Annotated in this window: 106 protein-coding genes, 3 pseudogenes and 1 riboswitch (2 of these 110 running past the window's edge); of the genes and pseudogenes, 47 read left to right on the forward strand and 62 right to left on the reverse strand. The window is 68.5% G+C overall.

Annotation, left to right across the window (positions count from 1 at the left end; genetic code table 11):
• Together K8O92_03245 and K8O92_03250 are read left to right on the forward strand one after the other, a co-directional pair.
• Positions 1-310: the 3' portion of a DUF4396 domain-containing protein gene (locus tag K8O92_03245; GenBank protein UAK33032.1), read on the forward strand. The gene continues 224 nt to the left of window position 1, outside the view; 310 of the gene's 534 nt are visible here — the last part of the coding sequence; its start codon lies beyond the left edge, outside the window; the stop codon is at positions 308-310.
• A 128-nt stretch (positions 311-438) separates the two neighbouring features.
• Positions 439-1,338 (forward strand): phenylalanine 4-monooxygenase, encoded by a 900-nt coding sequence (locus tag K8O92_03250; protein ID UAK33033.1) that lies wholly within the window; start codon positions 439-441, stop codon positions 1,336-1,338.
• Between the two features lie 16 nt (positions 1,339-1,354).
• Here the strand turns inward: K8O92_03250 and K8O92_03255 are convergent, their stop codons facing one another.
• Together K8O92_03255 and K8O92_03260 are read right to left on the reverse strand one after the other, a co-directional pair.
• Positions 1,355-1,966, reverse strand: coding sequence for a TetR family transcriptional regulator (locus K8O92_03255; protein ID UAK33034.1), 612 nt, complete (start codon positions 1,964-1,966; stop codon positions 1,355-1,357).
• Positions 1,956-3,467 (reverse strand): MFS transporter, encoded by a 1,512-nt coding sequence (locus K8O92_03260; GenBank protein ID UAK33035.1) that lies wholly within the window; start codon positions 3,465-3,467, stop codon positions 1,956-1,958. The genes K8O92_03255 and K8O92_03260 overlap by 11 nt, the downstream gene beginning before the upstream one ends.
• Before the next feature lie 129 nt (positions 3,468-3,596).
• Here K8O92_03260 and K8O92_03265 point away from each other — a divergent pair, with 129 nt between their 5' ends.
• On the forward strand, positions 3,597-4,904 hold the full coding sequence (locus tag K8O92_03265; GenBank protein UAK33036.1) for a D-alanyl-D-alanine carboxypeptidase: 1,308 nt from the start codon (positions 3,597-3,599) through the stop codon (positions 4,902-4,904).
• 42 nt (positions 4,905-4,946) lie between these two features.
• Here the strand turns inward: K8O92_03265 and yhjD are convergent, their stop codons facing one another.
• From yhjD to K8O92_03280, 3 genes are all read right to left on the reverse strand, one after another.
• Complete coding sequence (yhjD, locus tag K8O92_03270) at positions 4,947-5,978, reverse strand: inner membrane protein YhjD (GenBank protein UAK35409.1); 1,032 nt, start codon at positions 5,976-5,978, stop codon at positions 4,947-4,949.
• A gap of 68 nt (positions 5,979-6,046) precedes the next feature.
• Positions 6,047-7,078 (reverse strand): tryptophan--tRNA ligase, encoded by a 1,032-nt coding sequence (trpS, locus tag K8O92_03275; protein UAK33037.1) that lies wholly within the window; start codon positions 7,076-7,078, stop codon positions 6,047-6,049.
• A 21-nt stretch (positions 7,079-7,099) separates the two neighbouring features.
• The gene (locus K8O92_03280) at positions 7,100-8,032 is read right to left on the reverse strand and encodes a DUF2236 domain-containing protein (GenBank protein ID UAK33038.1); all 933 of its coding nucleotides are present in this window, start codon (positions 8,030-8,032) and stop codon (positions 7,100-7,102) included.
• Between the two features lie 236 nt (positions 8,033-8,268).
• Here K8O92_03280 and K8O92_03285 point away from each other — a divergent pair, with 236 nt between their 5' ends.
• The gene (locus K8O92_03285; GenBank protein UAK33039.1) at positions 8,269-8,904 is read left to right on the forward strand and encodes a TetR/AcrR family transcriptional regulator; all 636 of its coding nucleotides are present in this window, start codon (positions 8,269-8,271) and stop codon (positions 8,902-8,904) included.
• A 9-nt stretch (positions 8,905-8,913) separates the two neighbouring features.
• Here the strand turns inward: K8O92_03285 and K8O92_03290 are convergent, their stop codons facing one another.
• The 3 genes and pseudogenes from K8O92_03290 to K8O92_03300 all read right to left on the reverse strand — a co-directional run bounded on the left by K8O92_03290 (position 8,914) and on the right by K8O92_03300 (position 10,015).
• Positions 8,914-9,408, reverse strand: coding sequence for a barstar family protein (locus tag K8O92_03290; protein ID UAK33040.1), 495 nt, complete (start codon positions 9,406-9,408; stop codon positions 8,914-8,916).
• Positions 9,408-9,890, reverse strand: a complete 483-nt coding sequence (locus K8O92_03295; GenBank protein ID UAK33041.1) for a ribonuclease — start codon at positions 9,888-9,890, stop codon at positions 9,408-9,410. The genes K8O92_03290 and K8O92_03295 overlap by 1 nt, the downstream gene beginning before the upstream one ends.
• A pseudogene (locus K8O92_03300) lies at positions 9,887-10,015 on the reverse strand (exodeoxyribonuclease III). Before K8O92_03300 ends, K8O92_03295 begins: the two are co-directional and overlap by 4 nt.
• A 58-nt stretch (positions 10,016-10,073) precedes the next feature.
• Here K8O92_03300 and K8O92_03305 point away from each other — a divergent pair.
• From K8O92_03305 to K8O92_03320, 4 genes are all read left to right on the forward strand, one after another.
• Positions 10,074-10,556 carry a recombinase family protein gene (locus K8O92_03305; GenBank protein ID UAK33042.1) on the forward strand — a complete coding sequence of 161 codons (483 nt, stop codon included), beginning with the start codon at positions 10,074-10,076 and terminating at the stop codon, positions 10,554-10,556.
• A 1,226-nt stretch (positions 10,557-11,782) separates the two neighbouring features.
• Complete coding sequence (locus tag K8O92_03310; protein ID UAK33043.1) at positions 11,783-12,112, forward strand: hypothetical protein; 330 nt, start codon at positions 11,783-11,785, stop codon at positions 12,110-12,112.
• The gene (locus K8O92_03315) at positions 12,093-12,602 is read left to right on the forward strand and encodes a hypothetical protein (protein ID UAK33044.1); all 510 of its coding nucleotides are present in this window, start codon (positions 12,093-12,095) and stop codon (positions 12,600-12,602) included. The genes K8O92_03310 and K8O92_03315 overlap by 20 nt, the downstream gene beginning before the upstream one ends.
• Positions 12,599-13,441, forward strand: coding sequence for a helix-turn-helix domain-containing protein (locus K8O92_03320; GenBank protein ID UAK33045.1), 843 nt, complete (start codon positions 12,599-12,601; stop codon positions 13,439-13,441). Before K8O92_03315 ends, K8O92_03320 begins: the two co-directional genes overlap by 4 nt.
• Here the strand turns inward: K8O92_03320 and xth are convergent.
• Positions 13,369-14,265, reverse strand: a complete 897-nt coding sequence (gene xth / locus K8O92_03325; GenBank protein ID UAK33046.1) for an exodeoxyribonuclease III — start codon at positions 14,263-14,265, stop codon at positions 13,369-13,371. The two genes, K8O92_03320 and xth, sit on opposite strands and share 73 nt — an antisense overlap.
• 62 nt (positions 14,266-14,327) lie before the next feature.
• Between xth and K8O92_03330 the strand changes: the two genes are divergently transcribed.
• The gene (locus K8O92_03330; protein ID UAK33047.1) at positions 14,328-15,215 is read left to right on the forward strand and encodes an alpha/beta hydrolase; all 888 of its coding nucleotides are present in this window, start codon (positions 14,328-14,330) and stop codon (positions 15,213-15,215) included.
• Positions 15,216-15,641: 426 nt separating this feature from the next.
• Here K8O92_03330 and K8O92_03335 read toward each other — a convergent pair whose 3' ends face one another.
• The 5 genes from K8O92_03335 to K8O92_03355 form a co-directional block, all read right to left on the reverse strand.
• Positions 15,642-16,904: an acyl-CoA dehydrogenase family protein gene (locus K8O92_03335; protein ID UAK33048.1), complete on the reverse strand. Its 1,263-nt coding sequence runs from the start codon at positions 16,902-16,904 to the stop codon at positions 15,642-15,644.
• A gap of 26 nt (positions 16,905-16,930) precedes the next feature.
• The gene (locus tag K8O92_03340) at positions 16,931-17,806 is read right to left on the reverse strand and encodes an SDR family NAD(P)-dependent oxidoreductase (GenBank protein ID UAK33049.1); all 876 of its coding nucleotides are present in this window, start codon (positions 17,804-17,806) and stop codon (positions 16,931-16,933) included.
• A 74-nt stretch (positions 17,807-17,880) separates the two neighbouring features.
• Entirely contained in the window at positions 17,881-18,771 is an 891-nt protein-coding gene (locus K8O92_03345) for a MaoC family dehydratase N-terminal domain-containing protein (GenBank protein ID UAK35410.1), read from the reverse strand.
• Between the two features lie 71 nt (positions 18,772-18,842).
• Positions 18,843-19,280 (reverse strand): SRPBCC family protein, encoded by a 438-nt coding sequence (locus K8O92_03350; GenBank protein UAK33050.1) that lies wholly within the window; start codon positions 19,278-19,280, stop codon positions 18,843-18,845.
• 44 nt (positions 19,281-19,324) lie between these two features.
• Positions 19,325-20,542: a lipid-transfer protein gene (locus K8O92_03355; GenBank protein ID UAK33051.1), complete on the reverse strand. Its 1,218-nt coding sequence runs from the start codon at positions 20,540-20,542 to the stop codon at positions 19,325-19,327.
• Between the two features lie 332 nt (positions 20,543-20,874).
• Between K8O92_03355 and K8O92_03360 the strand changes: the two genes are divergently transcribed.
• Positions 20,875-21,516 carry a TetR/AcrR family transcriptional regulator gene (locus K8O92_03360; GenBank protein ID UAK33052.1) on the forward strand — a complete coding sequence of 214 codons (642 nt, stop codon included), beginning with the start codon at positions 20,875-20,877 and terminating at the stop codon, positions 21,514-21,516.
• Here the strand turns inward: K8O92_03360 and K8O92_03365 are convergent.
• The 3 genes from K8O92_03365 to K8O92_03375 form a co-directional block, all read right to left on the reverse strand.
• A complete protein-coding gene (locus K8O92_03365) occupies positions 21,513-22,721 on the reverse strand; it encodes an MFS transporter (protein UAK35411.1) in 1,209 nt (402 codons plus the stop codon). The two genes, K8O92_03360 and K8O92_03365, sit on opposite strands and share 4 nt — an antisense overlap.
• A 392-nt stretch (positions 22,722-23,113) precedes the next feature.
• Positions 23,114-24,331 (reverse strand): NADP-dependent isocitrate dehydrogenase, encoded by a 1,218-nt coding sequence (locus K8O92_03370; protein ID UAK33053.1) that lies wholly within the window; start codon positions 24,329-24,331, stop codon positions 23,114-23,116.
• 346 nt (positions 24,332-24,677) lie between these two features.
• Positions 24,678-26,204, reverse strand: a complete 1,527-nt coding sequence (locus K8O92_03375; protein UAK33054.1) for an MFS transporter — start codon at positions 26,202-26,204, stop codon at positions 24,678-24,680.
• Positions 26,205-26,303: 99 nt separating this feature from the next.
• Between K8O92_03375 and K8O92_03380 the strand changes: the two genes are divergently transcribed.
• The 3 genes from K8O92_03380 (at position 26,304) to K8O92_03390 (ending at position 28,762) form a co-directional block, all read left to right on the forward strand.
• On the forward strand, positions 26,304-27,008 hold the full coding sequence (locus tag K8O92_03380; protein UAK33055.1) for a TetR/AcrR family transcriptional regulator: 705 nt from the start codon (positions 26,304-26,306) through the stop codon (positions 27,006-27,008).
• A 52-nt stretch (positions 27,009-27,060) separates the two neighbouring features.
• A riboswitch (SAM riboswitch) is annotated at positions 27,061-27,171 on the forward strand.
• A 77-nt stretch (positions 27,172-27,248) separates the two neighbouring features.
• The gene (locus tag K8O92_03385; GenBank protein UAK33056.1) at positions 27,249-27,608 is read left to right on the forward strand and encodes a PLP-dependent transferase; all 360 of its coding nucleotides are present in this window, start codon (positions 27,249-27,251) and stop codon (positions 27,606-27,608) included.
• Between the two features lie 35 nt (positions 27,609-27,643).
• Positions 27,644-28,762: a homoserine O-acetyltransferase gene (locus K8O92_03390; protein UAK35412.1), complete on the forward strand. Its 1,119-nt coding sequence runs from the start codon at positions 27,644-27,646 to the stop codon at positions 28,760-28,762.
• A 28-nt stretch (positions 28,763-28,790) separates the two neighbouring features.
• Here the strand turns inward: K8O92_03390 and K8O92_03395 are convergent, their stop codons facing one another.
• The gene (locus K8O92_03395; GenBank protein ID UAK33057.1) at positions 28,791-29,168 is read right to left on the reverse strand and encodes a helix-turn-helix transcriptional regulator; all 378 of its coding nucleotides are present in this window, start codon (positions 29,166-29,168) and stop codon (positions 28,791-28,793) included.
• A 69-nt stretch (positions 29,169-29,237) separates the two neighbouring features.
• Between K8O92_03395 and K8O92_03400 the strand changes: the two genes are divergently transcribed.
• On the forward strand, positions 29,238-29,885 hold the full coding sequence (locus K8O92_03400) for a nitroreductase family protein (protein UAK33058.1): 648 nt from the start codon (positions 29,238-29,240) through the stop codon (positions 29,883-29,885).
• A gap of 51 nt (positions 29,886-29,936) precedes the next feature.
• Here the strand turns inward: K8O92_03400 and K8O92_03405 are convergent, their stop codons facing one another.
• Positions 29,937-30,266 carry a DUF3017 domain-containing protein gene (locus K8O92_03405; protein UAK33059.1) on the reverse strand — a complete coding sequence of 110 codons (330 nt, stop codon included), beginning with the start codon at positions 30,264-30,266 and terminating at the stop codon, positions 29,937-29,939.
• A 278-nt stretch (positions 30,267-30,544) separates the two neighbouring features.
• Here K8O92_03405 and K8O92_03410 point away from each other — a divergent pair, with 278 nt between their 5' ends.
• The 5 genes from K8O92_03410 (at position 30,545) to K8O92_03430 (ending at position 33,762) form a co-directional block, all read left to right on the forward strand.
• Positions 30,545-31,276 (forward strand): DUF2071 domain-containing protein, encoded by a 732-nt coding sequence (locus K8O92_03410; protein UAK33060.1) that lies wholly within the window; start codon positions 30,545-30,547, stop codon positions 31,274-31,276.
• A 231-nt stretch (positions 31,277-31,507) separates the two neighbouring features.
• A complete protein-coding gene (locus K8O92_03415; protein ID UAK33061.1) occupies positions 31,508-32,410 on the forward strand; it encodes an NAD(P)-binding domain-containing protein in 903 nt (300 codons plus the stop codon).
• Between the two features lie 183 nt (positions 32,411-32,593).
• Positions 32,594-32,770 (forward strand): hypothetical protein, encoded by a 177-nt coding sequence (locus K8O92_03420; GenBank protein UAK33062.1) that lies wholly within the window; start codon positions 32,594-32,596, stop codon positions 32,768-32,770.
• 70 nt (positions 32,771-32,840) lie between these two features.
• Complete coding sequence (locus K8O92_03425; GenBank protein UAK33063.1) at positions 32,841-33,284, forward strand: PIN domain-containing protein; 444 nt, start codon at positions 32,841-32,843, stop codon at positions 33,282-33,284.
• Between the two features lie 13 nt (positions 33,285-33,297).
• The gene (locus tag K8O92_03430) at positions 33,298-33,762 is read left to right on the forward strand and encodes a tRNA (cytidine(34)-2'-O)-methyltransferase (GenBank protein ID UAK33064.1); all 465 of its coding nucleotides are present in this window, start codon (positions 33,298-33,300) and stop codon (positions 33,760-33,762) included.
• Between the two features lie 46 nt (positions 33,763-33,808).
• On the opposite strand, the gene K8O92_03435 is transcribed toward K8O92_03430, so the two are convergent.
• The 6 genes from K8O92_03435 to K8O92_03460 form a co-directional block, all read right to left on the reverse strand.
• Positions 33,809-34,042 (reverse strand): DUF167 domain-containing protein, encoded by a 234-nt coding sequence (locus K8O92_03435; protein UAK33065.1) that lies wholly within the window; start codon positions 34,040-34,042, stop codon positions 33,809-33,811.
• Positions 33,999-34,994 carry a DUF4349 domain-containing protein gene (locus K8O92_03440; protein UAK33066.1) on the reverse strand — a complete coding sequence of 332 codons (996 nt, stop codon included), beginning with the start codon at positions 34,992-34,994 and terminating at the stop codon, positions 33,999-34,001. Before K8O92_03440 ends, K8O92_03435 begins: the two co-directional genes overlap by 44 nt.
• A gap of 87 nt (positions 34,995-35,081) precedes the next feature.
• Positions 35,082-38,444, reverse strand: coding sequence for an error-prone DNA polymerase (locus K8O92_03445; protein UAK33067.1), 3,363 nt, complete (start codon positions 38,442-38,444; stop codon positions 35,082-35,084).
• A gap of 54 nt (positions 38,445-38,498) precedes the next feature.
• Complete coding sequence (locus K8O92_03450) at positions 38,499-38,954, reverse strand: hypothetical protein (GenBank protein ID UAK33068.1); 456 nt, start codon at positions 38,952-38,954, stop codon at positions 38,499-38,501.
• Positions 38,955-39,075: 121 nt separating this feature from the next.
• A complete protein-coding gene (locus K8O92_03455) occupies positions 39,076-39,474 on the reverse strand; it encodes a hypothetical protein (protein ID UAK35413.1) in 399 nt (132 codons plus the stop codon).
• A 90-nt stretch (positions 39,475-39,564) separates the two neighbouring features.
• On the reverse strand, positions 39,565-40,668 hold the full coding sequence (locus tag K8O92_03460; protein ID UAK33069.1) for an FAD-dependent monooxygenase: 1,104 nt from the start codon (positions 40,666-40,668) through the stop codon (positions 39,565-39,567).
• A 221-nt stretch (positions 40,669-40,889) separates the two neighbouring features.
• Between K8O92_03460 and K8O92_03465 the strand changes: the two genes are divergently transcribed.
• Both K8O92_03465 and K8O92_03470 read left to right on the forward strand, forming a co-directional pair.
• A complete protein-coding gene (locus K8O92_03465) occupies positions 40,890-41,615 on the forward strand; it encodes a TetR/AcrR family transcriptional regulator (protein UAK33070.1) in 726 nt (241 codons plus the stop codon).
• A gap of 223 nt (positions 41,616-41,838) precedes the next feature.
• On the forward strand, positions 41,839-42,801 hold the full coding sequence (locus tag K8O92_03470; GenBank protein UAK33071.1) for an SDR family NAD(P)-dependent oxidoreductase: 963 nt from the start codon (positions 41,839-41,841) through the stop codon (positions 42,799-42,801).
• Positions 42,802-42,874: 73 nt separating this feature from the next.
• Here K8O92_03470 and K8O92_03475 read toward each other — a convergent pair whose 3' ends face one another.
• Positions 42,875-43,630, reverse strand: a complete 756-nt coding sequence (locus K8O92_03475) for an alpha/beta hydrolase (GenBank protein UAK33072.1) — start codon at positions 43,628-43,630, stop codon at positions 42,875-42,877.
• A 184-nt stretch (positions 43,631-43,814) separates the two neighbouring features.
• Between K8O92_03475 and K8O92_03480 the strand changes: the two genes are divergently transcribed.
• Positions 43,815-44,513: a class I SAM-dependent methyltransferase gene (locus K8O92_03480; protein ID UAK33073.1), complete on the forward strand. Its 699-nt coding sequence runs from the start codon at positions 43,815-43,817 to the stop codon at positions 44,511-44,513.
• A 27-nt stretch (positions 44,514-44,540) separates the two neighbouring features.
• Here K8O92_03480 and K8O92_03485 read toward each other — a convergent pair whose 3' ends face one another.
• Together K8O92_03485 and K8O92_03490 are read right to left on the reverse strand one after the other, a co-directional pair.
• Positions 44,541-46,142: a DNA polymerase Y family protein gene (locus K8O92_03485; protein UAK33074.1), complete on the reverse strand. Its 1,602-nt coding sequence runs from the start codon at positions 46,140-46,142 to the stop codon at positions 44,541-44,543.
• Between the two features lie 109 nt (positions 46,143-46,251).
• Entirely contained in the window at positions 46,252-47,040 is a 789-nt protein-coding gene (locus K8O92_03490) for a hypothetical protein (protein ID UAK33075.1), read from the reverse strand.
• Between the two features lie 497 nt (positions 47,041-47,537).
• On the opposite strand from K8O92_03490, the gene K8O92_03495 reads away from it, so the two are divergent.
• Entirely contained in the window at positions 47,538-48,653 is a 1,116-nt protein-coding gene (locus K8O92_03495; GenBank protein ID UAK33076.1) for a serine/threonine protein kinase, read from the forward strand.
• Between the two features lie 58 nt (positions 48,654-48,711).
• Here K8O92_03495 and K8O92_03500 read toward each other — a convergent pair whose 3' ends face one another.
• Complete coding sequence (locus K8O92_03500) at positions 48,712-49,347, reverse strand: response regulator transcription factor (GenBank protein ID UAK35414.1); 636 nt, start codon at positions 49,345-49,347, stop codon at positions 48,712-48,714.
• A 141-nt stretch (positions 49,348-49,488) separates the two neighbouring features.
• On the reverse strand, positions 49,489-50,817 hold the full coding sequence (locus K8O92_03505) for a PspC domain-containing protein (GenBank protein ID UAK33077.1): 1,329 nt from the start codon (positions 50,815-50,817) through the stop codon (positions 49,489-49,491).
• Positions 50,818-50,979: 162 nt separating this feature from the next.
• Between K8O92_03505 and K8O92_03510 the strand changes: the two genes are divergently transcribed.
• The 3 genes from K8O92_03510 (at position 50,980) to K8O92_03520 (ending at position 53,088) form a co-directional block, all read left to right on the forward strand.
• A complete protein-coding gene (locus K8O92_03510; protein ID UAK33078.1) occupies positions 50,980-52,662 on the forward strand; it encodes a PspC domain-containing protein in 1,683 nt (560 codons plus the stop codon).
• Entirely contained in the window at positions 52,655-52,870 is a 216-nt protein-coding gene (locus K8O92_03515; GenBank protein UAK33079.1) for a hypothetical protein, read from the forward strand. Before K8O92_03510 ends, K8O92_03515 begins: the two co-directional genes overlap by 8 nt.
• Before the next feature lie 77 nt (positions 52,871-52,947).
• The gene (locus K8O92_03520; GenBank protein UAK33080.1) at positions 52,948-53,088 is read left to right on the forward strand and encodes a hypothetical protein; all 141 of its coding nucleotides are present in this window, start codon (positions 52,948-52,950) and stop codon (positions 53,086-53,088) included.
• Between the two features lie 47 nt (positions 53,089-53,135).
• On the opposite strand, the gene guaA is transcribed toward K8O92_03520, so the two are convergent.
• Complete coding sequence (guaA, locus tag K8O92_03525; protein UAK33081.1) at positions 53,136-54,710, reverse strand: glutamine-hydrolyzing GMP synthase; 1,575 nt, start codon at positions 54,708-54,710, stop codon at positions 53,136-53,138.
• A gap of 119 nt (positions 54,711-54,829) precedes the next feature.
• On the opposite strand from guaA, the gene K8O92_03530 reads away from it, so the two are divergent.
• Entirely contained in the window at positions 54,830-55,630 is an 801-nt protein-coding gene (locus tag K8O92_03530) for an alpha/beta hydrolase (GenBank protein ID UAK33082.1), read from the forward strand.
• A gap of 2 nt (positions 55,631-55,632) precedes the next feature.
• On the opposite strand, the gene K8O92_03535 is transcribed toward K8O92_03530, so the two are convergent.
• Positions 55,633-56,796: a GuaB3 family IMP dehydrogenase-related protein gene (locus K8O92_03535; protein UAK33083.1), complete on the reverse strand. Its 1,164-nt coding sequence runs from the start codon at positions 56,794-56,796 to the stop codon at positions 55,633-55,635.
• Between the two features lie 296 nt (positions 56,797-57,092).
• Positions 57,093-58,637 (reverse strand): IMP dehydrogenase, encoded by a 1,545-nt coding sequence (gene guaB / locus K8O92_03540; GenBank protein ID UAK33084.1) that lies wholly within the window; start codon positions 58,635-58,637, stop codon positions 57,093-57,095.
• A 226-nt stretch (positions 58,638-58,863) separates the two neighbouring features.
• Between guaB and K8O92_03545 the strand changes: the two genes are divergently transcribed.
• On the forward strand, positions 58,864-59,277 hold the full coding sequence (locus K8O92_03545; GenBank protein ID UAK33085.1) for a DUF5319 domain-containing protein: 414 nt from the start codon (positions 58,864-58,866) through the stop codon (positions 59,275-59,277).
• Between the two features lie 221 nt (positions 59,278-59,498).
• Here the strand turns inward: K8O92_03545 and K8O92_03550 are convergent, their stop codons facing one another.
• The 3 genes and pseudogenes from K8O92_03550 to K8O92_03560 all read right to left on the reverse strand — a co-directional run bounded on the left by K8O92_03550 (position 59,499) and on the right by K8O92_03560 (position 62,222).
• Positions 59,499-60,632, reverse strand: coding sequence for a hypothetical protein (locus tag K8O92_03550; GenBank protein ID UAK33086.1), 1,134 nt, complete (start codon positions 60,630-60,632; stop codon positions 59,499-59,501).
• Positions 60,625-61,204 (reverse strand): annotated as a pseudogene (locus tag K8O92_03555) (sigma-70 family RNA polymerase sigma factor). Before K8O92_03555 ends, K8O92_03550 begins: the two are co-directional and overlap by 8 nt.
• Before the next feature lie 133 nt (positions 61,205-61,337).
• Positions 61,338-62,222, reverse strand: a complete 885-nt coding sequence (locus tag K8O92_03560) for a hypothetical protein (GenBank protein UAK33087.1) — start codon at positions 62,220-62,222, stop codon at positions 61,338-61,340.
• A 628-nt stretch (positions 62,223-62,850) separates the two neighbouring features.
• Between K8O92_03560 and K8O92_03565 the strand changes: the two genes are divergently transcribed.
• The 3 genes from K8O92_03565 to K8O92_03575 all read left to right on the forward strand — a co-directional run bounded on the left by K8O92_03565 (position 62,851) and on the right by K8O92_03575 (position 64,412).
• The gene (locus K8O92_03565) at positions 62,851-63,144 is read left to right on the forward strand and encodes a WhiB family transcriptional regulator (protein ID UAK33088.1); all 294 of its coding nucleotides are present in this window, start codon (positions 62,851-62,853) and stop codon (positions 63,142-63,144) included.
• Between the two features lie 439 nt (positions 63,145-63,583).
• Positions 63,584-64,159, forward strand: a complete 576-nt coding sequence (locus K8O92_03570) for a sigma-70 family RNA polymerase sigma factor (GenBank protein UAK33089.1) — start codon at positions 63,584-63,586, stop codon at positions 64,157-64,159.
• 1 nt (position 64,160) lies between these two features.
• Positions 64,161-64,412 carry a hypothetical protein gene (locus K8O92_03575; protein UAK33090.1) on the forward strand — a complete coding sequence of 84 codons (252 nt, stop codon included), beginning with the start codon at positions 64,161-64,163 and terminating at the stop codon, positions 64,410-64,412.
• 227 nt (positions 64,413-64,639) lie between these two features.
• Here K8O92_03575 and groL read toward each other — a convergent pair whose 3' ends face one another.
• Complete coding sequence (gene groL, locus K8O92_03580; protein ID UAK33091.1) at positions 64,640-66,250, reverse strand: chaperonin GroEL; 1,611 nt, start codon at positions 66,248-66,250, stop codon at positions 64,640-64,642.
• A gap of 333 nt (positions 66,251-66,583) precedes the next feature.
• Positions 66,584-66,886: a co-chaperone GroES gene (gene groES, locus K8O92_03585; protein UAK33092.1), complete on the reverse strand. Its 303-nt coding sequence runs from the start codon at positions 66,884-66,886 to the stop codon at positions 66,584-66,586.
• A gap of 580 nt (positions 66,887-67,466) precedes the next feature.
• Between groES and K8O92_03590 the strand changes: the two genes are divergently transcribed.
• Positions 67,467-69,002, forward strand: a complete 1,536-nt coding sequence (locus K8O92_03590) for an Hsp70 family protein (GenBank protein UAK33093.1) — start codon at positions 67,467-67,469, stop codon at positions 69,000-69,002.
• A gap of 89 nt (positions 69,003-69,091) precedes the next feature.
• On the opposite strand, the gene tsaD is transcribed toward K8O92_03590, so the two are convergent.
• The 7 genes from tsaD to K8O92_03625 all read right to left on the reverse strand — a co-directional run bounded on the left by tsaD (position 69,092) and on the right by K8O92_03625 (position 75,742).
• The gene (gene tsaD, locus K8O92_03595; GenBank protein ID UAK33094.1) at positions 69,092-70,135 is read right to left on the reverse strand and encodes a tRNA (adenosine(37)-N6)-threonylcarbamoyltransferase complex transferase subunit TsaD; all 1,044 of its coding nucleotides are present in this window, start codon (positions 70,133-70,135) and stop codon (positions 69,092-69,094) included.
• On the reverse strand, positions 70,132-70,638 hold the full coding sequence (gene rimI, locus K8O92_03600; protein UAK33095.1) for a ribosomal protein S18-alanine N-acetyltransferase: 507 nt from the start codon (positions 70,636-70,638) through the stop codon (positions 70,132-70,134). The genes tsaD and rimI overlap by 4 nt, the downstream gene beginning before the upstream one ends.
• Positions 70,639-70,643: 5 nt before the next feature.
• Positions 70,644-71,360, reverse strand: a complete 717-nt coding sequence (gene tsaB, locus K8O92_03605; protein UAK33096.1) for a tRNA (adenosine(37)-N6)-threonylcarbamoyltransferase complex dimerization subunit type 1 TsaB — start codon at positions 71,358-71,360, stop codon at positions 70,644-70,646.
• A 55-nt stretch (positions 71,361-71,415) separates the two neighbouring features.
• Positions 71,416-71,943, reverse strand: a complete 528-nt coding sequence (tsaE, locus tag K8O92_03610) for a tRNA (adenosine(37)-N6)-threonylcarbamoyltransferase complex ATPase subunit type 1 TsaE (protein UAK33097.1) — start codon at positions 71,941-71,943, stop codon at positions 71,416-71,418.
• Complete coding sequence (locus K8O92_03615) at positions 71,861-72,949, reverse strand: alpha/beta hydrolase (GenBank protein ID UAK33098.1); 1,089 nt, start codon at positions 72,947-72,949, stop codon at positions 71,861-71,863. The genes tsaE and K8O92_03615 overlap by 83 nt, the downstream gene beginning before the upstream one ends.
• A complete protein-coding gene (alr, locus tag K8O92_03620) occupies positions 72,946-74,181 on the reverse strand; it encodes an alanine racemase (GenBank protein ID UAK33099.1) in 1,236 nt (411 codons plus the stop codon). The genes K8O92_03615 and alr overlap by 4 nt, the downstream gene beginning before the upstream one ends.
• 118 nt (positions 74,182-74,299) lie before the next feature.
• Positions 74,300-75,742, reverse strand: a complete 1,443-nt coding sequence (locus tag K8O92_03625) for an NAD(P)H-hydrate dehydratase (GenBank protein ID UAK33100.1) — start codon at positions 75,740-75,742, stop codon at positions 74,300-74,302.
• Between the two features lie 42 nt (positions 75,743-75,784).
• Between K8O92_03625 and K8O92_03630 the strand changes: the two genes are divergently transcribed.
• Entirely contained in the window at positions 75,785-76,213 is a 429-nt protein-coding gene (locus K8O92_03630; GenBank protein ID UAK33101.1) for a cupredoxin family copper-binding protein, read from the forward strand.
• A gap of 79 nt (positions 76,214-76,292) precedes the next feature.
• Here K8O92_03630 and K8O92_03635 read toward each other — a convergent pair whose 3' ends face one another.
• Positions 76,293-76,784 carry a MarR family transcriptional regulator gene (locus tag K8O92_03635; protein ID UAK33102.1) on the reverse strand — a complete coding sequence of 164 codons (492 nt, stop codon included), beginning with the start codon at positions 76,782-76,784 and terminating at the stop codon, positions 76,293-76,295.
• Between the two features lie 134 nt (positions 76,785-76,918).
• Here K8O92_03635 and K8O92_03640 point away from each other — a divergent pair, with 134 nt between their 5' ends.
• Positions 76,919-78,106, forward strand: coding sequence for an MFS transporter (locus K8O92_03640; GenBank protein UAK33103.1), 1,188 nt, complete (start codon positions 76,919-76,921; stop codon positions 78,104-78,106).
• 49 nt (positions 78,107-78,155) lie between these two features.
• Here K8O92_03640 and glmS read toward each other — a convergent pair whose 3' ends face one another.
• Complete coding sequence (gene glmS, locus K8O92_03645) at positions 78,156-80,039, reverse strand: glutamine--fructose-6-phosphate transaminase (isomerizing) (protein ID UAK33104.1); 1,884 nt, start codon at positions 80,037-80,039, stop codon at positions 78,156-78,158.
• A 36-nt stretch (positions 80,040-80,075) separates the two neighbouring features.
• Between glmS and K8O92_03650 the strand changes: the two genes are divergently transcribed.
• Complete coding sequence (locus K8O92_03650; GenBank protein UAK33105.1) at positions 80,076-80,933, forward strand: hypothetical protein; 858 nt, start codon at positions 80,076-80,078, stop codon at positions 80,931-80,933.
• A gap of 27 nt (positions 80,934-80,960) precedes the next feature.
• Here K8O92_03650 and K8O92_03655 read toward each other — a convergent pair whose 3' ends face one another.
• The 5 genes from K8O92_03655 to K8O92_03675 all read right to left on the reverse strand — a co-directional run bounded on the left by K8O92_03655 (position 80,961) and on the right by K8O92_03675 (position 84,261).
• On the reverse strand, positions 80,961-81,311 hold the full coding sequence (locus K8O92_03655; GenBank protein ID UAK33106.1) for a hypothetical protein: 351 nt from the start codon (positions 81,309-81,311) through the stop codon (positions 80,961-80,963).
• 49 nt (positions 81,312-81,360) lie between these two features.
• Positions 81,361-83,100, reverse strand: coding sequence for a hypothetical protein (locus K8O92_03660; GenBank protein ID UAK33107.1), 1,740 nt, complete (start codon positions 83,098-83,100; stop codon positions 81,361-81,363).
• Between the two features lie 58 nt (positions 83,101-83,158).
• A complete protein-coding gene (locus tag K8O92_03665) occupies positions 83,159-83,470 on the reverse strand; it encodes a hypothetical protein (GenBank protein UAK33108.1) in 312 nt (103 codons plus the stop codon).
• A 205-nt stretch (positions 83,471-83,675) separates the two neighbouring features.
• The gene (locus tag K8O92_03670; GenBank protein ID UAK33109.1) at positions 83,676-83,981 is read right to left on the reverse strand and encodes a hypothetical protein; all 306 of its coding nucleotides are present in this window, start codon (positions 83,979-83,981) and stop codon (positions 83,676-83,678) included.
• An 88-nt stretch (positions 83,982-84,069) separates the two neighbouring features.
• Positions 84,070-84,261 (reverse strand): PspC domain-containing protein, encoded by a 192-nt coding sequence (locus tag K8O92_03675; protein UAK33110.1) that lies wholly within the window; start codon positions 84,259-84,261, stop codon positions 84,070-84,072.
• A gap of 148 nt (positions 84,262-84,409) precedes the next feature.
• Between K8O92_03675 and K8O92_03680 the strand changes: the two genes are divergently transcribed.
• Complete coding sequence (locus K8O92_03680) at positions 84,410-86,065, forward strand: ATP-binding cassette domain-containing protein (GenBank protein UAK35415.1); 1,656 nt, start codon at positions 84,410-84,412, stop codon at positions 86,063-86,065.
• 90 nt (positions 86,066-86,155) lie between these two features.
• Here K8O92_03680 and glmM read toward each other — a convergent pair whose 3' ends face one another.
• The 5 genes and pseudogenes from glmM to K8O92_03705 form a co-directional block, all read right to left on the reverse strand.
• Positions 86,156-87,532: a phosphoglucosamine mutase gene (glmM, locus tag K8O92_03685; protein ID UAK33111.1), complete on the reverse strand. Its 1,377-nt coding sequence runs from the start codon at positions 87,530-87,532 to the stop codon at positions 86,156-86,158.
• A gap of 216 nt (positions 87,533-87,748) precedes the next feature.
• Entirely contained in the window at positions 87,749-88,267 is a 519-nt protein-coding gene (gene rpsI, locus K8O92_03690; protein UAK33112.1) for a 30S ribosomal protein S9, read from the reverse strand.
• Positions 88,264-88,707 (reverse strand): 50S ribosomal protein L13, encoded by a 444-nt coding sequence (gene rplM / locus K8O92_03695; protein UAK33113.1) that lies wholly within the window; start codon positions 88,705-88,707, stop codon positions 88,264-88,266. Before rplM ends, rpsI begins: the two co-directional genes overlap by 4 nt.
• Before the next feature lie 1,019 nt (positions 88,708-89,726).
• A pseudogene (locus K8O92_03700) lies at positions 89,727-90,566 on the reverse strand (hypothetical protein).
• Between the two features lie 100 nt (positions 90,567-90,666).
• On the reverse strand, positions 90,667-93,159 hold the full coding sequence (locus K8O92_03705) for an ATP-binding cassette domain-containing protein (protein UAK33114.1): 2,493 nt from the start codon (positions 93,157-93,159) through the stop codon (positions 90,667-90,669).
• Positions 93,160-93,262: 103 nt separating this feature from the next.
• Here K8O92_03705 and K8O92_03710 point away from each other — a divergent pair, with 103 nt between their 5' ends.
• Positions 93,263-94,708, forward strand: coding sequence for a metallopeptidase (locus tag K8O92_03710; protein UAK33115.1), 1,446 nt, complete (start codon positions 93,263-93,265; stop codon positions 94,706-94,708).
• Between the two features lie 5 nt (positions 94,709-94,713).
• Here the strand turns inward: K8O92_03710 and K8O92_03715 are convergent, their stop codons facing one another.
• Positions 94,714-96,222, reverse strand: coding sequence for an FHA domain-containing protein (locus tag K8O92_03715; protein UAK33116.1), 1,509 nt, complete (start codon positions 96,220-96,222; stop codon positions 94,714-94,716).
• Between K8O92_03715 and K8O92_03720 the strand changes: the two genes are divergently transcribed.
• From K8O92_03720 to K8O92_03735, 4 genes are all read left to right on the forward strand, one after another.
• On the forward strand, positions 96,203-97,408 hold the full coding sequence (locus K8O92_03720) for a hypothetical protein (protein ID UAK33117.1): 1,206 nt from the start codon (positions 96,203-96,205) through the stop codon (positions 97,406-97,408). The two genes, K8O92_03715 and K8O92_03720, sit on opposite strands and share 20 nt — an antisense overlap.
• A gap of 94 nt (positions 97,409-97,502) precedes the next feature.
• Positions 97,503-98,717: a hypothetical protein gene (locus K8O92_03725; protein ID UAK33118.1), complete on the forward strand. Its 1,215-nt coding sequence runs from the start codon at positions 97,503-97,505 to the stop codon at positions 98,715-98,717.
• Positions 98,714-99,943, forward strand: coding sequence for a hypothetical protein (locus K8O92_03730; protein ID UAK33119.1), 1,230 nt, complete (start codon positions 98,714-98,716; stop codon positions 99,941-99,943). The genes K8O92_03725 and K8O92_03730 overlap by 4 nt, the downstream gene beginning before the upstream one ends.
• 82 nt (positions 99,944-100,025) lie before the next feature.
• Entirely contained in the window at positions 100,026-101,561 is a 1,536-nt protein-coding gene (locus tag K8O92_03735) for a protein kinase (protein UAK33120.1), read from the forward strand.
• Positions 101,562-101,592: 31 nt separating this feature from the next.
• On the opposite strand, the gene K8O92_03740 is transcribed toward K8O92_03735, so the two are convergent.
• Positions 101,593-102,477, reverse strand: coding sequence for an NAD(P)-binding domain-containing protein (locus K8O92_03740; GenBank protein ID UAK33121.1), 885 nt, complete (start codon positions 102,475-102,477; stop codon positions 101,593-101,595).
• A gap of 178 nt (positions 102,478-102,655) precedes the next feature.
• On the opposite strand from K8O92_03740, the gene K8O92_03745 reads away from it, so the two are divergent.
• From K8O92_03745 to K8O92_03755, 3 genes are all read left to right on the forward strand, one after another.
• Positions 102,656-102,928, forward strand: a complete 273-nt coding sequence (locus tag K8O92_03745) for a helix-turn-helix transcriptional regulator (GenBank protein ID UAK35416.1) — start codon at positions 102,656-102,658, stop codon at positions 102,926-102,928.
• A 518-nt stretch (positions 102,929-103,446) separates the two neighbouring features.
• On the forward strand, positions 103,447-103,764 hold the full coding sequence (locus tag K8O92_03750) for a WXG100 family type VII secretion target (protein ID UAK33122.1): 318 nt from the start codon (positions 103,447-103,449) through the stop codon (positions 103,762-103,764).
• Positions 103,765-103,800: 36 nt separating this feature from the next.
• Positions 103,801-104,103, forward strand: a complete 303-nt coding sequence (locus K8O92_03755) for a WXG100 family type VII secretion target (protein ID UAK33123.1) — start codon at positions 103,801-103,803, stop codon at positions 104,101-104,103.
• Positions 104,104-104,231: 128 nt separating this feature from the next.
• On the opposite strand, the gene K8O92_03760 is transcribed toward K8O92_03755, so the two are convergent.
• Positions 104,232-105,674 carry a type VII secretion-associated protein gene (locus K8O92_03760; GenBank protein ID UAK33124.1) on the reverse strand — a complete coding sequence of 481 codons (1,443 nt, stop codon included), beginning with the start codon at positions 105,672-105,674 and terminating at the stop codon, positions 104,232-104,234.
• Positions 105,674-109,708, reverse strand: coding sequence for a type VII secretion protein EccCa (gene eccCa / locus K8O92_03765; GenBank protein ID UAK33125.1), 4,035 nt, complete (start codon positions 109,706-109,708; stop codon positions 105,674-105,676). Before eccCa ends, K8O92_03760 begins: the two co-directional genes overlap by 1 nt.
• A gap of 171 nt (positions 109,709-109,879) precedes the next feature.
• On the opposite strand from eccCa, the gene eccD reads away from it, so the two are divergent.
• The gene (eccD, locus tag K8O92_03770) at positions 109,880-111,346 is read left to right on the forward strand and encodes a type VII secretion integral membrane protein EccD (GenBank protein UAK33126.1); all 1,467 of its coding nucleotides are present in this window, start codon (positions 109,880-109,882) and stop codon (positions 111,344-111,346) included.
• Between the two features lie 10 nt (positions 111,347-111,356).
• Positions 111,357-112,820, forward strand: coding sequence for a type VII secretion-associated serine protease mycosin (mycP, locus tag K8O92_03775; protein UAK33127.1), 1,464 nt, complete (start codon positions 111,357-111,359; stop codon positions 112,818-112,820).
• A 97-nt stretch (positions 112,821-112,917) separates the two neighbouring features.
• Here the strand turns inward: mycP and eccB are convergent, their stop codons facing one another.
• Positions 112,918-114,405, reverse strand: coding sequence for a type VII secretion protein EccB (eccB, locus tag K8O92_03780; GenBank protein ID UAK33128.1), 1,488 nt, complete (start codon positions 114,403-114,405; stop codon positions 112,918-112,920).
• 112 nt (positions 114,406-114,517) lie between these two features.
• Between eccB and eccE the strand changes: the two genes are divergently transcribed.
• On the forward strand, positions 114,518-114,977 hold the 5' portion of the coding sequence (eccE, locus tag K8O92_03785; GenBank protein UAK33129.1) for a type VII secretion protein EccE. Its footprint extends 1,184 nt past the window's final position; only the first 460 of its 1,644 coding nucleotides appear in the window; its start codon is at positions 114,518-114,520; the stop codon falls past the right edge of the window.

Raw genomic sequence — 114,977 nt, forward strand, 5'->3', positions numbered from 1 at the left:
GCTGGCATTCCTGTTCGGTTACGCGTTCACCATGCGTGGCGTGCTGCGCGCGGGCCTGCCGCTGGCCGCCGCGGTCGGCACCGCGTTCGCCGCCGACACCGTGTCGATCACGGTCATGGAGATCGTGGACAACGCCGTGATCCTCGCCGTACCCGGCGCGATGGACGCCCACCTCGACAGTGCTCTGTTCTGGGCCACCCTGGCCTTCGCCTTCGCGGTGGCGTTCGTGGTGACCACACCGGTGAACAAGTGGATGATCGGACGCGGCAAAGGCCATGCCGTGGTGCATTCGTTACACGGCGGCCACTGATCAGCAGGCCACCCGTCCTGCGGCTTCCACTGCTGTGATGCCACGGAGAAAGCTCGTTCAGCTAGGCAGATTGCTCAGCTGGGCGAGCTTTTGTTGTCGGCGGGGTCCGGCGGTGCTTGCATCGAGATATGTTCACCGAGGCCCAGCTGTACTCACCGGTGACCCGCACCGGCGATGGTGACGTGACCGTGCACCTGAGCGAGGAGCATCCCGGCGTGCACGATGCGGTCTACCGGGCCCGGCGCAATGCCATCGCCGCGTTGGCGCTCGACTACGCACCGGGAAAGCCGCTCCCACACATCGCCTACACCGACGAGGAGCAGCAGGTGTGGCGGATCGTGTCGGCCGAACTCGGCCGCAAGCACCGCACCTATGCCAGCGCGGAGGTGCTGGCGGCCGCCGAGGCGCTGTGCCTGCCCACCGATCACATTCCCCAATTGGACGAGGTGTCCGCGGCGCTGCAACCGCTGACCGGGTTCCGCTATGCCCCGGCCGCGGGCCTGGTGCCGCTGCGGGAGTTCTTCGGTTCCTTCGCCGATCGGATCTTCCACTCCACCCAATACATCCGGCATCATTCGGCGCCGTTGTACACGCCGGAGCCGGACGCCATCCACGAGATCATCGGGCACGCCAACCAGATCGCCAGTCCACGCTTCGCGGCGATCTACGCGACGGTCGGCGCGGCGGTCGCGCGGCTGAGCACCCACCGCGCGCTGAAGTTCCTCGCCGACGTGTTCTGGTTCTCGATGGAGTTCGGCGTCGTCCGCGAACACGGCGAGGTCCGCTGCTATGGCGCGGGGCTGCTGTCCTCCTACGGGGAGATCGAGGAGTTCCGGCATGCGCAGCTGCGCCCGCTCGACATCGCCCAGATGGGGACCGCGACCTACGACATCACGCACTACCAGCCGATTCTCTACTGCGCGGACTCGATCGCCGAGATCGAAGACGTGATCGGCGGCTTCTTCGCGACCATGGACGACGACACACCCGATCGGTTACGGCAGACCAGCGCCGCCGGGGCGTCGTAGATCCGCCGACGGAGACTCAGGACTTGTGATCCAGCCGCAGTGGCAGGCCCGCCTCCAGTAAGTCCAGTGCGCGAGTGATGTTCTCCACGTTCATCGGCGTCATCGTCGAGATGGCCAAGGCAGCGCCCGCCACCGCACCCGCCGCCACCCGGATCTCGAAGTCGTCGGCGGAGCGGCCCACATGATCTGCCAACAGGTTCGCGAGCAGATCGATGCTGCGCACGATCTCCAATCCGATCGCCGATCGCAGCTCCGGTACGTGATACAGCAGCGCTTGGCGCTCCTGCTCGAAGGCGAGTTCGGCGGCGGGGAGGCTCGAGAAGACTTCGACGACCGCGCCACGGAAGGCCGTCAGCGGGGACACGTCGCGCGGCTGCCGTCGTAGCGCCTCGAGCATCATCGGATCGAGATCGTCGGCGAGAACGAGCTGTTCCTTCGTCGGGAAATAGCGGAAGAAGGTGCTGGGCGAGACCTCGGCGGCCGCCGCGATCTGCTCGATCGTGGTCTCGTTGTAGCCCTGTTCTCGGAACAGCCGGAAGGCTTCGACACGAATGCTGCGGCGGGTCCGTTCCTTCTTCCGCTCGCGCAGACCCTGCGCCGTCCCCTTCGCGGGTAGCTCAACCGACATGCATCGATTCTGCCCCACCAGGCTCCGGCACCCGGCCGGGTCGCGTGCGGACGAACACGACTGTGAGCACTGCTGCCAGCAAGCACGGCGCGGCGCAGGCCCACAGCATCGCGCTCATGCCGCCCAGGAACGCCTCTTGCACCTGGTGCAGCATCGCTGGATCATCCAACTGCTGTGCCGTGGCGACGCCCGCGTTGACGCCGTCGGCGATCGGCTCACGATTCAACGCGCCGAGTTCCGACCGGTAGCGGGTGGACAGCACGGTGCCCAGCACCGCGACGCCGATAGTGCCCGCCGCCTGGCGCAACGCCTGCAGCAGCGCGGAGCCGGAGCCGGAACGCTCCGCGCTCAGGTCGTCCATCGCCACGCCCATGGCCGCGGGCATCACCAAGCCCATTCCGGCGCCGAGCAGCGTCAGCCACAGCGCCGCGAAACCGTACCCGCTGTCCACCTTGGTCAGCGCACCCAGCATCAGTGAGCCCGCCAGCAGGGCGAACCCGGTGGTGATCACCACGCGGATGCCCAGCTTCACCAGCGCCTTGTCCACCAGCCTGCTGCCCACCACGATCCCGCCGATCAGCGGAAGCAGTCGCAGCCCGCTACCGAGCGCGTCCACGCCCAGCACCGCCTGGAAGTACTGCGGAACGGTGAAGAACATGCCGAACATGGCGAAGTTCACCACGATGGAAAAGGCCACCCCCGAACGGAACCCGGGTGCGGCGAACAACCCGAGATCGATCAGCGGGTGCGCCGTTCTGCGCTGCCAGGCCAGGAAAACGCCGATCAGCAGCACACCGGCCGCGATGATCGCCCAGGCCGGGCCGTCACCCCAGCCCTTCTCGCCGACCCGGATGAAGCCGTAGGTGAGCCCGAGCATGCCCGCGACCGACAGCACGACACCGGGCAGATCCATGCGAAAACGGTGCGGGCTCTGCGATTCCGGCACCAGCGCGGCGACGGCCAGCGCGCCGATCACCACCATCGGCACGTTGATCAGGAACACCGACCCCCACCAGAAGTTGCGCAGCAACCATCCACCGACGACGGGTCCCAGCGGAAGACCGATCGCGGTCGAGGTGATCCAGATGGTGAGCGCACGCTGCCGTTCCACCTGGTCGGGGAACATGTCGGGCAAGACCGACATCGACAGCGGGATCATCGCCGCCGCGCCCACCCCGAGCGCGACCCGGGCCGCGATGAGCTGGCCGGGCGAGCCGGCCAGGGCGCAGGCGACGGAGGCGACCCCGAACAGCATCAGCGCGGCGAGCAGGAACTTCTTGCGGCCATAGCGATCACCGAGAGCACCCGCGGGCAACATCACGGCCGCGAGCGCCAGCGTGTATGCGCTGCTGAACCACTGCAGCGCAGCCGTATTCGCGTTCAGGTCGACGGCGAGGGTGGGCAAGGCCACGGTCAGGACGGTGACGTCGAGCCCGATGGTCAGCATCGCGACCGCGAGCGCGCCGAGCGCGAGCCAGCGGCGGGTCGGGCCGGTTCTCATGATCTCCTCCAAATGGTAGCTACCCCTTTTTGATAGTAACTATCATTTGAGTGTTGGTGTCAATACCTTCCGGCTCGGAAGGTGCACATATGCGGTCGTCGCGTGGATCCCTCGCTAGGCTCACTCCCGATGAAGATCACGGACTTCCGGCGCCGCGCCTTGGTGTGCGCGGGCGGCCTGCTCGCCGTCGCCGCGATCGCAGCGACGGCCGTGCCGTCCCTGGCGGCGCCCAGCACCACCACGCCGTTCACGACCCCGAACACCGACGGCTGCCCGCAGAAGACATCGCCGCCCCCACCGATCGACGCCTCCGAGGTGCCCGCGCCCGGACAGCCGACTCCCACGCCGCTGCCGATTCCCTCCCCTCCGATCGGCGGGCCCCGCCTCGGTGAATGCGGCGTCGTGCTCCCCAAAGCCGTGCCGCCCGCGCCGCAGGACATTTCGGCGACGGCCTGGCTGGTGGCGGATCTGGACACCGGGGAGGTGCTGGCGGCGAAAGACCCGCACGGCCGCTACCGGCCCGCCAGCACGATCAAAGTGCTGCTGGCCACGCTGGCGCTGCGCACCCTGAATCTCGACAAGGTCGTCATCGGCACGCAGGCCGACGCCGATGTCGACGGCACCCGGGTGGGCATCGGCCCCGGCGGCCGTTATACGAACCGGCAGCTCATGCAGGCGCTGATCATGGCCTCGGGCAACGACGCGGCGCATGCCATCGCCGCGCAACTAGGCGGCGACGCGGCGACCGTCGCGAAGATGAACGAACTGGCGAAATCGTTGCGCGCCATGGACACTCGCGCCGCGACCCCCTCCGGTCTGGACGGCCCCGGGATGAGCACCTCGGCCTATGACTTGGCTGTGCTGTTCCGTGAAGCCATGACGATCCCGCTGTTCGCCGAGCTGATCCACACGCAGCAGGCCGATTTCCCGGGCTACCCCGCCGACCCGGACATCCCCGGCGACACCGATCGCCCCGGATATCCCATCGGCAACGACAACCAGCTGCTCTACAACTACGACGGCGCCCTCGGCGGCAAGACCGGCTTCACCGACGACGCGCGCCAGACGTTCGTGGCCGCCGCCCAGCGCGACGGCCGCAGGCTCGCCGTCACCCTGCTGCAGGCCGAGGTACGCCCGATCCGGCCATGGGAACAGGCCGTCCGGCTGCTCGACTACGGATTCGCGTTGCCCCGCAGCGCCTCGATCGGCAACCTGCCCGGTGCGGTGGTACCCCAGCGCAAGCAGAGCTCGGTCGTCCTGGCCGCGCCTCCGGCGCCGGGAACCGACCTGGCGGCCCCCTCGCCGGGGAGCGACCCGTCCGCCATGCCCATTGCCGAGGATCGCCGCAGCGGTGCCAGAACCGTGCTGATCGTCGGCGGTCTCGTCCTGGTCATCGCTCTACTGCTGGGAGCACGGCAGGCCAACCGCCGACGCTGATCCCGGCGGGGCACGAGGCGCCTGGCACCGCCGACCGGCTGATCATCGACGCCCGGGCAACCGTCGCAATCCCGAAAGAGCGAGCGCGGCAAGCGCACCCGCGCCGAAGAACGCGGCGCCGACACCCATCGATATATCGCGTGCGCCGACCCTCGGCGCGATCACGGCGGGCGCGGGTGCGGGAATCTCCGCTTCCGGCTCGTTCTCCGCGGTGGTGGCGGCCCAGGCGGTGGCGAACAGGACGATGCGGTAGGTGACGTAACTGAACACCATCAGGCCGATGATCGAGCCGAAGGTGGCGCCGGCCGGGCTGTTCAGCACCAACCGCAGGTAGAACGACGCGACGATCTTGAACACTTCGAACACCAGCGCGGCCAGGGCGGCGGCCTTGACCGCGCTGGCCAGTGTCACCGGTTCCCGGGGCAGCCTGGCGATGACCCATGCGAACACCGCCCAGGAGGCGAGGAAGCCGAGCGAGGTCGACAACAGCCACAGCAGCACGCCCGCCCCGGGCGCGTCACCGAGGCCGACGCCTTCGAGCAGCCGCGTACCGAGGGTGCTCGACGCCAACGCCGACAACCCCAGCGACACCGCGAAGGCGAGACCGAGACCGACCAGCGCTCCCAGATCGGAGACCTTGGTCATCAGCCAATTGCCGTCCGGAGACTTCTGCTCCCACTGCTCGGTGAGCGCGGCCCGCAGATTGGCCATCCAGCCCAGTCCGCTGTAGACGCCGGTGAGCAGACCCAGGACGCCGACGGTGCCCCGCGATCGGACCGCCTGATCCACCAGCTCGTTCAACTGGGTGCCGAACGAGCCGGGAATGTTCTCGATGATCTTGGCCTGCAATTCCGCGAGCAGCTCCGGATTGTTGGTCAGGACCACGCCCGCGACCGCGAAAGCGATCATCAGCAGCGGAAACAGCGACAGCACAGTGAAATACGTGATGCCCGCCGCATAATGGTCGCCTCGTTGCCGCTGGTAGCGCCCCACCGTACGGACCAAGTGTTCCAGCCACGGCTGCGCCTGGATCCGGCCTTCGATCCCGGCCTTGATGTTGTCGATCACCCGCACCATTCGCCCCTTCGAACGAGAGACCTCACACGACGCCTGTTGGGCCGCGCGAAGGCGAGGTAGCCGTTTCAGCGACGCAGCAAACCGATCCGGTCGTAGACCTGTGCGAGGGTGTTGCCTGCGATCTCTCGCGCGCGCTCGGCTCCAGCCGCGAGGACACGGTCGAGTTCGCCTTGATCCGACATGTACTCTTGCACCTTCGCGCGCAACGGCGTGACGAATTCGACCAGCGCGTCGGCCACGTCGGCTTTGAGTTCGCCGTAACCCTTACCCTCGAAGTCCTTCTCCAAGGTGACGATCGGCGTGCCGGTCAGCGAACTCAGGATCACCAACAGATTGCTGACACCGGGCTTGTGTTCCGGGTCGTAACGGATCTCGCGTTCGGTGTCGGTGACCGCGGATTTCACCTTCTTCGCGGTGACCTTCGGATCGTCGAGCAGATTGATCAGGCCCGCGTCGGTGGACGCCGACTTGCTCATCTTGGCGGTCGGATCCTGCAGGTCATAGATCTTCGCGGTGCCCTTGACGATGTGCGCTTCCGGCACGACGAACGTCTTCTTGAACCGAGTATTGAAGCGCTGAGCCAGGTTTCGGGTCAGCTCCAGATGCTGGCGCTGATCCTCGCCGACGGGCACCTGATGAGCGCGATAGAGCAGGATGTCCGCGGCCATCAGCACCGGGTAGGTGAACAGGCCGACGGTCGCGTTCTCCGCGCCCTGCTTCACCGACTTGTCCTTGAACTGCGTCATCCGGCTGGCTTCGCCGAAGCCGGTGATGCAGCTGAGCACCCAGGCCAGCTCTGCGTGCTCGGGCACCTGGCTCTGCACGAACAGGGTGGATCTCTTCGGGTCGATGCCCAGCGCGAGCAGCTGAGCGGCGGCGCCTCTGGTGCGCGCCTTCAGCTCCTTGGGGTCCTGCGGCACCGTGATCGCGTGCATGTCCGGGATGAAATACAGCGCGTCGTAATCGTCCTGCATGGTCACCCAGTACTGCAGCGCACCAAGATAGTTCCCGAGATGAAACGAGGAGCTGGTCGGCTGGATCCCGGACAGGACCCGCTGTTTGCGTTCGGCGGCCGGGGTGGGCGCAGGACTGGACATACTCCGATCTTCGCATGCTCATCAAGCCGAATTCCGCTGCACCCAGTTGCGCGGATCCACGCCCGGCATGCTCGGCCGTCCCCCGCTGACCAGTTCGTGTTCGCGCTTGGACAGCAGCTTGTAGACCGGCGCGCTGGGTCCGGCGAGGGTGCCGCGCAGCACCGCGGGCACCAGCGGAAACGACACGTGCGCGGTGCGGACCGCACGCCCCAGCGCCTGATAGGCGACTTCGTCCGGCATGCCCCAGCGCATCCCGTACATCCGGCGGATGCGCGGCGGCAAGCTGCCCTGCACCAGGAGATAGAACGCGGAGGTGACCTGCTGCAAAGGCACGCCCCGCGAGTACGGGACGCGCTGCCCGGCCAGATAGGAGCCGACCAGCCGCGCCTCGTCGGTGAGAAAGGGCTCGTCGGAGGCGAGGTAGCCGTCGAAGAACGCGCGGAACTCACGATAGCTGCCCGGCGCCGCGTCCGCGGGCATGCCGAACAGCTCGCCCCAGCGCACGTAGTCCTGGTAGAGCCCCTCGCGCTCGCCATCGGTCATCGTGCGCACCAGCAGGTCGTACATCACCTCGGCCGAGTCGAAGGTGAACGCCATCGTCATGAACATCAGGTGCGGGTCGAGCGCGGCGTACCCGCTACCCGCCGGATGGCGGGCTCCGGCGTCCTCCGGCAGCGCGCCACGTACCTTGACGTGCCTTTTCCTGGTGAACGACAGTGCGCGGTCGGCTTCGGCCTTGCTGCCGAGGAACACGGCCTCGAACAGGTGCCCCGTCAGCGCGAGCCGGGTGTACGGCGTCGTCCGATGCTCGGTGTTCTCCGCGGTGCCGACGTAGAGCAGCGGGTGCACCGCGCCGATCACCAGCGCGCGCAAGCCATAGGTCAGACCCACCGCACGCTTGCTCATCACCCGTCGAACCATCGAGTGGTCACTGAAATAGCCGGGCTCGGACATCGCCGCCTCCTCATCGAGAGCATCTGGCAATAGCATCCACCAGAATCGACTTTTCTGGCAATACCCTCTGCCAGAATGTTGCGGTGTCGGCACACTCGGTCGGGCTTCGCTCGGGAAGACGACCACCGCGGCGGAAGGCCCGTAGAGGCGTGCAGGCAGGTACGACGGATGCCGTAACGAGGCGGAATGGCCGCCGACCGAGGCGCTGCGGTCGGGCGACCTGTAAGAATCGAAGTGTGACGGCGCAACGAACATACGGAGGCATCTCCGCTGCGGAGCGCCGGGCACAGCGGCGCGCGGCGTTGCTGGAGGCGGCGCTGGAAATCATCGGCACGGAGGGGTTGTCGAAACTGACCGTGTCGGGACTGTGCGCGCGGGCCGGCCTCAACGAGCGCTACTACTACGAGAACTTCGACAGCCGCGACGCCGTGCTCACCGCCCTGATCGACGGGATCGCCGAGGAACTCGCCGCGGCCATCCTCACGGCCGTGCGCACCGCCGCGCCGGACACCCGCGCGACCGCACACGCCGCGATCACCGCTGGCGTGCACCTGCTCACCGACGACCCGCGCAAGGCCCGAGCCGCCCTGATCGCGGGCATGGCGACGCCGGAACTGCGCGCCCGCACCACCGAGACGGTGCGAGCGTTCGCGCGGATGGTGGCCGCCGAAGGCACCGACTTCTACCGGATGCCCGACTCGGCTCCGGCCCCGGCGATCGACTTCCGCGCCCTGTATCTGGTCGGAGGGCTGGTGCAGACGCTGACCGCCTGGCTCCAAGGCGACCTCGACCTCACGCGCGACGAACTGATCGAGCACACGGTTGACGTGTTCGTCCTGCTCGGCGAGGACTTGGCGGCCAAACTGCGCTGACCGCCCTGGTCACATGCGCAGGGAAACGTCTTCGAGGTCGGGGGCGTCGCCCTGCAGGACCACCCGGAAGAGCACGTCCCGTCGCGACCAGTAGGCCGCGCAGTCGCGCATGGCCTCGGCGAACCAGTCGCGCTCGATCGGCTCGTCGGCGAGCAGTCCGGCCGACTCGCGTACCACGGCGACGTATCCAGCCCCTTCACCGAGGAAATCGTCCAGGTCACGCAGGCATTCGTCGAACGCGTCCTTGTTCTCGCCGAAGTAGTAGGGGAACTGGAACGCGGCCGCGAACTCGTCGAACAGGCGGGCGGTGGTGGGCATCTTGGCGCCGCGGACCTCGCGCACCAGGTAGCCCGATGGCGCCTTGTCTCGCACCCCGCTGAACTCGGCGGCATCGACCGCGAGGGTGCCGAAGGTGACGCGCGGCGGGGCCAGCTCGGCGCCCGGCGGCGCGTCCTCGGCGTCGGGCCGGGCAAGGAACTGCGACAACGTGACCGTCTTTGTCATCAGCGCATCCTCGTGAAGGTCTTGTAATGGTCGCCGGTGTACCAGGCCGAGCCGTCGCTGCCGGTAACGATGCGTTCGGCGTCGCGGGACCGACCGGGCTGTTTGGGATTGACGTCCCATTCCTGATAGGTGATCGGCTTACCCGAGCCGTCGGTGGCGGGCAGATCGCCGCCGCGATTCATCCACCGCTCACCGCCTTTGGTGCCCGGGGCGTTCGCCGAGCCGGGCCACCGGCCCGCGTCGATCTCCCGCAGTGTGGCGTACGCCCGCTCCGGGACGCCGACGGCCTGGGTGACCGGCGACGCGGTCTCCCCAGCGCGCGGTGCGGCGGTCGGCGTGACGGTGCTCGCCGCGACGGTGGTCGACCGACTCGTCCGAGTGGCCGAGCCACCGCTGTCGTACAGCGCGAACACCACGCCGATCAGTACCGCCGCGACCGCACCCGGTACGCCCAGGCCGCGCTTGATCGACCACCCGTTCATCGGTACTGCACCGTGACGGGCGCGTGGTCGGACCACCGCTGGTCATAGGCAGCGGCGCGTTCGACCACCGCCTCCTTGGCCCGGGTGGATAGATCGCCCCGCGCCAGTTGATAGTCGACGCGCCATCGGATCGACTCGGTTCTACGAACCCTAGAACCACCCTGGAACAGGGAAGGAACCGGAATGCAGACCCCGTTACGCGCCTTGCTGGCGGCGCGGCTATCCGTCATGACTGACGAATCTACGTCACCTGTCCGGCAGCTAGAGCACGGACGCAGCGCCGTGCAAGCTCGGGGGTGGACTGAAGCCGGGGTAGCAACCGACCTCGATGTGTCCGCTACCAAGTACTCACCGTTCGATCGGCCGGAGCTAGGCAACTGGCTGAAGAACCGGCACCACGAATTCGACGTGATTGTGGTGCGGAGACTCGACCGGTTGGTGCGGTCGTCTAAGACGCGTTCTTGGTCGGGCTACGTACCGGTGCCCCCAGATCGGACTCTGGGGGTTCCGGCGTCTCAATTTCCCTCCGGGCTCACTCGTCCGGTGTGTACTCGGCGTACTGCCCCGACTTGGGCAAGGTGGCTGCGGCCAGCTCCCGTGCAGCTTGAACCAGTGCGGCTATGGCCCGGTGCTCCGGACCGAGGTACCGGCCCGCTTCCTCTGTGATCTGTTGGAGCTGGTCGCGCAGCCGCACCGAGGTTTCCTTGTCGAGTGCGCCGGGGGGTTCCGTGCTGGACATGCCGCTCCTCTGGTCAGAACCGGTTGGGGCACTTGGAGGGCGGTACCTCTACCGTGCCGGATGCGGTGTTATAGGTGAACTGGTTCCCCTGAATCTTGCCGCGTATACCGACGCTGACGCGCCACTTCCCGGCGTAGCACGCGGCCGACACCGTGTAGGAGTGTCCACCGCCCCGGAACGGCGGTGGAATAGTGGAATCGGTTCGGGTAGAGGCAATCTCCCACCGGCCGCCCTCCTCGTGCTGCAATGCCAAGACGACTACGTGTTCGTCCGGCGGGACATCACACGCGGCAATACCGTCCCCCGTGATCTGGGGCGGTAGCACTGTCGGCACCGAGTGCGTGAACTCGAAACCGCAACTGCGGGCAGCGCGGGCCATGCCGGTAGCCGCTGGACTCATGCCGATCAGCACGGCCACAGCGATAAGCCCAATGATGGTTTTCAACGGTTTCCCCCGATTTCGATGTCAGTCCGGACATAACTCGCTCTAGAAGATCGGGCGTTGGAGGCTCCCACTCGTCAAAGTTGGAGAGAAGAAACAGACCCAATCTCGTACCGGAATCGCGATCCGGAAGATCCTCGCCAGTCATCTACATACCGCCCTGCTGACGCGTATCTTCACGTTCGATCCGTTCCCGCCTCTCTTCCGGTATCCGCTGAGGCCAGAACACCACCGCGAAGAACGCGACCAGCGGAACAGCGAACGCTACGAACAACCCCATCAGGCGGGCTCCGTCTCGTCGTCCACCAAACCGAGTCGTTCCGCTTCACCAGGGCCGAACGCCCGAGCGTCGTTACACGACTGCCGGGGGTGGTGGAACTCGACATACACGCCCGGCTCTGCGTCGTCGGTGTCATTCCACCGTTCGAACACACCACCAGGGAACGGGTAAAGCTTTGTACCCCTGCGTTGTTGGTCTCCGTCTGCGGTCATTTCAACCCCTGTAGTAGGCCAGTGGTAGGCACCCCATGACCGGCTCGCAGCACATGTCACGGGGGCCAGCTCCGACGCTACGAAGCACCTACCGAGCCGGTCCACGATCGTGCTCAATCGTGCAGGAATCGAATATATCCAGTGCGTACCCAGCATCCTTGAGCCACAATCGGTTTCGTACGTGCAATCTCGTGCAAGACGCGATCTGGAGGTACACCGATGCCGTTACGTTTCCTAGGCAAAGGCGGAAGCACCAACAACGGGTGCCCTACCTTGCTGGCGAACGACCCCGGCGGGTATGTCGTCCAAGCATGGAAGACAGACCGGGCCGACACCGTCGAGTTGCCACACCTGCTACTCGGTTTCCTGGAACCGGATACGTTCATCGGTGCGACGTTGACCGACACCGGCCGGGGAACATTCCGGCTCACCGGTCGGCCGGTCACCGAACCGGAACTACTCGCACAGCTCGACATTGCCGACGACGAAACCGCTATCGAGGTTCCGAAGCTAGAAAGGACGTTCTACGGTGCAGCTAGTGCCCGATGAAGGGTTCCCGGACCTACTCCGGACCTGCAAGCGGGAAGCGTTTCACCTCGAAGTGCTCGACTCGTACGCCGAACCGAACGAGCATGAGCCGTTCCGGCGATTCCTGGCAGACGAGCCGGATGACTACGCATGGTTCCAGCCGTGGACCGAGCTGATACAGGAGACGACCAGCCGGGGCGTAGCGGTCACACGGGTACGAATCGTCACCGAACCGCACACCGACTACACCCGGTTCGCACTTGCCGTGGCAGCGCTCAACGTACGGGCAGGCGAAGACATTCGGTATCTGCCCCGGCATCATGCCGGGGAAGTCCCTTCGGATGACTATTGGCTACTTGATGACGAAACAGTGGTCTTCTCAGCGTTCGGGGAGTCCGGAGGCTGGTCCGGTGCGGTAACCACCGACCCGCACATTGCCGCGTACTGTCGCGGGCTCCGAGCCCGGTTCTGGTCTCTCGCCACTCCGTTTCCGGAGTACGTCACACAGTGACCGGTTCAGTTGACCAGCAGCGCGAATATCTCGGGGCACAACTCCGCGGTATTCGTGTTGCTGCTGGGTTGTCCGGTGCTGAGTTGGCACGCCGTAGCGGATGGGACCCTAGCAAGGTCTCAAAGATCGAGTACGGACGGATACGGCCGTCTTTAGAGGACATTTCGGCGTACTGCCGACACTGCAACGCGGGTGGCCAACTAGCAGACCTCCACGCGGCGCGGCAGAGCATAGATACCGCGTACCTCGAATGGCGGAAGATTCTCGGTACCGGAACCAAGCGCAGACAGCAAGCGTCGATCAAGTGGGAATCCGAAGCTCGGATCATCCGATCGTTTGAACCGGTCTTGGTTCCCGGTCTTCTACAGACCGCCGACTACGCGGCGGGCATCCTGCGGAAGGTGATCGAGTTCCAGCAGATTCCGAACGATCTGGACGCGGGGGTATCCAAGCGGATGCAGCGGCAACAAGTCTTGTATCAGCGGGATCACTTGTTCCACTTCGTCATTGGTGAACAAGCGTTGTACACCACCGTTGGCGACGGTCAGACGATGGTCGGCCAGCTCGACCGGCTCTTAGCTGTCCAAGGTATGCCACGTGTGACGCTCGGAATCGTGCCGATACTGGCAGCGTTCGAGACGGCTACCACGTCGTTTCTGATGTTCGATTCGAGCCGTGTCCTGGTCGAGAACATCACAGCAGAGCTGTCGATCACTCAGCCGCGAGAGATAGCGGTGTATCACCGGACGTTCGATGTTCTGGCCGGTCAGTCCGTGACCGGTGAAGCAGCACGGGAGCTGATCCGCAAGGCGCTGGACGCCCGTAAGCCCCGACCGTGACCGTGACCGCGCAGCGGGTATTCGCTGGTCAGGAGTTCGGGAACCTTCTCCGCAAACTTCACCGTGACCGGAGCATGGTCAGACCAACGCTCGGCGTATGTCGCTGCACGCTCCACCCGTGCCGACACAGCGCGGGATGCGATACCCCCTCTTGCGTAAACCGCGTCGATGCGCCAGCCGCTGTCGTTGTCGAACGCTCGACCTCGGTAGGACCACCAGCTGTACGGGCCGTCGACCCCGGGATGCAGGCCGCGCACCACGTCGACGTATCCCGCCGCCAGGAGTTCATCGATCCACGCTCGCTCCTGCGGGAGGAACCCGGCCGATTTCAGGTTGCCCTTCCAGTTCTTCAGATCACGCTCGGTATGCGCGATGTTCCAGTCCCCCGCGACCACGAAATCCCCGGTTCGCGCGGTGAGGTAGGCGCCGAGTTCGGCCATGAAGCGATACTTCTCGTCCTGGCGCACGGTGCCCGCGTCACCGGAGTGCACATAGACGCTCGCCACGGTGAGATCGTCGAAGTCGGCCTCGAGATACCGCCCCGCGGCCGCGAATTCAGTGCTGCCGAAACCTATTCGCACAGCCTTCGGCGCCTTCCGGGACAGGATGCCGACTCCGGCCCGTCCTTTGGACTCCGGCTCGGCGTGCCATAGCTGCCATCCCGCGTCGAGCGCGGGCGCCAATGCGGCCCTGACCTGTTCGTCGGTGGCGCGGGTCTCCTGCACGCAAACGATGTCGGCCTCGGTGGCCGCGAGCCAGGCCAGCAGCCCCTTGCCCGCGGCCGCGCGGACACCGTTCACGTTCACTGTCGAGATATACGGCACTCCACGACCGTACAATGCTGGTCTGATGAAGTCCCCCGGACACCGCCGTCCAGGAAGGGGTGATGACGATGTCGTCTGACGCCTCCCAGTCCTCCGCCGCCGCTCGCGGCTCCACTCGGGCAGACCAGCCCCAGCCGATCAAGGCATTACATCTCGGTTCCGGCGACCCCCTGCTGTTGCTGCACGGATTCATGATGTCGCCGCACTCCTGGGAACAGACCGCGGCGCGGCTGTCGACGCACTGCGAGGTGTTCGCGCCCGCGTTCGCCGGCCACTGGGGCGGCGCACCCGCCGACGGCCGGTCCATCGACGTGTACGCGCTCGCCGACCAGATCTGCGATCAGCTCGACGAATTGGGCTGGCGCACCTGCCATATCGCGGGCAACTCGCTCGGCGGCCGGGTCGGCGTGGAACTCGCCCGCCGCGGACGTGCCCGCACATTGACGCTCATCGCACCGACAGGCGGCTGGCACGCGCCGTCGCTGACCCAATGGCGGATCAAGCTGAAATTCCTCTCCCTGGTGCCGCTGGTCGAAATCGGCAAACGCCTGGGCGGATTCGCGATCGGCAATCCACTCGCCCGGCGCATCGCACTGCTCGCGCTGACCAAGCACGCCGCAGCGGTGTCCCGGCGCGACGCTGCCGCCGCCCTCGCCGCCGCACTGCACTGCCCGGCGATGATCCCGATGATTCTCGGCGCGTTGCGAGCGCCGGAACAAGAGGACCTGTCCACTCTGCGGACGCCGGTCCGGCTGTTGCTGTCGGAGTACGACCGGGTCATCCCCAACCGCGTCTACGCGCGCCGCTACCTGAAGGAACTCCCCGAATCCGCCGACCGCATCCTGGTCAACGGCGTCGGTCACGTACCGATGCTGGAAGCGCCCGACCGCATCGCCACCCTGATCGCCGAGCACGTGTACGCCAGCCGCACCCGCCTGCGCGCTGTGTAATTCGCCAGCGCCTGCGGCGCTGGGTGTTCGCGGCCCCCTTGTGGCTCGCGTCCGAGCGACCGCCGCTGGCGACTTCGTCGCGGACGCGGCGGCCACTCGGACGCGAGCCGGGCCGCGAACGGACGATGCTCGGTCTCGCTTCGCTCGAAACCGGGAGTCGAGCTGGAGTGGGGGCGTGGGGCGGTGGTCGCACGACCCGAGGTTCCGCGCCACATGGTGGCCCGATGGGGCGACCACGCCGCGGTTCGCCGGTGTCGTAGCACGCCGAGGAATGCCGACACCGACTTCGTCGCAGACACGGCCGCTCGGACGCGTGCCGGTCCCGGGAGGGCATTGCCCGGTCGCGCTTCGCTCGTAGCCGGAACTGGGACGTCGGGTTCGCTGCGTCCAGGCGGCGATGCCTCCCGGACGCAGCAGCTCAGGAAACTACTGCGAGAGAAGACCTTTCGCGATGTGCGTCACCTGGATCTCGTTGCTGCCCGCGTAGATCATCAGGGACTTCGCGTCGCGCGCGAGCTGCTCCACGCGGTACTCGGTCATATAGCCGTTGCCGCCGAAGAGCTGAACCGCTTCCATCGCGACCTCCGTGGCCGCCTCGGAGGCGTACAGCTTCATCGCCGACGCCTCGGCCAGCGTCGGCGGTTTGCCGGCCCGGCCTCGCTCCAGGGTGTTGAACACCATGTTCTGCACGTTGATCCGCGCGATCTCCATCTTCGCCAGCTTCAGCTGGACCAGCTGGAATCGTCCGATCTCCTGCCCCCAGAGCTTGCGGTTCTTGGCGTAGTCCACGCACAGCCGATGGCACTCGTTGATGATGCCCAACGCCATGAAGGCGACGCCGATGCGCTCGGCGGTGAAGCTGGAGCGGGCGCTTTCGCGTCCGTCGCCGCCCTTGTGCTCCTCGGTCTCGCCGAGCAGCCGGTCCCGGCCGACACGCACGTTGTCGAAGAAGAGCTCACCGGTCGGGGAGGCGTGCAGGCCCATCTTCTTGAACGGCTTGCCCTGGGTGAGCCCCGGCATACCCTTGTCCAGCACGAAGGTGAGCACCTTGCGGTCGCGCTTGTCGCCGCTCGCTCCGTCGTCGAGCTTCGCGTAGACGATCATCACGTCGGCGTAGGGGCCGTTGGTGATGAAGGTCTTCTGACCGTTGAGCAGGTAGTCCTCGCCGTCGCGCTTGACGTAGGTCTTCATGCCACCGAAAGCGTCGGACCCGGAATCCGGTTCGGTGATCGCCCACGACGCGACCTTGCGCATCGTAACGATGTCCTCCAGCCAGCGCTGCTTCTGCGCGAGCGTGCCCCGGGACATGATCGTGGTCGCGCCGAGACCGATACTCACACCCAGCGCAGTGACCAAGCCCATGCACACCCCGGACAGTTCCCCGATCAGCACCGCCATCAGCGATTCCTGTCCGGCGAACGGGCTGCCGCCGGATGCCTTCTCCTTCTTCTCCGGCTTCGGCTCCCCTGCGGCCGCGGCGGCCTCCCGCGCCGCCTGCTTGGCGAGCATCTTCTGCACCGCCTCGCCGCCCAGCGCGTCGATACCGAACTCGCGAAACAGCTTCCGGATGATCGGGTACGGCGGCAGTTCACCGCTGTCGAGCGCGTCGAGGTTGGGGCGGATCTCCTTGTCGATGAATGCCCGGACGGCGTCGCGGATCATCACATCGGTTTCGGACCATTCGAACATCGTCGTTCTCCTCACGTTCCCCGAGATCAGGGCAGCCGGGCGGCGATGTCGTCGATCAGCCAGGGACCCTCGGTCTCGATGGTCTTCACATCGTGCCAACCGGCCAGCTCGGAGATCGCGCCGCCCTGCACCGCGAATACCTTGCCGGTGATCGGGCAGGTCTCGGCGGCCAGATAGGCGACCAGCGGGGCGATATTGGCCGGGGCGAAGGCATCGAACTCGCCCTCGGACGCTTCCGCCTCCGCCGCGAGCATCTCGCCCATGCCGGGAGTGGCAAGGGTGAGCCGGGTGCGCGCGATCGGAGCGATCGCGTTCACCCGTACGCCGTAACGCCCCAGTTCCTCGGCGGCCACCAGGGTCAGCGCCGCGATCCCCGCCTTCGCCGCGCCGTAGTTGGCCTGGCCCGCGTTCGGCAGGGTGGTGCCCGACGCCGAAGCGGTGTTGATCACCGCGGCCTTGGGCTGGTTGCCCGCCTTGGACCGCTGCTTCCAGTACGCCGCGGCGTGGTGCAGCACCGCCGCGTGTCCCTTGAGGTGCACGGCGATCACGGCGTCCCACTGCGCCTCGTCCATGCCCGCGATGAAGGCGTCGCGCAGAATGCCCGCGTTGTTGACCACGACGTCGAGGCCGCCGAACTCGGTGACCGCCTGTTCGACGAGCTTCTGCGCGCCGTCCCAGGTCGCGACGTCGTCGGAGTTGGCCACCGCCTTGCCGCCCGCGGCGACGATCTCGCGCACCACCTCCTGGGCGGGACCTGAGTCGGTCCCCTCTCCCGCATTGCTACCGCCGAGATCGTTGACGACCACCGCGGCCCCCTCCCTCGCGAACAGCAGTGCGTGCTCGCGGCCGATGCCGCGGCCCGCGCCGGTGATGACGGCGACCCGTCCAGCCAGTGCGCCCATGTTTGTCTCCTGAAGTTCCGCCGAATCCGGCGTCTTGTGGAAAGGTGCGGCGCAACCGCGCCGCCGCACCGGGATCAGTCGGCGATCTCCGCCAGTCCGTCGCTGAGCACGACGTCGTCGCCGCGCACGGTCTCGAAGGCGTAGCGGGTGACGCCGTCGGCCGAACCGGCCTTCCAGATGCGGGTCTCCAGGTCGTCGCCGGGGAAGACCAGCTTGGCGAAGCGCACCGCGAATCGCCTGAGCCGGTGCACATCCGAGTCCGCGACCTCGGTGAGCACCGCCCAGGACGCGAACGCCATGGTGCACAACCCGTGCGCGATGATGCCGGGCAGTCCGGCGTCCTCGGCGACTTGCTCGTCCAGGTGCAGCGGCACCGGATCGCCGGAAGCCGGTGCGTAGCGGAAGGTCTGGTCGTCATCGACGTGCTGCGCCACCACCGCGACCGGCGCCTGCTCACGTAGGCGTTCGTCGAACTTGTGCGCAGGAGCGGCCTCGCCCACCGTCCTACCCGCGTCGATATTGCGGAAGAACGCGGTCAGGTACTGCTCGTTGACCGGTTCGCCCGCCTCGGTGCGGCATTCGATGCGGATGGTGATCGTGGTCCCGTTGGGGCGGCTGGTGTAGCCGATCGCCTTGGCGCGCGACACCAGCAGGTCGCCGGGCCGGATCGCGCGGTGGAAGTGGAAGTCCTGCTCCCCGTGCACCACCCGGCCGAAGATGTCCATCGGGGCGACATCGATGACCGGCATCATCATGGCCTCGAAAACCGGGACGATGGCGAAGACCGGCCCCGCCACCGTTCCGGCCAGATGCGCGGCGATCGGATCGTTGGTCGCGGCGGCGTACTGCGCGACGCGCTCGGCGGTGACCTCGAAACGTTCCTCGTCGCACCAGGATTCCAGACCGCTGTCATCGAACTCGACCACACGGGCCGCGGCCGTATCGGAACGGGCCTGACCGCTCATGCCGTGTCCGTCTCCGGCCTGAGCGGGGCCCTGCGTGGTCACGCTGCGCTGCCGCCTCCGGGCCTGACCGCTCATGCCACTGCGGCCAGGGCGTCGAGCTGTTCGAGCGATCGGTCCAGCTGCTTGATGCCGTCCTTTTCCACGGCTTTGCCGAGCGCGCCCTTGATCAAGGCACCCTCGAAGTCACCGGAGACCAGGATGGTGCTTCCCGCGCCGTTGGGCCGGATGTCGAAGGTGAACTCGGTCTTCACCCCGGCCATGCCGGTGCCGCCGAGGGTCAGCTTGTGCGGCGCGTCCACCGAGACGATGGTCCACTCCAGTTTGTTCGCCATGCCGAGCATCACGATCTTGGCGACCAGTTGGGCGCCCTCGCTCAGTACTGCGGGCGGCTCCTCCATGAAGCGCTCGTGGATGGTGAACCACTTGTCCCAGGTCTGTGGGTCGGCGACGACCGCCCACAGCGCCTCGGGCGTGGCGTTGACGTCCTTGGTGGCTTCGATGTGTCCCATGGGTTGCACTCCTCGTCGAGTTCGTCCGCGGACCGGGCCGCGGTTCAGCGGTCGGCGCGCTGGTAGGCGGTGACGACGGCCGCGCCGCCGAGGCCGATGTTGTGTTGCAGGGCGGCGGTGACGCCGTCCACCTGACGCTTGTCCGCGGTGCCGCGCAGCTGCCAGGTCAACTCCGAGCACTGCGCGAGACCCGTCGCGCCGAGCGGATGTCCCTTGGAGATCAGGCCGCCGGAGGGGTTCACCACCCACTTGCCGCCGTAGGTGGTCTGGTCGTCGTCGACCAGCTGCCCCGCCTCGCCCTCGCCGCACAGGCCGAGGGCTTCGTAGAGCAGCAGTTCGTTGGCCGAGAAACAGTCGTGCAGCTCGATCACCTGGAAGTCCTCCGGGCCGAGTCCCGCCTGCTGGTAGACCTTCCGCGCGGCTTGGACGTTCATGTCGTAGCCGATGAGGTTCTTCGCGGTCGCATCGAAGGTCGAGGCGAAATCGGTGGTCATCGCCTGGCCGACGATCTGCACCGCTTGCCCGGCGAGGTCGTGGGCGTCGACGAAATCCTCGCTCGCCAGGATGACCGCGCCCGACCCGTCGGAGGTCGGCGAGCACTGCAGTTTGGTGAGCGGGTCGTAGATCATCCGCGAGGCGAGGATGTCGTCGAGGGTGTACTCATCCTGGAACTGCGAGTACGGGTTGTTCACCGAGTGCTTGTGGTTCTTGTAGCCGATCTTGGCGAAGTGCTCGGCCGTGGTGCCGTACTGCTTCATGTGCTCGCGTCCCGCGGCGCCGAACATCCACGGCGCCACCGGAAACAGCACCTCGGAGATCTCGGCCAGCGCCATGACGTGCTTGGCCATGGGCTGCTCGCGGTCGTCCCAGGTGGATCCGAGCGAGCCGGGCTGCATCTTCTCGAAGCCCAGCGCCAGCGTGCATTCCGCCAGTCCGCCCCGGATCGCCTGCGCCGCGAGGTACAGCGCCGTGGAGCCGGTGGAGCAGTTGTTGTTCACGTTGACCACCGGGATGCCGGTCATCCCGAGTTCGTAGACGGCACGCTGGCCGGAGGTGGATTCGCCGTAGACATAGCCGACGTAGGCCTGCTCCACCAGGTCGTAGGCGATGCCCGCGTCCGCGAGCGCCTTGCTCCCCGATTCCCTGGCCATGTCCGGATAGTCCCAGGCTCGGGTGGTGCCGTCGGCTTCCTCGACTTGCCGTCGGCCCGGCTTCTCGAACTTCGTCATCCCGACACCGACGACGTAGACCTTGTTCGCCATCGAACTCCTCAGATTGTGTGGGCGCCGCAGTGCGCACCCGGAACGAGCTGAAAACAAACATACATATTTGTATGTAAGTGAGCAAGAGCCCGTTCGGCAGCCCCGACAACTGACCGAACAACCAGGTGTTTACAGCCCTCCTGCTACATACAGTGAGACATGCTTGTTCTCGGAACCGGCGCTAGCACTCAGCTCCAACAGCTTCTTCGGAATTCGCCCGAGGGAACGCGGCGCACGACCGAGGTCACGCCGATCTCTCGCCCCCGACATATCGGCACCTTCAGCCCGGCAGCCGGAACATACAGTGTTGTATGTAAGTGTAGGATCGAGCGATGGCCAGGAGCGTAGTCGTCAAGCAGCAGCGCCGGACGCAGGAGCAGCGCAGCTCCGAGATGCGCACCCGGCTGCTCGACGCGACGGTGGACTGCCTGGTCGAGTACGGGTACTCGGGGACGACTACACCGCGGGTGGCCGAACGCGCCGGGGTGACCCGCGGGGCCCAAGTGCATCACTTCGGCTCGAAAACCGATCTGGTCGTGGCCGCGATCAGCCATCTGGCGCAGCTGCGCGCCGAGACCGCCATGCGGGAGATGTCCCGGGTCGAAGCCGGTGACGATCCGGTGGCAGCGGTGCTGGAGTTCCTATGGGACCTCCACCAGGGCCCGCTGTTCATCGCGACCGTCGAACTGTGGGTGGCGGGGCGGACCGATCCGGTGCTGGCCGCGGCGATGGAGAAGGTCGAGCCGTTCGTCAACAACGCCGTCTTGCTGGCGGTCGCCCGTGTCGTGCCGGACGACGTGCGCCGCAAGGAGGCGCGCGACTTCGTCTACACGGCCATGGACGCCCTGCGCGGCATCCTGATCTCCAATTTCATCGACCCGGACACCGAACGCGCCCACCGCCGCTGGCGCCGCGCCGCCGCGCACCTACAGGAGATCGCGGGCCGCGTACTCGCAGCACGCCGCGTCGACTAGTCCTGTCCGGACCGACGCGCCCGCGCGATGGGCGCTACCGCGTTCGCCGGCTCGATGACCTTGCTACCCGGCCGCGATCCGCGCGCTGCCCACACCGTCACTGTGAACAGCAACACGCCTGATGCGGCCAGGGCGGCCCCGACCAGGGCCGGGGCCGTGTAACCGAGGCCCGCGGCGATGACCAGTCCGCCGAGCCAGGCCCCCGCGGCGTTGGCGATGTTCAGGGCGGCGTGGTTGAGGGCGGCGGCGAGCGTCTGGGCGTCGGCGGCGACGTCCATCAGGCGGGTTTGCAGACCGGGAGCGAGCGCGGCTCCGGAGCCGCCGACCAGCAACGCGCCGAGGGCCGCGGCGTAGGGGTGGTGCGCGGCGACGACGAAGCCGCCGAGGATGACGGTCATCGCGATCATCGCGCCGAAGATGGCGCGGTCGACGCCGCGGTCGGCGAGCACGCCGCCGACGATGTTGCCGATCACCATGCCGACGCCGAAGAGCATCAGCACCAGCGGCACCAGTGCGGCCCGCAGACCCGCGACGTCGGTGAGCGTGGTGGCGATGTAGGTGTAGACGGCGAACATGCCGCCGAATCCGACGGCGCCGACCAGCAGTGTCAACAGCACCTGCGGGCGGCGCAGCGCGCCGAGTTCGGTCCTCGGGTCGGTCACCGTGATGCCGTCGAGTTCGGGGACGAAGCGCAGCAACGCCGCGACGGTGGCCACTCCGATCAGCGCGACCACCACGAACGCATCGCGCCAGCCGAGATGCTGGCCGAGCCAGGTAGCCGCGGGAACGCCGACAACGTTGGCGGCGCTCAAACCCAGCATAACCGCGGCAACTGCCTTCGCCCGCTGCCCGACCGGGGCGAGTGTGGCGGCGGCCAGCGAGGCGACACCGAAGTAGGCGCCGTGCGGCAATCCCGAGACGAACCGTGCCAGGACCAGCGTCTCGAATGAGGGGGCCAGCACGGTCGCCGCGTTGCCCAGCGTGAACGCGACCATCAGCGCGACGAGCAGCCGCTTGCGCGCCACCCGCGCGCACAGCGCCGCGATCAGGGGTGCGCCGATCACCACGCCGAGCGCGTACGCCGACACCGCGTGCCCTGCGGTCGGCTCGGAGACGTGCATGGCCGAGGCGATGTCCGGCAGCAAACCCATGGTGACGAATTCGGTCGTCCCGATGCCGAACCCGCCGAGAGCCAGCGCCAGCATGGCCGGTACGTGCCAATCGGTTCGCTGGGGCGGCGCGGTGGTGCGGGTGGTCCCGGGGCTGGTCACGTGTTCATGTAACCGTTCGCGGCTGGTATTCGCTTCCCCAGCACACGTGAGTTCGACCACGGGGCGGCGAGGAATCGTGCAGTTCGACATGGCGATCCGCGCAATACGGACGAATCACCCCGCCCGGGCATCGCATTCCGGCAACCGGGCGGCACTCCGAGTGATCCGTTCTGACAAGAACAGTCCGGGCACCCGTTCCACCGCAGGTGGGGCGGGTGCCCGATGGTGTTCGCCCGGCGCTGGGTGAGTGAATACCCAGCGCCGGAGTCGGCCGAGCGGCTCGGCCCCGCGGTTCGGCGCCGAGACGGCCGCGGCGCCGGAAACGCTCAGCGCAGTGCGCGAGCCAGGTTGGCGTCCAGCGCGCCGAGGAACTCCTCGGTGCTCAGGTAGCCCTGGTCCCCGCCGACGAGCAGCGCGAGGTCCTTGGTCATCTGGCCGCCTTCGACGGTCTTGATGACGACGTCCTCGAGGGTCTGGGCGAAGCCGATGACCTCGGGGGTGTTGTCCAGCTTGCCGCGGTGCTCGAGGCCGCGGGTCCAGGCGAAGATCGACGCGATCGGGTTGGTCGAGGTCGGCTTGCCCTGCTGATGCTGGCGGTAGTGCCGGGTGACGGTGCCGTGCGCGGCCTCGGCCTCACAGGTCTGGCCGTCGGGAGTGAGCAGCACCGAGGTCATCAGACCCAGCGAGCCGAAGCCCTGTGCCACGGTGTCGGACTGCACGTCGCCGTCGTAGTTCTTGCAAGCCCAGACGTAGCCACCCTCCCACTTCATGGAGGAGGCGACCATGTCGTCGATGAGGCGGTGCTCGTAGGTCAGGCCCGCGGCGTCGAACTGGCTTTTGAACTCGGCGTCGAAGATGTCCTGGAACGTGTCCTTGAACATGCCGTCGTAGGCCTTGAGGATGGTGTTCTTCGTGGACATGTACACCGGGTAGTTCTGCTGCAAGCCGTAGTTGAACGACGCCCGCGCGAAATCCTCGATGGACTTGCGGAAGTTGTACATGCCCATGACCACGCCGCCGTCCTCGGGCATCTTCACGACCTCGTGCACGATCGGCTCGCTGCCGTCGTCCGGGGTGAAGGTCAAGGTGACGGTGCCGCCCTGGAACACCTTGAAATCGGTGGCACGGTACTGGTCACCGAAGGCGTGGCGGCCGATGATGATCGGCTTGGTCCAGCCGGGTACCAGCCGGGGAACGTTGGAGATGATGATCGGGGCACGGAAGATGGTGCCGCCCAGGATGTTGCGAATGGTGCCGTTGGGCGAACGCCACATCTTCTTCAGACCGAATTCCTTGACGCGCGCCTCGTCCGGGGTGATGGTGGCGCACTTCACACCGACGCCGTGCCTCTTGATGGCTTCGGCGGCATCGACGGTGACCTGGTCGTCTGTCTTGTCGCGGTACTCGATACCGAGGTCGTAGTACTCCAGGTTCACGTCGAGATAGGGGTGGATCAGCTTGTCCTTGATGAACTGCCAGATGATCCGGGTCATCTCGTCGCCGTCGAGTTCTACGACGGTGCCTTCAACCTTGATCTTGGACATGGATCTTCGTGTCCTCCTAGGATGGTGCCCTCATTGCACGGCCAGGCGAACACGCTTGTGAGCGGACCCCAGCTGTTCCAACAGACAACGTATATGTCCCGCGTTGTCGGCGAGACGTGTGGTGCAAACAAGACAAGCGTACTGCTGCCCGAGTCCTCACCGCACGGGCAGCCCCCACAGTGAGATGCGCCACCTTTGTTACCGATTGGTAGGTCGCGGCGGCTCCCAGCAGCGCGAACAGGCGCCGTCGCCATGATCCGCCTTCCGTTACGGCGCGGCAACCACTCCCCGCAGACGACGAGGTCCGCGCAACCCGTGACGTTGCGCGGACCTCGGTCTCAGCGGATCAGACGGTGGCCGGGATCCGTCCCTGCTCCTCCGAACCTTCGATCAGGTTCTCGGGCCGGTCGCGGATCATCAGCGCGATGATCGGAATGGCGGCGAGGAAGAACCCGGCGCCGACGTAGAAGGCCACGTCGTAGCTGTGGATCGCGGCTCGCGCGGCCAGGTTGTCGAGGCCAGGGTTGTCCCGCGCGAAGCCCTCGGCGACCTGCACCGAGATGGTGGTCAGCAGCGCCGTCCCGACCGCACCGCCCACCTGCTGCGCGGCGTTCAGCAGCGCGGAGGCGACGCCGGAGTCCTCCTCCTCCACCTGATGCAGCGCGACCGTCTGCATCCCCACGAACAGCGGACCCATGCCGAGCGCGATGAGCACCTGAGCGGGCAGCACCCCGGAGAGGAAGGTGTCGCCGTAACTCAGCTGGGCCAGCAGCACCAGCCCGATGACGCCCAGTACGGCGCCTGCCAGCATCAGCGGGCGCGGGCCGAGCTTGGGCAGCAGGGCACTGGTGAGTCCCGCCGAGATCGCGATGCCCGCCGGGAAAGGCAGGAACGCGAAGCCCGCCTTCAGCGCCGAGTAGCCCAGGGTGACCTGGAAGTAGTAGCTCAGGAACAGGAACATCGCGAACATGGCGATCGGGATGAGCAGCGCGGCGAGGAACGCGCCGCCCCGGTTGATCTCCCCCGGGATGTGCAGCGGCAGCAGCGGGTTCGACGAGCGCCGTTCGATCACGACGAAGGCGATGAGCAGGGCGAGCCCGGCGACGAGCAGCGCGAGGGTGCTTCCGGCCAGCCAGCCGTCGTCGGCGGCGCGGCTGAATCCGTACACAATGGCGATCAACCCGAACGTCACGGTGACGGCACCGGGCACGTCGTATCCGCCGCTGCGCGGAGCCGGGAGGTCCTTCGCCACCCAGGCCAGCGCCCCGAGCAACGCCAGCAACGCGATCGGCGTGTTGACCAGCAGGCACCAGCGCCACGACGCGTACTCGGTGAGCGCGCCGCCCGCGATCAGGCCGAGCGCGGCGCCGCCCGCGGAGATGCCCGCGAACACGCCGAAGGCGGTGGCCCGCTCACCCGGCTCGGTGAACGTTACCGACAGCAGCGAGAGCGCGGCCGGGGCGAGCAGCGCGGCGAACGCGCCCTGCAACGCGCGTCCGGCGAAGAGCTCCGCTCCGTTCTGCGCGAGACCGGCCAAAGCCGAAGCGCCGGCGAAACCGATCAGGCCGATGATGAAAATTCGGCGGCGCCCGAGGTAGTCGGCCAGCCGGCCGCCCAGCAGCAGGAGACCGCCGAAGATCAGCGTGTAGGCGGTGAGCATCCATTGCCGGTTGCCGTCGCTGATGTCGAGATCGCGCTGCGCGAACGGCAGCGAGATGGTCACGATGGTGGCGTCCAGGACCACCATGAGCTGGGCCGATGCGATCACTGCCAGCGCGAGCCAGCGCGCTGAACTGCCCGGCTTTCGCGATGCGTGCACCGCTGTCGCGGTTTCGGTCACGTTGTCTCCTCGTTCCTCGATGTCGGGAACCATCCTGTCATTGAGCGACATTTGGCGTCAAGCGCAAAATGTCGTAGTACGACATTTGTCGGTTACGGACAGGAAAACGGCGCGTTGCGTTACCATGAGGACATGCTCGAGTCATCGGCGCCGATGGGCGCGGGCGCAGCGGCCGACCAGGCCCCGGCGACGGCAGGACTGCGCGAACGCAAGAAGCAGCAGACCAGGTTGCGCATCATGGCGGCCGCCCTCGATCTGTGTGATACGCAGGGCTTCGACGCGACCACCATCGAGCAGATCGCCAACGCGGCGGATGTCTCACCGCGCACGATCAACCGCTATTTCGACAGCAAAGAGGACATCGTCCTGGGGCCCGTCCACGACTTCGGGCGCACCATCGCCGAGACTCTGCGCGGAATGCCCCGCACGGGCAACGAGCTCGAGGCGTTGCGCGAGGCCTTCCTGCAGGTGGTCGATCGAGCCACCGAGGCCGGTCCGGCCGACCCGCTGTCGTTCCGGCAGTTCCAGAAGGTACAGCGGATTCTGCGCAGCAGTCCGTCGGTCAGCGCGCGCAGTCTCGAACACGCCGACGACAAGCGGACCGCGATCGCGGCGGTGGTCGCCGAGCGCCTCGGTGCCGAACCGGACGCCCGTGCGGTGCGGCTCATCGTCGGCACCTGGCAACTGATCGGCCATGTCGGCATGGAGTGCTCGGACGACTTGTTCCTGGACGAGGATCTGGCCACCGCGGCCGAAGCGGGACGCACCGCGTTCACCGAGACCTTCGACGAATTCGTGCGTGTCTGCCGCGTCGCGCCGCAGCCCGGCGGCGAGTGAAGTCGGTGGAGGATTTCGGAGGCTGACCGACCGCCGGTTATGATGCCGGGCAGGTCATGAGTACCAGCGCCAAGCCCCGGCTCGCTGATCGGCAACCCTCCAACCGCGGTGGGGTGCTCCGGGTGATGACCTGGCTCCCGAAAGCCGGGAGCAAGCGCGTAGTAGGAGGTCGCCGGCATGTGTTGTCGTACACACCGCTAACCCCCCGAATACCGGCGAACACCTTCTTGGGAGCAAACCATGAGTGAATCCATCGCGCCCGGGGCCGTGCAGGACCCGGTGCAGTGGTCCTTCGAGACCGAGCGCAGCCGTGCGGGCCGGACCACCGACGGCACGCACGCCCCCGCGCTGCCGGTCCAGCGGACCGGTTCGCACACCTTCGGCGACGCCGCGCGGGACGGATCAGCCCTGCACAGCCGCGTGGCTACCATCGGGGATGTGCGTCCCCTCGTGATTCACCGTGCGTCGATGACGCATTCTCAGCTCACCCTCGAGGCACAGCTCGTCCTCGGAGTCGCTTCCGGACCGGTCCGCTCCGCCGTCGGCGTCGAGACCATGCCGACCGATCTGCGCGCCGGTTTCGCGGCGGCGGCGACGTGACCGTGGGTACCGAACCGAGCGTGCGGGCCTCCGCCATCGTCCTGCCGCCCCCGGATGGACAGCTCGGCACCGTGGCCATCGGCGATGTGCGACTCGAGAACGGAGCGGTCATCCCGGACGTGCACCTCGCGGTGCAGCGCTGGGGTGAGCTCTCCCCCGCGCTGGACAACGTCGTGCTGGTCGAGCACGCCCTCACCGGCGACTCGCACGTCGTCGGTAGACCCGACGACGTGCACCCGATGCCCGGCTGGTGGGACGGCATGGTCGGGCCGGGCGCGCCGCTGGACACCGACGAATGGTGCGTGATCGCGACCAACGTGCTCGGCGGCTGTAAGGGCAGCACCGGGCCGTCATCGCTCGCTCCGGATGGGAAGGTCTGGGGCGCAAGGTTTCCCGAGATCTCCATCCGCGATCAGGTGACCGCGGAGGCCGCTCTGTTCGACCTGCTCGGCGTCGAGCGGCTCGCCGCCGTGGTCGGCGGGTCGATGGGCGGCATGCGGGTGCTGGAATGGATGGTCGGCGCACCCGAGCGGGTCGCCGCCGCGCTGGTCCTCGCCGTGGGCGCCCGCGCTACCGCCGACCAGATCGGCACCCAGACCACCCAGATCGCGGCGATCAAGGCCGATCCGGACTGGCAGGGCGGCGACTATCACGAGACCGGCCGCGCTCCGCTGACGGGCATGGCCCTGGCCCGGCGGATCGCGCACCTGACCTACCGCACCGAGTTCGAGCTCGATCACCGGTTCGAGAACAGACCTCAGGACGACGAGGACCCGTGGACCGGCGGCCGCTACGCGGTGCAGAGCTACCTGGATCACCAAGCCGAAAAGCTGTGCAAGCGTTTCGATCCCGCCACGTATGTGCTGCTGACCGAGGCGATGAACCGCCACGACGTCGGCCGCGACCGGGGCGGCATCGAGGCGGCGCTCGCCGCGACGCCGGTGCCCTGCGTGGTCGGCGGCGTCGACTCCGACCGGCTGTACCCGCTGCGGACCCAACAGGAACTCGCGGATCTCCTACCCGGCTGCGACGGACTCGAGGTGGTGCACTCGCGTGACGGGCACGACGGGTTCCTCACCGAGGCGGCCGCGGTGTCGAAACTGCTGACCGAGACCATGCGACTCGCTCGGGACGGCATCCGGACCAAGCGCTGACCGGCCCCGAGCATTCGGTGCCGGGCCGTCACCCCGCCGCTGCTCGTCGGGCCGCCTCGATCCGGTTGACGTTGGTTTCGATCCAGTCCCGCAGCGCCGCGATGGGCGTGCGCAGGCTGTGGCCGAGTTCGGTGAGCGTGTAGTCCACCCGGGGCGGGACGGTGGGATGCACTGTGCGCGTGACGAATCCATCGGCCTCGAGTTGGCGCAACGTCTGCGTCAGCATCTTCTGGGAGATGCCGCCGATCCGGTGGCGCAGGTCGGTGTATCGCAGGGTGCCGTCGGCGAGCGCGTCGATGATCAGCACCGTCCACTTGCCCGCGATGTGGTCGAGGACCTCCCGCGTGGGGCACTTCGCGGAGTACACATCGGCGGGCAGGCCGGAACTTTCCACGTAGGTGGGCACCTGATGGAGTGTAGCGCACTATAAAGTGCCGTCTTTCCATTGGAGTGTCACTCTCCGATAGTAAGAATCATGGAGATACAGCAGATTTCGGTGTCCGAAGCGATCCGGGGACGTCGTACAGTGCGGCACTACCGCGCCGACCCCGTCCCATCCGCACTTGTCGACGAGGTGGTCGAGTTGGCGATGCAAGCACCGAGTGCGTGGAACATGCAGGACCGGTCGATCGTGGTGGTGACCAGCGAGTCCGGCCGCGCGGCGCTGTCGGAGGCGGCGTTCGGCCAGCCGCAGCCGAGAGAGGCGCCGGTAGTGCTCGTCTTCGTCGCCGATCCCGCCGCCTGGCGCGACCACAACGCCGATATCGCCGAACTGGCCGGCCGAAACGGCGCGTGGAACGCCGAGTTCACCGCGTTGTTCGACGCGCGCGCCGAGTACCTGGCATTGGAGCAGCGCGGACTGCTGCGGGAGAACGCGGTCAAGAACGCGATGATCGCGGCCACCTACGCGATGCTCGCCGCCACCGGGCTCGGTTTGGCCTCCGCGCCGATGAACGGCTGGGACGCCGACCTGGTCAAGCAGGCCATCGGTATCGGCGACCGCGATGATCTCGCCATCGCGGTGCTGGTCACCATCGGCTACAGCGACGCCCACCCACCCCATCCCGGACGCCGTCCGCGCGAGCGAACGGTCTTCGCCGAGCGATACGCCGCTGCCCGCTGATCACGGAGGGGCGACTCGGCTCGGCCGGGTTGCCCTCCGATCGCCGACCTGTCAGCCGACGCCGAGCGTGTTGATCGTGGCCGCGAGGAACAGGATGCTCGAGCCGAGCAAAGTCAGCGCGCCGACGTCGAAGGGCTTGCTGCGCACCGCGAGCAACCCGACCCGCGCGGTCGGCAGGCACAACCGGAATGCCGCTGCCAGCAGCGTCGCACCGCCGAAGAAGAACGCCCCCCGCCGCCACCGATCGGACGCGACGAACACCACCGCCACCACGATGACGAGCGTCACGACGACCATAGGCAGATGGCAGCGCAAGAACTGCGCCCCGAGACTTCGTCGCCGGCCCCGGTGCTCCGTGATAGGCGTGTCGGCATCGGTCACGCCCCGATTCTTGCAGACCCCCTCGCCATTGACCGGCATCGGGCGTACGCGGACGATGCGCGTCGTACCCGGCGCGCTGCCCGCGTACGAAATACGAGGAGCCGCGTCATACGGTCACTCGACCGACGCCGGTCGAGCGCGTGCCTCCTGCTACCTCGATCGAGGGCGACCGATACGCGGGTCGGTGCTGGCACCTGCGCCTTCCGTGTACGGTCGAATGCGGAGGGGTTGGTACCGCATCAGCGGTGGAGACGGCTCCTGAGGAGAGGACCCGTTGCGTGTTGCCTCAGATCTCGAGCGTCATCGAGAGACGTCTTCTGGTCAATTACCGCGTCGAGCCCGACGTTGCGGCAAACCTGCTACCGGCGCCACTGCGACCGCATCTGGTCGGCGACTGGGCGATCGCGGGGATCTGTCTCATCCGGCTCGCTCAGGTTCGTCCGGTCGGGCTGCCCAGCTCGGTCGGGGTGCGCAGCGAGAACGCCGCGCATCGAGTAGCCGTCGAATGGGACGGCCAGGATGGGGTCGAAACCGGCGTCTACATTCCGCGCAGGGACAGCGGCTCACCCCTGAATGTGCTGCTCGGAGGACGCCTGTTCCCCGGTGTGCACAGCTTCGCCCGGTTCGATGTCCGGGAAACTGCACACGATCTGCACGTCGCCTACACGACCAGGGACAGGTCGACCCAGGTCAGTGTGGATGTACGCACGGCCGACGAGTTCGAGGGCAGCGCGGTGTTTCCCGATCTCACCGCCGCTTCGCAGTTCTTCCGCCAGGGCTGCACCGGTTTCTCCGCCGGCCGTGACGGCACGCGCCTCGACGGCCTCGAACTGAGGACGCACGAATGGCGGGTGCACCCGGCGCATACGCACGCTGTCCGGTCGACTTTCTTCGACGACCCGACCCGGTTCCCACCCGGCAGCGCGACTCCCGACTGCACGCTGCTCATGCGTGATGTCCCGGCCGTATGGAACACCACCGCGCCGATGCGGACCCCGGCAACCGCCTGATTCCGCTACGCCGAAAGCTCGCCACAACGACGGAGGCGGCCACCTCGACCACGGCGGCCGATTGTGACTCCGGTCATACGAGTTACGGCCGAGCCGCCGCTGTCTGGGCACTTACCTGGACGTACGCAACTCCTCCGAAAAGTGCGTACTTGTCGTCGTCGCTGGGTGAGCAAACACTCGGTCCTTGTCGCCAGGCCGTGAGTCGCACGGACACGGCACGATTGGAGTCGCATGATCGATCAAGAGACCGCGGTGACCGTGCTCGGCACGGGTTCGATGGGCTACGCCCTCGCAAAAGCCTTCCTCGCGACGGGACATTCGACCACCGTGTGGAATCGCAGCCCGCAGCGGGCGGCACCGCTGGTGGACGCGGGCGCGCACCAGCAGTTCGACATCGCCGACGCCATCACCGCCAGCCCGCTGATCATCACCTGTCTGACTACGTTTCAGGCGACCCGCGACAGCCTGACCGCCGCAGAGACCGAGCTGAGCGGGCGAACCCTCATCACTCTCAACAGCGGCGCCCCTGCCGACGCGCGGGACTTCGCGCGCTGGGCGACCGGCCGAGGGGCGCGTTTCCTCGGGGGCGCGATCAAGAACGTACCTGCGGCCGTCGGAAAGCCGGACACGCTGCTGTACTTCGGCGGCGACGAAGCCGTCTTCGACGAGCACAAACAGACACTGCGGGCACTCGGTGGCGACCTCGTCCATCTGGGCGCCGAACCGGACCTGGCCGCTCTCTACGAATCCGCCGTCGGCGCCACACTTCTCCCCGCACTGCTCGGATTCTTCGAAGGCGCGGCGGTATTGTCCGCGCGCGGTCTGGCAGCAGGCACCATGGTGCCGTATTCGATCAAATGGCTACAGATGATCGAGTCACTGCTACCGATCATGGCCGACGAGATCGACAGCCGGGACTACACCCGGCTCGGCTCATCGATCGCGTTGTTCCACACCGCGATCGGCGATGACGAGCGGCTCGGCGCGGAATCGGGCGTCGACATGTCCTGGCATGCTCCGATGCACGACCTGCTGCGCCGAGCGGTAGCCGAGGGCCGGGGCGAGCAGAGCATCACAGCGCTGATCCAGCTGCTGACGCCCGACCGCGAGCGGATCGACATCCGCGAAAGCTGACATCCATCCCGGAATGCGGGAGCGCTCGGCTCCGGCGCCACCGCTGTGGCGGCACCTTCACAATCCGCGGGTCACCGTTCGCAGAAAGGTCAGCGACTGCATGACAGCCCGTAGTGTCCGGTGCTCCGGCAGGGTAGCGCGTAGCCGACGCTATAGCGTGCAGTTCTCACTACAATCAGTCCCATGACCGCAGCGTACGACTACGAAGACCTGCATCGCCTGGTCGATCGACTCACACCGGACCAGGCGCATGCGTTGCGGGCTGTCGCGTCGCAATTGGTCGTTGCCGACACCGCTGAGGGGGCTCCGTCACCGAGCCTCCAGGTGAGCGGCGTCGACGCCTCTCGTTTGCCGGCATGATGCATGCTGAGCCAGATCTAGCGGTGAGATCGGAAGAGTTGCTCCGCGAGGAACGTGGTAGGCAAACCGAATGATCGTCTGCGACACAGGCCCGCTCGTCGCTGTGCTCAACAAGAACGACGCGGATCATCGACGCTGCCTTGATCTCCTCGAGACGCACCCCGGGCCCCTACTGGTCCCAGGTCCAGTTCTCGCAGAAGTTTGCTATTTTCTGGAGACCCGGGTCGGACCTGCGGCTGAGCCCAGATTCCTGGAATCTATAGCCGACGAGGAAATCGAACTCGTTGATCTCACCCGTGCCGATTTGCTGCGGATGGCCGAGTTGGTTCGAAAGTACGCCGACTTTCCGCTCGGTGCGGTCGATGCCGCCGTCCTGGCAGTCGCCGAACGACTTGACGTGAACGAAGTAGCAACATCGGATCGCCGACACTTCAGCGCGGTCCGAACCAATCACCCGGTTCCGCTCCGACTGCTGCCTGACCGACCGACGCGGTCGGTGGCTCAGGCGACCTGATTGACTGACACCCGTGTTCCATCTGATGTTCCACGAGCCGTGCATCCCGCCGAATACCGGCAACGCGATCCGGTTGGTGGCGGGGACCGGGTGTCATCTGCATCTGATCGAACCGTTGGGGTTCGAGCTGTCGGAGCCGAAGTTGCGCAGGGCCGGGTTGGACTACCACGATCTGGCGGCGGTGACGGTGCACGCGAATCTGGCGGCGGCGTGGGAGGCGTTGCGCCCGGAGCGGGTTTTCGCGTTCACCACCCAAGCCACCACCCGGTTCACGGACGTGTCCTACCGCGAGAACGACGTGCTGCTGTTCGGCACCGAGCCCACCGGCCTGCCCGCGGAGGTGCTGGCGGACTCACGCATCACCGAGCGGTTGCGTATACCGATGCTCCCCGGCCGCCGCTCCATGAACCTCTCCAACGCGGCCGCGGTGACCGTCTACGAAGCATGGCGCCAACTCGGCTTCCCCGGCGGCGTCTGATCATCTGCCGTGCCCAGGCATTCGCAGGCTCGCAGCGGGTGGGTCGTCAGGGACCGTCGATCTCGAAGCGCTTGAAGCGGGAGGTCGCGCCCACTGTCAGGCGGACGGCGGACTTGGGGACTCCGTAATACTCGGCGAGCAGCTCGATGGCCGCCTTGTTGGCTTTACCCTCGACCGCGGGCGCCCGCACGTACAGTTGCAGGCTGCCGTCGTCGAGGGTTTCCACCAGCGGGCCTTTACGGCTGTTCGGCTTGATCGTCGCCCTTACCACCGTGGGCACGCTTGCCTCCTGCGCTGGTTTCCGCGTCTTGGGGGGATGCGGCGCTGCTTGCGGGCTCCGCGAGAGCCGGTGCGGATTCTTCCCTGCTCGAAGCGGGCTTACGACGCCGCACCAGCCGCGCGATGCCCCACACCACGGCGACCGCCACCGCGAGGAAGCCGAGCCAGGGAATCGCTTTGCCGCTGAACACGACCGCGTCCTGCAACCAGTTCACCAAGGAGTGCCAACCGGAGACGATGCCGTCCCAGAAACTGTCGGGATCGTCGTCGGACTTGTTGTGCTCGCTGGTGATCTCGATGGTCAGCGTGGACAGGGCGACCTGGTCGTCGAGCCGCCGCTTCTGCGCGGTGAGGCTGTCCAGCTCGCCTTGGCGGCTGGACAGCGCCTGCTCGGCGGCGATCAGGTCGGAGGTGGTGGTGGCGCCCGCGATGAGCGCTCGCAGCCGCTCGACCGAGGTTTGCAGCGCCTTGATCCTGGCGTCCAGGTCCTCCCACTGCATGGTGACGTCGTCGCGGTTGGTGGTGACCCGGGTGACCTGCCCGACGCCGCCGAGGTCGGCGATGAACGCGTCGGTCTTGTCCGCGGGCATCCGGACGACGAGCGTGGCGCTGGGCTCGGTGTCGTCGGTGCCGGGCTGCTCGGTACGGCTGTCGACCCGGCCGCCCGCCGCACGCACCCGGTCGATGATCGTGCCGGCCGCGGCGACCGGAGCGTCGGCGGTGATCTCGACGGTGCCGGTGATCACCTCCTTGCGCGCGGACATCGGTTCACCGCCGGAGTTGTCCCGCTTCGGCGGCGCCAGCTCGTGGACCCCGGGAGGCACGATCGCGGGGGCGGGCCCGGTGACTATCGCCGACGACCGATCCGGGGCGGGCGTCGCGTCCTCGTCACCGCAGCCGGCGAGCAGAATCAACCCCAGCACGCCGACGCACAGCACAGCAAGCTTCCTCATGCCTGGCACAGTAGCCCTTTACGCTGCGCGGACAGCCCCGCATGAGCATTTCCTAGAACGCTTCTAACACTTCTCTAAAGCACTGGCTCAACGGAAGTCGCGCGACTTGGATGTCATCCGCAGATCCATCCGCTGCAGATGTTCGGCGACCACGCTGACCACGCCCTCGGCATTCTGCACCCGGCCGCGGATGAGCAGGGCGGCAGCGCCTTGGGCGAGGCGGCGGTAACGGCGCCACAGCCCCAGCGAGCAGACGATGTTCACCATGCCGGTCTCGTCTTCCAAGTTGAGGAAGGTGACGCCTTCCGCGGTGGCCGGACGCTGCCGGTGCGTCACAGCACCGCCCACCAGTACCCGGGAACCGTCGGGCACGTCGAGCAGGCGCTCGGCTGGTACGACGCCGAGAGCGTCCAGCTTCGGGCGCAGAAACTGCGTCGGATAACTGCCCGGCGAGACGCCCGTGGCCCAGACGTCGGCGGCGGCCATCTCCAGATCGCTCATGCCGGGCAGGGCGGGCGCGGTGGTGACCGCGCCGGTACCGGGCAACCGGTCCGGACGCTCGCCAGCGGCGGCGCCCGCCGCCCAGAGCGCTTCACGTCGGGTGATGCCGAGGCTGCCGAGCGCGCCCGCCGTGGCGAGCGATTCCGCTTGGGCGACAGTGAGTTCCACCCGACCGGTCAGGTCGAGGAACGATGTGTAGGGTCGCTCGCCCCTGGCGGTGACGATGCGCTCGGCGAGGTCGTCGCCGATCTGGCGGACCGCGGCGAGACCGAGGCGCACCTCGGCGCCGTCCGCCTCGAGGGTGGGTTCGGCGCGGCTGGCGTTGACATCGGGACCGTGCACCGCGACCCCGTGCCTGCGGGCGTCGGCGACAAGTGACTGCGGTGAGTAGAAACCCATCGGCTGGGCGCGTAGCAGACCCGCGCAGAAGGCGGCGGGATGATGCAGTTTGAACCAGGACGAGTAGTACACGAGCGCGGCGAAACTCTGCGAATGACTCTCCGGGAAACCGAAATTCGCGAAGGCGTAGAGCTTCTCGTAGATGCGGTCGGCGACCGCGCCGGTGATGCCGTGGCACTCGCGCATGCCTTGATAGAGCCGCGACTTCAGGCGCTCCATTCGTTCGGTAGAGCGCTTCGACCCCATGGCGCGGCGCAGTTGATCAGCCTCGACGGCGGTGAATCCGGCGACATCGACGGCCATCTGCATGAGCTGCTCCTGGAACAGCGGCACGCCGAGCGTGCGTTCCAGCGAATTCTTCAGCGCCGGATGGTCGTAGACGATGTCTTCCACGCCGTTGCGCCTGCGGATGTAGGGATGCACCGACCCGCCCTGGATCGGGCCTGGCCGGATCAGCGCCACCTCGACCACCAGGTCGTAGAAGCTGCGCGGTTTCAGCCGGGGCAGGGTGGCCATCTGCGCGCGCGACTCGACTTGGAAGACGCCGACCGAGTCCGCGCGCGAGAGCATCTCGTAGACCTCGGGTTCGGCCAGGTCGAGCGCGTGCAGCTCGACGGTCTCGCCTTTGTGCTCGCGCACCAGGTCGATCATGTAGTGCAGCGCGGAGAGCATGCCGAGCCCGAGCATGTCGAACTTCACCAGATCGATGGCCGCGCAATCGTCCTTGTCCCACTGCAGGACGCTGCGGCCGGGCATCCGCGCCCATTCCACCGGGCAGACGTCGGCGATCGGCCGGTCGCAGATCACCATGCCGCCGGAGTGGATGCCGAGATGTCTGGGCAGCCCCTCGATGTCGGCGGCCAGTTCCAGCACCTCGGCGGGGATGTCGGTGTTCGTCTCGGCGCCCACACCTGTCCAGCGGCTCACCTGTTTGCTCCACGCGTCCTGCTGACCGGGCGAAAAACCCAGCGCCCGTGCGGCGTCGCGCACCGCGGACTTGCCGCGATAGGTGATCACGTTGGCCACCTGCGCGGCGTACTCGCGGCCGTACTTGCGGTAGACGTGCTGGATCGCCTCTTCCCGTCGGTCGGATTCGATATCGACATCGATATCCGGCGGACCGTCGCGCTCCGGGGAGAGAAAGCGCTCGAACAGCAACTGGTTGCGCACCGGGTCGACATTGGTGATGCCGATCGCGTAGCAGACCGCGGAGTTGGCCGCCGAACCGCGGCCCTGGCACAGGATGTCGCTGTCTTTGCAGAAGCTGACGATGTCGTGCACCACCAGGAAGTAGCCGGGGAATTCCAGCTTGCCGATCACCGCGAGCTCGTGCTCGATCTGCCGGTAGGCCTCCGGGTTCCGCTCGGGGGCGCCGTAGCGCGCCGCGGCGCCCGCCATGGTGAGTTCACGAAGCCAGGACTGCTCGTCGTGTCCGGCGGGCACGTCGAAGGGCGGCAGGTGCGGAGCGATCAGCTTCAGGTCGAAGGCGCATTCGCGGGCCAGGGTCACCGCGTTCGCCACCGCCTGCGGGCAGTCCGCGAACAACCGCGCCATTTCCGCTCCGGACCGCAGGTGCGCGCCGCCCGCCGGGGCCAGCCAGCCCGCTATCTCGTCCAGGCTCTGCCTGGCCCGGATCGCCGCGAGCGCCATGGCTCGGCGGCGCTGGCCCGGTGCGGCGAAATGCGCTCCGGTGGTGGCGAGCACGGGCAGCCCGAGGCGATCGGCCAAAGCGATGAGGTGGGCGTTGCGCTCGTCGTCCTCCGGGATGCCGTGGTGGGTGAGTTCCACGCTCACCCGGTCGGCGCCGAAGCGGTCGGTCAGCTCGCGCAGCGCGGCTTCCGCGCGCTCGAGCCGGGTGCTGCCGGTGCGCAAGTCGAGTTCGAGCGCTCGGCGTAGGTGTCCCTTCCGGCATCCGGTCAGGATGTGCCAGTGCCCCTCGGCCGCCGCGGTGAGCGTATCGAGGTCGTAGCGCAGGATGCCTTTCTCTCCCGCGGCCATGTGCGCGGCGGCGATCTCGCGGGAGAGCCTGCGATAACCCTCTTGGCCGCGGGCCAGCACCAGTAGGTGCGGCCCGGCCGGGTCCGGCGCGCCGGTGCGCGGTGCGGAGTCGCGGGCGGCGGCGTGCCCGCGTTCGGTGCCGGAAAGGCGCGGTTCGTCTGCCGTGCCGAGCGACAGTTCGGCTCCGAAGACCGTGGGCATCCCCCATTCCTTGGCCGCCTCCGCGAAACGGACGGTGCCGTAGAAGCCGTCGTGGTCGGTGAGCGCGATCGCCGCCAAGCCGAGCCGCACCGCCTCCTCCACCAGCTCCTCCGGATGGCTCGCCCCGTCCAGGAAGCTGTAGGCCGAATGCGCGTGCAACTCCGCGTACGGAACCGGCGATTCCTCGGCGCGGCGCACCGGCTCGGGACGGTACTCCCCGCGCTTGCGCGACCACGCCGGGCTGTCGCCGCCGTCGCCCGGATACATCGCGTCGGGACTCGTCCGCCCGGACCGCCCGGACAGCACCCGCTCCATCTCCGCCCAGCTGGGCGGACCGTTGCCCCAGCCCACAACCCACCTCCTCACCTCGAACATACATTCGAAGAATGGCGATGTACAGGCAGGTCAGCGCGCCGGGAGAGGTTCGACGGAACCGGCGGCCAAGGCGTCCTCGACGCCGCGCAGGCGAGCTCGGATGAGCGCGCCGTAGGCATCAGAGGCCAGGACGTCGAGATGTCCGCGCGCGATGGCCAACTGCATTCCGGCCACTTCGAACTCGCCGACCCGGCGATGACTGTCGGCCAGGTTCAGATAGAGCGCCGGCAGGAAGCCGCGCAGGCCTTCGTCCAGCGGCACGCCGGGCCCGAACACCGCGGCCAGCGCGCGCTGATCCCAGCGCAGCGCCTCGGCGGCCTCCTCCTGGAGGTCGGCGAGATGATGGGCGATCACGCAGCGGTGCAGGGCATCCGCGCGTTCGCCGAGCTCGTCCCAGAGCTTTTCCAACGCCCGTCGCCCCGCCGCGGGGTCGACGCCACCGAGCCGCACCGCGGCAAACACCTCCGCCATCCGATCGTCCGACATGCCGCTGAGTATCGCACATATGTTCGAACGTTTCGACCGTTGTTCGATACGTTTCGCCCCGGGAAAATTCCCGCGCGCGTGGGGTTCTCCGGAACCAGCGGCGTCGTTGCGGGCGGCGATTTCAGGCGGTGCTCGGGCGCCGCGACGGCGCCATGCTCGCGGCGAGCAGGGCTGTGAGCAGGATGAGCGCCATGAAGACCTGTCCGTGCAGGCCGAGGACGAAAAGGGTGCGGTCGGCGAACTCGGGATCGTGGGTCGCGGTATCGGGGAACAAGAGCGCGCCGATCATGCCGAGCCACGGTGTAGCCACAACCGCGGCGGCGCACAGCAGCCGGCCGCGCGGATCCAGGCCCGGCCGCAGGGTGAGCGTCAGGCCGATCACGCCGAGGAGCACCGTCATCACCATGTACTGGGCGTCGTGGAACTTCGCGTGCGGCGGCCAGCCGGGATTGAAGGCGTGCTGTGCGGCCAGATCGGGGATGACCAGGTCCGCGAGTACGGCGCTGACCATCGTGATCACCGCGACGGCGGCGATCACCATTCGGGGAAGGGGCATCGAGCGGGCCTTTCGTCTCTCAGGTAACGGGGGTGCCGCGTTTCTCGCGCAGACTCAGATCGCCCAGGTGTAAGCGGGGGTGATCGAGCGACCCAAGAGCGCGCTGGGCAGCAGCGGTAGAGCGGTGTCGCGCAGCGTTGCCAGCGCTGGTGATGTCCAGTGCGCCGGAGCGCCGACCCGGCGCGAGAGCCGGGTGATCCTCTGAGTGCGCGGCCTGCGGAGGCGGTCGTATTCCGCCAGCCCCGCGTCCACGCCGAGGGTGTCCACGGCCCCGGCGAGCGTGACCGCGTCCTCGAGTGCCTGGCACGCACCCTGCCCCAGGTTGGGAGCCATGGCGTGCGCGGCATCACCGAGAATCGCGACCCGCCCGCGGACGTACGTGCGCAGCTTCGGCAGTTCATGGGTGTCGTGCTGCAGAACGGCATCCGTGGGCGCGGCGTCGAGCAGAGCCGGAATGGGGTCGTGCCAGCCCGCCAACAGTGCGCGGAGCCGATCCAGGCCCGCGCGCGATCCAGCCGGAGCGTTGGCCATCACATAGCAGTAGACGCGGCCGTCCGGCATCGGCACGTACCCGAATCGTTCGCCTCTGCCCCATGTTTCGACACTTCCCTCGACCGGATGAGGTGCGGTGAGCAGGCGCCAGGTGGTGTATCCGACGTAGCGCGGTCCGGGCGCCTGCGGCCAGACCGACCGCCGGGTCACGCTGTGCACACCGTCGGCGCCGATCACGAGATCCGCGGTGGCGGTGCCGTGGTCGTGGTGGACCGTGCCGTCGGACAGCACCTGCCGCACGGTCGTTCCCGGCCGCAGCACGTGCGCGGGCACGGCCGCGCGCAGGATGTCCACCAGTGCGGCGCGGTGGAGGATCGCCCACGAGCCGAAGCGCCGTTCGAGGTCATCGACGTCGTTGCGGATCAGCCAAGCCCCGTTCGCACTGCGGATGCCCAGCGGTGGGCCGGCCCGTCGGCCGGTGCGCAGCCGATCACCGAGGCCGAGCGCGTCGAGGGCACGCACCCCGTTGGGCTGGATCGACAGCCCCGCACCGATTTCGGTGAACTCCTGCGCGCGCTCGAATACCTCGACCTGCCAGCCACGCCGGTGCAACGCCACGGCCGCGGCCAGCCCGCCGATACCGCCGCCCACCACGAGCGCCTTCATCGCCGCCCCTTCCGATCGCAGGCCGCCCCGCCGCCATCGCACAGACGAGCGGACCTGGACTGCCGCCACCACACCGCCGTCGTGACCAGCACCACGGCCGGGAACACCCACCACCAACGATCCACGCCAACTCCTAGAGGTTCTAAATCTTTTAGAGCCATTAGACAATCAAAGAGTGTCTAAGCTGTCAACAGGCGTGCTGGATCGAAAGAAGGGCGAGGATGTCGACACGAACCGGCGGCAGGCGCGAGCGGATGCGCAAGGCCACCTTGGAAGAAATCCACGACGCGGTGCGCAAACTCCTGGTCGAGCAGGGGTCGGCGGCCGTGACCATCAACGCGGTCGCCAGACAGGTCGGGATGAGCGGGCCGTCTCTCTATCACTACTACTCCAGCCATGACGCGCTGGTCGGGGCGGTGACCGCGGACCTCTTCGATGAGCTGGCCGCCACGATGGAACAGGTCCGGGACGCTCACGCCGACGCACCGATCGGCGAGCGCATTCTGGCGGTCTGCCGCGCCATGCGCGCTTGGGCGATCACTCACTCGGCCGAGTTCGGCTGGATCTTCGCCGCCCCGATCGCACCGCCGAACCGGCAACCGGATTCCGAACGCCACCGAGCGGGGCAACGGTTCGAGCGGGTGCTACTGGATCTGACGATCGAACTGTGGCAGACGCGCCCTTTCCCGGTGCCCGATCCGGCCGAACTGCCCCCGTCCTTACGCGAGCAGCTCATCGCCTATTCGGCCGCTATCGAGGAAAAGCTGCCACCCGAGGCCGCGCACGTGTTCCTGTCCTGCTGGATCCGGTTGTACGGGCTGCTGTGCATGGAGGTCCTGCACCAGCTGGACTTCGCGTACTCCGATCTCGAACCCGTCTACGAGGAATGCCTACGCGACCTGACCAGCATCCTGGGCCTGGCGCTTCCCGAGCGACCATCCGCATAACCGTCCCCGGATCACCCCGGCTTGCGGAACACATCTCGCACTTCACAGGCCGACGATCACGTTCCTCGACAGCGGGGCCAGCCGAGGACGACGAAGCGATCCGCCCGGTCTCAGTGATCGCACTGGCACAACAGGTGAGCAGGCCCGACTGTGACGAGGAGCACTTGGCACCCAACTTACCTCGGAGTAAGTTCTTGCCTACCAGACCTGCGAAGGAGCAGCGATGACCGACGCATCCGCCGACCCCGCCCGGCGCCGCGACCGCGACCTCACCGGGCGACACGTCCTCATCACCGGAGCGTCCTCCGGCATCGGCCGGGCAGCGGCGACGGCGATCGCGAGCAAGGGCGCCATTGTGTTCCTGCTCGCCCGCCGCGGTGACGAACTCGCCTCCGTGGTCGAGGAGATCAGGTCAGCGGGCGGCTCGGCCTACGGGTATTCCTGCGACGTCACCGATTCCGATTCGGTGGACCACGTGATCGAGACCGTCCTGGACGAGCACGGCCACGTGGACATGCTGGTGAACAATGCGGGCCGCTCGATCCGCCGCGCCATCCACCGCTCCACCGACCGGCTGCACGACTTCGAACGCACCATGGCCGTCAACTACTTCGGCGCGCTGCGGCTGACCCTGGCCCTGCTGCCGCAGATGCGGGAACGCAAGTTCGGGCACATCGTCAACATCAGCAGCGCCGGCGTGCAGGTGGCCACGCCGCGATTCTCCGCGTATCTGGCCAGCAAGGCGGCGCTGGACAAGTTCACCGAGGTCGCGGCCGTCGAGACCATGGCCGACGGCGTCACGTTCACCACCATCCACATGCCGCTGGTGCGCACGCCGATGATCGCCCCGAGCGGCGATCAGGGCCCCGCCGAGTCTCCCGAGTGGGCCGCCGCTACCGTCGTGCGCGCGCTGACCGAACGGCCCAAACGTATCGATGTGCCGCTGGGCACCATCGCCGAATACGGCGCGCTGCTCACTCCGAAGATCCGCGACCGCATTCTGCACCGCTATTACCGCGCCCTGCCCGACTCCCCCGCGGCCAAGGGCGAGCAGACCGCGTCCGGCGACGAGCCGGCCGAACCCGCCGCCACGCTCACCCGGCCCCGGCCTCGGTCGACCGCCCGCCGCGTCACGGGGACAGCACTGCGGCGCGCTGCCCGGTGGGTGCCCGGGACGCATTGGTGAACTCGGCTGTCCGGACGCTCCCGTCCTGGGACGGCGGTGCCCGGCAGCTGAACGTCGACCGCGCGGCCCCTGCTCAGCCCGCCAGGAAGGGCCGGACGGCGGCGGCGAACTCCCAGTAGCGGTCGCGATGGATGCTGTGCCCGCAAGCGAACGTGGTCACCGTGCAGTTCCGCAGGGCGGCTCGCAGGTCGGTGAGCTTATCCGGATCCACCATGCCGCCCGGCCCGCCGCACAACACCAGGGTCGGCGCGGTGATGTCGGAGAGCCGGTCCCACCACTCCGGGTTCGGCTTGCGGAACTGCTCCAACGCGGTCTTCGTCATGGAGCGGTCGAACGCGATCACCGCGCGCGGGTGCCGGACCAGACTCGAGGTGGCGTGCCACAGTTCGGGCACTCTGGGGAAGCGACGGGTCAGGCGCAATTCCTCGGCGCCGGATTGCAGCGGGAGCGGACACTCCTCGATGACCAGCCTGCGCACCAGCTCCGGCCGGTCCTGCGCGACGCGCGAGACCGCGTAGCCGCCGAGCGAATGCCCGACCAGATCCACCGCGGGCAACTCCAGATGGTCGCAGAGGCGCAGCAGATCTTCACCGAAGTCGTCGAAGCGATAGGAATCGGCGTGTGAGCTACGGCCGTGCCCGCGGAGATCCGGTATGAGCACTCGGCGTCCGGATTGCACCAGGACACGCGCGAACCGGTCCCACGTATGCCCGTCGCCGCCCATGCCGTGCACCAGCATCACGGGGATGTCGCTGACCGCGCCCACTCCCGAATCCCGAAAGGCGATCCGCACATCTCCGAATGCCACCTGGTCCAGCGTCGAATCCACGACCAACGAGGATACTGGCCGTCATGCGCTCGCCTGCACGGTGTAGCGCGGATCACTCCCCGGCAAAAACATGGTGGGGGAAGTGCTTCCGAGCACCGATGTCACGGCACCCAAGGTGACAACGGTGTTTCGCGGCTCGGTAAATGCCTGGCGTGGGTGCGAGCCCGCAACGATACTCGGCCGCATGCCCTCCTTCGCCGATTTCGACCGCCGTGACTACCGCACCGTCGACGTCGCCACCGGGTACGACGGGTGGGCGCCCACCTACGAGCAGACGGTTCTGGACGAGATGGATCTCGCTTTGCTCGGGCGATTGCACCTCGACCTCGGCCGGGTGCGGCGCGCGGCCGACCTCGGCTGCGGCACCGGGCGCACCGGAACGTGGTTGCGGGGCCACGGGATAACGCACATCGACGGGGTGGACGTGAGCCAGGGGATGCTGACGCTGGCCGCCGAACGCGACGTCCACACCACGCTGACCCTCGCCGACGTGCGGTCCACCGGTCTGCCGGAAGGCGCCTACGACCTGGTGATCGCGTCGCTGATCGACGAACACCTACCGGAGTTGGCGCCGTTCTACGCGGAGGCGTGGCGGCTGGCCGCACCGGGCGCGCGGTGTGTACTGGTCAGCTACCACCCCCAATTCATCATGGTGTCCGGCATGCCGACGCACTACACCGATCCTTCCGGCGAACCGGTGGCGATCAGCACCCACTTGCACTTGATCAGCGAGCACCTGTCGGCAGGCTTGGCCGCCGGATGGGTCCTCACCGAGGTCGCCGAGGCACTGGTGGATGACGCGTTCGTGGCCCGGAAGCCGAAATGGGCCGCCCTGCGCGGACATCCGTTCACCATGGCGACGGTGTGGTCGCGTCCGGCGTGAACTCGCTGCCGTCCACCCACTGCGCCGTCAGTCGTAAAGCCCCTCGGCGCGCCAGGTTCGGTCGTGGTAGACCAGCAGCAGCACTCGACCGGCGTCGGGGGCGGCGTCGAGTTGGACCTGTGCGCGAGCGGTGAATTCCGCGTCGTCCGAATCGGGCGCCCACCAGCGTTCGTCCACCGGCCACGGTCCCGCCCAGGCGGTCAGCCGCCACTGTTTGCTTCCCCAGCGCAGCAGGACGGGGTCGGCGTCGAACATGGCGCGGTCGGTGACTTCGACGAGCGTGCCGTCGGCGGCTTCCAACCGCACCAGCGGACGGTTCAGCAGGATCACGGCGGGGGCGGGCTCGGGCAGCCGGCCCGGCCAGGGCTGCGCGGGGTCGGCCGCGGGGACGAGTTCGTCGCCGAGCGCGACCATGGTGATTCGTTCGGCGGGGCCGCGTCCGCCGCTGAGCACGCCGATCCGCACCGCTTCCCCGCCCAGCAGCCCCTGCACCCGGATCAGCGCGCGGCGGGCGCGCTCGTCCTCCTCCCCGGCCCCGCCCCACAACCCGAGTTGCAGCGCGCCCGCCGTGACCACCTCGACGGGTTCCAGCCGCAGCACCGTGATCGGCGCGGTGGGCCGCGCACCGTCCCGCCGGGTGAGCCAGCCGTCGAGCTGCCAGCGCACCCGATCCGCCGTGCCCTCCGGAGTGAGCGGCTCGGCGCATCGCCAGATCCGGGAGAGATGCTCTCCCGCCGCGGTTTCCGCGTGCACCGAAAGCCTGGTGCAGGCCAGCCCGGCAGCCGCGAGCGCGGCGTGCAGCCGGGTGGCGAGCAGGCGACCCGCGAATGCGGCCGCGTCGACCCGCTCGATCGGCGGATCACAGCGGTACTCCACCACCAGCTCCGGCGGTGGCTGCCGCGCGGACGGCGGACGCTCCGGCTCGGCCCTGGCGCAGCGATGCGCGAGCACGGCGTCGGTCCCGAACCGGGAGGCGACCTCCGCGGCGGAAAGCGCGGCGAAGTCACCGATGCGGCGCAAACCCAAGCGGTGCAACAGATCGACGAGGTCGGCGCGTTCCGGGGCGGCCAGGCTCGGCTCGACCGCGAGTTCTCCCACCGGCAGCGGTGCGAGAAAACGCGCTCCCGCCCCCGTGGGCACGATCTCGGCGCGCCGGGCGGCGATCACCGCCGTGGACAGCTCGTCGGCGATCCCGATCTGCGCTTCCGCCCCGGCCACGGCCACGGCGTCGACCAGGCGCTCGGCCGCCGTCTCCTCGGATCCGAAGAACCGCGCCGCACCGCGCGCGCCGAGCACGAGCAACCCGGGGCGCAGCACTTCCACGCCGGGCATCGCCGCGGCCACGGCCGCGACCACCGGTTCGAACAGTCGCGCGTCCCGATCCTGATCCTGCTGGGTGAGGAACAGGTCGGGGCATCGTGCTTGCGCCTCTCTGCGCTTCAAGCCGCGGCGCACGCCTTCGGCTCGCGCGATCGCCGAACACGCCACCACCCGGTTGGCGAACAACACCGCCACCGGCCGCGTGGCGGGCAGTCCCGCTGTCGCCGCCGCGGCGACCGCGGGCCAGTCCGGGCACCACACAGCGAGCACCCGCTTCGACCCAGGCCGGATCACGGCGCCGCGCTGCATTCGTCCCCCGCCGCTCGCGGTCCACGACGACCGGCGAGTCCTCGATGACGCACGAGCTCGGCGAAGGCGCTCGAAGCATCGGGCCGGCGTTCGAGATCCTCCGCCGCGTTCACGAGACCGCTTCCGCTGTCTCGATGGCTTCGACGGTCCGGGCCGCCTTCTCGCGCAGCACCCATTCCACGCGCCCCGCCTTCGGGCACAGATCCAGCCGTCCGCGCCGCGGCGGTCCCGACTTGCCCCGCACCTCGACCGTCAAGCCGAGCGAGCGCAAGCGTCCGCGCCCGCGGCCGAGACCGGCATAACCCGCGATGCGGGCGTCGAGCCGGAGGGACGCGCCGGGCCAGCGGCCGTCGGCGACCACGAGGGTGGCGCCTTTGCTGCGGGCGCGGGCGGCGAGCACCCGGCTGCGGGCGGGCGCGACGGCGCCGCCGCCGAGCCCGAGCACGACCAGATCGAGCCCGTCGAGCAATACCGCGGCAACCTCCACCGGGTCCGGGCCGGGATCGGCGATCACGGCCAGCCGCCGCAACTGCGCCCCCATCTCCACCGCGGCGAGCAGACCGAGCCGGGGCATACCCACGACAGCGGCATGCCCTCCATCCGCCGTCACGGCGGCGAGCAAACCGGCCAGCAGCGAACTCGCCCCCGTGTACGCCACGACAGAACCCTTGGCCAAGCCACCATCGGGCAACAGCGGAGCGAGCGCTGCGGGCACCGGCAATGCCGCTCCGCTCGATCCGGCGCCGAGCGGAGCCCGCTGCGCCGCCGCTTCCCCGCGCCCCGGCACCGCGGCCATGCGTCTGCGCAGATCGGCTAACGAGGGGGCGCCCTCCCGCCCACCACCGCGCGGCAGCGCGCCCCGATTCACCCCTCCCTGCGATATCGCATCCGAACCCATCACAACCACCTACTTCCCACGATGGACCCGAGGCGAAGCATGCGGAGCGGCCCTCGCGATTCGAGCGGCAGCACCGATCCAGCTATCGATCGATATCGAATATACGTTCGATACGGACTCAGTAGAAACCGACCCCCAGGTTTCGTCAAGGGCTCGGCAGGTTCGTGTCGTGGCAACGGGCGCGCGACACCGGCATCGAACGGAAACGGCCCCGGTCCGCTCGACTGGGCACCAGCACGCGGAGCCGACGCCGTGCCGCAGCTCGTCCCCAGCCGACGACGATGCCGGGTGACGTGATTCTCGATGCGACCGATGGGGGGCGAACCCGGCGTGAGCCCGGCTACCCCAGCCCGGCCTCGGTTCATCGGTATGGTGTGGGAGAGGCATTCGAACCGAGGGTCCGACCGGCAGGCGCCGCGTACGGCCGTGCCCTCTGTCTTTCCCATGCGCGAAGCCGAATGAGGCCAGCTAGCCCCATTTTCCGCTACCCTCGCACCGTGACCGAACGCGCTCGTCCCACTGTCGGCCCTCAATACCTCGTCGCGGGCCGTTACCGCCTCCAATCGAAGGTGGGCGGCGGCGGCATGGGCGCGGTCTGGTTGGCGCACGACCGGCTGCTCGACCGGGACGTCGCGATCAAGCAGGTTCTCACCACGGCCGGACTCGACGAGGAAGAAGCCGAAGCGGTCCGCAACCAGATCATGCACGAGGGCCGGGTCGCCGCGAAGCTCTCGCACGACCACGCGATCGCCGTGTACGACGTGGTGCTCGAGGCCGGTGAGCCCTGGCTGGTGATGGAGCACCTACCCTCGCGCAGCGTCGCGAAGGCGCTCGCGCTGGTCGACACGCTGCCGCCGATCGAGGTCGCGCAGATCGGCGCCCAGGTCGCCGACGCGCTGGCCGCCGCGCACGCGGTCGGCATCGTGCACCGGGATATCAAACCGGGCAACATCCTTGTCGCCGATCGCGGGCCCGGCGTGGGTATGGCGAAGCTCAGCGACTTCGGCATCTCCCGCGGCGCGGGCGATCTGTCCGACGAACCGGACGGCGTGATCACCGGCACCCCCTCCTACCTGCCCCCCGAGGTGGCGCGCGGAGCGCAGCCGACGAAAGCCAGCGACGTGTTCTCCCTGGGCGCCACGCTCTACACCGCGATCGAAGGGCAGCCGCCGTACGGTTTCGACGAGGACAGCGACGTCATCGTGCACCGCGCCGCCATGGCGCAGATCATCCCGCCGACCCGCAGCGGCGTGCTCACCCAGGCGCTGCTGCACATGATGGAGCCCGCGCCCCAGCGCCGCCCGACCATGGCCGAGGCGCGGGACGAGATCCTCACCGCCGCTTTCGGTCCCGGCACCGGGCCGTACATTCTCGGCGCGCCCGTCCGCACCGAGGACGGGACCATTCCGCCTTGGGCCGCACGTAATTCGGCGTCGGGGATCCGCAGCCCCCACTCCACGCCGCTTCCCCGTCCGCACCGCAATCCCGCCGGGGCGACCGCGGCCCCTCAGCGCGCCAGGGATCCCCAGCCGGCCAACGCCCCGCTGGCCATCGCCGTCGGCCTCCTGATCGGCCTGGTCATCATCATCGCGATCATCGTCGCCGTCCTCTGAGGCCTGCCTCGCATCCGGCCCGCCGGATACGAAGAGCCGCAACGGCATCGGGTGCGGGTCAGTCGATGCGGCGGCGGTGGGCCCAGCGAGTCAGGGCGTTGCGATTGGACTGCTGGGTTTTGCGCAGCACGTTGGAGGCGTGGGTTTCCACGGTCTTGACGGAGATGAAGAGGGATTCGGCGATCTCGCGGTAGGTGTAGCCGCGGGCGAGCAGGCGCAGCACCTCCAGCTCGCGCGGGGTCAGCGAGTCGAGTTCGGGGTCCAGCGGTGGTTCGGGCACCGGAGACTTCCCGGTGAACGAGTCCAGGACGAAGCCGGCCAGGCGTGGACTGAAGACCGCGTCGCCACCGGCCACCCGGCGGATGCCGTCGGCCAGTTCGGATCCCGAAATCGTCTTGGTCACATACCCTCTGGCCCCGGCACGGATCACCGCGATCACGTCCTCGGCCGCGTCGGACACGCTCAGCGCCAGGCACACCGGCCCGGGCTCGATACCGGCCAGCACCGCGACCCCGCCGCCGTCGGGCATGTGCACGTCGAGCAGGACGACGTCCGGGCGCTCGGCATTGATTCCGGCCACCGCCTCCGCCACCCCGCCGGCCTCTCCGACCACCTCCATGTCCGCCTCCCGGCTCAATTCGGCACGCACACCCGACCGAAAAACGGCGTGATCATCGACGAGAAAGACCCGCACGGTCACCTACTTCTCCTAACCGACCCTTGACCCCCCACCCGTACCACACCCATCCCCCCACGCGCTCCTCGCGGACCACGCCGGGTCCACGCCCACTCCGCGCACCCGCGAAAAACCACCGTGGCCGCGAGAAACGGACGGCTAGCGCGCGGTGCCGGCGGCTCGAGCCGGTTCCTCGTCCGGCGCGGGGCAGCCGGAGTCGGTACGCGGCATGCTGATCCTGACCTCGGTGCCGCGGCCGGGCGCCGACCGGAGCTCCACCTGCCCGCCGCGGCGCTCGATCCGTCCGCGGATGGATTTGGCCAGGCCCCGGCGGTCTTCCGGCACGGAAGCGAGGTCGAAGCCCACGCCGCGGTCCCGGACGAAGACGCTCACCTGGTGCGGCTCGGCCTCGGCGAACAGGTCGATCTCCGGAACGCCCGCGTGCTTCGCGGCATTGACCAGCGCTTCCCTGCTCGCGCCGAGCAGGGCGGTGAAGTGTTCCTTCGGCAGACCCGCCCCGGAGCCGTCGATGTCCATGGGCACGTCGCCGACGGTCACCGGCGTCACCTTCACGCCGTGCTGGTCCTCCACCTCGCCCGCGATGGTCCGCAGGGCCGCGGCCAGGCTCGACTGCGCCGGACCGGAATCCTCGAACAACCATTTCCGCAGTTCCCGCTCCTGGCTGCGTGCCAGCCGCAGCACCTCCTGCGGGTCGTCGGCTTGGCGCTGGATGAGCGCGAGCGTCTGGAGCACCGAATCGTGCAGGTGCGAGGCGATCTCCTCGCGTTCCTCGTTGCGGATGCGGGCGGCGCGCTCGGTGTTCAGCGCGCGCATCATGCGCAGCCACAGCGGGACCGTCAGCAGTCCCGCGCCTACCAGCGTGACCGCCACCGCGAGCAGCGCCGAGCCGAGCGAACTCAGATCGATCCGCGCCAGCACCACCACGCCGAGACCGGCCACGATCAACGTCGCTCCGGCGACGATGCGCGACCAGGTCACCACCGACGGCCGCGCGGGCAGACCGAGCAGCGAACGGGGCCCGTCGACGTCGTACTCCCGCCACACCAGCGCCGCGCCGACCGCGACAACGATGATCGGCGCGATCACCTTCGCCGCCGTCCCGCTGAACACCCACGACACGGCGACCGCGAGCCCGAGCCCGAGCATCGCGAGACCGATGGCCTGCCGCCGCTCCGCACCGGAGGGTTTCACCTGGTCCGAGCCGCCGGGCGTGAAGATCCACAACAGCCCGTACGCGGCGATGCCCGCCCCGGCAAGGGCGGACAGCAGCACGAACGCCATCCGCACCTTGAACACGTCGACGCCCAGATGGTCGGCCACACCGCCCGCCACCCCGCCGACGACCCGGCCGCCCGATCGGCGGACCATCCGCACCTGCGGCGGCCCGGGGATCGGCGCGGGCGCGGGTCCCAGCCCACGGGCAGCGTCGAACCCCCGAGTGTCGAACGCGGGAACAGACGGGTACATGTCTTCGATACTGGCACGATTCCGCGGCCACCAGCATGGGGATTCACCCTGATCTTGCCGGCTGCACAGCCGAATGATTGCTCCAGCGGTCGATCGGTCCAAAGTGTTCAGGCTGATTTTCAGGGTTCCCCCCGATGCGCCGATACGCGGCTCGGGCACACCATGAAATACATGACGAAAACGAACTTCGGCGACCAGGTCCAGCAGATATGGCAGACCCGGCCGGTCCGGTTGCCGCGGCAGGGACCGGTCGCGGGCGTGGCGGCGGGGTTCGCGCGGCGCTACGAGATCGACCCGGTGCTGGTTCGCGTCGCGTTCGTGGTGTCGACGATATTCGGCGGCGCGGGCATCGTGCTCTACCTGCTGGCCTGGCTGCTGCTGAGCGCGTCGGGCGACCAGGCATCGGCGGCGGAGTCGCTGGTCGGCAAGGGCCACAGCTCGCAATCGCAGACCAAGACCATCGTGCTGATCGTGGCGCTGGCCATCGCGGTCAGCACGATGGGCCCGGTCGGCGTCGGTCTCGGCGGATCGGGCCTGATCAGCCTCGCCCTCATGCTGGCGGGCTGGTGGATGCTGCACCTGCGCACGCCCAACCCGCCGCCCGGAACCACGGAAGTGTTCGGCGGATTCGCCCCGGACAGTGGACTCACCGCGACCGGCTACCCAGGCGCGGTCTTCCCGCCGGGAGCCACCCGGACCGTCGGAGATTTCTATATGCCGCCGACCACCATGTACACGCCGTACACCAAGCTGCCGGATTCCTACGTCCCCGAGACGCCGGTTCGAGTCGCGGAGGATGCCCGCACGGTGCCCCTGGACAAGCCCGCCCCCGACCAGCAGGGCGAACCTACGACCGTAGCGCTGGACAAGGCGGCGGCGCCGTCGGGCGAGTCCGGATCGACTCCGCCCGACGAAGGCGGAACCGCATCGAATGCGCCCGTCGACAGCCGAGTAGCTTCGATCGGCGACAAGGCCGAATCCGGCAACGGCGAGGCAGGACGGCACCCGTCCGGCAGCGTCCACGCGGGACCGGCCACGTCCATCGAGAAGATCTCACCGGCCGACCACACCGTCTCGTTCGGTAAAGACGGCGCCGGCACCTCGACGCACGGGAGTCGGCCTACTTCGGCCACGAACCGGCCCGCAGCCGTCCACCCCGCGATCATCGGCGGCCAGACCCCGCCGTCGTGGGATCCGCTGGGCGTCGCTCCCCTCGCCTGGGACCTCCCGGAACCCGCGCCTGTCCGCACCGTCGTCGCGCCGCCACCGAAACGCCCCCGCTCCCGCCTGACTCCGGTGGTGCTCGGCCTGGCCATCCTGGCGGCAGCAGGTGCGGGCGCGGCAGCGGCCTCCGGCGTGGAGTGGATGACTCCCGGCCGGATCGGTGCGGCGGCGCTGGCGGTGATCGGTCTCGGACTGGTGCTCGGCGCGTTCCTGCGGCGCGGGTACGGCTTGCTGGTACTCACCGCGCCGCTGGCCGGGTTCGTGCTGCTGGCCTCCGCGGTCGGCCCGATCGAGTTCGACCAGAGCGCGATGGGTGAGCACACCTGGGCGCCCGCCTCCCTCGCCGAGTTGGCCTCGAACTACAAAGTGACCATGGGCTCCGGCACGCTGGACCTGCGTTCGGTGAAGCTGACCGAGAGCCGCACCGTGGACCTCGATGTGCGGATGGGCGAAGCCCGCGTGCTGCTGCCCGCGGACATGACCGTCCGCACGCGCTGCGCGGTGTCGATGGCCGAGGCCGTCTGCGCCGAAGGCATCAGCGGTCCGAACGCCCCCGGTGCGCCGGTGCTCGATCTGAACGTCGACGTCCGCGCCGGAAACGTGGAGGTGCAGCGTGGCTGAGACCGAGAAGAAAAACACGACCGAATCCCGCGGCCCCGCGGCCTCACTGCTCATCGCGGGCCTGCTGTCCCTCGCGGTCAGCGTGTGGGCTTTCGCCGGACCCGCGTCCTGGCCGGCGGCCAGCATGATCCCGATCGGCTGGATCGTCGTGCTCGCCGCGATCGTCATCGGCATCGCGCTGGTGATCTCCCCGCGCAAACGACCGTGATCATGCCGAACGGTCGGTACCGACGGGCCGTTCTCTTCTCGCACACTCCCCTTCGTCGTCCGACAGGAGAATCCCGCGTGAATTCCGATGAACCCGATGACCGGGCTCCCTCCCCCGCTGGAATCACACCGCCGGATCCCCGCCCGCACCGCGTCACCACCCATGGCACGGTCCTCGGGCACCTGATCCTGCACAGCACCTTCCAGCGCCCCCGCTGAATTCGCACACTTACCCGCGCGGAGCCGACGTCAAGGCAGCCGGAGGATCACTCCCACTCGATGGTGCCCGGCGGCTTGCTGGTCACGTCCAGGACCACGCGGTTGACCTCCGCCACCTCGTTGGTGATGCGGGTGGAGATGCGTTCGAGCACCTCGTAGGGCAGCCGGGTCCAGTCGGCGGTCATGGCGTCCTCGCTGGAGACCGGGCGCAGCACGATCGGGTGGCCGTAGGTGCGGCCGTCGCCCTGGACGCCGACGCTGCGGACCTCCGCGAGCAGCACGACGGGGCACTGCCAGATCTGCCGGTCCAGACCGGCCGCGGTCAACTCCTCGCGGGCGATGGCGTCGGCCTGGCGCAGCGTCTCCAGCCGGTCCGCGGTGACATCGCCGACGATCCGGATGGCGAGACCGGGACCCGGGAAGGGTTGCCGGGCGACGATCTCCTCCGGCAGACCGAGTTCGCGGCCCACCGCGCGGACCTCGTCCTTGAACAGCAACCGCAGCGGTTCGACGAGTTCGAACTCCAGGTCGTCGGGCAGACCGCCGACGTTGTGATGGCTCTTGATGTTCGCGGTGCCGCTGCCGCCGCCGGACTCCACGACGTCCGGGTAGAGCGTGCCCTGCACCAGGAACTCGACCTTCGGCGTCACACCGTCGGCCGCGCCGTGCTCGAGCACAACCTCGCCCACCGCGTCCTCGAAGGACCGGATGAATTCCCGGCCGATGATCTTGCGCTTCTCCTCCGGATCCGTCACCCCCTTCAACTCGCCGAGGAACTTGTCCACCGCGTCGACGGTCACCAGCTTGGCCCCGGTCGCGGCGACGAAATCCTGCTGCACCTGCTCGCGCTCGCCCGCCCGCAGCAGGCCGTGGTCGACGAACACACAGGTCAGCCGGTCGCCGATGGCGCGCTGCACCAGTGCGGCGGCGACGGCGCTGTCCACCCCACCGGACAACCCGCAGATCGCGTGCCCGTCACCGATCTGCTCGCGCACCGAGGCGACCAGCGAATCGGCGATGTTCGCCGGGGTCCAGGTGGAGGGAATGCCAGCGAGCTCGTGCAGGAACCGGCTCAGCACCTGCTGCCCGTGCGGCGAATGCAGCACCTCCGGGTGGTACTGCACACCGGCCAGGCGGCGCGCGCGGTCCTCGAAGGCGGCGACCGGAGCGCCCGCGGTGGTGCCGGTGACCTCGAAGCCCTCCGGCGCGTCGGTGACCGCGTCGCCGTGGCTCATCCACACCGGCTGAATGGTGGGCAGGCCGCCGTGCAGCAAACCGCCGTCGATATTGAGCTCGGTGCGCCCGTACTCACGCGTCCCGGTATGCGAGACCGTGCCGCCCAGCGCCTGAGCCATCGCCTGGAAGCCGTAGCAGATGCCGAAGACCGGCAGCCCCAGATCGAACAACCGCGGATCCAGCTGTGGCGCGCCCTCGGCGTACACGCTGGCCGGGCCGCCGGAGAGGATCACAGCGAGCGGCTGCTTCGCGGCGATCTCCTCCACCGTCGCGGTGTGCGGAACCACCTCGGAGAACACGCTCGACTCGCGCACCCGCCGTGCGATCAGTTGGGCGTACTGTGCTCCGAAGTCGACGACGAGGACCGGTCTCTGGGTTTGTGCCACCCAACCAGTTTAGTGAGCCTCGAAACGAGCGAATCATCGGCACAGCAGCCTGTGCAGGGGGCGAGCCGGGCCGCCCGAATCGTCACGCGCGGCCCGGCTCGCTGGTTATCCTTCTGCTCGTGCCCTTCGCCCGCGCGATCGATGCCGACATCCATTACGAGGACAGCGGCGGGGACGGCCCGGTGGTACTGCTGGCGCACGAGTTCTTGATGGACCGCACCATGTTCGCCGCCCAAATGGCCGCGCTCGCACCAGAGTTCCGGATCGTGTCCTGGGATGCCCGCGGCCATGGCCGCACCAGGGACGAGGGCCTACCCTTCACCTATTGGACCGCGGCCAGGGACGCGCTCACCGTCCTCGATCATCTCGGCGCCGAGCAGGCCGTCATCGGGGGAACCGCGCAGGGCGGTTTCACCGCGCTGCGCACCGCGTTGATCGCCCCGGAACGCGTCTCCGGACTGATCCTGATCAGCACCGAAGCGCACGCCCCCACCCCTGAACAGTCCAGCGCCACCCAGAAGTTCCTCGAAGAGTGGTATGACGACGGCTCCCGCGAGCGCGCCGTGCACCAGCTGGCTTCCTGGCTGATCGGCGACGACGAGTGGTACCGCACGATCTGGACCCAGCGCTGGCTGGTGCGCGACCGCCGCGGGATCGAGGTCGCGGCGGGCTGCCTGCTCAGCCGGGATTCGGTGCTGGACCGGCTCCGCGAAATCGACTGTCCCGCATTGGTGATCCATCCCACCGACAGCGGCATGGACCGCAAGCGCGCCCGAGAACTGGCCAACGGCTTGTCCGGCGCCACGTTCATCGAGATCGCGGACGCGCGACTCGCGGTGACGATGACCCACGCGGAGCCGGTGAATCACGCCATCCAGCAGTTCCTGCGCGCCAGGACCAAGCCGGCCCGGGCACGGTGAACTCACGCACGGACGCTCAGACCCACCTTCTGGAATTCCTTCAGATCCGAGTAACCGGCCTTGGCCATCGAACGCCGCAGTCCGCCGACGAGGTTCAGCGAGCCGAACGGATCGTCCGACGGACCGAAGAGCACCCGCTCCAGGCTGGGACGCACGGGATCCCCGACCGGCTCGCCACCCAGATCCCACGGATCGTCGACGTGCAGCATCGACCCGCGCGGCACGGACGGGTGCGCGGCCGCCGACGGCCAGTACCAGCCGCGGCCGGGCGCCTCCGCGGCCAGGGCGAGCGGGACCCCGAGCACGGCGGCGTCCGCGCCACACGCGATCGCCTTGGCCAGCTGACCCGAGGTGGCGATGTCGCCGTCCGCGATGACGTGCACGTAGCGGCCACCGGTCTCGTCCAGGTAGTCGCGGCGCGCCGCGGCGGCGTCCGCGATCGCGGTGGCCATCGGCACACCGATGCCGAGCACCTCGCCGGTGGTGGTCGCGCCCGGGTAGGAGCCATAGCCGACGATCACGCCCGCCGCACCGGTGCGCATCAGGTGCAGCGCGGTGCGATGATCGCTCACGCCACCCGCGACCACGGGCACGTCCAGTTCGGCGATGAAGGTCTTCAGGTTCAGCGGCTCACCGTCGCCGACGTGCTCGGCGGAGATGATCGTGCCGTGCACCACGAGCAGGTCGATGCCCGCCTGCAGCAGTGCCGGGGTGAGCGTGCGCGCGTTCTGCGGGCTCACCCGCACCGCCACGGTGACACCCGCGGCGCGGACCTGCGCGACCGCGGCGGCGAGCAGATCCGGCTGCATCGGCGCGGCGTGCAGCTCCTGCAGCAACGCCACGGCGCGCTCGTAGCCGCCCTTGCCGACCAGTTCGAGCAACTGGTCGATCTTCGCGCCGACATCCGCGTGCCGCGCCCACAGGCCCTCGCCGTTGATCACGCCGAGGCCGCCGAGGCGGCCGAGCTCGACGGCGAACTCCGGCGATACCAGCGCGTCGGTGGGATGCGCGAGAAACGGGATCTCGAAGCGGTAGGCGTCCAGCTGCCAGGACAGCGAGACCTGCTTCGACGAGCGGGTCCGGCGCGAGGGGACGATGTCGACGTCGTCCAGCTCGTAGGTACGCCGGGCGGTCCGGCCCATGCCGATCTCCACCATGTCGCGCACGCGAAATCTCCTTGTCTGATGTGCAGCGCTCGCGGCGCTGCGTATTCGGGCCCGTTGGCGGCTCGTTGTCCGAGCGGGCGAGGCTCGCGCCTCCGGCGCATGCGCTTCGCCCACTCGGACAACGAGCCAGGCCGCGAACGGCGCTCGTAGGACTCGCGCCTCCAGTGGTTACTTGTGGGGGCAGGTGGGCAGCACGAATGAACCGCCAACTACCGCGCAGGTTGCTCACCGCCACAGCCGGTGGGCAAGCTCAATCATGCACGGACCGGTTGGTCCTGTACATGAACGTAGCCGGACTAGCCCCGTCCGGTGTAGTTAGGGGCCTCGACGGTCATGGTGATGTCGTGCGGGTGGCTCTCCTTGAGGCCCGCCGCGGTGATCTGCACGAACTGAGCCTCCTGCAGATGCGCGATCGATTGCGAGCCGGTGTAGCCCATGGCGGCGCGCAGGCCGCCGACCAACTGGTGGATCACCTGGTTGACCGGGCCGCGGAACGGCACCCTGCCCTCGATGCCCTCGGGGACCAGCTTGTCCTCGGCCAGCACGTCGTCCTGGAAGTAGCGGTCCTTGGAGAACGACTTGGCCTGGCCGCGGCCCTGCATGGCGCCCAGCGAGCCCATGCCCCGGTAGCTCTTGAACTGTTTGCCGCCGACCAGGATCAACTCGCCCGGCGACTCGGCGGTGCCCGCGAGCAACGAGCCGAGCATCACCGTGGACGCGCCCGCCGCGATGGCCTTGGCGATGTCGCCGGAGAACTGGATGCCGCCGTCGGCGATCACCGGGACGCCCGCGGGCTTGCACGCGGCGACCGCCTCCAGGATCGCGGTGATCTGCGGCGCGCCGACGCCCGCGACGACGCGGGTGGTGCAGATGGAACCGGGACCGACGCCCACCTTGACCGCGTCCGCGCCCGCTTCGACCAGGGCTGCCGCGCCCGCGCGGGTGGCGACGTTGCCGCCGACCACCTGGATGCGGTCGCCGACCTCGGTCTTGACCTTGGTCACCATCTGCAGCACCTGCGCTTGATGACCGTGCGCGGTGTCCACCACGAGCACGTCGACGCCCGCGTCGGCGAGCGTCATGGCGCGCGACCAGGCGTCCTCGCCCACGCCGACCGCGGCGCCGACCAGCAGGCGGCCGTCACGGTCCTTGGTGGCGTTGGGGTACTGGTCGGTCTTGACGAAGTCCTTGACGGTGATCAGGCCGCGCAGGCGCCCGTTGCCGTCGACGATCGGCAGCTTCTCCACCTTGTGCCTGCGCAGCAGCCCGAGCGCCGCCTCGGCGGTCACGCCCTCCTGCGCGGTGATCAAAGGAGCCTTGGTCATCACGTCGGCGACGCGGCGGTTCTGATCCACCTCGAAACGCATGTCGCGATTGGTGATGATGCCCACAAGCGCACCGGTCTCGTCCACCACCGGAAGTCCGGAGATACGGAACCTGGCGCACATGGCGTCGACCTCGGCGAGGGTGTCGGTCGGACGGCAGGTCACCGGGTCGGTGACCATGCCCGCCTCGGACCGCTTGACCGTCTCCACCTGCGAAGCCTGGTCGGCCGCCGAGAGGTTGCGGTGCAACACGCCCATGCCGCCCGCGCGGGCCATGGCGATCGCCATCCGCGCTTCGGTCACCGTGTCCATGGCCGAGCTGACCAGCGGGGTGCGCAGACGGATCTCCCTGGTCAGCACACTGGAGGTCTCCACAGAGCTGGGGATGAGATCCGAGGCGGCAGGCAGCAACAGCACATCGTCGAATGTGAGGCCGAGCATGGCGATCTTGTTCGGATCGTCGCCACCCGTAGGAGGGCGGACTGCGCTTCGTTCGCCCGTTACGGGATTACTCATTCGGATCGACCCCTCCTGGACGTCGATAGCGACCGGCGCCGGTGCGACCGGCGCCGTGACGGCTGATGGGATGGACGTTGCGTTCGGCGGCGGTGATGTCGAGACCCGCCGTAGCCTGTGCTCCATGGTATCTGTCCGGTGAACTCGCCGACGAAGTGAGCCCACCCCCGAAACTGGCGGGCCGCATCGCTGGCGCAGACCACCCTGTTCTGCGTACCGTGGGGATGTGCGTGACCATCTACCACCTGGCTTGCCGCCGGATCCGTTCGCCGGAGACCCCTCCGACCCGTCCGCCGCGCTCGACGCCATCGAGCCCGGCGAACCGCTGGATCCCCACGAGCGCCTTGCGGTCGAGGAGGATCTCGCCGACCTCGCGGTCTACGAGGCGCTGCTGGCTCACCGCGGGATCCGCGGACTCGTGGTCAGCTGCGAAGACTGTAGGCAGGACCATTACCACGACTGGGACATGTTGCGCGCCAACCTGCTCCAGTTGCTGGTCGACGGCACGGTCCGCCCGCACGAGCCCGCCTACGACCCGACGCCGGAAGCGTACGTCACCTGGGACTACTGCCGTGGCTACGCGGACGCCTCGATGAACGAGGCTTTCCACGGCGACGGGTTCGACGGATTCGACGGCTGACCGGCCCGACCCGAGACGCGCGCGAGCCGTTCCCCGGCCCGCCATCTCGCGCTTGCCACTGTGATCTTCGACGCACAGGATCACGGTTCTAGCAGACAACGCACCCCGACGAGCCGGATGTCCGCCTGAAGCGCGGATGACCGGCTCCTTCGGCGTCAGAAGAACAAAGAACCGATCGCCTGGCCGGCGATCGGTTCGTGTCGTACGTCCGAGATGTTCGCTTACCTACCGGGCGGCAAGAACGAGCCCGGGTTGGGGAAGGACGGCACGCTGAAAGTCGGCGGCTGGCCCTGGGTCGGCGGCCGGGTGGCCGGTTGCTGCGGCGGCGGTGCCACCGTCGGATTCCCGGTGTCCACCGTCGGATCCGCTGTGGGCGGCCGGACATCCGTGGCCGGCGGCTGCTGCGGAGCCGTCGGCTCCACGGTCGCCTGCGGCGGTGTGGTGGCCGCAGGCGGGGGCGTGGTAACCGGTGGCGCCGTGGTCGGCGCGCCGCCGTTCGTGGCGCCGCCGCCGTTCGGCGCGGTCGCGTCCACGGTGGGCGAGGGCTTGTCCGTCTGCTCGCCCGGCTGCTGCATGATCGTCGCGGACCCGCTGGTCGCATTGGGCTTCGTGGTGACGCTGGTGCCCGGGGTGGCACGCGGGTCGGTGCTCTTCGGCACCGTCGACTCCAGCTGTTGGGCAAGTTCCGGCGACACCTTCCCCAGCTCCGCGAGCAGCCGCTCCCACTCGGTCATCAACTCGGCACGCTTGCCCGGATCGCTGACCTGCGCGGCGTTCTCCTTGGCGCGCTCCAACCGCGCCTTCGCCTGTTCCGGGTTCTGCGCGACCAGCGCGGAGGCCTGGCTCAGGTCGTCGTCGGCCCGCTGCACGACGGTTGTCTGGGCCTGTTCGCTGAACACGACTTCCTTGACCCGCCATAGCGGGTCGCCCGGCTCCGCGTTGTACGAGAACGCCGTCATGCCGCCGAAGACCAGCGCCAGTGCGGCCGCGGTGCCCATGATCGGGCGCAGAAGCCTCAGTCGCCCGCCGCTGTGCGCCCCGATACGAACCTGCCGCGCGCCGATCTCCTGGTTGACCGCGGCCACGATCGCATCCAGGTCCGGTTCGGCCGACATCGGAGCCGCGGTCAGCTCCGCTCGCCAATCCGCGAGCAGCGTCGCGAGCTGATACTCCTCGGCGCTGTCGGTGTGCACCGGACCATCGCTGGCGATGGCGTCGATCAGAGCATCGTCGCGGCGTACCGCTGCGATGTCGACCGGGTCGCTGTCACCGGACGCCTCGGCGTAGGGACCGCTGTTTCGCGATCCAAGCCGCGCCTTCCAGTCACCCCGACCGCGCTCGCCATCCCTAGCCATACATTTCACCTGCCCTCGCCACTTGTGACTTGAGTTTCGCGAGTGCCCTGTGTTGGGCCACCCGTATCGCACCCGCCGTACTGCCCACGGCGACTGCGGTTTCTTCCGCTGACAAACCCATGACCAAGCGCAGGATCAAGATCTCTCGATGCTTCTCGGGAAGCGTCGCGAGCAAACGGTTCATCTGTCTGCTCGTCTCGGATTCGAGAGCTCGTTGTTCCGGTCCCTGGTCGGTGGATATGACATCTGGTACTTCGGCCATCGCCTCCGCCTTGTTACGGGCGGCATTGCGATGAGCGTCGGCGACCTTGTGCGAAGCGATCCCGTAGACAAAGGCCATGAAGGGCCTGCCCTGGTCTTGGATACCTGGGCAAGGCGGTCATCACAGCCAGGCAAACCTCCTGCGCAACGTCGTCCGCGGAGAGCTGCCCACGCTCCGCGGCTCCGATCCGCGCGCGGCAGTAGCGCACCACCAGCGGGCGGACCATCTCCAGTACCTGAGCTAAAGCGGATCTGTCGCCCTGCGCAGCGGCAGCGACGGCGAGGTCCAACTCTTCGCCCGTGTGCGTCATCGTCAGAGATATTCCTGGCGTTACAAGTGGCACGGTCCGGTGACGACCAGTGCTTCCACCGAAGGGGCGGAACGGATCTAACAATAGCGACCCGTCGGCGGGATCTGGGCAACACGGTGGTCTCCGTGATCAGCTACCAACCATCCATGGGGCGCAATGCCCCGCCTGCGCGGGTTATGACCGTTGCACACTCGGCCGCTTCCGCCGCCGCTTTCTCGGCGCCCGATCCGGCGCGGAGCATGGCGCAAGCCCACCGCAACGGCAGCAGCCCGTGCTCGCGGCATTGCTCGGCGACCTCCTCGGCCGAGGCCCGGGATCGTTCGCGCGCGCCGCGCGCCGCGTCGGCCGCGGCGACCAGTAGGCGGGACTTGACCTGGTGGCGTACCGAGGGGGACCGATCGGCCAGCTCCAGCGCGACCGACGCGTGCTCGGCGGCCGACTCGAAATCACCTGCCGCCAACGCGGTTTCCGCGCGTACCCAGCCCAGGCGGATCGCGGGACGCCAACCGGCCCGATACCGCTGTGCCGCCGAGGCGCTGCGCCGCAGCAGCCGATCGGCCAGCGCGAGCCGCCCGGTTCCCAGCGCGTCGGCGGCCAAGCCGGTGAGGGCGTCGCAGATCGCGTCGGCGCGGCTGGGAAGGTAGCCGCCCGGCCCGTTCGACGGACCGCCTGCGGTCTCGTCCTCTGCCACGGCGTCGGTGGCGAGCAGCAGCGCGGCGGCCCGCCCGTCGAACGCGGCCGCCCGCTCGTGCCACCCGAGCTGGCGAAGGAAAGAACCATCCGTACTTCCCGCCAGTGAGAGGAGCACGGGGTCGGCGCTGTGATTGCATAACCTTCGCAATTCGACGCGCGCCGCGGCATAACGACCCTGACCGCCGAGGACCACCGCGCGATACCACCGGCCGAGTGGGTCCGAAGCGGGCGGCAACTCGGCGGCGGCGCGACCAGGGTCGGCGCCGAAGGCGGCCTCGGCGAGGGCCGCGACGTGAGGATCTCCGAACGGAGCGGGCGCGAACACGGGCGCACTCTATCCCGCCCGGTACGCGGGCCGGAGACGACGAAAGGTGATCGACCGCCGACCCGCAACCGCCCGGCATTTCCGCCGCCGAGCCGATGTTTCCATTAGGTAAATCTAGCTCCGGCAATCACCGAGCGGCCGCGCCGGGAATTCATGCGCGTTTCGCGTAATTAACCTGCGCGCCCCGTTTCCGCCATCTTCGGATCCGCGCGAAGGGAACGTCGTGGGCGGCAGGGGCGCCGCCGTCGTGCGCCCAGCATCCGCACCGCAGCGGCCCCACGCACCGTAAATCGCATCTACCTGCAGAAACTTGACTCGTCATGGCACAAGCGGAAACCACCGACCTCCGGCCAACCGAACAGTATCGCCGGAACCAACGCGAAAAGTAAACAGTTCGGAGGTTAAATTTCGCAGCGCGAGATTTGGAAAAGTGCTGCGTGGAACTATTGACGGAATTTCGCGGCTGGACCTAACGTAGCTCATCGCCACGGACGGCGCCGCGCGAAATTGCAGCGACCACGAAGGGGCGAGCCCCCCGGGTACCCCCGCCGACACGGCGTCGTGGCCCACAACTGTTGCAGAACAACTGCTCGACAACGCTGACGAGCTCGCACCACGAGGAGTTCACATGCCCATGCCGACCCACCTCCCGGGACCCAACGCCGATGTCTGGGATTGGCAGATGCGAGGATCGTGCCGCGGGCAGGATTCCGCGGTGTTCTTCCATCCCGATGGCGAGCGTGGCCGAGCCCGCACCGCGCGCGAGATGCGCGCCAAGGAGATCTGCCGCACCTGCCCGGTGCTCATGCAGTGCCGCGCCCACGCGCTGAAAGTCAGCGAGCCCTATGGCATCTGGGGCGGCATGTCGGAAACCGAGCGCGAGATGCACGCGCGGCGCAACCGCCGCCGCATGGCCGTCTGAACCAATCTCCTCCCATCCGCACGCCAGCGGGCATCGAATCCCTAGCAAACAACGGGCCACTGCAACATGCTTTTCGGCCGAGCCGGTCACGCAACACGCCGATCGGTTCCTGTCCGAAGGTCGGCGCGTGGGTTCCGATCGGTCACCATCGATCGGCCGGCCGCCGCGGCGAAGGCCGGTGCACTACCGGTCCGGCGCGATGCGACAGCGTTCGGCGTGTCACGGCGTGTCATGGCGTGTCTTCTCCCAGATGTCCGACGTAACGGCGCTTTTCCGCAACGCGGCGCCGTCCCATGACGCGCTCGTGGGCACCCCACCGGAAGGGAGGTCATAGCGGCGCGCTACGGTAGTGACTGATGACACAGAATGGAGCGTTGTGACAACGCGGCCGCCAGCCGCAGAGGGCGACTCGTTCCGAAGAGCGGCCTTCCCACCTACGGTGGATTCTGCGGTTACGGCACGCGCAGCCGAAAGTATCGAGCTCGCCGCGCTTTTACATCGATGTGGCCGAGCCGACCAGGAAGCATTCGCCGAGCTCTACGACCGGACGTGTGCGCGCGTCTTCGGTCTGGTGTTGCGTGTCCTGCACGATCCGGGATACGCGGAGGAGACCACCCAGGAGGTCTTTCTCCAGATCTGGCGGATGGCGTCGAGCTTCGATCCCGCGAAGGGTTCCGCGGTGACGTGGCTGATGACGCTCGCGCACCGGCGCGCCGTCGACCGGGTGCGCGCCGAGCAGGCCCACACCCAGCGCGAGGTCGCGTACGGGATCCGGGTGCTCGGCAACGAATTCGACGAGGTCACCGAAGAGGTCGAGCGCAGGCTCGAACAACAGGCCGTCCTGGCGGGTCTCGCCACACTCACCGAAACCCAACGGGAAGCCATCTCGCTCGCCTACTACGGCGGGCGCACCTATGCGGAGGTAGCCACCTACCTCAACGTAGGGTTACCTACCGTTAAGTCCCGGATTCGGGACGGATTGACACGACTGAAGAAAAGTTTGGGGGTGACGTGAGATGAACGAACGCCAGATCGATCTCGCGCACACCGTCGCGCTCGGATCGATCGACGACGAAGACCATCAGGAAGTGCAGGATCTGCTCGACAGCGAGGACCCCGTGCTACGCGCGGAGTTCATCCAGGAAGTCAGAGACACGAAAGAAGCGCTCTCCGTTCTCGCCACAGCCACGGCGGCCATGCCACCGCCGTCGCTGCGCGCTCGCCTCCTCGCGGCCATCGCCGCCGAGCAGCCACCGGTCGCCAGCTGAATTCAGCGATCCGTCAGGCACTCCCGCTCCGCGCGTCCGGGTCCGACAGCCGGACGATCCCGCAGCCTCCTTCCGGTTCGCGGCAGCCAGCGCGTCGAGCTTCGGAACATCCTCGGTCTCACCGGTAGTCGCCTGCCGGCCCCGGCTTGTCCCGGGTACGGGCAAGGCCCCCGAACCAGGTGGTTCGAGGGCCTTGCCTGATGAATCGTCGCGAAGAGGCGCTCGGCTCAGTGAGCGTGGCCGTGGTGGCCGTGATCGTTGTGCTCCTCGGCGGGCTTGTCGACCACGGCGCTCTCGGTGGTGAGGATCATGCGCGCGACCGAGGCGGCGTTCACGACGGCCGAACGAGTCACCTTCACCGGGTCGACGACGCCGTCGGTGAGCAGGTCGCCGTAGCTGAGGGTGGCGGCGTTGAAGCCCTCCTTGCCCTCGGCCACCTTGCTGACCACCACCGCGCCGTCCAAGCCCGCGTTCGTGGCGATCCAGAACAGCGGCGCCCGCAGCGCGGTGCGAACCACCTCGACGCCGACGGCTTCGTCACCCGACAGCGAGTCGCGCAGCTCGACGAGCTTGCCGCTCGCCTGCACCAGCGCGGTGCCGCCGCCGGGCACGATGCCCTCGGCCACAGCGGCCTTGGCCGCGCTCACCGCGTCCTCGACGCGGTACTTGCGTTCCTTGAGCGCGGTCTCGGTGGCCGCGCCGACCTTGATCACCGCGACGCCGCCGGCCAGCTTGGCCAACCGCTCCTCGAGCTTCTCGCGGTCCCAATCGGAATCGGTGGACTCGATCTCGCGACGCAGTTGCGCGACGCGCCCCTCCACGTCCGCCGCGGAACCGGCGCCGTCGATGATCGTGGTGTCGTCCTTGGTAACGACCACGCGACGCGCCTTGCCGAGCACGTCCAGGCCCGCCTCGCGCAGGGTGATGCCGAGGTCGGGGTTCACCACGGTGCCGCCGGTGACCACGGCCAGGTCGTCGAGGAACGCCTTACGGCGGTCGCCGAAGAACGGCGCCTTCACCGCGACGGCCTTGATCGTCTTGCGGATGGCGTTGACCACCAGGGTCGACAGCGCCTCGCCCTCGACGTCCTCGGCGATGATCACGACCGGCTTGCCGCTCTCGGCGATCTTCTCCAGCAGCGGCAGGAAGTCCGGCAGCGAGCTGATCTTCTCGCGGTGCAGCAGGACGAACGCGTCCTCGAGGGCGGCCTGCTGGCTGTCGGGATCGGTGATGAAGTAGGGCGACAGGTAACCCTTGTCGAACTGCACGCCCTCGGTGACGACGAGTTCGGTCTGCAGCGTCGAGGACTCCTCGACGGTGACGACGCCGTCCTTGCCGACGGTGGTCAGCGCCTTGCCGACCATCTCGCCGATCTGCTCGTCGCGCGAGGACACCGTCGCGACCTGCGCGATGGCCTGCTCGCCGGAGACCGGGGTGGCCAGCGCGAGCAGCGCCTCGGAGACCGCGTCGGCGGCCTTGGCGATGCCGGAACCGAGCGCGATCGGATTCGCGCCCGCGGCAACATTCTTCAGCCCGGCGCGGACCAGCGCCTGGGCCAGCACGGTGGCGGTGGTGGTGCCGTCGCCCGCGACGTCGTTGGTCTTGGTGGCGACGCTCTTGACCAGCTGCGCGCCGAGGTTCTCGAACGGGTCTTCCAGCTCGATGTCACGCGCGATGGTGACGCCGTCGTTGGTGACGGTCGGACCGCCGAAGGACTTCGCGAGCACGACGTGCCGTCCGCGCGGGCCCAGGGTGACCTTCACCGCGTCGGCGAGCTTGTCGACACCGCGTTCCAGAGCCCGGCGAGCCTTCTCGTCGAACTCGATCTGCTTTGCCATGGGAATTCGCTCCTGTAGTGGATTGCGGCGCTCCCGGGTCCCTACGTGGTCACGCAGGCTGCCGCCTCCGGGCCCGTCGCTCGCACCGCTGTATCTGATTTGCGGCGCTCCCGGGTCCCTACGTGGTCACGCAGGCTGCCGCCTCCGGGCCCGTCGCTCGCACCGCTGTATCTGATTTGCGGCGCTCCCGGGTCCCTCCGTGGTCACGCAGGCTGCCGCCTCCGGGCCCGTCGCTCGCACCGCGTATTCAGTGCCGGGTGTCTGTCGGCGTCGAACGCGTTCCGCCCCGGGGCCTGAAAGACACCGGGGCGGAACGCATGCGTGCCCGTTCGGCTACTTGGTGACGACGGCCAGCACGTCGCGCGCCGACAGGATGAGGTACTCCTCGCCCTGGTACTTGATCTCGGTGCCGCCGTACTTGCTGTAGATGACGGTGTCACCCTCCTGGACATCCAGCGGGATGCGCTTCTCGCCCTCGTCGTCCCACCGGCCGGGACCGACGGCGACAACGGTGCCCTCCTGCGGCTTCTCCTTCGCCGTGTCGGGGATGACCAGGCCGGAGGCCGTCGTCGTCTCGGCCTCGTTGGCCTGGACGAGGATCTTGTCCTCGAGCGGCTTGATGTTCACGCTCGCCACGTTGAGCCCTCCACTTTCAGGGGATTCGGTCGTCCGGAACTGTTGTCCCGGACTCGTCGGTTGGTCACGATGCTGACCTTGCGCATAGCCCCGTCGTCGCGGGTGCCGGGACCCCTGCCCAATGGTCAAGCTGCTGGCACAAGCACTTCATACAGTGCCGACTAGCACTCTATACATGAGAGTGCCAGCGCTCAAGGCTGGACGGTGCCAACTTTGCGCGGCGCGCCCATCCGACTCGCGGCTTGGCGATTCGTTCGAGGAAACAGTAACGTTCGGATAACGGATTGTGACACTATTGACGACGGTCGCGGTCCGGCCGCCACGTCCGTCGCCTGTGGGCGGCGGCGGGGCCGCACAGCGTTACCGCAGCGTCGCCGAAACACGCAGCGCCGCAGCAGTCGTTGCATTACCAGCGTCACCAGAGAGCAAGACACGTGATCCATGGCCGGTCCCCGCGACCCACCCGGACGAGGGGCCGGTTCGTTTCCCGATCCGGGGCGCTCGTCATCCATACGGCGGTCCGGCAGTCCATTCGAGATGGTCGGCGACACCATGACCATCCGCTCGAAGGGAGGTGAACATGCGAACATCCCTCGGCATCTCGGCCGGGGCAGAGGTCGTGTGCTCGGCGTTGGTCGCCACCGCGTCCAATGGCGCGCAGAGCTTCGACTACCGCGTCGTCTCCGCCGATGCGGCCCATTCCGATCTCGGCGATCTGGTGGCGTCCTCGATCGAGTTGATGACCACGCAACTGCCGACCACGCAGCCGCCGCGCGAGATCATCAGCCCGGTCGGCGGGCGATTCGCGGGCACCGCACGCGATTGGGCGTCGATGACCGGTCATCCGCCCACCAGCGTCGCGGTCGCCTACCGCACCAGGGAGCAGGCGCAGATCATCCGCGCGGCCACCGGCAAACAGCGTGAACTGCGGCTGATCCCGGAGGGCACCGCCGCGCTGACCTACCTGCGGCACACCGGCCTGCTGGACCGCTACGACACGGTAGCCATCGTCGATCTCGGCGCCTCGGGGCTCAGCGTCACCGTCGCCGATCGAACCGACGGCTCGCTGCTGCGTTCCGACCGCACCGCGACCGTCAGCGGCAAGGCGATCGATGACCTGATCTACCACCATCTGGTGGACATGCACTTCGCCCGGCGCGGCACCCGGCCCAACCGCGGCATGCTGACCAATCGAGGCCGCGCGGCGAAAGAGCATTTGTCCATCGCGCCCGCCGTCACCATCGACCACGTCGCGGGGCGGCCGCTGAAGCTGACCAGGGCCGACTTCGAAGAGTTGATCGCCGACCTGCTGCGCGACCTGGCGCGGTTCGTCACGGCGGCGTTCGGCCGGGCGCCCCGGCAGCCGCAGGCGGTCGCGGTCATCGGTGGCGGCGCCAACATTCCCTCGGTGCTCGACACACTCACCGCGGCGCTGGACGTCCCGGTCTTCACCGTGCCGGACCCGGAGGCGGTGACCGCGAAAGGCGCGGCGCTGGTCGCGGATTCGGTGCAACCCGCGGTGTTCCCGGTGGGCACGCGCGGCGGCGACGCGCCCGCCGGAACGGTCACCAAGGTGTTCGGCACACTGGCCGGGGCGATCGTGGTGGTCGGACTGATCGTCGGTTACGGCGTGCAGACGTTCGCGCCCACCGCGGACGACGAGGTCTCCCCCGCCGGGACCACGAGCAGCGCTTCGCAGCTGCCGCCTCCGACGTCCGCGGCGCCCTCGACCGCGGCGGCGGTAACGCGGGCAGGCGGCACCCCGGACAGCACCGGCGTCGCGCCGACCACCACCGGACACGGGCCGCGCAGTACGACCGGCGTACCGTTCACCACGGAGGCGGTCACACCGACACAACCCACGCTGCGACCGGATCCCGACCTTCCGCCGATCCCCTTCCCCGAACTCCTCGGTCCGCTGTTCGGCAACCCGAATGCCACACAGGGCAGTTCGCCCGAGCCAGGGCGGAGCCAGACCTCGTCGCCGACGCCGAGCGTCGAGATGCCCGGCCCGAGCTCGACGCGGAGCCAGGCGCCCGCGCGGTCGGGCCTGCCGCTGCCGCCGCATGGAAGCTCGGGGTCGGCATTCGACCCGGGCCTACTCGTACCGAACTGATCCGACGGCACAACGGCGGTTTCCGGACGATTCCACGGAAGCCGTCGAGCCACCCGCGCGCTACCGACGGCTCACCGAGTCCGAGCAGATCAGCGGACCATGCTGACCGACACCGGCAGACCGGGGTCGGTGGCGACCGTCAGCGGTGACGGCGCCGCGCCGCCCGCGATGACATGTGCGCCCAGCGCGGCGATCATCACCCCGTTGTCCGTGCACAGCCGGGGCTTGGGCACCCGCAGAGTCAAACCGGCCGCGGCACAACGTTCCTCGGCCATCGAGCGAATTCGTGAGTTGGCCGTCGCGCCGCCGCCGAGCACCAGCGTGCCGACACCGACATCCCGCGCCGCGCGCACCGCCTTCATGGTGAGCACATCCGCGACCGACTCCTGGAACGACGCCGCGATATCGGGAATGGGGAGATCTTCCGCGGCGATGCCGTCGCGCTGCGCCGCCTCCACGTATCGTGCCACCGCGGTCTTGAGGCCCGAGAAGGAGAAGTCGTAGCGCGGATCACGCGGCCCGGTCATGCCCCGGGGAAAGGCGATGGCGCGCGGATCGCCGTCCGCGGCTGCGGCATCGAGCGCCGGGCCGCCGGGAAAACCCAGCCCGAGCAGGCGCGCCACTTTGTCGAAGGCTTCCCCCGCCGCGTCGTCGACCGTGCTGCCCAGCTCGACGATCGGCTCGGACAGATCCGTGACGTGCAGCAGGTGGGTGTGCCCGCCCGACACCAGCAGCGCGACGCACGGTGGCATCGGCCCGTGTTCCAGGGTGTCCACCGCGACGTGGCCGCCGAGATGGTTGAGCGCGTAGAAAGGCACATCCCACGCCGCCGCATACGCTTTCGCGGCGGCGACGCCCACCAGCAACGCACCGGCCAAGCCCGGTCCGATGGTCACCGCCAGCGCGTCCGGCTTCGCGATACCCGCCGCCGACAGCGCACGGCGCATGGCGGGCACGATCGCCTCGAGGTGCGCGCGCGAGGCGATCTCGGGGACCACGCCACCGAAGCGCGCGTGCTGGTCGACGCTCGAGGCGACTTCGTCGGCGAGTAGCTCGCAGGTGCCGTCGGGGTGGCGGCGGACGATGCCCACTCCGGTTTCGTCGCAGGAGCTCTCGATGCCCATGATGATCACGACAGCACCTCGTCCGGTGTGCGCCACTGACGGTCCGCGCTGGTCAGCGCGGGCCGGCGCATCGTGTACGCGTCCGCGCCACTGGGGTGGTAGTAGTTCTTGCGCAATCCGATGATGTGGAAACCGTGCTTGGCGTACAGCGCGATCGCGGGCGCGTTGTCGGTGCGGACCTCCAGGAACACCGGCCCGCCGCGCCGTCCTGCCTCGGCGAGCAGCGCCTCCAGCAGAAGCGTGCCCACGCCCGCGCGGTGGCAGCGGGGGTCGACGCCGATGGTGTGCACCTCGGCCTCGGGGTGTTCGGCGTCACCCAGCAGGGCGATGCCCGCGTAGCCCACCATTCGCCCGTCGTCGTCGCGCGCGGTGATGTAGCAGTTGTGCCTGCCTGCCAGCTCGGACTGGAACGCCACGGCGGCCCACGGGTCGTCCTCCGGGAACAGCAACTGCTCCAGTTCGACGCAGCGCGTGATGTCGGCGGCCACCATCGGCTCGATGCGGAAAGCCACGGCCGTCACGCTCCCGTCCGGTCGAGTCGACGGTAGGCGTTCTCGACCGCGTCCGGCCTGCGCAAGTACAGCGGAACCAGCGGCTCCGGCACGCTGCGCGACAGCAGCTCGGGGGCGGCGACGCGCACCAGTCCGGCGGGCGAGGGCGTCTCGGCGGGCAGCACCGGCAAGTCGAAGAAGTCCACGTGCGAGGCGGATCCGGCGATCGCCGTGGCTTGTCCTTCGTCCAAGTCGGAGGGCTTGCACACCTCGGGGCCTGCCACGCGCGCGCCCTCGCGGTACCGCGCCCAGTACACCTCCCGCCGCCGCGCGTCGGTCACCACGAGCAGTTCGGCATCGAGCGGGAACTCGACCGGAGGCGGCACGGCGGGGTCGATGGCGGCGTCGGCGGCGATCGCGTCGAGACTGCACACCCCGTACACCGGAATGCCGAGCGCGTCACCGAACGCGGCCGCGGTGGCCATACCGACGCGCAAGCCGGTGAACGGCCCCGGACCGACGCCGACCACGATCGCGTCGATATCGGTCCTGGAACGGCCTGCCTCGTCGAGGCATTCGAGGATCTGCGGGGTGAGCACCTCGGCATGAGCACGGGGGTCGACCCGCACCCGGGAGGCGACGGTGCGTGCCAGGACGGGATCCGCCGAGCCGGCGCCCTGCTCCAATTCCACCAGTCCCGCTGTGACGGCGGGGGTCGCGGTGTCGACGGCTAGTACAAGCATGATTGGCCCAACGATACCGGGTGGTAGGCCCCACGGATGCAGAGCTACCTGATAGCTAATCCACCCATTCCCAGATCGCGGTGCGCACATCCGAATCCGGCTCACGCGACAGCAGCACGCGCAGGTGGCGCTCGGCGAGGTGCTCGACCACGCCGCGGCCCCACTCCACCACGACCACCGCCTGATGCAGATCGGTGTCCAGATCCAGCGCGTCCAGCTCGTCCAGATCGCCACCGAGCCGATAGGCGTCCACGTGCACCATGGGCACGGCGGGCCCGCCCTCCCGCTCCCCGGCGCGGTGCTGGCGGGCGATGATGAACGTCGGGGAGCTGACCCGGCCCTGTACGCCGAGCCCCTCGGCGATACCACGGGTCAGCGCGGTCTTGCCCGCGCCGAGCGGGCCGTCCAGAACCACCAGGTCACCGGCGCGCAGATCCATGGCCAATTCCCGGCCGAGCGCCTCGGTGTCGGCGACGGTGGGCAAAATCCGAGACCGTCGATCAGCCACCGGACACCTCGGAGGCGTTTCCCGCCACCGGGTCGATGGCACCCGCGCGCACCAGCAATCGATCCAGCGCGGCATTGACGATGTCCGGGTACTGCAGATGCGGCATGTGCGCCGCCCCCGGCAGCAGAATGAGTTCGCTTTCGGGCAGAGCGGCGGCCAGCGCGCGCGAATTGCGGAACGGGATCACCAGATCGTGCTTACCGCCGAGCACCAGAACCGGTGTGCCCGCCAGCGCGGGCAACGCCGCCGACTCGTCGTGCAACTCGATGGCTTGGAGAAACTTCACGATGGTCTCCACCGGCGTCTGGTCGATCATCAGCGTCGCGAAGCGCGACAGGGTCGGGCTCACCGGACCGTGGAACGAGCTGACGTGCAGGATCGGTGTGATCACATGCCGCGCGGTGGCGCGGCCCGCCTGCACCAGCGCGGGCGCGGTGTGCACGGCCAACCGGAAGCCGTCGATCGCGGGGTTGCGCAGCAGTTGCCCGATCCCCGCCGCGGTGACCCCGGCCGCCGCGGTCGACAGCAGTGCGACGCCGATCACCCTGGCCGCGAACAATTCCGGGAATCGCGCGGCCGCGGCCAGGACCGCCATACCGCCCAGCGAATGCCCGACCAGCACCACGGGCCCGGCCGGAGCGGTGGCGCTCAGCACGGTGGCCAGGTCGCGGCCCAGCTGGGCGACGGTACAGCTCGCGGCGCTCGGCACTCCGGATCGACCGTGCCCGCGCAGATCGAACAGCACCATGCGAACCCGCGCGCCCCAACGCTTTTCCAGATCGCGACGCTGGAAGTGGAAGGAAGCCATGCTGTTGCAGAACCCGTGCACGAAAATCACCGTCACCGGCGCGTCGTCGGGGCCGCAGGTCCGGGTGGCCAGCGGCACGCCGTCATCGGCGAGCACGGTCCCCGCGCGGTCGGCATCGATCAGTCCGAAATCCTCGTCGCGGTAGTCGTCGCCCCGCGGGGGCCACAGCACGCGCGCGCCGGCGCGGCGCAGGGCATGGGCACCCGCCAGCGCGCCCACGAGCCCCACGGTGGCCAGCCCGCCGCGCAGCGGGGTCACCCGGAACCGGCTCACCGGTCGCCACCCGTGTAGCGCCGGGTGACCCGGCCGCGCGGCGAACACACCACTTCGTAGTGGATGGTGCCGAGCAGGTCGGCCCAGTCCTGGGCGTGCGGTCGCGCGCCGAAGAGGATCGCGGTGTCGCCCTCCCGGACGCCCGCGGCGTTGTCTCCCAGGTCGACGACGAACTGGTCCATGCACACCCGGCCCACGTTTCTGCGCCGGGCTCCGCCGAGCCAGACGTCGAATCGCCCGCTCAGGGGGCGGAACACGCCGTCGGCGTAACCCGTGGGGATCAGCGCGACGGTGGTGTCGTGCGGCGCGACCCACTGGTGCCCGTAGGAGACGCCTTCGCCCGCGGCCACCCGCTTGACCAAGGCGACCCGGGCCTGGAAGGTCATCGCGGGCCGCAGGCCGAAGTCGTTGCCCGGTATGGGGGACAGGCCGTACACGGCTATGCCCGGCCGGACCAGGTCGAAGGCCAGATCGGGGCGGGTCAGGGCGGCGGCCGAGTTGGCGATGTGCACCAGTTCCGGCTCCAAGCCGTGTTCCTTGGCCGTGGCGATCGCGTCCAGGAACCGGGCGCGTTGCACGTCGTTGTTGGGGTGTTCAGGTTCGTCGGCGTGCGCGAGATGGGAGAAGATCGCACGGAAACGCACCGCCTGCTCGTCGACCAGAGCGCGCAGCGCTGTCAGCACTTCCGGGTACTCGGCCGGTGAGACCCCGTTGCGGTTCAGGCCCGTGTCCACCTTCAAGGCGACCGTCGCCGGACGGCCGACGCGGCGCGCCGCGGCTTCGACCGCCCGCAGATGGGCGGGCGAGGAGACCCCGATCTCGACGTCGGCGTCCACCGCGCCCGCGAAGTCGGCGTCGGTGTTGTGCAACCAGCACAGGATGGGCGCGGTGATTCCGGCCGCGCGCAACTGCACGGCTTCCGCCACCGTCGTGACGCCCAATTCCGCCGCCCCCGCCGCGAGGGCGGCCCGCCCCACCTCGACTGCGCCGTGGTTGTAGCCGTCGGCCTTCACCACCGCCATCACCGCGGCGTCGCCCGCGTGTTCCCGCAGGATCCGCACGTTGTCGGCGATGGCATCCAGGTCGATGACCGTTTCCGCTTGCGCATTCACGGCAGTCTTCTCCGCCTCTTTCGAGTATTCGGGCCGTACCAGCCGGGGGGCGCTATATTCGCGTTCAGGTCTTCCGTCTGGTGCCGCCGGAGTTCTGGGCGTACCCGGGGAGTTACCCATGTGCCCTCGAGATCAGTCGTCGCGTTGGTTCCGGTCGAGTCTATTGGCGTGCTCGATCTCGGTTGCAACCGGTTTACGCGCCGGTCAGCGCTGTGCTCGACGCCACGATGAGTACAGCCTACGTATGGGCGAGGCCGCGAAGGACTCCGATCGCGGGACGGACGTGGGTCGCCAGGACGCTCGCCGAGACCGGGGCTCCCGCGGGCGCGCCGTCGTGGGCGGCGAGGTTCGCGGCCAGGGCGTGCACCCGCGCGGCCGCGGCAGCGGACCAGGCGGTGTCGCGACCCGCGGCGAGCAGCGTCCCGATGATGCCCGAGAGCACGTCGCCCGCGCCCGCGGTGGCGGCCCACGAACCGCCCGCTTCGTTGACCAGCACGGGGCCGCCCGGTGCGGCGACCAGCGTGGCCCGACCCTTCAGCAGCACCGTGACCTGCCAGGCATCCGCGAGGTCCCGGACCGCGGCCACCCGGTCTTGGCCGACTTCGTGACCGGTGAGGCGGGCGAACTCGCCCGCGTGCGGGGTCAGCACGGTCGGCGCCGCGCGATCGCGCACCAGGTGCGGCCGTGCGGCCAGCAAGGTCAGGCCGTCGGCGTCGACCACGACCGGTAGGTCGGTGTCCAAGATCTGGCGGAGGCGTTGCCCGGCGTCGGCATCGGTGCCCGCGCCGGGACCGAAGACCCAGGACTGGACGCGACCGGTGTCGGCGAGCTGCCGGGTGGCGATGACTTCCGGAAAGTGGCTCAGCACCTCGGCCGCCGCGGTTCCCGCGTACCGCACCATGCCCGACGTCGCGGCGACGGCAGCGGCCGCGCACAGCACCGCGGCGCCCGGATATGTCGCGCTTCCCGCGCATATGCCGGTCACACCCTGTGTGTACTTGTCGTCGGCCGCGCCGGGAACCGGCCATTCGGCGCCGATCGAGGCGGGCTCCGGTGCGACGAGACCCGGCTCCGGGAGACGTAAACCGATGGGGACCAACTCGATTCGGCCGCACTGCGGCGCGGCGAGCGCATGCACCGGTTTGTAGCCGCCGAAGGCGACCGTGACGTCCGCGCGCACGGCCGGGCCCTCGATCGCGCCGGTGTCCGGATCGACGCCGCTGGGCAGGTCGGCCGCGACGATCGGAGCGTCCAGCGCCGCAACGATTTCCGCGGCACGCGGCCGCAGCGGACCACGACCGGAGATACCCACGATCCCGTCGATCACCAGATCCGGGCGACCTGGGTCGTCGGCGACTCGACCGCCCGCAGCGCGCAGCGCCGCGAGTCCTTTCGCGTGCGCCCGCTCCGGGTTCAGCAATACCGCGGTGACCGCGACACCGCGGCGGCGCAACTGCGCTCCGGCGTAAAGCGCGTCGCCCCCGTTGTCGCCGGACCCGATCAGCAAGGTCACCGCCCGACCCGCGACACCGCCGGTGCGCTCCCGGAGTTCGCCCGCCACCACGGTGGCCAAGCCGTGCGCTGCACGACGCATGGGCACGCCGTCCGGCACCCGGGTGAACAGCTCGGCCTCCGCCGCACGCACTTCATCTACGGTGAAATAGCCCCGCTGCGTGGACATCGCCGCTCCCTTCGTCGGTGTGGCCTACTACGCTTGGCCATCATGCCAAGCGTCCGCCGCCACACCGGGACTGTCCGCCTCGTCACGGGAGTCGCCTTGGCCGGGGCGCTGCTGCTGTCGAGCTGCGGCGGAGACGAACCCGGCTCGGCCGCCACCACCACGAGGAAACCGGCTCGGCCCACCACCACCACTCAGCAGACCGGCGAGCGCAAACCCGCCGCCGCCACCGTGGTGGTGGACGATATGGAATTCTCCCCCGCCGAGGTCGCCGTCGCGGTCGGCGACACGGTCACCTGGAAATTCGACGACAAGGTCCCGCACACCGTGCAGGGCATCGGCGACAAGGCGATGGGCATCAACAGCCCGATCCTCGACCGGGGCGAGTGGAGCTACACCTTCACCACGCCGGGCACCTACCGCTACCTCTGCTCACTGCATCCGGAGATGCGCGGGTCGGTCACCGTCGAATAGCGGGGCGAGGGCGCGCTGCGGCGCGTTCGCGGACCACCACATGCCTGCCGCCAGATCGCAGGCTCCTCGTTGTATCCGGTCAGACCGGGCGGTAGTCGCGGGGGCGTGCGCCACGCGCCGAGCTGGTGTTGAGGGCTTCGACCGCGGCCACGAGCGGAGCGAGTTCGGGGTTGGCGGCGGCTTGACCGAGCGCGCCCGCGAGGGCGGCGTCGTGTGTGGGCCGGGCCCGCGCGAGCAGGTCCAATCCCGCCGGAGTGACGTCGGTGTAGATGCCACGACGGTCGTCGGGGCACAGGTAGCGCTGGAGCAGGCCGCGATCTTCGAGCCGGGAGACCAGGCGGGTGGTGGCGCTCTGGCTCAGGACCACGGCTTCGGCGACCTGGTTCATGCGCAGGTGCCCGCCGGGGCCATCGTGCTGGCGGCTCAGGACGACCAGCAGCGAGAACTCGCGAACGCTCAGGTCGTGGCCGGATTGCAGCGCCCGCTCGATGTGCGCCTCGATCCGGTCGTGCAGCAGCGAGAGTGCGTACCAACCATCGGCCAGGCCCGTCAGGGCGGCATCCGCGGTCATGGCGTTCCTTCGGCTCGGGGATCGTGCCTCCAGGATAGACAGGCTACGCAATATCCAGCGCTTGCAATTATCAAGCGTATGCAATTATTGTTTGCGCCTGTAAAGCTCTAAGGCAACATTCATGTGGAGGCTCCATGCCGCTCGCACTCCTCGCCCTGACCCTCGGGGCATTCGGGATCGGGACGACGGAATTCGTCGTCGTCGGTCTTCTGCCCGATATCGCGGGCACCTATTCGGTGTCCATCCCCACGGCAGGCCTGCTGGTCACCGGGTACGCGCTAGGCGTCGTGGTGGGTGCGCCGTTGATGACCGGCCTCGGCACCCGGGTGTCGCGCAAACGCATGCTGCTCGGCATGCTGACGCTGCTCGTTCTCGGCAACGTGCTCTCCGCGGTCGCACCCACCTTCGGGCTGATGCTCAGCGGACGGATCGTGGCGTCGCTCGCCCACGGCGCGTTCTTCGGTATCGGCGCGGTCGTCGCGGGGACGCTGGTCAGCGCCGACCGGCGTGCCGGTGCGATCGCGATCATGTTCACCGGTCTCACCGTCGCCACGATCGTGGGCGTGCCGCTCGGAACGCTGCTCGGTCAGCACTTCGGCTGGCGGCTGACCTTCTTGTTCGTCGCGCTGGTCGGGTTGGTCGGGCTGGTGGGAGTCGCGGCGTTGGTCCCGGAACAACCCGCCCCCGCGGACGCGCGGCTGCGCACCGAATTGGCGGTGTTCCGCAATCCCCAGGTGCTGCTGGCGATGGCGATGACGGTGCTCGGCTTCGGCGGCGTATTCGCAGCGATCACCTATCTGGCGCCGATGATGACCGAGGTCACCGGCTATGCGGAGAGTTCGGTCACCTGGCTGCTGGTGCTCTTCGGGCTCGGCTTCTTCGCGGGCAACCTGATCGGCGGCAAGTTCGCCGACCGCCACCTGATGCCGATGCTGTATCTCACCCTCGGCGGGCTCGCGATCGTGCTCGCGCTGTTCACCGTCACCGCGCACCACAAGGTGGCCGCCGCCGTCACAGTCGTGCTGATCGGCGCACTCGGCTTCGCGACCGTCCCGCCGCTACAGAAGCGCGTCCTCGACCACGCGGCGGGCGCGCCCACCCTGGCCTCCGCGGTCAATATCGGTGCGTTCAACCTCGGCAACGCCGTGTCGGCCTGGCTCGGTGGCGTCGTGATCGCAGCGGGTCTGAGCTACACCTCCCCCAACTGGGTCGGCGTGGGTTTGGTTCTGGTCGCGCTGGGTCTCGCGGTCCTGTCCGGATACCTCGAACGCCGCGACACCCCCGCCGTTGCGGCGGAGCCATCGGACGCGGTGCACGCATAGAAACATGCGAAGCGGCGGCCGCGCACTCGAGGGTGCGCGGCCGCCGTGCCTATTCCACGGTGACGGATTTAGCCAGGTTGCGGGGCTTGTCGACGTCGTAACCTCGAGCCTGCGCCACCTCGGCGGCGAAGATCTGCAGCGGGACCGTCGACAGCAGCGGCTGGAAGAGAGTCGGCGCGCTGGGAATCTCGATGAGGTCGTCGGCGAACGGGCGAACCGTGTCGTCGCCTTCCTCGGCGATCACGATCGTGCGCGCCCCGCGCGCCTGGATCTCCCGGATATTGCTCAGCAACTTCGAGTGCAGCACCGCGCGACCCTTCGGCGACGGCATCACCACGATCACCGGGAGGCCGTCCTCGATCAGCGCGATCGGACCGTGCTTGAGCTCGCCCGCCGCGAATCCCTCGGCGTGCATATAGGCCAGCTCCTTGAGCTTGAGCGCGCCCTCCAACGCCACCGGGTAGCCGACGTGACGTCCCAGGAACAGCACGGTCGGCACCTGCGCGAGTTCCCGTGCGATGGTCCGCACCTGCGGCGCGGTCTCCAGCACGCGTTCCACCAGCTTCGGCATTGCCTCCAGTTCGGCGAACTCGCGGGCGACCTCGTCGGGGTACTTGGTGCCCCGCGCCTGCGCCAAGGCGAGCCCGACCAGGTAATTCGCGGTCACCTGGGCCAGGAACGCCTTGGTGGAGGCGACGCCGATCTCCGGCCCGGCCCTGGTGTAGAGCACCGCGTCGGACTCGCGGGGAATCTGCGCGCCGTTGGTGTTGCAGATCGCCAGGACGCGCGCCTTCTGCTCTTTCGCGTGGCGCACCGCCTCCAGCGTGTCGGCGGTCTCGCCGGACTGGGAGATCGCCACCACCAGCGTGGAGCGATCCAGCACCGGATCCCGGTAGCGGAATTCGCTGGCCAGCTCGACCTCGACGGGCAACCGCGTCCAGTGCTCGATGGCGTATTTGGCCAGCAGACCGGAGTGGTAGGCGCTTCCGCACGCGACGACGAACACCTTGTCGAAATCGCGCAGCTCCTGGTCGGCCAGACGCTGCTCGTCCAGCACGATCCGGCCCGCGCCGTCGCGATCGGTGCTGAAATGCCCCATCAGGGTGTCGGCGACCGCGGCGGGCTGCTCATCGATCTCCTTGAGCATGAAGTAGTCGTGGCCGCCCTTCTCGGCCGCGGCAAGGTCCCAGTCGATCGTGAACGGGCGGGTGCGCGAACTCGCGTCCTCGCCGGTGAAATCGGTCACCCGGTAGCTGTCCAGGTTGATCACGACAGCTTGGTCCTGACCGAGCTCGACCGCCTCCCTGGTGTGCTCGATGAACGCCGTGACATCCGAGGCGATGAACATCTCGCCCTTGCCCACGCCCACCACCAGCGGCGTGGAACGGCGCGCGGCCACGATCGTGTCCGGGTGATCGGCGTGCGTGAAGACCAGGGTGAACGCGCCCTCCAGACGGCGCAGCACGGCCAGCGCGCTGGCCGCGAAGTCACCGGCGGTCGGGCCGTTCGCATACGCGCGGGCCACCAGGTGCACGGCTACCTCGGTGTCGGTGTCGCTGCTCAGCTCGACCCCGGCGTCCTCCAGTTCGCGGCGCAGCGGAGCGAAGTTCTCGATGATGCCGTTGTGCACCACCGCGACCTTGCCGCTGTCGTCCCGATGCGGGTGCGCGTTGCGGTCGGTCGGCGCGCCGTGCGTCGCCCAGCGGGTGTGCCCCATGCCCGTGGTGCCCACGAAGCGGTCGATGCCGGTTTGCGACAGCTGGGCCTCCAGGTTGGCCAGGCGACCCGCCTTGCGTTCCACCGCCAGCGCGCCCGCGCCGTCCAGGATCGCCACACCCGCGGAGTCGTAACCGCGATATTCCATGCGGCGCAACGCGTCAACGACGACGCCGAGCGCGTCTCGGTACCCGACGTACCCCACGATTCCGCACATGGCTCACCACACTACTTATCGGATAACGTTCACGTCGTGTCGGCGTCTGTGAAATCGCTACTGAGCACCCTGACCAGCCGGGGCCCGCACCGCGTGTTGCGCGGCAATCTGGCCATCGCCGGCCAGCCGGGGGTGGTGTTCACCCCCGAGTCCGGGCGGAATCTACCTGCCGTCGCCTTCGGGCACGGCTGGCTGACCGGGGCGGGGCACTACCGCACCCTGCTGGAACACCTCGCTTCGTGGGGGATTGTGGCCGCCGCCCCGGACACCGAGCGCGGGCCGATCCCGTCACATCTGGGGCTGGCCGCCGACTTGCTGACCACGCTCGACATCTGCACCGGCGTGCGGCTCGGCGACGGCGAGATCAGCGTGCACCCGGAGCGTCTCGCCCTGGCCGGACACGGCATGGGCGCGGGCGCCGCCGTCATCGCCGCCGGACGCCGCGACGTCGCCACCGTCGTGGCGCTGTTCCCCGCGCCGACGTCGCCGGCCGCCGAAGCCGTCGCGCCCGAGCTCGACGTTCCGGCGTTGATCCTGGCCGGCGCGACCGACATCACCTCGGTCAGCTCCAACGCCATCCCGCTGACCACCGCGTGGGGTGGTCCCGCGATCCTTCGCGCCGTCGACAAGGCCTCGCACAACGGCATCATCGAGGGCCGGCGCGTCCTCGCCGCCATCGGCGCGGGCAAGCACGAATCGAAGACCGCGCGCACCACCCGCGCCCTGCTGGCCGGATACCTGCTCGCCACGCTGACGGGCGACAAGACCTACCGTCCCTTCGCCGAGCCCGACGAGGTCATCCCGCACACCACGGTCATCGACCCCGAAGCGCCGCAGGAGAAGGAGCCGCCGAAGCTGAAGGTCGGCCAGTTGGCCGCGCTGCTGCGACGGTAGCCGACTCACCGGTGTCCGGAGCGCCGGTCAGATCAGCCAGCTCTTGCGCTGGTAGAACTTGGCCTCCTCGTCCTCCTCGTCGACCGGCGCGACCGTCTGATTGGCTCGCCGGGCGGCCATCGATCGCGCGACGGCCTCGCGCTGCTCCCGCGCTTCGTCCTCCAACCGTCGCTGCGCCTCCGCCTCGGCGGCGGCCTTGTCCAGTTCGGCGGCGTGCGTCGCCCAGAACTGGTCCATGTCCGCGGTCAAGCGATCGGCGAACTCTCGGCCGGTCGCCGCGGTCTGCTCGTTGATCGCCTGGATCTCGTCGAGCAGCAGAGACATGCGGCGCTGATTCTCGGCGGCGAGTTGCCTCGCTTCCTCGGCGTAGTTCACCACGCGGCGCCTCCTCGCTCCTCCGACGTGGCGGTACCGGTCGCGGCCGCGCTCACAGCGGACCAGCCTCGGCGAAGTCCGCTCCCAGCGGTCCGGCTTCGGCGAGTTCCGCACCGCTGTCCACCGGCGTGTCGGGTTCCGGCTCGCCTTGCTCCGGCAGCGGCTTCGGGTAGTGCTCGCCGTCTTCTTCGCGGCGGGTGCTCGGCGGGGTCGCGCTCGGCAGACCGGGCCGACCTGTTTCGGTCTCCGGAGCCGGGTCGGGCGATTTCTGCTTCTCCTGAGCCTCCGGCTCCGGAACCTCAGGCGCCGAAGCCTCAGGCGCCGAAGCCTCAGGCGCCGGAGGCTGTGCGTTCTCCGCTTTCGGATCGGTGGTCGAGATGATCGGCATCCCGTGCTCGTTCAGCTCGACGGTGAACTCCTGTTCTTCGCCGGTGGCGTCGGAGAGGAGGAGTTTCAACCGGCCGTCCGGCCCCATCTCGAACTTCACATGCTTTCCGCCGATATCGAATTCGGCCTTCGGCGCCACTTTCTCGTTCTCGGCTTCTTCGTTTTCGACGTCGGCCTCGGCGTTCTTCGGATCGACGCTCTGCATGAGCTTTTCGACCGCGTCATCGACCCCGCTTTTGATCGTGCCGCTCAGCGCGGACAGCCCCTGGGTGACCGCCTGGCCGAGACCCGTTGCCAGGGGGGAGAACTCCCTGGCCACCTGGCTGATCGCCGCCAACCCGTCCAGCGACGGCGTCCTGAGCGCCGGGGTGGTCGGGTTGCTGGGCGTGGTCGGAGTAGTGGGTGTGGTCGGTGTGGTCGACGTGGGTACGCTGCTGGGTGTGGTACTCGCCGGGGTCGTGGTGGCGGGTGTCCCAGGCGGCCCCGGGGCAGCCGTGTTCGTGGGATTGTCCTGGCGCACAGGAGCATCCAGCTGGGGGGTGGCCGGTCCTTCCGGGCGGGGGTAGGCCTGCTCGGATACCTGCGCCATCGCATCGGTCAGGTTCTTGTACTGGTCCTTGAACAGGCGATCGACCTCGGCGCAGACATCGACATACGACCCCAGTTTTCGATCGAAATCCGGTTTGAAGGTCTTGGTCAGCCACTCATCGGTGACGCTGCGGACCCGGTCGCCGTACGCGCCGGTGAGCAGATTCTTGCTGTCGGAATTGATGAAGCCGAGAACGCTTTTGTTGATCTGGTCCTCCGGCACGGCGAGCGCGGGGAAGATGCGGCCGAGTTCGCGCACCTGGTCGGCGTCGATCCACTCCCGCGCATTGTGCACGTCGACAATGACTTTCACGTCTTCGGGAGTCTTACCGTCGATCTTGACGACTTTGCTGCCGCCCACCGGGCCCTCCAGCAACTCACGGGTGGCGAACGCCTTCGCGGCGACCGCCGAGCGCAACGAACCGGCCATATCCGCGATCACGGTCATGGCCGCCCGGGCGTGCTGCCGGTCCTCGTCGGCAAGGACCGACTGTTTGCCGAGCATGTCGAGCGCGGTGGCGGCCGCCGTTCCCTGCCACAACTCGGGCAACCTGCGGTTGTAGCCCTGCTGCGCGTCCCATTGCCGATCGACCTCGGCCAGAGCGACTTTCAGCGCCTCGCCCGCCTGCTCCAGCTTCTCCACCCGCATGCCGCGCTGCTCGTCGTACATCGCCAGCAGCTTGTCGACGTTCCCGCGCCCCCCGTCGCCGCCGAACGCCGCCTCGTACAGCGGCATGAACTCGATCCAGTACTGCAGGCCCGCGCTGCCCTCGTCCAAGAGGGTGTCGATCGCCTTGCCCTGCCACGAAATCGTCATGATTCCGACTCCTCGAATGTGTGGCGTCGCTGGTGCGAACACTTGTCATTCGGCGGTTTCATGTCTTGTTCGTCTCGGAGGCGCGTTGCTGGTCGGTCTCGGCGTATGCCACTACGGCGGCGCCGAGCGCGTCGGCGGTCGCGGTGGTGGCGTCGCTCCAATTCCGCAGCCATGCGCTGATTCGGTCCAGCCCCTGATGAACCGCCGTTCCCTGCGGCGCGTAGTTGCGGCCCGCCTCGCCGGCGATGCCGAACCGGTGATCGGCGACTCGCACGGCTTGGTCGCGGACGGCGTCCGCCGATCTCCGGTAGTCGCTGCCCAGCGCACCGAGCTCCCCCGTCCGGACACCGACCATCTCCGACCCGCCCACGATTCCCCTCCATCCTCGTAGTGTCATTGCGCCGACGCGAATCTCGTTCGCGCCTGATTCCGCCGTACTTCCTTCGACGCAACACGCCGACACCCGGTTCCCCCGAATTTCGCGCCGGCGGCACAACGATCATGGCGGCCGAACCGCTCGTGTCGGATCGTTGGACGTGGGCGCGTCCGAATCGGTTCCTCCGCTGCCGGTTCGGCTAGCCGCCGATCCGGCCATGATCGGTGCGAACCCACTCGGAGGTGCCGTCGGGGTGGCGGTGGAATTCCCATGCGGCGTAGTCGCCGTCCTTCTCCACCACGGTGACGTGGTCGGCGAAGCCGTCGTGGTCGTAGTCGGTCCAGACGTGCATCGCCTCCTCGCCCGTCGTGGTGATGGTGTCGAGGGTGCCGTCGCCGTCGATGTCCTGGGTCGGGTGATGCAGTTCGATCGCACCCAATCCACCGAGCGACGAGGACGCGTCGATGCCGGGTATATCCAGACCGGGGAATTCCGAGGTGATCATGACTCCTCCTCAGCAGGACTCGTACGGTGCCGCACAAGCGGCATCATCCCATCCTGACAGCCGAGCGGGCTCGGCGCAGCCTTCCAGCTCACTTCTTCGGCATCACCAGCCACAGTACGAGGTAGAGGATGAACTGCGGACCGGGCAGCAGGCACGACACCACGAACAGCAGACGGACGACGTTGGCATTCCAGCCGAGGTAGTCGGCGATGCCACCGCAGACGCCCGCGATCCACTTGTCGTGGGCGGAACGGGCGAAACGGCGGGTGGGGACGGTCATTGGTCTTCCCTCTCTGGCGGTGATCGCTACGACCTCCACTGTCCTCGCCGCCGCAGGCCGCGCCATCGGCCCGGCGGGCGATACCGACCCTGATTTCTCCCGGGGGCCGACCTCAGGGTGCGACCCTGAGCACGGCAGACTCGTGCTGGTGAGCACCACTCTGCATGCCCGCGGCCTGTCGGCCGGTCACGGCGAGCGCACGCTGTTCGCCGACCTCGATCTGACCCTCGCGCCGGGCGACGTGATCGGCCTGGTCGGCGTGAACGGCGCGGGTAAGTCGACGCTGCTGCGCATGCTCGCCGAGCGGCAGGCGCCGACGGGCAGCATCACGCTCAGTCCGCCGGACGCGACGGTCGGTTACCTGGCGCAGGAGGCGCAGCGTGTCGCGGGTGAGACCGTCTTCGATTTCCTCAGTCGCCGAACGGGAGTCACCGCGGCCCAGCGGACGATGGACGCCGCGGCCGAGCGACTCGCCGAAGGCGGGCCGGACGAGTACTCCCCCGCGCTGGATCGCTGGCTGGCTCTCGGCGGCGCCGACTTGGACCAGCGCGCCCACGAGGTGGCCGCCGACCTCGGCCTCGCCGACAGCCTGCCGAGCGGCCTGGACACGCCGATGACCGGTTTGTCCGGTGGCCAGGCCGCACGCGCCGGGCTGGCCTCGGTCCTGCTGTCGCGCTTCGACATCCTGCTGCTGGACGAGCCGACCAACGACCTGGACCTGGACGGCCTGGCCCGGCTGGAGCGGTTCGTCGCGGGCGTGCGGGTGCCGCTGATGGTGATCAGCCACGATCGGGAATTCCTGGCGCGCACCGTGAATCGCATCGTGGAGCTGGACCTCGCCCAGCAACAGGTAGGGCAGTACGACGGCGGTTACGAGTCGTATCTGATGGAGCGCGAGATCGCTCGGCAGCACGCGCGCGAGTCCTACGAGGAGTACGCCGACACCAGAGCGAGCCTGGAGGCCCGCGCGCAGATGCAGCGCAACTGGCTCGAGCACGGCGTCCGCAACGCACGCCGTAAGGCGCGTGATCCCAGGAAGTTGGATTCGGACAAGGCAGGCCGCAAGATGCGGGCCGAATCGACCGAGAAGCAAGCCGCCAAAGCCAGGCAGACCCAGCGCCGCATCGAACGATTAGAGGCAGTGGAGGAGCCGCGTAAGGAGTGGGAGCTGCGCATGAGCATCGCCACGGCCCCGCGCAGCGGCTCGGTGGTGGCGACGCTGTCCCGGGCGAGGGTCACCCGCGGCGACTTCACGCTGGGACCGATCACCACCCAGGTCGACTGGGCGGACCGCATCGTACTCACCGGGGCGAACGGCTCCGGGAAGTCCACCTTGCTGGCGTTGTTGCTGGGTAAGCTCCGGCCGGACAGCGGGACCGCGAGCCTGGGCTCCGGTGTGGAGATCGGGGAGGTGGACCAGGCACGCGAACTTTTCCGCGGAACCGCCGCCTTGGCCGACACATTCGGGGCCGCGGTACCCGACCTGCCGGAGGCGGAAGTGCGGACACTGCTGGCCAAATTCGGTCTGCGCGGCCCGCACGTGCTGCGGCCGTGCGACACCCTCTCCCCCGGTGAACGCACCCGCGCCGCCCTCGCACTGCTCCAAGCCCGCGGGGTGAACCTGCTCGTGCTGGACGAGCCGACCAACCACTTGGACCTCGTCGCCATCGAACAGCTGGAGCAGGCCGTCGAATCGTTCACCGGCACACTCTTGCTCGTCACCCACGACCGCCGCATGCTCGACACCGTCCGCGCGACCCGTCGCTGGCACATAGCTGCCGGCGTACTCACCGAGACGCACTGACACCCGGCGCGCGTATCCTGCCCAGCGCACCGCAATTCCCGTTTCGAGCGAAGCGAGACCGCACACCCAGCGCCGAAGGCGCCGGCGAAATCACACAGCCGCTACCCGTTTGGCGAGATCGTCCGCCAGCTGCCGCGCCTGCGCCGGATCGGTGGCCTCCACCATCACCCGCACCAGTTCCTCGGTGCCGCTGGGCCGCAGCAATACTCGTCCGGAGTCGCCGAGCGTCCGCTCCGCCTCCAGCACCGCTTCCCGCACCTCCGGTGCGCGCGCGACCACGGCTTTGTCGCTGACCGGCACGTTCACCAGGATCTGCGGCACGGTTTGCAGCACACTCGCCAGGTCGGCCAGAGTGCGCCGGGACTGCGCCATCCGGGCCATCAGGCGCAGGCCGGTCAGGATGCCGTCACCGGTGGTGCCGTGGCGGGGGAACACCACATGCCCCGACTGCTCGCCACCCAGCGTGTAGCCGCCGCGCCGCAACTCCTCGAGCACGTAACGGTCGCCGACCGCGGTGGTGCGCAGAGTGATTCCGGCCGCGCGCATGGCGATGTGCAGACCGAGGTTGCTCATCACGGTGGCGACCAGGGTGTTTTCGGCCAGCTCGCCCGCCTCGTGCATGGCCAGCGCCAGGATGGCCAGAATCGCGTCACCGTCGACCACGTTGCCGTAGGCGTCGACGGCCAGGCAGCGGTCGGCGTCGCCGTCATGCGCCAGGCCCAGGTCTGCCCCGTGCTCCACTACCGCGGCCCGCACCTGGTCGAGATGGGTCGAGCCGCAGCCGTCGTTGATGTTCAGCCCGTCGGGTTCGGCGTTGATGGCGATCACTGTCGCTCCCGCCTCGCGATACGCGGCGGGCCCCACCTCGGCGGCGGCGCCGTGCGCGCAGTCGACCACGACGGTCAGCCCGGACAGGTCCTGGCCGGTGGCCTCCACCAGGTGCTCCACGTAACGCTCGTGGGTGCCCGCGAGGCTGTACTGGTCCGGGATGACCAGCCCGTGATCCCGCGCGCCCGCCGCGCTGCGCACCCGTCCGATACCGGCGCCGGTCGGGCGGAACGGCGTGTCCGCGGCGACGAGCGCCTCGATCCGGTCCTCGATCGCGTCGTCGAGTTTGTGCCCGCCCGCGGCGAAGATCTTGATGCCGTTGTCCGGCATGGGGTTGTGCGAGGCGGAGATCATCACGCCGAGACAGGCATCGTACAGACCGGTGAGGTAGGCGACGGCCGGCGTCGGCAGCACTCCCACCGAGAGCACGTCCACGCCCGCCGCGGTCAGGCCGGCGGTCACCGCGGCCTCGAGCATCTCTCCGCTGGCCCGGGGATCGCGGCCGACCACCGCGAGCGCACGCTTCTTGCCCCGGCTCAGGATCTGCGCGGCCGCTCCGGAAACGCGCAGCGCGAACTCCGGACTCAGCGACTCGTTGGCAAGCCCGCGGACTCCGTCGGTGCCGAACAACCGTCCCATACCTCGCCCCTCATTGGTGATCCGTGACGTGAGCGTCGGCCCTGGGAGGCACCGGACTGTGCACCATGCAAGCCCCACGCACGCCACATCTTCATACAGCGCGAGAGCAGGCGACCAGCTGTTCGCTGGAAGCCTGCTCTCGTACAGCTGCCGCGTCGACCGTACCGCCTCCGGCACCGCGAGGGCGCCGGATGCGGAGGGCCGACGATGCCGAAATCAGCGCTTCGAGTACTGCGGCGCCTTGCGCGCCTTCTTCAGACCGTACTTCTTACGCTCGGTGGCACGCGGGTCACGAGTCAGGAAGCCGGCCCGCTTGAGGGCGGGACGATCGTCCGGGGTGACCTCGATCAGCGCGCGGGCGATGGCCAGCCGCAGGGCGCCTGCCTGGCCGGACGGGCCGCCGCCGACCAGGCGGGCGTGCACGTCGAAGTTCTCGGTGCGCTCGACGGTCACCAGCGGCGACTTGACCAGCTGCTGGTGCACCTTGTTCGGGAAGTAGTCCTCGATGGTGCGGCCGTTGAGCACGAAGTTGCCGGAGCCGGGCAGCAGGCGCACGCGCACGACGGCCTCCTTGCGGCGGCCGACGGTCTGCACCGGGCGGTCGATCACGACCGGAGCGTAGGTCTCGGAAGAGTCCGAAGCCTCGGAGTCCTCGTAACCCGCACCGTCCTCGACGGGCTCGGCAGCGTCGAATTCCTCGACGAAGTCCTCGTTGAATTCCTCGGGAGCGGTCACTGGGCCACCTGCTTGATCTCGAACGGAATGGGCTGCTGGGCGGCGTGCGGGTGCGTGGGGCCCGCGTAGACCTTCAGCTTGCCCGCGATGGCGTTACCGAGCTTGTTCTTCGGGATCATGCCCTTGACGGCCTTCTCCACGAGCCGATCGGGACGGGTCTCCAACACCTGACCGACGGTCCGCGACTTGAGGCCGCCCGGGTGCCCGGAGTGGTGGTGGATCAGCTTGTCCTGCCGCTTGTTGCCGCTGATGGCGACTTTGTCGGCATTGATGATGATGACGAAATCGCCACCATCGACGTGCGGGGCGTAGGTCGGCTTCGTCTTGCCACGCAGCAGATTCGCTGCCTGGACGGCGAGACGGCCGAGCACTACGTCAGTGGCGTCGATGACGTACCACTTACGGGTCACGTCACCCGCCTTGGGGCTGTACGTAGGCACAGTGCTTCCCTGTCTGTCGTCGGTGTTGCCAGCCGAGCGTGCGGTCGAGAATGTTCCCGGCGGCCGGTGGAGACCCGGGGCTCGGTGGACGCTCGGGCGATCCACCAGGGATCGACCGGACGTTCCACACGCCAACGAGCCACGATACCAGTGGGGTATCGCGGGAAGAAATCGCGTCAGATTTCGATCGGCGGACCGAAGTCCATGGCTCCGGGCGGGCCGGGGACCAGGTAACGCAGGGTGTCGACGTCCGGCCGCCCGCACTCGGCGACGCTTTCGTGGACTTCGGGCCCGTTCCCCCGCGCTGTGGTGACTCCCGGTCTGGGCTTGGTGATCGCGTAGGGGACGCTCGGACACGCGACCGGCTCGGCCGCACCGTCGGCGGCCATCTCCTCCGCGACCACCGATCCCGTGTCCCCCACGACCTGCCGCGCGGTCAGCTCGACCCGATCGCCTCCGGACTGAAGCGCGACCACGGCCAGTGCCACTGCCCCGGCGACGGTGTTCGCTCCGAACAAATTGCCCTTCATCTTGTTCCAGAGCTTGCCCTTGCGGTGCCGATCGTCCGCATCGGACTCCGGGTCCTGCCAGGCGCCCTGGCGCTGTCCGCCATGTAACGGCTCCGGTGCGCCCGAGTAGGGCGGCTGCGGGCCCAGCGGCGGCACCGGCCCACCGGGCAGCGGCCCCGACGGCGGGCCCGCGAGGTCGCTCTGCGGACGCCCGGTCTGCTGCTCGTCGGGCGCGCTCGGCGGCCGGGTGAAGCGACTGCCCAGCTCGGCGAGGTTCGGCGGGAGACCCCGCGGCGCGTCGTCGCGTCCGATCCTGGTCGTCGCCTCGTCGTGCTGGGTCGGGTATCCCGGCCCGTACTGGACGCCGGGCACCGGCCCGGTCGATCGCTGTCCGGCGTCCGCGGGTTGCGGCGGCGGCCCGGGGTACTCGGCTCGGGGCCGCGCGTCCACCGGGCGCTGCGGGACAGGCTCGGCATGCCTGCCTGCCTGCTCGGGCTCCTCGGCTTCGGTGTCGCTGACCAGCAGGTGCGCCGCGCCGAGCACGAGCGCGTGCATCGGATGGTCGGCCACGTGCAGCCGGTGGCCGAGATGGTTCTGGAAAGCCAGGCGCAACGCGTCGTTGAAGCGCACGTTGCCCGACAGCAGGACCGTCGAGGTGTCCGCGCCGATCGAACGCGCCGCGGCCATCACCTCGATCACCACGTCGTCCGCCGACCTGGCATCGCGCATGGCCTCCGCGTCGACCGGAACGTCGACCGACTCGGTGGGCTGCTCGTCGTCGCCGTGCACCGCGACCACCAGCATGCTGCGGCCGTCGGAGTACACGCCCGTCGCGCCGATGCCGTGCGGCATGGAGCGGTCCGGCGGGTGCACCAGTCCGAGCGCTCGGACGTAGCCGGACAGCGCGACGCTCTCCGGCAGCGGCTCCACCATCACGTCGAGCTGTTCCACCATCGAGGCGTATACCTCGACCTTCTCCTCCGGCCAGTGGTCCGGGAAGGGCAGCGCCACCAGGTCCGGTTTGCCGCGCAAGTGTTTGCCGATCTCCGCGAGCGGGTTGTACATGCGCGCGCGGAAGACCAGCTCCGCGGGCCACGTCGCGCCCGCGACCACGATCTGCGGATGTCCGAGGATGTCGCGCACGTCGGCGATCGCCATTCCGAGATCCGGCCTGTTGCGTTCCACGCCCGCCGTATGCAACCGGCCCGACGAATCCGCCAGCAGATAGGCCGGCGGCGTCCACATACCCTCCACCTGCACCGGGCGGATGGGGATGCCACCGCCACCGGCCGCCACAGACACCACATCCCAGCCGAGATGCACTGCCCCTACTCGCACCGTCACAGGCATAAGTGTGCCCGGTTCGCGGCCGAGATGCTCGTCGTTGCCCTCCCGCGCCGCTCGGAGCCGCTTTCGCGCACCGGGGCGCCCGCGAACGCTCGAAGCCGCGTCACGCCGCCGACTTCTTCAGTCGCAAGCGGCGCCAGGTGAGGACCGCCAGTACCACGGTGATCAACAGCAGCACGCCCGCGTCCAGCGCCCAGATCTCCGGTTTGTGCTGCCAGAGAGTGTCGGGCTGCGCGTTCAGGAACAACTCACGGACGTTCACCGTCGACGCACCGGCCGCGTAGCCCCAGCGCGCCGGGAACAGCCAGGACACCTGCTCCAGCACGATGCGGCCGGTGACCGGGATCAGACCGCCCGCCATCACCAGCTGGCACATGATGGCCACCACCAGCAACGGCATCACCTGCTCGTTCGACTTCGCCAGCGACGAGAGCAACAGGCCGAGGACCACGCAGCAGATCGCGGTCAGCGCGATGTCGATGTACAGCTCCGCGCTGCCGGAGGCCAGCACCGCCCCCTCTCCAGGACGCTTCTTGCCCGCGAGCACGATGCCGACCAGCACCGCTGATTGCAGCAGCGCGGTCAGGCTGAACACGGCGATCTTCGCCATCAGGTACGCCGAAGGCAGCAGCCCGACAGCGCGTTCGCGGTGGAAGATGGTCCGTTCGCCGACCAGGTCGCGCACTGTGAGCGTGGAGCCCATGAAGCAGGCGCCCAGAATGAGCACCACCAGTAGCTGCTGCGTCTCACTGCCGCCCTCCGGCACGAATGTGCCGTCCGGCAGCGCTTTCAACGCGCCGCGTTGGAAACCGTTCTGCCCCGGCACCACCAGCGAGAGCGCACCGAGGATGAACGGCAGGATCACGAGGAACGTGAGATAACCGCGGTCGGCCAGGATCAGCCGGATCTGACGGCGCGCCAGGGTCGAGAACTGCTTTCCGCGACTGGACTGCGGTGGACTGCCCGCGGACCCGTACGGCTGCGGAGGCGGCGGAGGCGGCGGTGCGAACGCCTGCCGGGAGCGATAGGCCGCGAACGCCTGATCCGGGTTGGCCGCGACGTTGGCGAAGATCTCCGCCCAGTCGCTGGTGCCGAGCGCCGCGCCGACACCGGCCGGGTTGCCGCAGTAGGCGGTCTTGCCGCCGGGGGCCAGCAGCAGCACCTGGTCGCACATGTCCAGGTGCGCCACCGAGTGGGTCACCACGATCACCACGCGGCCGGCGTCGGCCAGCTCGCGCAGCATCACCATGACCTGGCGGTCCAGTGCCGGATCGAGGCCGGAGGTCGGTTCGTCCAAGATCAGCAGCGACGGGCCGGTCAGCAACTCCAGCGCCACCGAAGCGCGTTTGCGCTGACCGCCGGAAAGGCGGTCGACCCTGGTGTCGGCGTGCTCGGTGAGCGAAAGCTCCTGCAATACACCGTCGATGACCTTCTGCCGGTCCTGCTTGCTGTTGTCCCGGGGCAGCCGCAGCTCGGCCGCGAAACCGAGCGCCTGGCGCACCGTGAGCTGGCGGTGCAGCACGTCGTCCTGCGGCACCATGCCGATGCGGGAACGCAGCGCCTCGTACTCGGCGTGCAGGTTGCGCCCCTCGAAGGTGACCACGCCGCCCGAGGGCCGGGTGGTGCCTGCGATCAGGCGCGACAGCGTCGACTTGCCCGCACCGGAGGGCCCGATCAGCGCGGTCAGCGTCCCGCGACTGGCCGACATGTTCACGTCGACGAGCAGTTGCTTGTTGCCCTCGACGGTGAAGCCGACCCCGTGCACCGCGAGGCCCTGCTCGGCGACCGGCTTCTGCCGGTGCACCAATGTGCCCTGCTGGACGACGAAGTCGACGTTGCCGACGGTGATGATGTCCCGTTCGCGCAGCACCACCCGCTGCTGGCGGTGGCCGTTGACGAACGTGCCGTTGGCCGAACCGAGGTCCTCGATGGTGAGCCCCTCGGCGGAGGCGACCAGACGGGCGTGCTTGCGCGAGGCCAGCGGATCGTTGACGACGATCTGGTTGTCGGTGGTGCGGCCGATGCTCAGCCCGGTCTGCGGGATCCGGTCGGCGCGGGCGATGGGCGCCGTGGCGGCCCTGGCCCGGACCGGCGGCATGTTCGAGGTCTCGGCCCTGGTCGTCATGTTGACGTTCAGCGCGGGCGCGGGCGTGTCCTGCGGCGGGGAATAGTGCGGACGCTGGAACTGCTGCGCGGGTCGCCGGACCGCCTGCGGCGGCGGACCGGGCTGCGCCTGGGGCGCCTGCTGCGGGGGTCGCACCGAAGGCCGGTGCGGTGGTTGCGGGCTCGCCGGCAGCAGATGCAACAGCGGACCGCTGATGGCGTCACCGAGCCGGACCTGGGTTGGCCGGTCGATCGACACCGGCTGGGTCAGCCTGCGCGCGTCGACGAACACCCCGTTGGTGCTCCTGTTGTCGGTCAACACCCAGGCGCTGCCCTGCCATGCCAGCGTCGCGTGCACACGAGAAACGAGCGGGCTGTCGACGAACAGCGTCACCTCTGGCGCGCGGCCCATCGTGACCTGCTGGCTCGAATCGAATACTCGTTCGTTTCCATCATGGCGCACGGTGATGGTCTGCGCCCCCGGTGAAGACATGCAGCGGATACTATTCCATCACCCGGACATCGGCGGTGCCCCCGATGCGCCAATTGCCGCGATCCGGCGACGTGAACGCTGTACCGGTCGACGAGGGGGAACCTTGCCGAGAGTGGGAGCGACCTCGCTGGTCGCGGCGCTGCTGGGTGTTCTGATACTGGCAGGGGGCTGCACCCGAGTGGTCGACGGCCGCGCCGTATCCGTCTACGACGATCCGTTCAAGGTCGCCGGACTGCCGACCACGAGCGGACCCAGCGGACCGCGCACCGGCGTCCCGGACAGCCCACTGACCGCGACGAATGGCGACGGCGGGGCCGTGGACACGCTGGCGCTAAACGCCGTCGACGACATCCAGACCTACTGGCGCGGCGAGTTCGGCAAGGAATTCCAAGGCGAGTTCAAGCCGGTGGAGAAGCTGCTGTCGTGGAGCGCGAAGGCTGGGCGCAGCGAGGCGGTCGAGTTCTGCAAGGAGACCACCTACCGCTTGGTGAACGCCGCCTACTGCCGCTTGGACAATTCCATCGGCTGGGATCGGTCGGTGCTGCTTCCCACCATGGAGGAGGCCTTCGGCAAGATGGCGGTGGTGATGGTGCTCGCGCACGAGTACGGGCACGCGGTGCAGACCATGGCCAAGATCGTCGGGCCGAAGGACCCGGTGATCGTCAAAGAGCAGCAGGCGGACTGCTTCGCGGGGGCGTTCATGCGGCACGTCGCCGAAGGCAAGGCCCGGCACTTCACGATCAACACCTCCGACGGCCTGAACTCGGTGCTCGCCGCCACCGTCGCCATCCGCGACTCCGACCCCGACGACCCGGAGAGCGTGCACGGCTCGGCCTTCGAACGCGTCACCGCGGTGCAGATCGGTTTCACCGACGGCCCCAAGGGGTGCAAGGGCATCGACCAGGACGAGATCGACCAGCGCCGCGCGAACCTGCCCCAGAGTTTCAGCGACGACCAAGGGCACGGTGAATTCCCGATCACCAAGGAAAGCCTGATCGAGCTCACCAAAGCGCTCGAGTTCATTCTGCCGGTCGATCACGAGCCGACCTACGACTACTCCCGAGCGAAGATCGAATGCCGCAACGGCGTGGTCACCGAACCGGTGTCGTACTGCCCCGCGAAGAACACGATCGCCGCGGACATTCCCGGGCTCGCCGAGCGGGGTACCTCGAACTCCGGCGAGGACGACCCGCTGCCGCTCAAAGTGACCGGCGACTACAACGGCTACATCGTGTTCATCTCCCGATATACCCTGGCCGTCCAGCAGAGCCGCGGCCAGAGCCTGGTGGGCGCCAAGACCGGACTGCGCGCGGCTTGTCTGTCCGGAGTGGTCACCGGCAAGCTCGCCGAATCCGGCCGACCGGTGAGTCAGGGCGATATCAAGCTCGCCGCAGGCGACCTGGACGAGGCGGTATCGGGTCTGCTCACCGACGGCTTGGCCGCGAGCGACGCCCAAGGCAGGACCGTTCCCAGTGGTTTCTCCCGGGTCGAGGCCTTCCGCGCGGGCGTCCTGAACGGCGAGAGCATCTGCGCCGCACGCTATGCCTAGCGCGCTCAGCGGCCGAACGGCGGCGGCGCGGCCAGTTCGAAGCGCAGCACCCGGTTGCCGAGCATGATCTCGGTGCCCGGTAGCAGCACCATGGACTGGTTCGCCGCCAGGCGCATCCAATCGCGGTAGCCCGGCAGCCGGGTCCGGGTGCCGTTGGTCGAACCGCAGTCCACCACCATCACGTCCCAGTTCACCAAGCGGATCTCCGCGTGGGCCCGGGACATGCCGCCGGAGGCGTCGTCGACGCGCAGCGGGACGAGTCCGCTCTCCGCGGCGGGGGAACGCTCCGGATCGCGCCCGATCACCGCGTCCGCGGCGAGCATGTAGGTCATGCCGTCGTCGAGGATCAGCATGCCCAGCGGCGGGCGGACCACTTCGATCAGCGCCTGGGTCTGGTCCACCGGCATCCCGCACACGGTGCAGAACGCCGCCCGCGGATCGCTGGGATGCGCTCGGGCGCACTTGAATCCCATGACTTTGACGGTGAGCGCGGTGGCTTTCGCGGTGGCCTCCAGCCTGCGCCGCAGTTGCGGATCCGGCTGCGGCGCGGGGTTGGTGCCACCCACCTGGGTGGGCGCGTGGTGCGGATCGATCGGCGGCTGCTCGGCCTCCGCGTCGAGCATCGCGGTCGACGGCGCGGTCGGGTACCGCGGTTGGCCGAGCACGTGCCGCGGCTCCGGCTCGGGCCGGTGCTGCCGTTCCGATGCGGTGGGCTCGGGTTCGATGCGCGCCGTCGGCAGCGGCGGCGACTCCGGGCGGCGATGCGTGCCCGGTGGACGGGACGCGTGGCTGTTCGCGGGCATACCGGCGCGGGAACCCTCCGACCAGACGATCGCGCCGCCCGCCTGCGCGATGCCCTCGACCAGCCAGCCGATGCCGCGCTCCGGCGGCAGGTCCGGGATGCGGCCCTTCCCGTCGTCGACGAACAACGCCGCCGCCCGCGCGGGAATCGCGGCGACCCGGTCCACCGTGAAGGCCGCGTCGCTGCCGCGATACCGCTCGACGGCGCCGTCACCGGCCAGCACGGCGGTGACCGCTCCGTGCAAGAAGATCGCCAAGCCCCCGTTCTCGGCGAGCGAGAGGATGCCGAAGTCGATCGGTTCCCCCGGGCTGATCCGCTCGGCGTGTTTCATCAGCCAGCGCGTGGCCTGCCGGGCCACCAGGGCTCCGGGACCGTCCGGTTCCCGATCGGTCGCCTCGCGCACCAGTTCGGCCAGCGATTCGACAGCGACGACGGCGGGCGAGTCCTGCGTCGGCCTGCCCGGCCTGCGGTGCGCGACGACTACGACCGCCCCCGCGACCCTGGCCACGGCGTGGCTGCCTACGACGACTTCGACCTGCCGATCCTTCAACGGTATCGGCCTCCACCGGGGGTGCAGTGCAAGGTCGTCGCCACACCCACAAGGGTATGGCAATACGAACACCACCGGTCCCCCTCCCCGTCGTCCGTCGGGTAACTTCAGTGTCAGTAACGGGAGGAACGAGGGGCCTGAGATGGTTCGGACGCAACGCATCGCGCTCACCGCGTCTTGCCTGGCACTGGCGGGGATGCTGGCCGGTTGCGCAGCCGTGCAGGGAACGCCGACCGCGGGCGAGATCGATGTACGCGTGCTGGAAGTCGGCACCTATCCAATCGACAAGCACGACTACAGCCAGGACTCCGGCGGCAAGGGCGCGCTGTTGGAAGGCATGCGGATGTCCGATGCCGTGGTCCCGACCGTGCGCATCGACCCAATGCTGAAGTTCGGGCGCGGCAGCACCGTCGTGACCGACGCCGAGCAGGCGCTGAACTTCGTGGCCAAGGTGTCCAAACCGGTCTTCGACAACCGCAAGCTGATCGTCGGGTACGCCGCCAGCGGCGCGGACCGCCCCGATCCCGCGGGCCAGTCCAACCCGGCCCCGGATGCCACGGCGGTCACCAACGCCCTGTTCCGTTTTCCCGACGAGGCCACCGCGAAGCTGGCCGCGCGCGAACTCGAAGACGTCGACATCGCCATCTCCCCGGACAACCGCAAACTGTCGTCGACGAAATATCCCGACGCCCACATCCATTGGCGACCCGGCGTTCCGACTGTCGGCACCTTCATGGCGCACAAGGAGTTCGTCATCTCCTTGTTCATCCAGCGGCCCACCGCCGACGGCGACGACCTCGTGAAATGGGTCGACAAAACCCTTGCCGCCCAGGTCGCGCAGCTGGGTGAGTTCACAGCCACCCCGGAGAACAAGCTCGACTCCCTCGAGGTCGACCCGGACGGCCTGCTCGCCCGCGTCGCGGTCGCCGACCGCAAGGACCGCGCTCCCGACCCGGCGTCCTTCGCCGTCTACGGCGGTTACCACACGGTGCACCGCGCCGACGACGAGTCCGTCCACCTGCGCCTGATCGAAGACGCGGGCGTGGACCACATCGGCCTCGTCGACGACAGCTACGTCGCCCGCACCCGCGATGCGGAAGCCGCCCAGAAGCTGGTCACCGGCCTGTTGGAGAGCGAAGGCGCCCACTACGACCCGCTGGGCGCTCCCAGGGACGTTCCCGGCGCCAAGTGCCTGCAGCTCAACAGCAAGGGTGACCCGGAACGGGAGTACAAGTACCGGTGCTACGTGGCGTACAAGCGGTACGTCGGAGTCGTCACCAGTGATAAGGAACCGGACGTGCGACAGAAGGTCGCCGCGGAGTATGCGCTGTTGGCGAACAGTTTCTGAGTTCAGCAGGGTAGGTGCCGCCATTTTCGCGGTCTCCGCTCGCCGGGGGCCCGAAGTAGGATTCCGGCGCAACTACCGCAATCAGGGGAGGGAAGTGCAGCACGGCGTCATGTCGAAACCTATTCGAACCGCCTGTGCCCTGACGTTCGCCGCAGTCGTCGCCGTCGCAGGCGCCGCGTGCGGCGGCTCGGAGGCCGGGCCGGAGCAAACCACACCACCCATCGACTTGGCGCAGCTCGACGTGGGCAACTACCCGACCCAGCCACGTTCGCTGGGAACCGCGAAGAATTCCGAGCAGGCGCGCATGATCGAGGCGGAGCGGCTGGCGAACTTCGTCCCGCTGCCGTCGGACATCGACCCGGCGTTCGTCTCCGCGAATCCGTCGATCTCCAAGATCTTCCTCGAGCCGAAGGGTGCGCTCGGGCGGATCATGGACGTCTCCCGCTTCGCCGAAGCCGCACCTGAGTTCGTCGCGGGGTTCCTCAGCAGCGCGGGCAGCGCGCCGGACAATCGCGGCACGGACCTGGTCAACGCGATCCTGATCTTCCCGGACGAGCAGAAGGCGGCCGCCGCGGCCGCGGCCCTGGAACGCGTCGACTTCGAGGCCAACAACCGGAATACGCCGGTGCAGATCCCGAAGTACCCCGCCGCGCACGCGCATTGGCAACCGCAGACCCAGTCGATCGGCTCGTGGTTCGCCACCGGGAAGTTCGTCATCTACACCTGGGTATTCGACTACGTGAAGATCTTCCTGGAGAAGGTCGACCTTCCCCAGCTGCTCACCCTGGTCGAGAAGAGTTTGGACACCGTCGTCCCGGCGATCGGCCGCTTCACTCCGACGCCCGTCGACCAGCTGATGACGCTGCCGATCGACATGGACCGCATGCTGGACCGAACCCTGCCGCGTCCACGGGAAGATTCCTGGATCGACCCGCCGGGCGCCTACACCGGCCATGGCGCGTTGCACTTCACCACCGATTCGGCCGAGGACCGCAGGATGATCGAAGCGGCCGGAACGGATCGGTACGCCACCGACGGGACCGATCTGTTCCGCACCCGCGATGCCGCCGCGGCCATACAGTTGCGGGAGGAGCGCGGCGGCCTGTCGAAGAAGTTCCGCGCGGCCGAGTCGCCGAAAGGCCTCCCCGTCGCCCGATGCAAGGAGTACATCGGCAACAAGACGGTCGTCGTCCGGTTCTACTGCTCGGTGGCCTACGACCGCTACGCGGCATTCGCGTGGTCGCATCAGTTGCTCGACGCGCAGCAGCGCATCTCGTCTCAGTACGCGTTGTTGGTGAACGCCGCATGACGACATTCCGCACCACCGCCGCGGCGCTCGCGTGCACGGTGGCCACCGTGATCCTCACCGGTTGTGGTTCCACGATGCCGGGTGCCGCGCAGCCGGGAGAGATCGACGTTCGCAGTCTCGACCATGGCAACTACCCCACCGAGCCGCTGAACGCCCACGACGACGATTATCAACCGCTGTTCATCGACATGGGGAAGGTCGCCGCGATGCGGCTGGCCGATTACGTCGCCTCCGCATACGACATAGATCCGCGGATGAAGTACGGCTGGACATCGGCGAGCGTCAGCAAAGGGGTACTGCCCGGAGAACTCGGGCGATCGGAGGACATGCGGCCGATCGCCGAGCGGAACCGGATGATGTACGGGTTCCATACCAACGGATCCGACCAGAACATCAGCCTGTTCCCCTCGGGGTGGCCGACCAAGCCACGGCCCAATTCCACGACGGTCGGCACGACCGTCATGCAGTTCCCCGACCCGGAGCGTGCCCGCCAGGCCGCGACCGAGTTCCACGATGCCGATTTCGGCGCCTACCGCGATCAGAACGAACCCCTCACGCTGCCGCGGCAGCCGCAGGCACGAGCGCACTGGCGTCCCGGCTCTCCGTTCCTGCGCACGGTGCTCGCGCACGGTTCCTATGTGGTGGCGTTCCTCGTCTCGGCCAACGCACCTGATCGCAACGCCTTGGTCGCGCTGGCGGAGAAGGCGTACGACGTCCAGCTGCCACTGCTCGACCAACTGCCTGCGCTGACCGAAGAAGAGATGTTGCGGCTGCCGTGGGATCCCGACCATCTGCTGAGCCGTACCCTGAATCCGGCCGAGGTCCAGTCCCCGAGCTACGACGACTCGCACGCCCTGTTCGGTCTGCGCGGAATCATGCAATACGCCGAAGACCGCGATTACGCGAAACAACGTTTCACGGCGATGGGCGCCGAGAAATTCGCGGCCTCCGGCGGCACCTTGGTGATTCGCACGGCGAGCCCGGAGGCGGCGCGACGTGTCGCCGCGGAAAGTATCACCCCCACGACGGTAGCGGGCCCGGCCGAGCCACCGCAGCATCTGCCGGATTCGTCTTGTGTGGAGAACCGGTCCGGACTTTTCGACGACCGACGATTCACCTGCGTCGTCGCGTACAAGGAATACGTGGGATTCGTCGCCGCCAATCAACTACTGGACGCTCAGCAACGAGCCGCCGCGCAGTATTCCATTCTCGCGAACAGCCGATAATGCCGCACTTTCGTCGCGACAGGGGTCCAGTATGCTGCGTGGCGAGCGCAGCGGCCCGCGTCGAGTCAGGAGATCGTAAAAGATGGCGATGAGCCCCGGGACCATCGTCGGCGGGTACCGAATTATGCGGGTGCTCGGCGCGGGCGGCATGGGCACGGTATACCTGGCCAAACATCCCAGCCTGCCCAGGACCGACGCGCTGAAGGTGCTCGGCGGCGAACTCAGCCGCGACTACGAGTTCCGCACGCGTTTCGAACGCGAAGCCAATCTCGCCGCCGGGCTCGACCATCCGAACATCGTCTCGGTCTACAACCGTGGTGAAGAACAGGGCCAATTGTGGATCGCCATGCAATACGTCGACGGCACCGATGCCGCCGCCGAACTGGCCCGCGACCCGCACGCGATGAATCCGCTGCGCGCACTGCGCATCACGACCGAGGTCGGTAAGGGCCTCGACTACGCGCACCGCAAGGGCCTGCTGCACCGCGACGTCAAACCGGCGAATTTCCTGCTGTCCACCCCAGCCGACGGCGAAGAAGAACGCGTCCTGCTCACCGATTTCGGCGTAGCGAAAGCCAATGACGACACCACCGAACTCACGCAGACCGGCAGTTTCGTCGCGACCATCGCCTATGCTCCGCCCGAGCAGCTCACCGGCAGCCCGCTCGACCACCGCGCCGATGTCTACAGTCTCGCGTGCTCGTTCTTCAAATTGCTCACCGGGCGCAACCCTTTCCCCGGAACGCAACCCGCCCTGGTGATGATGGGGCATCTCCACGAGCCCCCGCCGTCGGCCACCTCGGTCCACCCCGGATTGCCGCCTGCCATCGACCATGTCTTCGCCCGAGCCATGGCGAAGGACCCGGCAGACCGCTTCTCCAGCTGCCGCGAATTCACCGACGCCGCCGCCGACGCGCTCACTCCCGGCTACAACCCGGTCGCCACCAACACTTCCCCGACCTATCCGATCCAGGTTTTCGATCCGCGGCCCAGGACCGATCCCCGCGTCGCCGTCTCCGGCCAGGGAGCCGTCCCCCGGCAACCCGCACGCAAGAACTGGCTGCTCGCGGCGGCCGCCGGCGTCGTGACCGTCGCCCTCGCCGCGGGAATCGGCATCTGGGCACTGAACCGGGACGAATCCGGGCCCGCGCCCGCGGTCGCGACGCCGAGCAGTACGGCCGCGCTGTCGCCGCTGGAGCAGGCGCGGGCGAACAACCCGGTGTTCCGCGGCAAGACGATCACGATGGTCGACGTGGCCCGCGGCTCGCAGGTCTCGATCTTCCTCGGCGGTACCCCGCAGACGAAGTTCCTGGAGGATCTCGGATTCGTCTACAACCTCAACTACGCACGGCAGGGTGACGAGACAGGACCTCGGGAATTGACGGGGTCCTCCAGGCTGGAAGTCGCACCGGACGGTTACGTGCTGGCCGTGCGCAGCGACGAGAAGGCCGGTGGCGGTGGACTACTCGGCCTTCCGTACCAGGTGGCGGGCACACGCGCCACGGTGATCCCGCTCGACGATCCCGCAGCCGTCGCCGCGGTCCGCAATTGGAGCGCGTCCTCCGAACAGACTTTGCTCGAACGTCTGGTGCCGGTGCTGCGCAATCGGGTGAAGTAGGAAGTCGATCGGCGCGTCTCCCGGGTGAAGGTCATTCCAGAGGTTGCGATCGCCGACGCCGCAGAAGGTCCACGACGCCGGTAGTCGACTCGTTCCCCCCGCCCTCGGCGACCCGGCGCTGCATCAATGCCATGAAGGGCGTGAGGAGTTCGGGGCTGACGCCCTGTTCGGCGGCGGTACGCAGCAGCGTCGCGTTCGTCGTGACCATCATCGCCGAATTCGACTCCACGTCCTCGGCGTAGTCGCCGCTCGCCAGATGCGCGGCGGTGCCGTACGCGTACCCGGCCATCGCCTGCTGATAGCCGACCAGCAGGGGCGCGAACTCCACCGGTGAGATGTCCTCTCCACCGATCAAGGCGAAGGCATGCGCGGCCCCGGCGAACATGCCCCACATTCCGCTGAGGAGAGCGATGTCGTACAAAGCCGCGAAACCGGCGTCCGCCCCGACGTAGGTGACACCGGCGGGTACGGCCAAAGTCTCGGCGTGGGTCTCGTGCAGCTCCACCGAACCGCTGTAGAAGACGTACCCGCCGGAGTCGGCGACACCGATCATGGACGGGACGGCCATGATCCCGCCGTCCAGAAAACGTCCGCCGCGCTCGGCGATCCAGCCGGACAACTCCCGGGCTTCGGCGGGGGTGCTGGTGGTCAGGTTGACGATGTCCCGGCCGGTGAGGTCGATGCCGTCCAGAGTCGCGCGAACCGACGCGTCGTCGAGAAGGCAAACGACGACGAGAGCGTTCGCGGCGACGGCTTCAGCGGCGGTGGCCGCGACCACCGCCCCCTCCGGCGCACGCCGGGCACTGCGGTTCCAGACCGTGACGGCGTATCCGGCGGTGAGCCATGAGCGGACGAGTGCCGAGCCCATATCTCCGAGACCGAGGACGGTGAGCGACTTCTTCGAATGATCGAACATACGGGCTACTCTTGGCCGGGCATTCCGGGTGGATCAAGTACGCACATGGAAGTGGGCACGTACTTCCGGGTAAGCCAGCAGGCAGCTGAAAGGGGTGGTCGTGCCGATCACACGCAGACCGGGCGCGTACACGTGCGGGCTCGACGCCACACTGTCGATACTGAACGGCAAGTGGAAGATGATGATTCTGTGGCCCCTGAGCGAACGCCCCCACCGCTTCGGTGAGCTACGCCGCCAGGTGCCGGGAGTCACGGAGAAGGTGCTCACCACACAGCTGCGCGAACTGGAAGCCGACGGGATCGTCCATCGCGAGGTATACGACGAGTTGATCCCGCGTGTCGAGTACTCGTTGACCCCGCTGGGCGAACTGCTCAACCAAGCCCTGCTCCCGTTGGAAGCTTGGGGCCGTGAACATCTCATGGACGACTCCACACCCTCCGGTCGTCGCTGATACGCCCGGCCGGCACTTGCGAGTCACCCCAGGCACCCACTCGAGACACCCGAACACGAAGGGTTCGAGCGGAATCCTGTGTAGCGGCCACATCCGCTGAGGCGAAGGCTTCGAGGGCTTTTCGCGTTCCGCGACAACCTGGTTTCGCCATGGTCGAACTGCAATCTGCTGGTAGCGGCGGACTTAGGCGTTCGGTAAGGTGTACCGCAGCCAGCCCACTCGCCGATCATTACAGCAGCGAGCAGGGGGAAGGAGGGGAGCCGAGCGCTGGCGTTACAAGTCATGCAGGCCCGGACCGCATCGTGGTCTTCCGAGCAGGCCCGTGCGCGGCCGCCGAACACGGACGGGCCGGACTGAGGGGCGCAGGGCCCTGATCCCGTGGGGCGATACCGAACTTCTCGAGGCCGAACTTTCTCGAGTCGGGATGGAACCGATCAGACCCGCACCGCGTCCAACCAGATGTACAGGCCAACTGAGGCTTCCGCCGTTGGCCGAGACGGGAACCGAAAGGAGCCGAAATGGCAGGACAGCTCGAAGCGAGCGAAGAGGCGATCACGAAGTTTGTAGACAATTGCCGCCAGCGGCACCAGGATCTGCAGACCGCGATCACCGCACTGAACAGCAAGTCGGATCAGACCACCGCCACCTGGAGCGGCGCGGCCCGCCAGGCGTTCGACACCTTCATGGACAGCTACTTCGCCCAGGCGCGGAAGCTGAACGACCAGCTGGATCAGACTTCGGACAAGCTCGCTCACGCCGGACGGAAGTTCGCGGATCAGGATCAGCAGTTCGCCCAGCAGGTGGCGGCGCAGTCCTCCAGCCTGGACCTCCCCTGATCCGATAGCCGTACCACAGACAACAAGGAGCTCCCCATGGTAGCGAACGACCCCGGTCGGATTGCCTCCAACTTCGGCGAAGTCGATGCGGGCGCACAGGCCATCGTGGCCGAGGCGCGCAGCGTCATGACCATGCTCGAAGATTTCCACAAGCAGGTCACCGACTTCGTGACGAACTACTGGAAGGGTGACGCGAACGACGCGTTCGCCTCACTGCAGGCCCAGTGGAACACGCAGGTCACCCAGCTGAACACCACGCTGGAAAGCGCGGGCAAGCTGGTCAGCAGCGGCAACGCCGACCTGCAGGGCACCGACACCGCGCTGGCGGGCCTCTTCTGAGATCCCGTCTCGGCTGATTCGAGCCCCCGGTACTTCGGTGCCGGGGGCTCGAATCGTTCTACGCTGAACTCCGTTTCCTCCACAACCGCTGCCGCGACCACAACCGCTGCCGCGACACTGGAGGCAGCTCACGGGACGACGCGGACCGAGTCCCCGAAATTCGTGCACAAGGTCTCCAACTGACTCCACCCTTCCCCCACGTACTGGCAACCGACGCTGACCTGAATTCCCGACTCCAGCAGGACGTGCCAGCGCACGGTTGACCCGTCCTCAGGGTGTTCCGAGTAGGCGAGGCTGGAACGGCTACCGAATACGACGTCGCGTTCCAGATCGGTCAGGACTCCCGGCGGACGCTGCGCCATCTGGACCTCCAGCTTCGCGGCCACCTGTTCATAGCCGGAACCCGCCGTTAATGGCGTCTGCATCACCGTAATGCGCTGCCGCGCACCAGTTTCGGGAACCAGATCGACACGGGCGCGTGCACTCTCCGGCGCTGGAGCCACACGCCAGCCGGGCGGAACTCGAAACCGTATGCGGCCGAATGCTTCCGGTGCCGACTCAGCCGATGTGGCGGCCGGGGACGGCGCCACGCTGGTCGAGGCCGTCTCCGTGCTCGGCGCTGCTGTCGCCGCGTCGTCTCCGCGACCGGACACGATTACCGCGCCGATGACTACCAGTGCGACGACTACGAGAGCAGCAACCGCAACGACCGCGAACCGCGCTGTGCTGTACCGGGGCTGCTCGGCTGCGGCGCGGTCCCGCAGCGGTCGCATCCACTCGGTGGGCGCGGTCGCGGGCGGCATTTCCTGTCGATGGCTCGGGCCCGGCCGGCGACCCCGGAGGAGATCGTTACCGGCGACCGAGCGCAGCTCGACAGCGGCGCCCGCGGCCTGCTCGATCGCCGCACCGAGCAGGCCGAGCTTCGTGGGGTCGGCGATACCCACCACCTGGGCGAGGTCGATCGGGCCGCCTTCGAGCAGCCGAGTGACGAGCCCGCGCAAAGCATCGAAAGCCGGTGATTCCTCGGTGATTTCAGCGAGCGCGAGTGCAGGGTCGTGTTCACAGGATTCGACATGTACGCCGCGATGGCTTCGGATGACCGCGGAGGCCGTGGTGGTCAACGTTCCGAATTCCAGCACCAGCGTTCGCCGACTGTGGCTGGTGCCCTCGTCCGACGCCACCGATCGCACCGCGATCCCCTCGAACACGACCTCCGACGTCCAGCGCCGCGCCGCCTCCTCGAGTACGCCGCGACGGGCGGCGCCCCATTCGGTAGGGCAGATCACCGTCATCCGGGCGCACGGTGCGGCAACGCGAAGATTCTCGAGCACACTCGCGAAAACGGCGCCCATCGCGTCCACCACCGAGGGCGTTCGAGGCGGTAAGGCCATGGCGGCGGCGGGCACGAACTGGACTACCGACCCCACCTGGGTAGGCGGGGTCAGCGGCTGCCCCACGACGAGGTCGAAGCCATTGCTGCCCAGAACGACCGAGGGCGGCGCGTCCCAGTGGGTGTCGGCGCCGCGCGCCCAGATGCGCGCTTCGGTGACGACGAGCTCGACCTCGGACATCAGGGCGACGGCATCCACGCCGTCTGTACCAGGCCCTCCTGGTTGCGGGTGACGTAGGTGCCCCGGCCCGGGGGCATCGGGCTCGGTCGTTTGGTGCCCATCAGGACTCCCTCGTCCTTACTGCAGCTCAAGATCAGGCCGGCGGAGCCCAGATCCCGCATCCTGGCCAGCGTCGCCTCGAACATCGCTCTGCTCGCACCACCCGAACGCCGGGCGATGATCACGTGGAAGCCGAGGTCGCGAGCATGGGGCAGGTGTTCGAGCAGCGCCTGGACCGGGTTGCCCGCGGACGTGGCGACCAGGTCGTAATCATCGATGATGACGTACAGTTCCGGTCCGCTCCACCACGAGCGATCCCGCAGTTGCTGCGGCGTGACATCCGAACCCGGCGTGCGCTTGTTGACGTAAGCGGCCAAGTCGTTCATGTTCTGGGTGAACTGAGGCGCCGTCGAGCCGTAACCGGCGAGGTACCCCTCCGGGACCAGGCCGAGCATGCTGCGCCGGTAGTCGCCGAGGATGAAGCGGGCTTGATCGGGGGTGTTGGACGCGGCGATGCCCTCGATCAGCGAGCGCAGCAATGTCGTCTTTCCCGACTCGGTGTCGCCGATGATGATGAAGTGCGGGCTCTCCACGAAGTCGATGTAGACCGGAGCCAGCTCCGACTCGTTGATGCCGAACGGAATGCGCAGGCACTTGGTGTTCGGGTCGACCTGCGACGGCCAATCGCCCGCCAGGTACAGCAGTTGCTCGCGCGCAAGCTGCTCGGGCAGCATGCGGACCTGCGGAGCATGACGGCCCGGCGTCAGCCTGGCGATGGCGGCGACCGCGTCGGCGACGGCCTGGGCGAGGTCGGTCGGATCGGGATTGCCGTCGATGCGGGGCAGGCCGGTCAGCATGTGCAGGCACTCGGGGGTCATGCCGCGGCCCGGCCGCCCCTGCGGGACCAGGGAGGCGAACTTGCGTCCCAGATCGGAGTCCATCGGATCACCCAGGCGCAGCTCGATCCTGGTGCCGATCTGATCCTTGAGCGCGGGCCGTGCCTCCGCCCAGCGATTCAGCGCGATGACCACGTGCACGCCGTAGGACAGACCCTGCACGGCGAGGTTCATGATGGTCTGCTCGAGCATCTCGAAGTCCTGGCGGATCGAGCTGAAGCCGTCGATCACCAGGAACACGTCGCCGAACGGATCCTCGTGCGCACCCGCGGCGCCCGGACTGCTCGCCGGGTCCATCGCGCGCAGCCTGCGGAAGTCCGCCATCGATTCGATGCCGAGCTGGCGGAAGCGCGCCTCACGCTGACGGACGATGGTGGTCATCTCGGCGATGGTGCGCCGGACCTGGTCCTCGTCCAACCGGCTCGCGACCGAGCCGACGTGCGGCAACCCTTGTAGGCCCGCCAGGGTGCCGCCACCGAAGTCCAAGCAGTAGAACTGCACTTGTTCGGCGGTGTGCGTCAACGCCATCGACATGATCAGTGTCCGCAGCGCGGTCGACTTGCCCGATTGCGGGCCGCCGACGACGGCGACGTTGCCGCGGGCGCCGGATAGGTCGATGATCATCGGGTCGCGGCGCTGGTCGTAGGGCCGGTCGACGATGCCGATCGGGGCGCGCAGCGTGGACACCGCGGAGTACTCGCCGGTGAGGAGGGAGCGCGGCAGGAGCTGGTCGAGCGTGGGCGCCTCGTCCAAGGGGGGCAACCAGATCTCGTGCGCCGGGCGGCCGTGGCCGCGGATCCGGGAGACCAGCATGTTCAGGTTGGACACCTGCTCGCCGTCCTCGTCCTGGTGCTCCTGCTCCAGAGTCGGCTCGGGTGGCAGCGGAACGCGGTCAGCGGCACGGAAGTCGACATGCGTCGCGGTGAACGGCCGTGCTTTGACGTCGATTTCGCCGGACTGCGTCGCCACGATCATGTCGCGCTGCGAGCCCCCGCCGACGTACGGTCCGGAGACATAGGAAGCCTGGAAGCGCTGGATCTCACCGGAATCCGCCTTGAGGTAGCCGCCACCGGGGTTGTTCGGCAGGTTGTAGGCGTCGGGCACACCGAGCACCTGCCGGGATTCGTTGGCGGAGAACGTCTTCAGGCCGATCCGGTAGGACAGGTGGGCCTCGAGGCCCTTGAGTTTGCCTTCTTCCAGGCGCTGCGAAGCGAGTAGCAGATGCACGTGCAGCGAACGGCCCAGACGGCCGATCATGACGAACAGCTCGGCGAAATCCGGATGCTGGGTGAGCAGTTCGGAGAACTCGTCGAGCACCACGAACAGGGCGGGCAGCGGATCCAGGTCGGCGCCCGCGGCCCTGGCCTTCTCGTACTCGGAGACGTTGGCGAAGTTGCCCGCGGCCCGCAGCACTTCCTGGCGGCGGTTCATCTCACCGGCCAGGGCGTCCTTCATGCGGTCGACGAGGTCGGCCTCTTCCTCCAGGTTGGTGATGACGGCGGCGACGTGCGGAACCCCTTCCAGGCCGAGGAATGTCGCGCCGCCCTTGAAGTCGACCAGAACCAGGTTCAGCTGATCGGGCGAGTGCGTGGCCAGCAGGCTCAGCACCAAGGTGCGCAGGAACTCCGACTTACCGGAACCCGTGGCGCCGATGCAGAGACCGTGCGGCCCCATGCCGTTCTCGGCGGCCTCCTTGATGTCCAGATCCACCGGCAGGCCGTCGGCGCCGACACCGAACGGGACGCGCAGGCGTTCCCGCCCGTAGCGCGGCCGCCAGGCATGCTCGGGGTTGAAGGAGCCGATGTCGCCGAGACCCATCAGCTGGGCCCAGGTCGAGATCACCTCGGAGTCGTCGTTCTCCACGTCGCTGCTGCGCTGCGTGGCGGCGCGGTAGGGCGCGAGCCTGCGCGCCACCTGCTGCGCCTGCTCGGGGCTGATCCGGTCGATCAGCGCGAAGCGCTCCTGATTGCCGGTCGCGCCGCGGCCGACGCACTCGCCGTTCTCCACGATCATCTTGATGCCGCGAGAGACCGCCAAGCGCGGCGCGTAACCGCACAAGTCGATGATGGTCACGCCCTCGTAGCCGGATTCGCGCAGCTGATCGTCCTCCGCCTCGAGCAGACCGCCGTCGACCACGATGACGATGTGCACCATGTTCGCGTTGGCCGGCTGGTTGCGCGAATACCGGACCCGGTTGCCCAGCAACGGATGCAGCCCGGCCATGGCCTCCCGGATCGAACCGTAGAACATGCGCTCGGTGCCGATGCCGTCCTGCGAGTCGGGGTGCTGGGTGTGCGGGAGCCACTTTGTCCACTCCCACTCCGCCGCCGTGTCCGGCCCGCAGACGACCGCGACGAGAACCTGGTCCGGCGCCTGGAACATGCACAGCTGCACCAGCATCGCGCGGGTCATGTCCCGCGCCTGGCCGCGGTCGCCGTCCAGCGCGATGGTGGCGAAGCCCTTGACCGCGATAGCGGTCGGCAGGTCCGGCACGGTCGAATGCGCGCGCACGAACCGGCGCAGCGAAACAGCCGCGATGGGCTCGAGCTCCTCGACCGGGCCGGTCTCGGGGGCGACCAGCCTGGTGGCCAAGCGCTGCCCGCCGAGACCGATGCGGGCGTGGCAGAAGTCCTTGTCTCCCGCGCGGCGTTCCCACATGCGGCTGGTGCCCGCCAGCATCCAGACCAGGCCGGGCTCCGGGTGGCTCCACTCGACGGAAGCGCGCTGCTGCGCGGCGGTCTCGTTGACGTCCTTGCGAACCTGGTCGAGGTAACGCAGGTAGTCCTTGCGGTCCTCGTTGGCCTCGGCGGCCTTCTGCCCCTTGCCGCCGCCCTGACCGGCGAACATGCCGACCATGGAGAACAGCATCATGAGCGGGAACATCATGCTCATCGGATTGGAGGCGATGCCGCCACCCTGGGTGAACAGCAGGGCCATCATGCCGACCATGCCGATCACCATCACGACCGGCATGAGCTTCATGACCAGGTTTCCCGGTGTGACCCGGGGGATTTCGGGCGGCGGCTGAAGCGTGACCTCGCCCCCCGGCGTTCGAGGCATCTCGCGGCGCGCACGGCGCTGGAAGCGGACAGTGCTCATCGACGAGAAATCCCCCTTCGGCCAGCTGTGATTCGGCCTCAGTGTAGAGGTCACCGCTGACATGTCGTACAGTTCGACCAGCATTCTGCTGCCCGGACCGTGGGTTCGCAAGCTCGCATTCGGCCCGCGAGGCTGCGGAATCACGAGGTAGAAGACCGAGTTGGGGGAAGCTTGACGCACGCGCGACTTGACCACATCGACGAAGAATCCTCGCGCGGGATCGTCCGCGCTCCCGACCTCGCCCGGGTGACGATTCTGGCCAAGCACACCCAGGTCGACATGGCCATACCGGTGGATGTGCCGGTCGCCCTGGTCATTCCGAGCGTGGTCGACATGGTCGCCCAGCACAGCCGCACCAACGACTTCGACAACGAGGGCGAGCGCTACGAGCCCGCGGAATGGGTGCTCGCCCGGATCGGTCATCCGCCGTTCTCCAACTCGCTCAGCCTCGGCGAGCACGGTGTCCGCGACGGCGAACTGCTGATGCTGGAAAGCGCCTCGCACACCGCTCCTACGCCGCTGTTCGACGACATCATGTACAACGTCGCGATCGCCGACACCGATCACTACCGCAGCTGGACCCCGCGGGTCGCGCGGATCACCGGCTCGGTGCTCGCGGCGATCACCATGGTCGTCGGCTGCCTGGGTCTGCTGCTGTCCCCCGGCTCGCTGCCGATCGCGGTGGGCGGTTCGATCGCGCTGGTGGTCGCGATCCTGCTCGTCGTCACGGCGATGGTGCTGAGCAGGATGTACGGCGACACCGCCACCGCGCTGGTGCTCGGCGGCTGCGCGCTGCCCGCCGCGTTCAGCGCGGGCATGCTCTATGTACCCGACCATTACGGCTGGGCGCACATCCTGCTCGGGTCGGTCCTGGCGGGCGCGACGGCGATCCTGGCCTGGCGGGTCACCGGCGTCGGTCTCGCGTTGTTCATCGGCATGGCCACGCTAGCCACGTACGCGGTGCCCGCGGCGCTGGTCGGCCTGCTCACCGACCAACCGGAGCGCGCGATCGGCGCCGGGGCGGCGGCGCTCGGTCTCGGCGGGCTCTCCCTGGCCCCGCGGATTTCCATGCTGCTGGCGAAACTGCCGCTGCCGCCGGTCCCGTCGCCGGGCACCCCGATCGACCCGACCGAAGACGACCCGGACGATCACCGCGCACTGCCGACCATGGAGGTGCTGCGGGTGAAGTCCGAACGCGCCCGCATGTACCTCGCCGGTCTCGTCGCGGCGACGACGCTGGTCACCGCCGCGGGAGCGCTCGCGGCCACCGACCCGGCATCCGACGACCCGTACTGGCAGGGCGTCGCGCTCGCGCTGGTCTGCGCGGCGGTGCTGATGTTCCGCAGCCGCACCTACGCGGGCGCGGAGCAGGCCGTCGTGCTCATCGCGGGCGGCGCGGGGATCGTGCTGATCATGTTGGTTGGCGCCGGTTTCGCGATGCACCAGCCGCTGGCCGTGTTCGGCGCTGCGATGATCGTTCTGGTCGCGGCGCTGATCCTCGGCATCATCATCCCGAACCAGTCGGCCACCCCGCCGATGCGCCGCGGCGTCGAACTGCTCGAGTACACCTTCGTCGCCGCCGTGCTGCCGCTGGTCTTCTGGGTCACGGATCTCTACTCCCTCGTCCGGGGTCTGTGAGCTCGGCTCGATGACTCCGAAACATCTGGGCTCGCAGCGTTTTCGTGTTGTTCGGACCGGAGCGGCGGCATGCGTTCTCGCGCTCGGGGTGTCCGTCGGGTTCGGTGCGACCGCGAGCAACCCGGCGCACGCGGAGAAGCCGACCGTGAGCCCGAATACGCCACCGCCCCCGGGGGAGCCAGCCGCTCCGCCGGACAAGACCGAGCGGGCGACGAACACTCCGTGCGTCAGCACCGGGTCCGGCGGCAGCGGACCGTCCATCCCGGAGGCCCAGCGCTCGCTCAACCTGGAGCACGCCTGGCGATTCTCCCGGGGCGCAGGCCAACTCGTGGCGGTCATCGATACCGGTGTCGCCCGTCACCCCCGCCTGCCCGGGCTGATCGCGGGCGGCGACTATGTGAGCAGCGGTGACGGAACCGAGGACTGCGATGCGCACGGGACGTTCGTCGCGGGACTCATCGCGGCGACGAAGGTCGACGGTCAGGGCTTCTCCGGGGTCGCGCCCGAGGCGCAGATCCTCACTATCCGTCAGACCAGCAAGCTGTATCAGAAGGAAGGCGCGAATCGGGACAAGGGGCCCGACGCCCTACCCGAGGGGTACGGCACCACTCGCACGATGGCCTCGGCGATCCGTCGTGCGGCGGACATGGGAGCCAGCGTCATCAATGTGTCCGAGGTAGCTTGCAGGCCGACTTCGGAGCCCTTCGAAGACACCGATCTGGGTGCGGCGGTGCGATATGCCGCGATCGAGAAGGACGTGGTCGTCGTGGTCGCGGCCGGTAACAGCGCCGATGCCTGCAAGGGCTCCAACCAGGTCATCGATCCGCTCGACCCGGCCGCCGACCCGTGGAGCAAGGTGGACTTGAACGTGTCGCCCGCCCGCTACGACGACTACGTGCTCGCCGTCGGTTCCATCGACGGGCAAGGCCAGCCGTCGACGTTCACGGTGCCGGGGCCATGGCTGGGCGTGGCCGCGCCCGGTGAGAACATCACCTCGCTCGATCCACTGTTCAACGATCCGAACAGCAGGGGAACCGCGGTCCAGGTCGGCAGCATCCGTCAGCAGGGGCAGCTCGGGCCGATTCAAGGCACCAGTTTCGCCACGCCCCTGGTGTCCGGTGTCGCCGCACTCGTGCGGGCTCGTTTCCCGGAGTTGAGCGCGCTGGAGGTCGTCGAACGCATTCAGGCCACCGCCCACGCCCCGGCGGAAGGGTGGAACCCGTACGTGGGCTACGGCGCGGTCGATCCGGTGGCCGCGCTGACCGCCGAGGTGGGCGACACATTGCCGCCCAAACGGCCCTCGCCGTCGAAGAGCGTGCAACTCGCGGTACCCGCTCCGGCCCCGCCGCCGGACCACAGCGCGCGCGATGTGGCCTTGATCGGCAGCGGAACCATCGCGGCACTACTCGCCTTGGGCTTGCTCGCCTCGTTCCCGATCCGCCGACGATTCGGTGTGTCCGACGACGATATGTGACTCGGGAATCCGGCACCCGCTGCGGGGCTGGGCCTTTCGGTGCGAGTAGGTGCGCGCACTGCGGTGATTCGCCGACGCGCACCGCTGAACGGCGGGACTATCTCGCGGCGATCGGCTGCTTGGCGGGCGCCGGGTCCGCGGCGACGCCGTCGTGGGCGACCATGGCGGCGTCGCGGCCCATCGTCGGTCCGCTCGCGAGCAGCCCGACGATCGGCCACGGCGCGGGCTCGGGTGTCACGCCCGATTCCTTGTCCATCCCGAGTGCCTTGGCGGCCTCGCTGTCCTTGATGCCGAAGCGGACACCGGTGTCGGCGATGTAGAACATGCTGTCCTTGCGCCTGCTGTCCGGTTCGATGCCGGTGGTCTGGACGAACGCGCCCGAACCCGGCTTGAAGTACACGGAGTCCACGTTGTCGCCCTTGCCGTCGGCCTGGGCGAGCGGAACCAGCTTGGCGCTACCGGGCATCGGCAGGTCGCTGCCGTCGATGACGGTCAGTTCGGCACGCAAGGCGACGTCGGCGTTGCCCGCGACTCCCGGAATGGGCTTCCAGGACAAGCAGCTCACGGGCCGGGCCTTGGGCTGGATGATGGTCGGTGCGGTCTCGGGGTAGGTATCCACGTTCAACGCGTTCGACACCGGCGCATGCTGTTGCTCGTAATCGCCGATGGCGGTGCCGTGATCGGGGTTGCGCTGCGAACTGCGGATCACGTCGGCGGTGAACGGGCTGATGGCCTGCAAACCGTTGTGCAGAATGACGAAGTTCTGGTTCGCCTTGCCGGTCACCTGGACAACGGTGCCGATCTTCAGGCCGTTGATCGAGTAGCCGGACGGCTGCCCGCCCGGATCGTCGATCTTCGGCGGCACGATCGCGTTCACCTCTGGAATAGCGTTCAGCAGACCTTCACTGATCGGGCGCGGGGTCATGCCTCGGATGCCCAACGGGCCCGCGACCGACGGGTCGTTCATGTCCACGCGGGCGCGCGTTTTGTTCCAGACGAGGTAGGTCGCGTCCTTACCCTTGACCAGCAGCGCCTTGTCCGAGCCCGTCGCCGACGCCTTGTCGCCGAGTTCCACGTCGCCGATCAGCACGGAGGTGCTGCGGTCGTCGGTGCCGTCGGTCTTCAACGAGTCGCACACCGTCCAGGCGCGGCCCTTGCCCTCCTTGTCGAAGTGCAGCGACCCGGGAGCGCCTGGGATGCCGATCAATTGACCGCGAGCCTTCTTCCCCAGCTCGGACTCCTTCACGATCGCGGGCTTGGCGGCCTCGCCCGCGGCCAGGCGGGCCGAAGCGAGGTTGAGAGCCGGGTGCACCACGTCGTCGATCATCACGTAGACCGCGCCGGAGTCCTTGCCTACCAGGATCTTGGCGTCACCGATCTTGTCCTGCGGGCGCAGCAACGCGAGCACGCCGCATCCCGCCAGAACGACACACGCCAGGATCAGGCCCGCCGCGTACGCGCGGGACTGAGAACGCATGGGGTCGTGCAGCATTCGCACGTCCCGGCGCACCAAGGCGTGCTCCATCCGCCGGACCAGAAAGCGGTAGCCGCTCACCTGCCAGCGTGTGGTGGGTTTTGAAGGCATTATTCCTCCCCCGAACAGTGCTCACGTCCGCCGAACACAGTACAGTTCCCGAGGATTCTTGTTCAGCTCGGCCACAGCGAACCGGCCGACACCGGGTACTTGGGGGACGACAATGGCGGAACCGGCAGGCGCTGGACCACGACCGCTGCTGGGGCGCATCTCGATGCAGAACCTGCTGATCGCGCAGATCATCGGGCTGTTCGCCGGAGTCGTCGCACTGTTCGCCGGTCTGCCCGGGCTTCCCGCGCTCGGCGTGGCGGTGGTCGTCGCGCTGATACCGCTGATCCCGGTCGCCAAACGCACTCTGCTGGACTGGGTCGCCACGTGGTGGCGTTATCTGACCCACCGCGACTACGAGCTCGGCGACACCGTCGACTTCCGCGGCGCGGATGGACGCTCGCTCGGCTTGTTCTGGGACGGCAGCCGCGTGGCGACGGTGGTCGAGGTGCTGCCCCCGCCCGGCGGGCTGACCAGGATCGCCCGCACCACGGTGCACGCCTCGCACCTGCTCCCGCTGGCGGAGCTGGCCAAATGTCTCAATCAGCACGACATCCTGCTGAGCGGCATCGACA

The sequence above is a fragment of the Nocardia asteroides genome, assembly GCA_019930625.1.
GTDB classification, from domain to species: domain Bacteria; phylum Actinomycetota; class Actinomycetes; order Mycobacteriales; family Mycobacteriaceae; genus Nocardia; species Nocardia sputi.

Coding starts and splice junctions, on each gene's coding strand:
- K8O92_03250 (UAK33033.1), top strand. CDS start 439: ATGTTCACCGAGGCCCAGCTGTACTCACCGGTGACCCGCACCGGCGAT.
- K8O92_03255 (UAK33034.1), bottom strand. CDS start 1,966: ATGTCGGTTGAGCTACCCGCGAAGGGGACGGCGCAGGGTCTGCGCGAG.
- K8O92_03260 (UAK33035.1), bottom strand. CDS start 3,467: ATGAGAACCGGCCCGACCCGCCGCTGGCTCGCGCTCGGCGCGCTCGCG.
- K8O92_03265 (UAK33036.1), top strand. CDS start 3,597: ATGAAGATCACGGACTTCCGGCGCCGCGCCTTGGTGTGCGCGGGCGGC.
- trpS (UAK33037.1), bottom strand. CDS start 7,078: ATGTCCAGTCCTGCGCCCACCCCGGCCGCCGAACGCAAACAGCGGGTC.
- K8O92_03280 (UAK33038.1), bottom strand. CDS start 8,032: ATGTCCGAGCCCGGCTATTTCAGTGACCACTCGATGGTTCGACGGGTG.
- K8O92_03290 (UAK33040.1), bottom strand. CDS start 9,408: ATGACAAAGACGGTCACGTTGTCGCAGTTCCTTGCCCGGCCCGACGCC.
- K8O92_03295 (UAK33041.1), bottom strand. CDS start 9,890: ATGAACGGGTGGTCGATCAAGCGCGGCCTGGGCGTACCGGGTGCGGTC.
- K8O92_03305 (UAK33042.1), top strand. CDS start 10,074: ATGCAGACCCCGTTACGCGCCTTGCTGGCGGCGCGGCTATCCGTCATG.
- K8O92_03310 (UAK33043.1), top strand. CDS start 11,783: ATGCCGTTACGTTTCCTAGGCAAAGGCGGAAGCACCAACAACGGGTGC.
- K8O92_03330 (UAK33047.1), top strand. CDS start 14,328: ATGACGATGTCGTCTGACGCCTCCCAGTCCTCCGCCGCCGCTCGCGGC.
- K8O92_03335 (UAK33048.1), bottom strand. CDS start 16,904: ATGTTCGAATGGTCCGAAACCGATGTGATGATCCGCGACGCCGTCCGG.
- K8O92_03340 (UAK33049.1), bottom strand. CDS start 17,806: ATGGGCGCACTGGCTGGACGGGTCGCCGTCATCACCGGCGCGGGCCGC.
- K8O92_03345 (UAK35410.1), bottom strand. CDS start 18,771: ATGAGCGGTCAGGCCCGTTCCGATACGGCCGCGGCCCGTGTGGTCGAG.
- K8O92_03350 (UAK33050.1), bottom strand. CDS start 19,280: ATGGGACACATCGAAGCCACCAAGGACGTCAACGCCACGCCCGAGGCG.
- K8O92_03355 (UAK33051.1), bottom strand. CDS start 20,542: ATGGCGAACAAGGTCTACGTCGTCGGTGTCGGGATGACGAAGTTCGAG.
- K8O92_03360 (UAK33052.1), top strand. CDS start 20,875: ATGGCCAGGAGCGTAGTCGTCAAGCAGCAGCGCCGGACGCAGGAGCAG.
- K8O92_03365 (UAK35411.1), bottom strand. CDS start 22,721: ATGCTGGCGCTGGCTCTCGGCGGGTTCGGCATCGGGACGACCGAATTC.
- K8O92_03370 (UAK33053.1), bottom strand. CDS start 24,331: ATGTCCAAGATCAAGGTTGAAGGCACCGTCGTAGAACTCGACGGCGAC.
- K8O92_03375 (UAK33054.1), bottom strand. CDS start 26,204: ATGGTTCCCGACATCGAGGAACGAGGAGACAACGTGACCGAAACCGCG.
- K8O92_03380 (UAK33055.1), top strand. CDS start 26,304: ATGCTCGAGTCATCGGCGCCGATGGGCGCGGGCGCAGCGGCCGACCAG.
- K8O92_03385 (UAK33056.1), top strand. CDS start 27,249: ATGAGTGAATCCATCGCGCCCGGGGCCGTGCAGGACCCGGTGCAGTGG.
- K8O92_03400 (UAK33058.1), top strand. CDS start 29,238: ATGGAGATACAGCAGATTTCGGTGTCCGAAGCGATCCGGGGACGTCGT.
- K8O92_03415 (UAK33061.1), top strand. CDS start 31,508: ATGATCGATCAAGAGACCGCGGTGACCGTGCTCGGCACGGGTTCGATG.
- K8O92_03420 (UAK33062.1), top strand. CDS start 32,594: ATGACCGCAGCGTACGACTACGAAGACCTGCATCGCCTGGTCGATCGA.
- K8O92_03425 (UAK33063.1), top strand. CDS start 32,841: ATGATCGTCTGCGACACAGGCCCGCTCGTCGCTGTGCTCAACAAGAAC.
- K8O92_03440 (UAK33066.1), bottom strand. CDS start 34,994: ATGAGGAAGCTTGCTGTGCTGTGCGTCGGCGTGCTGGGGTTGATTCTG.
- K8O92_03450 (UAK33068.1), bottom strand. CDS start 38,954: ATGTCGGACGATCGGATGGCGGAGGTGTTTGCCGCGGTGCGGCTCGGT.
- K8O92_03460 (UAK33069.1), bottom strand. CDS start 40,668: ATGAAGGCGCTCGTGGTGGGCGGCGGTATCGGCGGGCTGGCCGCGGCC.
- K8O92_03465 (UAK33070.1), top strand. CDS start 40,890: ATGTCGACACGAACCGGCGGCAGGCGCGAGCGGATGCGCAAGGCCACC.
- K8O92_03470 (UAK33071.1), top strand. CDS start 41,839: ATGACCGACGCATCCGCCGACCCCGCCCGGCGCCGCGACCGCGACCTC.
- K8O92_03480 (UAK33073.1), top strand. CDS start 43,815: ATGCCCTCCTTCGCCGATTTCGACCGCCGTGACTACCGCACCGTCGAC.
- K8O92_03485 (UAK33074.1), bottom strand. CDS start 46,142: ATGCAGCGCGGCGCCGTGATCCGGCCTGGGTCGAAGCGGGTGCTCGCT.
- K8O92_03490 (UAK33075.1), bottom strand. CDS start 47,040: ATGGGTTCGGATGCGATATCGCAGGGAGGGGTGAATCGGGGCGCGCTG.
- K8O92_03505 (UAK33077.1), bottom strand. CDS start 50,817: ATGTACCCGTCTGTTCCCGCGTTCGACACTCGGGGGTTCGACGCTGCC.
- K8O92_03510 (UAK33078.1), top strand. CDS start 50,980: ATGAAATACATGACGAAAACGAACTTCGGCGACCAGGTCCAGCAGATA.
- guaB (UAK33084.1), bottom strand. CDS start 58,637: ATGAGTAATCCCGTAACGGGCGAACGAAGCGCAGTCCGCCCTCCTACG.
- K8O92_03550 (UAK33086.1), bottom strand. CDS start 60,632: ATGGCTAGGGATGGCGAGCGCGGTCGGGGTGACTGGAAGGCGCGGCTT.
- K8O92_03565 (UAK33088.1), top strand. CDS start 62,851: ATGCCCATGCCGACCCACCTCCCGGGACCCAACGCCGATGTCTGGGAT.
- K8O92_03575 (UAK33090.1), top strand. CDS start 64,161: ATGAACGAACGCCAGATCGATCTCGCGCACACCGTCGCGCTCGGATCG.
- groL (UAK33091.1), bottom strand. CDS start 66,250: ATGGCAAAGCAGATCGAGTTCGACGAGAAGGCTCGCCGGGCTCTGGAA.
- K8O92_03590 (UAK33093.1), top strand. CDS start 67,467: ATGCGAACATCCCTCGGCATCTCGGCCGGGGCAGAGGTCGTGTGCTCG.
- tsaB (UAK33096.1), bottom strand. CDS start 71,360: ATGCTTGTACTAGCCGTCGACACCGCGACCCCCGCCGTCACAGCGGGA.
- tsaE (UAK33097.1), bottom strand. CDS start 71,943: ATGCCGCGCTGGATCGATTGCTGGTGCGCGCGGGTGCCATCGACCCGG.
- alr (UAK33099.1), bottom strand. CDS start 74,181: ATGGGTAACTCCCCGGGTACGCCCAGAACTCCGGCGGCACCAGACGGA.
- K8O92_03625 (UAK33100.1), bottom strand. CDS start 75,742: ATGTCCACGCAGCGGGGCTATTTCACCGTAGATGAAGTGCGTGCGGCG.
- K8O92_03630 (UAK33101.1), top strand. CDS start 75,785: ATGCCAAGCGTCCGCCGCCACACCGGGACTGTCCGCCTCGTCACGGGA.
- K8O92_03635 (UAK33102.1), bottom strand. CDS start 76,784: ATGACCGCGGATGCCGCCCTGACGGGCCTGGCCGATGGTTGGTACGCA.
- K8O92_03640 (UAK33103.1), top strand. CDS start 76,919: ATGCCGCTCGCACTCCTCGCCCTGACCCTCGGGGCATTCGGGATCGGG.
- glmS (UAK33104.1), bottom strand. CDS start 80,039: ATGTGCGGAATCGTGGGGTACGTCGGGTACCGAGACGCGCTCGGCGTC.
- K8O92_03660 (UAK33107.1), bottom strand. CDS start 83,100: ATGACGATTTCGTGGCAGGGCAAGGCGATCGACACCCTCTTGGACGAG.
- K8O92_03670 (UAK33109.1), bottom strand. CDS start 83,981: ATGATCACCTCGGAATTCCCCGGTCTGGATATACCCGGCATCGACGCG.
- K8O92_03675 (UAK33110.1), bottom strand. CDS start 84,261: ATGACCGTCCCCACCCGCCGTTTCGCCCGTTCCGCCCACGACAAGTGG.
- glmM (UAK33111.1), bottom strand. CDS start 87,532: ATGGGACGGTTGTTCGGCACCGACGGAGTCCGCGGGCTTGCCAACGAG.
- K8O92_03705 (UAK33114.1), bottom strand. CDS start 93,159: ATGTCTTCACCGGGGGCGCAGACCATCACCGTGCGCCATGATGGAAAC.
- K8O92_03720 (UAK33117.1), top strand. CDS start 96,203: ATGGTTCGGACGCAACGCATCGCGCTCACCGCGTCTTGCCTGGCACTG.
- K8O92_03715 (UAK33116.1), bottom strand. CDS start 96,222: ATGCGTTGCGTCCGAACCATCTCAGGCCCCTCGTTCCTCCCGTTACTG.
- K8O92_03730 (UAK33119.1), top strand. CDS start 98,714: ATGACGACATTCCGCACCACCGCCGCGGCGCTCGCGTGCACGGTGGCC.
- K8O92_03735 (UAK33120.1), top strand. CDS start 100,026: ATGGCGATGAGCCCCGGGACCATCGTCGGCGGGTACCGAATTATGCGG.
- K8O92_03740 (UAK33121.1), bottom strand. CDS start 102,477: ATGTTCGATCATTCGAAGAAGTCGCTCACCGTCCTCGGTCTCGGAGAT.
- K8O92_03745 (UAK35416.1), top strand. CDS start 102,656: ATGATGATTCTGTGGCCCCTGAGCGAACGCCCCCACCGCTTCGGTGAG.
- K8O92_03750 (UAK33122.1), top strand. CDS start 103,447: ATGGCAGGACAGCTCGAAGCGAGCGAAGAGGCGATCACGAAGTTTGTA.
- K8O92_03755 (UAK33123.1), top strand. CDS start 103,801: ATGGTAGCGAACGACCCCGGTCGGATTGCCTCCAACTTCGGCGAAGTC.
- K8O92_03760 (UAK33124.1), bottom strand. CDS start 105,674: ATGTCCGAGGTCGAGCTCGTCGTCACCGAAGCGCGCATCTGGGCGCGC.
- eccCa (UAK33125.1), bottom strand. CDS start 109,708: ATGAGCACTGTCCGCTTCCAGCGCCGTGCGCGCCGCGAGATGCCTCGA.
- mycP (UAK33127.1), top strand. CDS start 111,357: ATGACTCCGAAACATCTGGGCTCGCAGCGTTTTCGTGTTGTTCGGACC.
- eccB (UAK33128.1), bottom strand. CDS start 114,405: ATGCCTTCAAAACCCACCACACGCTGGCAGGTGAGCGGCTACCGCTTT.